A 114,115-nucleotide genomic window follows, 5' to 3' on the forward strand; every position below is an offset into this window, starting at 1 on the left:
GTGTGCCCCATGCCAGCGGTTCCGGCGAAGAGCTCACGCCCGGCGGTGTCGAGGGCGGCCTCCAGGTTGGCGAGACGACCTGCTTTGCGCTCGACCGTCAGCCGCCCCGCACCGTCCAGCACGGCGACCCCGGCCGAGTCATAGCCTCGATATTCCATTCGGCGCAAGCCACCCAGCACCACGTCGAGCGCCGGCCGATGCCCTACGTATCCCACGATTCCACACACACTCGCATTGAACACAGCGGCGCGAAGCGCCTCCGTGGGGGGTGGTGGCCGGGCGACGGGCGGGCACAGCGGCGCGAAGCGCCTCCGTGGGGGGTGGTGGCCGGGCGACGGGCGGGCACAGCGGCGCGAAGCGCCTCCGTGGGGGGTGGTAGCCGCAGCGGGTGTCCCAGCCGGCGGCGGGCTGGTCGGCTACCCTCCAGCCATGGCCAGCAAGCCGAAGCAGTTGCTCGAAGAGCTCTCCCACCCGGGACCGCACGAGGTGCTGCGCGGCGATCTCGCGCTCGTCGGCCTGCCCGGCGTGGTGTTCACCCCGCGTGCCGGGCTCAACCTGCCGGCCATCGCCTTCGGACACGGCTGGCTCCAGCCACCCGGCCGCTACCGCGAGCTGCTGCGCCACCTCGCCAGCTGGGGCATCGTCGCAGCGGCACCGGCGACGCAGCGCGGCCCGCTCCCCTCACACCGGCTTTTCGCCGCCGACCTGCGGTCCACACTGGACGTCGTGACCGGGGTGCGCCTCGGGCCCGACGGCATCAGCGTCGACCCGGCGAAGCTCGGCCTGGCCGGTCACTCGGTCGGCGGAGGCGCTGCCGTTCTCGCCGCGGCCGGTAGCGGCGAACCCGAGGTGAAGGCCGTCGCCACCATCGCGGCCGCGCAGACGATTCCGTCTGCAACAGCCGCCGCGCAGACCATCCAGATGCCCGGCCTGCACCTCGTTCCGGACAACGACCTGGTCGCCCCGGCCGCCGGCAACGCCGAAGCCATCGCCAGGGCCTGGGCGGGCCCCGTTCAGCTACGCACCATCCCCAAGTCCTCACACCTCGGCGTCACCGAGGGCATGCACTGGAGTCAGCTGCTGCTGCACGGCAAGCCGCACCGCGCTACGCAGCGTGTTGTGCGTGCGCTGTTCACCGCGTTCTTCCTCACGCACCTGACCGGCACGAGCAGCTACCGGTCACTGCTGGAGGCCGACCTGAAGGCCGCGCACCTCGATGCCAAGCTGATGCCCGCCTAGCTTCGCGCTTACTTCATCCAGTTGTTGTTGGAGAAGTCGTCGTCGTCGAACCGGTCGTCCGGGCGTGCGTGCCTGCCACGGCGCCGTGGCTCCGGGGCTTCCAGCCTCGGCTCGGGCATTGGGGCCGGGGCCGGCGGCGCCGGCTGCCGCTCACGTTGCTCGTCCTCGCCGAACTGGAACGTGTGATCGTACGACTCCGTACGCTGCAGCCACTGGTTGCCGGAGTTCGGGTCGGCCTTGGCCGCTTTTCGGTCCTCGACCAGCTTGTCGAGTTCCTTGCTGTGGGCCTCGTTCACCTGCCGACGCTGGTCGGCCCGTTCGGCGACGTGCGCGGCCGCCGTCCGGACACGCTCGGTGATGACCGTCGACTGTTCCCTGACTCGGGCCTGCGTCTCGGCCAGGCGCTCCACCAGCCTGGGATCGGCACCGGAGGTCATGAGTTAACTCCCTTCGGTCGCACCGTCACCGGTCGAACCGGATCGAGCGGTCCGCGTCGTCGGCCAACGAGCCGCTGATCCGGTTCGCCGACCCGCTGGTCTCGAAGATTCCGCCATCCAGACGGTAGGGGTTCGAGCTGCGTTCCTGGTCACCACCCTGGCCACCGCCCGCGCCACCCATGGCACCCATGCCGCCCATCATGCCCATACCGCCTGCCATACCGCCGCCCTGCGCACCGGCGGACGCCATGCCCTCCGCACCGGTACCGCCCGGCGCGACGCCGAGGCCGCCGCCGGCCGCGGCAGGTGCGGGCTGCGAGTCCGCGCCGGAGAACGCTCCCGCTCCCAACGGTTCGCTTCCGCCACCGCCCGACACCGCGGCAGCGCCGCCCCCACTGTCACCACCGGCGCCAACGGTCTGCGCCGTCGTGGCCTCGGAGCCCGGGACCGAACCAGCCGCGTTATCCGCACCACCGTCGACCGAACCAACGCCCACCGAACCGCTGTCCGCCGCGAAGCTGGGAGCAGCACCGGCAGCAGCGCCACCAGCGCCCGAATCACCGGCGGGCGCCGCGTCACCAGCAGGCGTGGAGTCACCAGCCGGGGCAGCGCCGCCGCCTGCAGCGGCACCACCGCTCGCCGCACCACCGCCTGCAGCGGCGTCGGCGTTCTGCGCACCTGTGGCGCCGGACTGCGAGCCGCTCTCATCGCCCGCTGCCCCCGGCACCGGCTGCCCGGCGTCGGCCCTACCTGGCTGCGTGGTAACGCGGTCACGCAGGGCTTCCGCGGAACCGTCGGGCTCCTTCGTGCCGAGTGTGTAGGTGACCGGCTCGCCCTGACCGTTGTCGACGGTCACGACGGTCGGGCCCTCCGGCCCCTCCGGCCGCTCAGCGGTGATCTTGAGGTTGCCGTCCTCGATGTGGATCTTGCCGTCAGGACCAGGCCGGTAGACCTGTTCACCCGGCTCACCCGTGCCCTGCGGGCCGAACTCGCCCGGCTCCGCGGCCGACGGGTCGTCGGGACCGAAGTCGAGCTGGTACTCCTTCAGCTCGCCCGAGCCGTCCTCGACGGAGATGTCCATCTTTCCTTCGTCATCGGGCTCGGTCATCGTGAAGGTCTGGTCACCCTGCTCCACGGTCAGCGTGTCCTGGTCGCTGCCCAGGTCCTTGATCGCCTCACCGGTCTCCGGGTCGATCGGGTACGGCTCCCCCGTTTCCGGGTTGAGCTCCAGCGGTTTGCCGGTGACCGGGTTCATCCCCTCCGGCTTTTCGGTTTCCGGCGTCTCGATGCCGGGCATGCTGCCACCGCCGCCGGTGCCGCCACCGCCCACCCCGGGAACGCTCCCACCGCCGCCGGAGCCGCTACCACTGCCGCTACCTGTGCCGTTGCCGGTACCACCCGTGTCGACACCGCCGCCGGTGTCACCACCTGCGTCGCCGCCGGTGTCGGTCGCGGCGAACGGGTCGGGTTCGAGTCCCTGGTTCAGCGAGTCGATCAGCGTCGTGTAGTTGTCCTGGATTCCCGAGACGTACGACGAGGCCTGCTGATGGACGGAGTTGGCCTTGGTGTCGTAGTCGGCGCAGAACTCCGCAAGCCGCTGCTCGGCTTCCTGCAGGGTGCCCCGGTACTTGTCGGTCTCCTCCCGGATGTTGTCCTCGGTGATTTCGCTGGCGTAGCTGTAACCGATGAGCGCGCCGATGGGGCTGATGACCGTGACGACCGCGGTCAGCGGGCTGCTCATCAGGTCGACGAACTTGTCCCACAGACTTTTGTTCTCGATCTCCTCGATCTTGGCTTCCAGCTCCTCGATGAGGGCGGGAAGGTCTTCTTTCGCGGTGATGAAGGCGTCGACCTGCAGGGGCGTGAGTTCCGCGACTGTCCCGTCGCCGTAGAGGTCCAGCACCGACTGCGCAAAGTTGATCACGTTCTGCTGGATCGCATTGTCCACTGTGTACGTGATGTTCTCGGGTGCCGTTCGCAGTGCCTGCGACAGGTCCCCGGCACCACGGACGAGCGCGTTGTTCACCTGCTCGGCCGCGGACTTGGCGTCACCGGTCCAGTCAGCGGCGTTGCTACTCCACGAGGAGTCCAGCGCCTCCTTGGAATCGGTGACCGCGATGTGTGCGGTCGTGAGCGTCTCGGCATCGGCACGGAACGCGGTGAAGTCGATACCGCGGAACTCGTCCATACCTTCCTCGATGCTGCGTGGGTCGACACCGCTGTGCGAGTAGGTAGCGGGCATACCCGTGCTCCCACTGCCATTCATCGACGACTGGTCGACGGTGACGACACCGCGGTCCTCCGGCTGCGACGGCATGCCACTGCCGCCCAGTCCCCCCGCACGCTCGTACCGGGGATGGAAGTCCTCGAACAGCTTGACCGCGAGCTGCGCCTCGTCGATGATCTCGTCGGAGTTCGAGAACCCGCCCTGGTCCAGCATCTGCTGCGCGTTCTGGACGCTGTTCTGGGTGTCGCGGGCGCTCGCCCGCCAGCCGTCCTCGCGCGCGGCGGGCAGGCTCGTGCGTGCGTTGTCCATGTTCTCGCGGAGCGCCTCACCACCACTGCGGACGTCGTCCGCATCGGCGCCTACCTCAGCCGAGTACCGGTTGATCTCCGCATCGCTGAGCCGGTTCGCGTTCGACAGAACATAGAGCATGTTCTGCTTGTTCTCCGCCGTGACGTCCGGATCGTCGAGCAGTGACCGCATCTCGTTGAGCTCGGCGTCGGTGAACTCACTCTCCGCGACGACCTGCTGGACGCCGTCGACGTCGAATATCCCCACGATCAGGCTCCCTTCGACACGATGGTGTCGCGGCTGACTTGCTCGCCCTGCTCGTAGGCGCTCGCCGCCTGCGTGAGCTTGCCGCCGAGTTCTGTGCTCTTCTGGCCGTAGGTGGTCACGCTGTTGCGGTACTTGCCGATCGCGTCGCTGTAGGGCGCGGCGACCCCCGACCACGCATTACCGACCTGGCCCATGGACACGCCCGTCTCGATCTGGGAGCCCGCGGTGCTGAGCTCGCCACCTTCCTGGGTGTATGCCGAGCCGGCTGCGTTCAACTTGCCCGGATCGACTGTCTGTCCACCGGCCATGGTTCCCCCCGCTCATGAGGCTGTGGTCGTGCTCGTCTCGACTCAGACGCGACCAGCCGGCATCCGGTGCCGTCGCGAATGCACACAAAAACCTACAGGTCAGTGATTCATCGCGCACCGGAAAGGCAGGTTTACACCACGCTCGTCACCCCTGACCTCTACCCAACGGGCAACTCACGCGCCCGAAAGGGCAACTCGTGAGTCTGGGCGGGCAACTCACGGGCCTGGGCGGGCAACTCGCGATGCCGAGTCCCTATGCGACGGACGCGACCACGCCGGCGAGGCGGTCGGCCACCGCCTGCGCGATGTCCTCGGCCTGCGCCTCGACCATGACGCGGACGAGCTGTTCGGTCCCCGACGGGCGCAGCAGGACGCGGCCTTCGTCGCCGAGCTCGGTGCTGACCGCCTCCACCGCGTCCCGCACCGCGGGGGACGCGGCGACCGCGGCCTTGTCGGCCACCCGCACGTTGACCAGCACCTGTGGCAGCCTGCGCATCACGCCGGCCAGCTCGGCCAGCGGCGTACCCGTCGCGGCGACCCGGCTCATCAGGCGCAGCGCGGTGAGCAGACCATCGCCAGTCGTCGCGTGAGCCGGCAGCACGACGTGCCCGGACTGCTCGCCGCCGAGGGTGTAGCCACCCGCGCGCAGCTCCTCCAGCACATAGCGGTCACCCACCGCCGTCGTGCGCAGCGTGATGTCGTGATCACGCATCGCCAGATGCAGACCGAGGTTGCTCATCACCGTGGCCACGAGAGTCTTCTCGGCGAGTTCGCCCGCCTCGACCATCGCGAGCGCGAGGATGGCCATGATCTGGTCGCCGTCGACCAGGGCACCGCCCGCGTCGACCGCGAGGCAGCGGTCGGCGTCACCGTCGTGCGCGATACCCAGGTCGGCACCGTGCTGGATCACCGCGGCGGCCAGCTGCTCGGGATGGGTGGAGCCGCAGTTGTCGTTGATGTTGATCCCGTCCGGCTCCGCGTGCAGGGCGATGACCTCGGCACCGGCCTTGCGGTATGCCTCGGGCGCGACCAGCGACGCGGCCCCGTTGGCGCAGTCGACCACCACCCGCAGGCCCGCAAGAGTATGCGGAGTGGCCTCGATCAGGTGCGTGGTGTAGCGGTCGAGCGCGTCGTCGAGGTCGGAGACGCGGCCGATCTGGGCGCCGGTGGGGCGGTTACCCGGCGCGTTCAGGCCCGCCTCGATCTCGTCCTCGATCCCGTCGGCGAGCTTGTGCCCGCCCGCGCCGAAGAGCTTGATGCCGTTGTCCGGCATCGCGTTGTGGGACGCGGAGATCATCACGCCGAGGTCCGCGGAGAGGTCACCAACGAGGTGGGCAACGGCAGGTGTGGGCAGCACGCCCACACGGACCACATCGGCTCCGGCCGAGGCCAGCCCCGCGACAACGGCGGCCTCGAGCATCTCACCACTGGCTCGGGGATCCCTGCCGACGATCGCAACCGGCCGGTGCGATCGGTCGTGGGCGGCGAGCACCCGCGCCGCGCTGACGGCGATCGACATCGCCAGCTCGGGGGTGAGCTCGCCGTTGGCGAGGCCGCGTACTCCGTCGGTGCCGAAAAGGCGGGCCATGTCCTCGACCTCCGTGTCTGTAGGAGCCGCCGGTATCCCGCACCGCCCGCACTCCACCACTGTCTACCGGTGAGCGCCCCACAACCTAGTGGCCGTCACCTTTTACCCATAGACCAGCACGTTCAGCCCTGGATAACGCCCCGGCGCAAAAGTGAGCCTGCGAACTCAACCGCAGGTAGGCCGAAACGCGCGAGGCGCCCATCCTGGAAGTCGGATGGGCGCCTCGGTGCGTTGCTGGTGGCGCGTCAGCGCTTGCTGTACTGCGGAGCCTTGCGCGCCTTCTTGAGGCCGTACTTCTTGCGCTCGGTGGCACGGGCGTCGCGGGTCAGGAAGCCCGCCTTCTTCAGCGCAGGGCGGTCGTCACCGTCGATCTCGGCGAGCGCACGGGCGATCGCGAGCCGCAGCGCACCGGCCTGGCCGGAGGTGCCGCCGCCGCCGAGGTTGGCGAAGACGTCGAACGAGTCCGGCTTGTCGACGGTGGCCAGCGGCTCACGGATGAGCTGCTGGTGCACCTTGTTCGGGAAGTACTGCTCGAGGGACTTGCCGTTGAGCTTGAACTTGCCGGAGCCGGGCACGAGCCGCACCCTGACGACGGCTTCCTTGCGCCGGCCGACCGTTTGCGCGGTGCCACCGGCAGCACGCGACGGCCTCGGCGCCGCCGGCGTCTCGCTGGTCACGGCCACCTCGGTGGCGGTGACGGCGGCGGTGGCCGTCTCGGTGGCGGTCTCGGTGCTGGTCACAGACTGTTCCTCACTCACTGGGTCACCTGAGCGATCTTGGTGATCTCGTGGGGCTGCGGCTTCTGCGCGGCGTGCGGGTGCTCCGGCCCGGCGTAGACCTTGAGCTTCTTCGCCTGGGCGCGGCCCAGCTTGTTCTTCGGCAGCATGCCCTTGACGACCTTCTCGACCAGCCGCTCGGGGCGGGTCTCGAGCAGCTCGCCGAAGGAGCGCTTACGCAGACCGCCGGGGTAGCCGCTGTGCCGGTAGGCGAACTTCTGCTCGCGCTTGTTACCGGTGAGCGCCACCTTGCCGGCGTTGACGATGATGACGAAGTCACCAGTGTCCACGTGCGGGGCAAAGGTCGGCTTGTGCTTGCCGCGCAGCAGCGTGGCGACCTCGGTCGCGAGCCGGCCGAGCACGACATCCTCGGCGTCGATCACGTGCCAGGCACGGGTGACATCGCCAGGCTTGGGGCTGTACGTGGGCAAGGGTCTACCTCGTCGTCAACATTGCTTGTGGGGTCAGTGCGGGCCGAGCGCGGACGCTCGTGTGCACAACAGCTTACGAAGATACCCCCTCGTCCCGAAGAGGGTGAAGGCGGGGTGGGGGCGGTCTGGCCATACTAGTGTCTCCGGCAGCGTGCTGCGATGAGACTCTCCGGGGGACCAGTAAATGACACAGTGGCTCAGGCTGTCGCGACGGCGGCGGTTGCGGACTCTCGTCGCGCTCGGTGCCGTGCTGACCTTGACCACCGCCTGCAGCAGCGGACGACCGGGCACCGCCATCCCCGACGGCGACGCCGCCGCCGAGTACGTCAGCGCGAAGTTCTCCGCCACGCTCGAAGGTCTGGCCAACGACCTGTCGGCCGACGAACCACGCAAGAGCACCCACCGGTCCTACACACGCATCGACGACAAGAAGGCCGACGTCACGCTCACGGCGATCCAGGTCCGTAGCCCGCCGTCACGGCTGTACAAGAACCACTCCAACCGCGACTCCTCCGACTACCGGGACTACTTCCACCCCGCGGGCAGCGATGTCGAGTACACACTGCTCGGACCGGTGTACTCGAGCCTCGCGCCCACGCAGTGGGTGTCGATGCCCTACGAGGACGCCGGGTACGGCATCTGCTTCTGGGGCGGCTACATCACGGTGTGCCGGATGCTCGACACCGTCAGCGCGTCGCTGGAGAACCGGCACGCCGCGAAGGAGGCGAAGAGCCTGCAGGACGGCAGCACCGAGCTCACCGCGGAGGTGACACTGCGGGAGTTCATCGAGCAGCGGGTGGTCGTGTTGCCCGACTGGGTGCTCGAGCAGATCACCGGGGAGATGCGCGACGGCATCATCAACACCCGGATCGCGCTCGACCCGCAGGGCAAGCTCACCGAGATCGAGATGAAGGGGCTGATCTCCGCGGACGGCCACGAGATCGAGATCAACGAGCACTACCAGGTGCTCGATCCGCCGACCGAGGAAGAGCTGCCGAAGGTGCCCCCTGCCGACCAGGTGACCGCGCTGACCACCGACGAGCAGGTCGACGACTACTACGACCGGATGGGCGAGATCACCAGTGCCGGAGGCTAGGGCGCACGATCACGCGCGGACGAGGGGAATCCGATGACACAGCCACCCGGCCAGCCACAGGGCTGGTGGCAGCCGCCGCAACAGGGGCAGCACTACCCTGCACCTGGCCAGCAGCCGCCGAACTACCAGGCACCTGGCCAACAGCCGGCGCATCCACAGGCACCGCGGCAGCCCGCCGGCTTCGGCGGAACATTCCAGTCGCAGTACGGCGGGCTCGGCGCCTTCGGCGACGTCGCACCACCGAAACGCCGCAAGCTCGGCAAGCCGCTTTTGATCGGCGCCATCGTCGTGGTGCTGCTCGCCGGTGGCGGTATCGCGGCGTGGTTACTCGGCGCCTTCCGCGGCGACGTGCTCGAACAGCGGTCGCTGCAGACCGGCGTCGCGACGGTGCTGCGCGACAGCTACGGCGAGCACGACGTGACGAACGTGCAGTGCCCGGCCGACCAACAGGTCCAGACCGGTCACACCTTCGAGTGCACGGTCGAGATCGGCGGGCAGCGCAGGGCGGTCTCGATCCGGGTACTCAACGACAAGCCGGAGTTCGAGGTCGGCGCTCCCAAGTAGACATCCACAAACGAATGCGGGCCCGGCCACTGTGGCCGGGCCCGCATTCACGCGCGTACGCGCCGATCAGAACATCCCCTGGATGCCCTTGTCGGTCGACTGGTAGCCGTCGGCGATCTGCGGCAGCGCGGTCGCGATCTGAGCCAGCACCTGCTTCATCTCGTCGAGCGAGGTGTTCCACTGGTTCTGCACGTCCTGCCAGGCCGCCATCGCGTCACCGGACCAGCTGTCGGTCAGCGGGGCCAGGCGGGCCTTCAGGTCCTCGAACAGCGCGTCCAGCTCCGAGCCGGTCTTGGTGCAGTCCTCGGCGGCGGTGTGAATGGTGTTGTAATCAACAACGATGCCCTCAGGCATTTTTCCCTCCGTGAAGTCGTAGAGTTCGAAGAATTCAGGTCAGCGAGAAAGCAGAATCAGAGTCCGCCGAGCGTGTTGCCGATGCTGCTGATAGCGGAGTTCTGCTCCTCTTCAGCCTGCTGGTACTTCACACCGGACTGCTGGAGCAGCTCACCGATGTTGGCGAGCGCCTCGTTCAGCTTCCGGGTCTTCTCGTCGAAGGCCGCCATGACGTTGTTGAACGCCTTCGCCGCCTCGCCCTGCCAGCCGGCCTGCGTGGCCTCGATGTTGCTGCGGAGCGTGTTGAGGTTCTGGTCCATCGACCCCTTGATCTGGTCGACGTCCTGGTACGCCTGCTGGAACTGCTCCGGTGTCCCGGTGAAACCGCCTGCCATCGGAGGTAACCCCCTTCGTTTGTGAATTGGCCCGTACTTCGTCCGTACTGGCCCTACGACGGAGACATTGCCATGCGCGGTTCCCGGTTGTCGCGGTATGGCCTCAAGTAGTTGCGACCGTGAATGCTCCACATCGGAACCCACTGGTCCAGCCCGCCACAACGACTAGGCGAACCGGTCCCGAAAACCCCTGTGCCGCAACCGTTTTCCGCACATTCAGTGAACTGCGCACCCCCGCCGGAACCCATTCGTTCACCCGGATGAGGTAATGCGGTCAATTGGTGAACTCGAGGGTGCGCACGACCTGCTCACACGCCGTCTGTACCCGCTGCGGGTTGGCAGCCTCCTGACAGCCGATGCTCACCTGGGCGTCGTCGTGGGCGAGGACGTACCAGTTGACCGTCGCGGCCGACTTCGTCTCGACGTAGTGGATCGTGTCCCGGCCGGCGAACTGGTGGTTCTCCTGGAAGTTGCCGTACCGGTCGGGATACTCCGCTGCCGCCTGGCGCAGCACACCGACCAGCCGGTCGCGTTCGGCGGACCCGTTGTAGGACAGGACGAACTCCTGCACGACCACGAGATCGTCGCCGTCCTGTGCGTTGCCGGGCTTGACGACCACCTGCCGGTCGGCGACGTTGTCGCCCGTCTGCGTCCAGTCCGACGGCGCGACGAACTTGTACGAGTACTGGGCAAATGTGCGGCCCTCAGGTGGCGGCGGCACGTCATCGCGGAGTACGAACACGAGCGCGGTAGTAGCCGCGGCCACCAGCACGAACGCGCCGGCGACCAGCCACCACACGCGGGTGCGCCTGCGCGCGGGCTTGGCCGGAGCCGGGGCCTGCGGGCGGCGCGGCGACGGCAGACCAGCGCCGGGGCGCGCGGGAGCGGCCGGGCGCGCGGGCCGTGGCGCACCGGACACCGGACGCGCGGGCCGCGCACCGAAGTCAGGGCGCGCGACCACTTTGGTGCGCTGGTCGTGCACGGGCACGCCACCCGGCCGCGCCGGTGCACTGCCTGGCAGCGCACGGGTCCGGTCCGGGATGAGCTGCACAGCACGCAACGCACCGCGAGCGACCACGGTTTCTGGTTGATCGAGAGTGGTGGGGACCATTCCGCTGCGCTCGTGCACCAGGCGCGACACCATTGGTATCCGGCTCGAACCACCGACCAGGAAGATCGCCGTGAGCTGGCGCGGGCGCAGGCCGGCCGCCTCGACGGTCGCCACGGTCAACTCGGCCGCACCGGCCAACGGCGTCGCCACGAGGCGCTCGAGGTCCTCACGCGTCACGTGCGCGTCGGCGAACGGCGGCGGCATCGGCACATCCGTGTAGGCGTGGCGGGACAACGTTTCCTTGGCGCCGCGGATGTCCTGTCGCAGCACACGGCGCCGCCGCCGGTCGGTCAACTCGCGGCCCTGGACCAACTGCTCCCATGCCTCGGGGTCGGCCGCCGACACCAGCGAGCCCACGTGTTCGAGCAGCGCCTGGTCGATGTCGGCGCCACCGAAGCTGGGGTCTCCTTTGGTCGCCAGCACCTCGAAACCGGCACGCCTGCCTGCCGCTGACGCGCGGCGCACGACGCTGACGTCGATGGTGCCGCCGCCGAGGTCCAGCACCGCGAGCGTGTCACCGGGCTTGCCGCTGAGCTCGACCGTGCGCTCCTGGTTCACCTCGGTCGGGGAGAACGTCGCCGCGTGGAACACCGCCGCCGCAACAGGTTCCGGTACGAGCGCCACCTCGCGCGCAAGCTGGGCGGCGGCCTGGCGGAGCAACCGGGTCCGCATCGCGCCCCAGTCGGCGGGATGGGTGAGCACCAGCAAAGCGACCTCGGCGCCCGCGGCCAGCCTGCGGGCTTCGCCCACCGCGCGGGCCAGCACCGCGTGCACCACGTTGACGACCGGCAGGACCGAATCGCCGAGCAGCAGCTCACCCTCGTCGATCCGGCGCTTCGGGTTGGGCTCGAACCGTGCCGGGTCCACGGCCGCCTGCCGCTCGGCCTCCTGCCCGACGAACAACGTGCCGTCCGAGGCGGCATAGACCGCCGAGGACATCAGCGGCTGCCCGTCGATCACCACGACCTGCGGCTCACGACCGTTCACCGAGGCGACCACACAGGTGCTCGATGTCCCGAAGTCCACGGCCACCCGCAAGGTCACCAGCTGCTCCCGCTAATCATCGACACATCGGGAGCCACTTTGTCACCACTCCCCCGAGTAGCGTCACTCGGGCTGGATCCACGAGACGTGCATGAGCTGCTTGCCGATCTTGCGGCTGACGAACACACCGCGGCCCGGCGGCATCGCGCTCGGCTTGACGTTGCCGAGGAGCTGACCCTCGTCCTTCGAACCGTTCATCACGATGCCCGGCATCGCGAGCTCCTTCAGCTTGCCGAGGATCGGGTCCATACCGGTGCGTGCGGCACCACCCGTGCGGCGCGCCACGATCACGTGCAGGCCGACGTCCTTGGCCTGCGCCAGGTACTCCGACAGCGGCCGCAGCGGGTTGTTGGTCGAGGTGGCGACGAGGTCGTAGTCGTCGACGACGACGAACAGCTCCGGTCCGTTCCACCACGACCGGTCCTTCAGCTGCTGCGGGGTGACGTCCGGCCCCGGCAGGCGCTTGCCCATCGACGCCGCGACTTCCTTGATCATGCCGTCGAGCTGGTTGCCCGACACGGCGTAGCCGAGCAGCTGGTCGCCCTCGACGAAGCCGAGCATGGTCCGCCGGTAGTCGACGAGGATGACGACCGCTTCCTTCTTGGTGTAGCGGTCGGTGATGCCGCGCACGATCTGGCGCAGCAGGTTCGTCTTGCCCGACTCGCCATCGGCGTAGGCGATGAAATGCGGGTCCGCGTCGAAGTCGAGGTACACCGGGGCGAGCTCGTCCTCGTTGACACCGATCGGGACCAGCCGGGAGCCGCGGTGCTTGTCCTGCGCGAGCAGCTCGTCGTACTGCACGAGCTCGGGCAGCAGCCTCACCTGCGGCGCGGGCCTGCCCTGCCAGGCCGACCGGATCTTGCCGACGGCGTCGGCGACACCGGCACCGAGTTCCTGCACATCGCTGGAACCGTCGATACGTGGCAGGCCACCGAGGAGATGCAGTTTGTCCCTCGTGAGCCCGCGTCCTGGCCGGCCGGCGGGAACGTTGACAGCGACCCGGCGGTCGATGTCGGACTCGCTCGGATCACCGAGGCGCAGCTCGAACCGCGTACCGATCATGTCCTTGATCGCCGGCCGGATGTCGGCCCAGCGGTTGGACGAGATGACCACGTGCACGCCGTAGGTCAGGCCCTGCACCGCGAGCTTGGTGATCAGCGGCTCCAGCTCGTCGAAGTCGTCGCGCAGCGCGCGCCAGCCGTCGACGATCAGGAACGCGTCGCCGAAGGGGTCCTGCTCGGCGGTGATCTCGCCACGGCGCTTGCGGTTGCGGAAGTCGTTCATCGAGTCGATGCCGAGGCTGCCGAAGCGGGCTTCCCGCTCGTTGGCGAGCGTGGTGAGCTCGGCGACGATGCGGCGGGCCTTGTCCGGTTCGCGGCGGGCGATCGCGACGCCACCGACGTGCGGCAGCCCGGCGAGACCGGCGAGCGTGCCACCGCCGAGGTCGATGCAGTAGAACTGCGCTTCCTCCGGCGTGTGGGTGAGGGCCATCGACATGATCAGCGTCCGCAGCAGGGTCGACTTACCCGACTGCGGGCCGCCGACCACGACCCCGTGGCCTGCGCCGCCGGAGAAGTCCGCCCACAGCGGGTCACGCCGCTGCTCGTACGGCCGGTCGACGATCCCGAGCGGCACCTGCAGCCTGCCGTTGCCGAAGAATCCGACCGGGGAAAGACCGCGGTCCTCGGTGGGGTTCAGGTTCGGCAGCAGCGTGTCGAGTGAGTTGGGCTCCTTCAGCGGCGGCAGCCACACCTCGTGCGCGGGCGGGCCCTGCCCCACCAGGCGCGAGACGATGACGTCGAGCTCGCTCGGCTCGACGGCTTCCTCCGACTCCTGTTTGGGCTGCTCGACGACCTCGGCCAGCGGCTCAGGCTCCTTCGGCAGCTCGACGAAGTCGGGAACGAACAGCTGCGGGCGCTTGTCGGCGCGGACCACCTTGGCACCTGGCGCCGCCGCCTTGATCCCGGCGGGCCGGTACGGACCCGACACGTAGGAGGCCTTGAACCGCACCAATGTGGACGTGTCGTACTTGAGGTACCCACCACCGGGCACCGACGGCAGCTCGAACGCGTCGGGCACACCGATCGCCGCCCGCGACTCCGCCGCCGAGAACGTCTTCAGACCGATCCGGTACGACAGGTGGGAGTCGAGGCCACGCAGCTTGCCCTCCTCCAGTCGCTGGGAGGCGAGCAGCATGTGCATCTGCAGCGAACGGCCGAGCCGTCCGATCGCGACGAAGAGATCGATGAAGTCCGGCTTGGCCGACAGTAGCTCGGAGAACTCGTCGACCACGATGAACAGCGCGGGCAGCGGGTCGAGGTCGGCGCCGTTCTCGCGCGCCTTCTCGTACTCCCACACGTTCTTGAAGTTGCCACCGTTCTTCAGCGCCTCCTGGCGCCGGTTCATCTCACCTGCCAGCGCGTCCTTCATACGGTCGACCAGCGTGACCTCGTCGGCGAGGTTGGTGATGACCGCGGAGACGTGTGGCGCCTTGTCCAGTCCGAGGAACGTCGCACCACCCTTGAAGTCGACCAGGACGAAGTTCAGCGTGGTCGACGAGTGGGTGGCCAGCATGCCCAGCACGAGCGTGCGCAGGAACTCCGACTTACCGGAACCGGTCGCACCAATGCACAGGCCGTGCGGGCCCATGCCCTCCATCGCAGCTTCCTTGATGTCCAGCTCCACCGGCTGGCCGTACTCGCCGACACCGAAGGGGGTGCGATAACGGTCCCGCACGGGGCGGGGCCGCCAGGCCTGCTGCACGTCGAACGTCATCGGGTCGCCGGGGATGCCGAGCAGCTCCAGCAGCGACGGGTTGGACAGCAGCGGCTGTTCCTCGCTGTCGTCGGCCGCGGCGGAGCCCATCCGGTACGGCGAGATCTTGCGGGCGAGTGCCTCCGTCTCGACGAGGCTGAGCGTGTCGGGGCGACCGAACCACTCGACTCCGCCCGCGCTGCGCGCACCCAGCCGCTCCTTCTCGACGACCAGCCGCAGACCACGGCGGGCGGCGAGGTTACCGGTCGCGTCGGACAGGTCGATCAGCGTGACGCCGACCAGACCTTCTTCGAGCAGGATCTGCTCCTCACCGGTGACATCCGCCTCGTCGATCACGAGGACGACGTGCGGCTGGTCCGGCGGCGGCGTCGCGTTGCGGGAGAACCGCTGGCGCTCGCGCAGCTCCTCGTCGAGCCACTGCTCGATCTGCGCGAGCGAACCGGCCATCATCCGCATCTGGCCGATGCCGTCGGATAACGACGGGTGCTGCACGTGGGGCAGCCACTTCGCCCACTCCCACTCCTCCTTGGCCCGGCCCGCGGTCGCAACGCCGATCAGCACGTCGTCCGGGCTGTGGAAGGTGACGAGCTGGGCGAGCAGCGCCCTGGTGAGCCCACGGGTCAGTTCCTTGTCGCCCTGCATACCGACGGCGGCGAAGCCACGCAGGGTGATCTGGGTGGGCAGGTCGGGGACGATCGAGTGGGCGCGCACGAAACGGCGCAGCGCCAGGGTGGCGATCGGCTCCAGCTCGTCGACGGGACCGGTCTGCGGCGGCACCAAGCGAGTGGCCAGTCGGTGCGAGCTGCGGCCGACGCGCAGGTGCAGGAAGTCCTGATCGCTCTGCCTGCGTTCCCACATGCGCCGGGTCGAGGCCATCGACCAGAGGCCCTGCGGGTCGGGGTGAACCCATTCCAGCGACGCGCGCTGGTCGACCATCGCCTCACGGGCGCGGTCACGCATCTGCCCGAGGTACCGCAGGTAGTCCTTGCGGTCCTCGTTCATCTCCGCTTTCTTCTGCTGACCGCCGCGGCCGCCACCGGCGAACATGCCGACCATCGACATCATCATCATGAGCGGCATCATCAGGAAGAAGGGACTGCGCGCCGCGGCACCGCCTGCCGTGAACATGAAGACGACCATGCCCAGCATGGCCACGACCATCACGACCGGCAGGATCTTCATGACGATGTTGCCGGGGATCGTCCTGGGGACCTCGGGCGGCGGCTCCAGATGGACCTCGCCGCCCGGCGGGCGGGGAGCAGCAAGCCGTGGCGACCGCTTGAACTGCAGCGTGCTCACCGAAAAGACCCCTCTTCAACTCGGCGACGGGCCTGCGAGGTGCCAGGCCGAGTCCACACGGTAGCGAACCAGACCAGTTCGCGGGCGAAGACTGCCTCAACCCGGTTCATTCACCGGAAGTGACCCCACGCAGGACCCAGGTGCGCTAATACTAGGGCGGCACTGTGACAGTGTGGGCCGGTTTCTGGCGAGATGTCACCGGCCCTTCGCGGGTAACTCCCAGCGCGGTATAAGTACGGTGCAGCGAATCTCCAGGTAGGGGGCGACGAGGTGGCAACGGGCACGACCGTATTCAGCCGGGTCACGGTGGTGGCACCGCGAACGCGTATCGACGTCGCGTTGCCCGCGGACGTTGCGGTGGCCGATCTGCTGCCCATGCTGCTGGACATGGCCAAGGAGGTCACTCCGGACGGAGGCGCCCGCCACGGCGGGTGGGCGCTGGCCAAGCTGGGCGACGCGCCGCTGGACCCGAGCCGGACGCTGGCGTCGCTGGGCATTGTGGACGGCGAGCTGCTGCAACTGCGCAAGCGCAACGAGAACCCGCCCCCGCCGCTGTACGACGACGTCGTCGACGCCATCGCCGAAGCCGAGCCGGACAGCTTCCGGCCGTGGACCAAGGAGACCGCGCAGCGGATCGGGCACATCGCGGGTGGGCTCGCGCTCGCCCTCTCGGCTCTCGCGCTGTTCTTCAGTGGACCGCTGTACGGCGGGAACGGCCTCGCGGTGGCGATCACCGCCGGTGTCGGCGCGATCGCCTGTGTTGCGGTGGGCGCGACGCTCGCGAAGGGCTACCAGGCCGAGTCGACAGGGGTGCTGATCGCCGCGGCCGGTGGTCTGCCGCTGGCCTTCGTCAGTGGTTTCTACATCGTGCCCGACGTGTCGATGCGCGCGAACCTCCTGCTGGCGAGCGCGCTCGTGGTGGTGGTCGCCGCTGTCTGCATCCTGATCATGGGTGCCGGCATCACGACGTTCATCGCCGCCGCGACCGCGGGGGTCTTCGGGCTGATCGCGTTCCTCGTCGCAACACTGATCGCCCACCCCGCGCCGGGCATCGCGGCGGGGACGGTGGCCGTCGCACTCGCCGGTATCTCCCTGTTGCCGAGGGCCACGATCTGGCTCGCCAAGCTGCCGCTGCCGCACGTGCCCGGCACCGCCGAAGAGCTCAAAGAGGACACCGGCTACCCGGACTACTCCTCGATCGAACGCCGTACCAGCGTCGCCCACAACTACATGACGGGCCTGCTGGTCGGTTGCGGGTCGGTGACCGCGATCTCGGCCGTCATCACCGCCTCGTCCCCCGATATCTACGGTGTCATCACCGGTGTGGTCGCCACGCTCGTGCTGCTGCTGCGCGCACGGGCCTACGCCAACGGCAGCCAGGCCGTCGCCCTGCTGACCACGGGCATGGCCTCGGCAGGCGGCATCCTCATCGGCTGGCTGTGGACCGCGAACGCCGACGGCCGGGTCATGTGGGTGTTCGGCGCGCTGATCCTGCTGGCGGCCGGCGCGCTCGTGCTCGGTGTCATCTTCCCCAACCAGCGCTTCTCCCCGCCCATGCGCCGCACCGTCGAGATCTTCGAAGCCATCTGCATCGCGTCGGTGCTACCGCTCGCGCTCGCGGTGATGGGCCTCTACTCCACGCTGCGCCATCTCGACATCGGATGATGCGGAAAGACCAGGCCACGAGGACTTGGGGGGCACGCGTGCGTTCGACAGGACCGGCGAAGCGGATGTCAGCGCTGGCGCTGACCGCGACGATCGCGGCGCTGGGGCCCGGTGTTCTGCTGCCGGCCGCAGCCCAGCCCTCGGTGTCACCGGAGAACGGTGGCGTCTACGCGACCCCGCCGCCCGTCGACCCCAACGCGCTGCCGCGCCCCAGCACCAGCCCCGACCAGGCCTACGAGAAGAAGGTCGGCTGTGTGGAAGCGGACATGAGCCGGAACTTCCGGCTCCGCAGCGCTCCGTGGGGCCAGACGTACCTGCGCCTTGACGAGGTGCACCGGCTGATGCAGTCGACGCTCGGCTCGGCAGGCAAGTTCGCGAACGGGCAGCCCGTGCGGGTGGCGGTGATCGACACCGGCGTCACCAACCACCCCTACTTCGGGGGCAGGGTCAAACCCGGTGCCGACTACGTCTTCAACTCCGGCCAGCCCGGTATGGAGGACTGCGACGGGCACGGCACCGAGGTCGCAGGCATCATCGCCGCGGCGACCCCGCGGGACAACGCCTTCAAGGGCGTCGCGCCGGACGCCGAGATCATCTCCATCCGGCAGTCCAGCCAGAACTACGGACCCGACGAGACACCCGAGCCACCACCCCCGCCGCCGGGCGACAACGGCGGCGAACCAGGGCGGGAAGGCTCCGAGGAGCAACCGCCGGGAGACGACACCCCGCCGGCGCAGAACGGTGGTCGCACGCAAGAGGAGTCCGGCTCCGCGGGCACGCTGACCACGCTCGCCCAGGCCGTGGTCCACGCAACCGACATGGGCGCCGACGTCATCAACATCTCGATCAACAACTGCCGGCCTGCCAACGGCACCATCACGACCGGCGAGCAGGCACTCCAGGCGGCGATGCGCTACGCCGTCGACCGCGACGTCGTCGTCGTCACGGCGGCGGGCAACACCAGCGACCGGTGCGCGCAGAACGACCAGCAGGACCCGGACGAACCGAAGACGATCGTCACCCCGCCCTGGTTCGCCGACGACGTGTTGTCGGTGGGGGCGATCGACGAGACCGGCGGCGTCGCGCAGTTCAGCATCAACGGACCGTGGGTCAGCGTGGCCGCTCCGGGGACGGACATCATCTCGCTGGACCCAGCACCCGGCTCCGACCGCCTGACGAACATGACGATCGAGAACGGCGAGGCACGCACCATCGAGGGCACCAGCTTCGCGGCACCCTACGTGTCCGGGCTCGCCGCACTGGTCAGGGCGAAGTACCCGCATTTGGATGCCCGCGAGGTCATCAATCGCATCGAGCGCACGGCACAGCATCCCGCCGCGCCCGGTGGCCGGGACAACTACATCGGCTACGGCGTGATCGACCCGATGGCGGCGCTGACGGCGATGGTGCCCGAGGAGGAGAACCTCCAGCCGGCATCCGCAGTGTCGTTGCCGTCCGATCTGCCGCCCGCCGATGACCGGAACTGGACGCCGGTCATTGTGGCGCTCACCGGCGCGGGCGGCGCACTGCTGGCGCTGCTGATCACCCTGTTCGTGGTGCACACCATCCGCCGTAACCGCACGACGGTTTCGTAGCAAAAGGCCCACCTTCCCTGCTTGGCAGGGAAGGTGGGCCCTCACTCCGTCAGTTACCGCCCGACGCCGCCTGCGGGGCTTCCTCGAAGGTGCCGGCCTCCGGGTCCACCGGCACACTGTCGAAGGTCCGCATCACCGACTGCGGGTTGAGCGACGCGCCCACCGGTAGCAGCTTGATGATCGACTCCGGCGCCGGCTGCAGGTCGTCAGGGGCGAACCCGAGGTGTTCCGCGATCGCCTGGGTGGGGATGCTGTATCGCATGCCGCGGTCCGAGATCAGCTGGATGCTCCCCCGGCCGAAGGTGTCCGCCGTGGTGGCCGAGCGCACCACCGCCGCGAAGCCGGGTTGCAGGTAGAAGCTGTCGATCTTCCAGTTGTCCGGGGCGGGCGTGCCGATCCCGACCACCTGCGCGTTGTTCTGACCGTCCTTCGGACCGGGTAGCTGCGACTCGACGTAGACGGCGGTGTGAGCGTTGCGTTCGGAGCCTTCGCCCTGGACGCTCCAGCCGAGGCAGCTGACGCCGCGCAGGCTCTGGTCGATGATCTCCGGGGTGAACTGCGGGTAGTGCCGTAGATCGATCGTGCCGGGCTGGCCCTGCGTCAGCGTCGGGACGCTCTGCAGCTTGTCGGGGTGAACGGAGGGCACGACGTCGGTCTGGGTGTCGGCGGACCGGATCATCTCCGCCGCCGCCTGCGGAATCTCCTGGACACCCGCGCGAAGTACCACGTAGTGCAGGATCCTGTCGGTGCGGTTGACCTGGAACACCGCCCCGACGGGGAGTGCGTCGAGATTGAAGCCCTGTGTGGCCTCCCCTGCACCTTCGATGCGCGGCGTGGTCAGCTTCGCGACAGCCGGGATGGCGTTGAGGAGGCCGAGTGAGATCTGCCGCACCTGGTCGGGTTGGAGCCGCAACGCACTCCGCACCGCGGCATCGTTCAGGTCGACCTCCGCGCGGACCGCGTTGCCCACACCGGCCTGGGTGTTCTGCTGCCGGTAGATGAGGTAGTTCCGGCCGTCCTCGGCCTCGACGAGAAGCCCCTCCCGCACGCCGAGCTCGCGACCGTAGTTCTGGAGACCCGCGAACACGGTCGTGGAGATCTCGGCGTCCTTCCGAGCCTCCTCATCGGTCAACGTCGAGTCCAGCGTGATCTGGTCGCACACCGCCCATCTGGGCGAAATCATCTGGTCCTTCGTGGGCAGCAGCTGCGGGCCGTCGGGGATGCCCTGCAGGCGCCCGCGTGGAATGTCCTTGAGCTGCTCATCCGGCACGACCTTGGCGTCGGCCACCTGCACAGCACCGGACTGCTGGCCGCCGCCCTCACCGCTTTGCTGCTGCTGCGCCATGAGGATCAGTCGCGCGGAGGCCAGGTTGAACGTGGGGATCAGCTTCCGCGGGTTCGAGGTCACCACGTAGATCGAGCCGGACTGTTCACCGACGACGATGCCGGATTCCGGTGCTGTCGGTGCGGGCCTGAAGAACCCGAAGATGACGAAGCCGAGCATCGCGATCGCGCTGAGCACAACCCCGACGATCGTGGCACGCGAATGCGTCCGCATCGGATCGTGCAGCATCACGGCGTCCCTGCGTACCAGCGCGGACTGCATGCGCCGCAGCACGAACTGATACGCCTGAACTTGTGACTTTGTTGTCGGTGTTGACGGCATTCTCGACCTACAGCTCTCCCAGTCGCGGTACGGTTCCGCAGGATAGCGGTACGGGGACGGTCCGGTCTTGGTTTCTACCAACTCCGGTTGGTGTTCGGCTCCTCGGGCCGCTGTCAGCTGACGTGCACGAAACGAGGGGAAGAGAACGAGCGGATGTCCGTCACCACTCCTCCACGCCCGACAGGCCCGCCGCCCGGATCGCAACCGCCCCCAGGACGGCCACCGAGGCCCCCGCAGCGTCCGAACGGGCCTGGCGGCTCCGGCGGTGGCCCAGGTGGCCCGAGGAACCCTCGTGGGCCGGGCGGACCTGGTGGTCCGGGTGGTCCATCTGGGCCACCACCTGGGCAGCAACCGCCGCGCCCCGGCGGCCAGAACCCGGCCCCCGGACCCGCACGCGTGGCCCCGCCGGCACGGCGCCGCACGCTCGGGGCGAACCTGGGGCCGCTGCCCGTTGCCAATGTCGTGGTGCTCGAAATCGGCCTGGCGTTCGGCCTGATCCTCCTCGCGATCAACGACTCGCTGCTCTACGTCGCCATTGGCGTGGTGGCCGTCGCGCTCATCCTGGCGTTCCTGCGCTGGGGTGGTCAGTGGTTCACGCAATGGGCTGGTCTTACCGCGCGCTACGCCTTCCGCTCTCATGAACGGGTCGCCACCCCGCCCGCCCCGAAGGACCTCGAGTCGATCGCTGCCGAGGACAGCACCGAGGGCGTCATCGGCCCCGACGACGCACGGGTCAGCCTGCTGCGGCTCGCGCTACCGGACCTCGTGGTGGTGCACGGCAAGGACCACGAGCACCAGGAGGTCGGGCTGGCTTGGCACGACGGGACGTGGACGGCGGTCCTGCTCGTCGAACCAACCCCGGCCCTGATCACGCAGGCAGGCGGGGCGCCGAGCCTGCCGCTGTCCGCCCTCGCACCGTGTCTGGAGGACCGCGGTGTCGTGCTCGACTCGATCCAGCTGACCTGGCACTGCTATCCGGGTAGCGCGGCACTGCCTGCGGACTCGCCCGCGCTGAGCTCCTATATGGAGGTTCTCGGGCCGCTGCCCGCCGCTGCCCGCCGGACGACCTGGGTCTCGATCCGGCTGGACCCCAAGCGTTGCCCAGCAGCGGTGCGCGAGCGTGGCGGCGGTGTCGTCGGCACACACCGGGCGTTGATGGGTGCGCTGTCCCGGGTGCGTAACGCTCTCGAGTCGCGCGGCGTACCGACCCGGCCTCTGAATCCCGATGAACTGCTGCGTGCGGGGATCTCGGCTGCCGAGTTGACCGGTGTCGCAGGCTCCCACACCCGGGTGGGCCTGCACGAGCGCTGGACCGGTGTGACGGCGGCCGGTATCGGCCACGCGAGCTATGCCATCACCGGCTGGCCGAAGGGCAAGGTCACCTCGAGCCTCAACGCGCTCACCAGCGTCCGGGCGCTGTCGGCGACGGTCGCCATGTCGATCGCACCGTCCGATGAGGAGGGAAAGATCGGCCTCCGCGGTGTCGTGCGGGTCAGTGCGCGGAACCCGAGGGAGCTCGAGACCGCGGACCAGCGCCTCACCGGTATCGCCGATCGGCTGGGCGTCGCGCTGACCCCGCTGCGCGGAAAGCAGGCTGCCGGTTTCGCCTCGACGCTGCCGATGGGAGGCACAGCATGAGGAGTCCTGTGTCCAACCGCGGCCGTCGGCGGCGGGGCGACGTCTGGGAGCGCACTGTGAAGACGATCGCGTTCGCGCGCAAAGTCGCGAAGGAGACAGCGTGAGCGCCCGACTGCACGACCCCAACCAGCACCTCGGTGTGGCACCGGAGTTCGTCGTGGACCCGGCGTTGCTTGACGCGATCAGCCCGTCCGGCGACCGGGGTGGCATCGTGCTCGGCTCGGGCCTCCAGGGCGAGCCGCTGACGATCTCGGCACTGCGTGCAGCGCCGACCAGGATCGTGCTGGTCGGCGGTCTGTACCTGGCGCGCCAGGTGGCACTGCGGGCCATGGCGGTCGGCGCGTGGGTCGTCGTCGCGACGGGCCGCCCGACCGCATGGCATGTGCTGTCCCAATCCGCCGGGACACAGGCCAACGGGCAGCCTTCACCGCTCGTGCAGATCCGGCGGTTGTCGCCGGTCGAGCTGCCGAGGCCGTCGGAGGACGCGCCGCTGCTGGTCGTGCACGACGGCGGGCCGACACCACAGGATCTGTTCCCGCCGCGCTCACCGTGGCAGACCACCGTGTACGTGCTGCCGTACCTGCACCCACAGGCGGGTGCCATGGCCAACGCCGCCGACCTCGTGCTGATGCAGCGCCTGCCGGCAGGCCAGGCGGAGCTGGCGGCTCGTATCTGGCGGTTGCCTCCGCAGATGATGCGGCAGCTGACCACGTTGAAGGACGACCAGGTCGTCGCGCTGGGCCGCAACCTGTGGCGTCCCCTGCGCCTGGTCACCACCGGCAAGGAGCAGCAGATCCTCGGCCCGGTACGGCGCGGCGACTGAGGTCTACCCGCCCCTATTCGCCGTCGGACATCGCGGAGCGCAGGTTCCGGGTCTGCGCCGCGCGGGCAGCCAGCTCGGCGTCCGGCGGGTAGTCGATCCGGACGAGCGTGAGGCCATGTGCGGGCGCCACGGCGCTGTCCCGCACCTGGCTTTCCAGGACCTCACCCGGCCACGCCGTACCCCGGCGGCCATCGCCGACAAGCAGCAGCGCACCGACGAGGCTGCGGACCATCGAGTGACAGAACGCGTCGGCGGACACCTCGACCTGCACCTCGTACTCGCCCACCCTGCGCCAGACGAGCTGCTGGAGCTCCCTGATCGTCGTCGCGCCCTCCCGTTGCTTGCAGAACGCTGCGAAGTCATGCAGGCCGAGCAACGCGCGCGAAGCCTCGTTCATAGCGTCAACGGACAGCGGACGTCCCCAAGCGAGCGTGTCCCTGCGCCGCAGGGGATCCACGCCCCATGGCGCGTCCGAAACCTGATACCGGTAGTGCCGCCGGATCGCCGAGAAGCGCGCGTCGAAACCGTCCGGTGCGATCCTGGCGCCCAGCACGCGCACGTCGGGCGGCAGAAAACGGTTCCAGCGGTGCCGCATGCGGTCCAGATCGGGAATGCCGTGCGCGTCCACCGGCAACCGTGTCGCCGTGTCGCGGGCCAACGGCACCACATCGACGTGGACGACCTGGTCGGCGGCGTGCACGCCGGCATCGGTGCGTCCGGCGACGACGACCGACCGCGCGAGTGCCACGCCCGGTGGCTGTTTCGTCAGTGCGTCCTCGAGGACACCCTGCACGGTGCGCCGTTCGGGCTGCCGTGCCCAGCCGGAGAAGTCGGTGCCGTCGTAGGCCACGTCGAGGCGCAGACGAACGAGCCCGCCCTCCCCAGTGGGAGTGGCGGGCTCGTTCGGGATGTTGCGAGCCGTCAGGACTCGTCCTTCTTGTCGGCCTTCTCGGCCGGCTCGTCCTCGGCAGTCGCGTCCGCGTCGGCCTTCGCCTCGTCGGTCGCTGCGGGAGCCTCGGTGTCCTGGTCGGCCTCGGCCTTGGCCTCGGTCTCCTCAGCCGCGGCGGGGGCCTCAGCCTGCTCCGCTGCCTTGGCGTCCTTGGCGAACTTCGTCTTGCGCGCCGCCTCGGCCTCAGCCGTAACCGTCTTCTCCGCCACCAGCTCGATGACCGCCATCGGGGCGTTGTCGCCCTTGCGCGGCAGCGTCTTGGTGATACGGACGTAGCCGCCGTTGCGGTCCACGAAGAACGGCCCGATCTCTTCGATCAGCTTGTGCACGACGTCCTTGTCGCGGATGACCCGCATGATCTGACGCCGGTTGTGCAGGTCGCCGCGCTTGGCCTTCGTGATCAGCTTCTCGGCGAGCGGCCGAACACGCTTGGCCTTGGCCTCGGTGGTCGTGATCTTGCCGTGCTCGAACAGCGATGTGGCCAGGTTCGCCAGCATCAGCCGCTCGTGCGACGGCGAGCCACCGAGACGGGGTCCCTTGGTGGGGGTGGGCATCGGTTCTCCTCGTTCAGCTACTCAGCTGCGCGACCTGATGCCTCCACTGTGGACGTCCACCGTGGAGGCACCATTTGCCGGTCTTACAGCTGCTCCGTCTCTGCGTAATCCTGGCCATCGTCGTGGCCACTGTCGGAAAGGCCGCCAGCGGTGTCGCTGCTCCAACCCTCACCGTCGTAGTTGCTCGCAGCCGCCGTCGGGTCGAACCCGGGCGGGCTGTCCTTCAGCGTGAGGCCGAGGCCGACGAGCTTCATCTTCACCTCGTCGATCGACTTCGCACCGAAGTTGCGGATGTCGAGCAGGTCGGCCTCGCTGCGCGAGACCAGCTCGCCGACCGTGTGGATGCCCTCGCGCTTGAGGCAGTTGTAGGACCGCACCGTGAGGTCCAGGTCCTCGATCGGCATCGCGTAGGCGGCGATGGTGTCCGCCTCCTGCGGCGAAGGGCCGATCTCGATGCCCTCGGCGTCGACGTTGAGCTCCCGAGCCAGACCGAACAGCTCGACCAGCGTCTTACCGGCCGATGCAACCGCGTCCCGCGGAGTGATCGACGGCTTCGTCTCGACGTCCAGGATCAGCTTGTCGAAGTCGGTCCGCTGCTCGACACGGGTGGCCTCGACCTTGTAGGTCACCTTCAGCACCGGCGAGTAGATCGAGTCGATCGGAATCCGGCCGATCTCGGCGCCGGCCTGCTTGTTCTGCAGCGCGGGCACGTATCCGCGACCCCGCTCGACGACGAGCTCGATCTCGAGCTTGCCCTTGCCGTTCAGGGACGCGATGTGCAGGTCAGGGTTGTGCACGGTGACACCCGCCGGCGGCACGATGTCGGCCGCGGTGACCTCACCAGGTCCCTGCTTGCGCAGGTACATGGTGACCGGCTCGTCCTCCTCGGAGGACACCACGAGCTCCTTGAGGTTCAGGATGATCTCGGTGACGTCTTCCTTCACCCCGGGCACGGTGGTGAACTCGTGCAGGACGCCGTCGATGCGGATGCTCGTGACGGCGGCACCGGGGATCGACGACAGCAGCGTGCGCCGCAGCGAGTTGCCGAGGGTGTAACCGAAGCCTGGCTCGAGCGGCTCGATGGTGAACCGGGAGCGTGTTTCGTTGACCGTCTCTTCGCCGAGAGCCGGCCGCTGGGAAATCAGCACTTTCCTTCTTCCTTTCCTGCCGGCGCCCGCCATATGACGCCGAAAGGGTGGCGTAGCGGCGGCGCGCTCCTCGCGCCGCCGCCGTCGATCACTTCGAGTAGAACTCGACGATCAGCTGTTCCTGCACAGGAATCTCGATCTGCGCGCGCTCCGGCAGCTGGTGCACGAGAATCCGCAGGTTCGACTGCACGATCTGCAGCCAGGCCGGAACGGGGCGCTCGCCGAGTGCCTCCTTGGCGGCCACGAACGGTAGCGTCTGCAGCGACTTCGGCCGCACGTCGATGATGTCGAACTTCGACACGCGGAAGCTCGGGATGTTCACCTTGTCGCCGTTGACGATGAAGTGCCCGTGGCTGACCAGCTGACGAGCCTGCCGGCGGGTACGAGCCAGGCCGGCGCGGTAGATCACGTTGTCGAGCCGCGACTCGAGGATCTGCAGCAGGTTCTCACCGGTCTTACCGGTGCGGCGTGCGGCTTCCTCGTAGTAGCGCTTGAACTGGCGCTCAAGCACGCCGTAGGTGTGGCGAGCCTTCTGCTTCTCCTGCAGCTGGAGCAGGTACTCGCTCTCCTTGATCCGGCCGCGGCCGTGCTGGCCGGGCGGGTAGGGACGGCGCTCGAAAGCCTGGTCGCCGCCGATCAGGTCAACCTTGAGGCGACGCGAGACGCGCGTCGCGGGGCCGGTGTAACGAGCCATCTGTGCTTACTCCTCCCCGTTCCTCAGACCCGGCGCCGCTTGGGCGGGCGGCAGCCGTTGTGAGGCTGCGGGGTCACGTCCTGGATGGTGCCGACCTCGAGGCCGGCGGCCTGCAGCGAGCGGATCGCGGTCTCCCGGCCGGAGCCGGGGCCCTTCACGAACACGTCGACCTTCTTCATGCCATGCTCGGCGGCCTTGCGCGCGGCGTTCTCGGCAGCCATCTGCGCGGCGAACGGCGTGGACTTACGCGAGCCCTTGAAGCCGACATGGCCGGAGGACGCCCACGAGATCACGGCGCCGGTCGGGTCGGTGATCGAGATGATCGTGTTGTTGAACGTGCTCTTGATGTGGGCGTGCCCGTGAGCGACGTTCTTCTTTTCCTTGCGCCTGACTTTCTTGGCGCCAGTACGAGCCTTGGGAGGCATGTCTGGGTGTTTCTCCTTAGCGCGAGTTCTCTTGGTGGGCGGCTGCGGCTTCACGCTGACCGCGCCGGATCACAGTCCCGGCGTCGGTGTACAGCTGGCGCAGCGCCATCGGACGGGCATACAGAGCCTTCGGCGAGACAGGGGACGTACCGCGGCGCTGCGTAGCACCGACCTGCACGACCCGCTTACCGCGAACGCTCACTTCTTGCCCGCCTTCTTCTTGCCGGCAACCGTCTTCTTCGGGCCCTTGCGGGTACGGGCGTTGGTCTTCGTGCGCTGCCCACGGACGGGCAGGCCACGACGCCATCGCAGACCCTCGTAACACCCGATCTCGATCTTGCGACGGATGTCGGCGTTCACCTCGCGGCGAAGGTCACCCTCGACCTTGAAGTTCTCTTCGATGTAGTCCCGCAGCTTCACCAGGTCGTCGTCGCTGAGGTCCCTGACGCGGGTGTCCGCGTTCAGCTCAGTAGCGGCGAGCAGTTCCCGGGAGCGGGTACGACCGATGCCGTAGATGTAGGTCAGCGCGATCTCCAGCCGCTTTTCGCGGGGGAGGTCGACGCCAGCGAGTCGTGCCATTGGCGCTTGTACTCCTTCTGTCCTCGTGTCTCCAGGTCTGCTCCCCGTCCATCCCGGGACGACTCGCCGTCGTCCACCTGCTCACGCGGGTGGTGTCCCGGCCCCGGCCTGAAGTCCGGGGGTGAACCGGCCCGCCACAACGGGCGGTCCGGCAGGTGCGGGGAGGTATTGAAGTGTCAAGCCACTCTGAGACGAGTGCTCGTGATCAGCCCTGCCGCTGCTTGTGCCGCAGGTTGTCGCAGATCACCATGATCCGGCCGTGCCGACGGACGATCTGGCACTTGTCGCAGATCTTCTTGACGCTCGGTTTGACCTTCACGTCTCCTGCTTTCCTTCAGCTCGTGCTGAGTTACTCCGCACGCACTGACCGAGGCGGTCGACCCCGGCCGTGCTCACCGTGATCACTACTTGTAGCGGTAGACGATGCGACCACGGGACAAGTCGTAGGGCGACAGCTCTACGACGACCCTGTCCTCGGGCAAAATACGGATGTAGTGCTGCCGCATCTTGCCGCTGATGTGGGCAAGGACCTTGTGGCCGTTCTCCAACTCGACGCGAAACATCGCGTTGGGAAGCGGCTCGATCACGCGGCCTTCTACCTCGATGGCCCCGTCTTTCTTCGCCATGTCCTCCGCGTTTCGTGATTGGTTGAGCGGTGGGTGCTTATCCGGTCTGTGGCGCGCACGCCACCCCGACTCCAATGCCCCAGAAATTAAAGCGCGCTGGAATCGACGTGATGGGCACGCCAGCTAGTTAGTCTACGCACCCCGTGTCAAGGTCCCCAAACGGGGGCCGGTCGTGCTAGACGTGCGGCAACTCTCCGCCGCACTCCCCCAACGATAACACCGTCACTGTAACGCGCCGGGCGCTGAAACACGGCGTCGAGCGGGCTCACCGCGCCCGCGGCTCCGGCGGGCGGGAGGCCTGTTCCGGGGCGGTCAGCACCCACGGGCCGTCGTCGGTCACGGCGACGGTGTGTTCCCAGTGCGCGGCACGGGAGCCGTCCTCGGTCACGACCGTCCAGCCGTCATCCAGCTCGCGGGTCTCACCGGATCCGCCGCTCAGCATCGGCTCGATCGCCAGTGCCATGCCGGTGCGCAACTGCGGGCCCTTGCCCGGCTTTCCGACATTGGGCAGGAACGGGTCCATGTGCATTGCCCGGCCGATGCCGTGGCCGCCGTACTCGACGACCATGCCGTACTCGATGCCGTCCGCCTCACCTGCTCGGTCGGCGGCGGATTCGATGGCGAACGAGATGTCGGTGAGCCGGGCGCCCGGCTCGACAGCGGCGACACCTGCCCACATCGCCGCCTCGGTCGCGGCCGAGAGCTGCCGATCGGCAGCGGCGACCTCGCCGATCGAGATGGTGACGGCGGCGTCACCGTGCCAGCCGTCGAGGATGGCGCCACAGTCCACGGACAGGAGGTCGCCGTCTGCGAGCACACACTCACGCGCCGGGATACCGTGCACGATCTGGTCGTTCACCGACGCGCAGATCGAGGCGGGAAACCCGTGGTAACCCTTGAACGAGGGAACCGCGCCGGCGTCACGAATCGTCTGCTCGGCGAGGTCATCCAGCTCAGCGGTACTGACACCAGACCTGGCAGCGTCGGTGAGAAGCTCGAGGGTACGGGCCACGACGAGCCCGGCGGCTCGCATCACCTCGAGTTCCTCGCGCGTTTTGATCTCGATGGCCCCGCGACGGCGCAACCAGCGGGGAACGCGCAGTCCGCGCAGGTTCACGACCTGGTCTTCAGCGCGTCGAGTACGCGTGAGGAGATCTCGTCGATGTCGCCGACACCGTTCACGGCCAGCAGAATGTCGGCGTAGTACTCCAGCAGCGGCGCCGTCTCCGAGCGGTAGACCTGCTGGCGCCGGCGAATCACCTCTTCGGTGTCGTCGTCGCGGCCACGGGCGAGCAGCCGCTCGACGAGGACGTCCTCGGGAACCTGCAGCTCGATCACCGCATCGAGGCCGCTGTCCTGCTCAGCAAGCAGCTGCCCGAGCACGTCGGCCTGCTTGGTGTTCCGGGGGAAGCCATCGAGCAGGAATCCGGCCTCGGTGTCCTCCTCGGCCAAGCGCTCGCGCACCATCTCGTTGGTCACCGAGTCCGGCACCAGGTCACCCGAGTTCAGGTAGCGCTTCGCCTCCTGGCCGAGCGGGGTCTGCTCGCTCACGTGCGCTCGGAACAGCTCCCCGGTGGAGATGTGCGGCACTCCCAGCCGCTCGGACAGTGCGACGGCCTGCGTGCCCTTACCTGCTCCGGGGGGACCGACGAGAACCACACGTGTCATCGGAGGAACCCTTCGTAGTTGCGCTGCATCAGCTGGCTTTCGATCTGCTTCACGGTGTCGAGACCGACACCGACCATGATCAGCACAGCCGTACCGCCGAACGGGAAGTTCTGGTTCTGTCCCTGACCAGTGATGGAGAGGAAGAAGTTCGGCAGAATCGCAACGATACCGAGGTAAATCGAGCCCGGCAGTGTGATCCTGCTCAGCACGAAGTTCAGATACTCGGCAGTGGGCCTGCCCGGCCGGATGCCCGGGATGAACCCACCGAACTTCTTCATCTCCTCGGCACGCTCGTCGACGTTGAACGTGATGGTGATGTAGAAGTACGTGAAGAAGATGATCAACGCGACGTACGCCAGGATGTGCACCCAGCTGGACTGGTCGACCAGGTAGGTCTGCAGGAAGCGCTGCCATCCGGACGCCTGGTTCGGGTCGCCCACCAGCCTGCCGATCAGGTCGGGCAGATAGAGCAGCGACGACGCGAAGATGACCGGGATGACACCCGCCTGGTTCACCTTGATCGGCAGGTAGGTCGAGGTGCCCCCGTACATCCGCCTGCCGATCATGCGCTTGGCGTACTGCACCGGGATCCGCCGCTGGCCCTGCTCCACGAAGATGACGCTCGCGATGATCGCCAGCGCGAGGATGCAGACGAAGAAGAAGATGAGGCCACCCTGGTTGGTCAGGATGTTCGCACCCTCGGCGGGAATCTGCGCCGCGATGTTCAGGAAGATCAGCAGCGACATACCGTTGCCGACGCCGCGCTCGGTGATCAGCTCGCCGAGCCACATCATGACGGCCGTACCCGCGGTCATCGTGAGGACCGTGATGGCCATGGTGGCGATGCTGTTGTCCGGGATGACGGGCTGCTGGCAGTCACCGAAGAGCTGTCCGCGGTCGGCCAGGGCGATGACACCGGTCGCCTGCAGGATCGCCAGTGCGATCGTCAGGTACCGCGTGTACTGGGTGAGCTTGCCCTGTCCGGCCTGCCCTTCCTTCTTCAGCTCCTCGAACCGCGGGATCACGACCGTGAGCAGCTGGATGATGATGCTCGCCGTGATGTAGGGCATGATGCCCGTCGCGAAGATGGAGAGCTGCAGGAGCGCCCCGCCGCTGAACAGGTTCAGCAGGGAGAAGATGTTCTGGTTCTCGATCTGCGCCTGACATGCCTGAACATTCGGGTATGACACCCCGGGCGCTGGAATGACCGCACCGATCCGGTACACGGCCACGATCATCAGCGTGAACAGGATCTTCTTGCGCAGGTCCGGCGTCGCGAGAGCCGAGCGGAAGGCGCTGAGCACGCGGGGGACCTCCTCGGCGTCGTCGGTGATCAACCGACGATCGGCTTGGCCGGCACAGGGGCCGGCAGGACAGACTTGTCACTGGCGGGCAAGCCAGAAGCACTCCAGGACACACGTGTCCCGCAGCGTGGGGTCGACTCTAACAGCCCCGCACTACGGCCTCGCAGGTAGTGCGACGTTACGCGGTCCTCGCCCCGGTCGTGACCCGCCGGCAGACTTCCCGAGCGCACCCCAGCTGCCGAAAAGCACCCAAGGCCACCTTGGTCAACACAGCGACGCGCAGCGTCTCCGTTTGGGTGGCGGTGGGAGACGGGTGGGCGCTTTGAACGCAACCAAGGTGGCCTTGGGGGACAAATGAAATGCCGACGGCCCGCCCGGTCCTGGTGGACCGAGCGGGCCGTTGACGTTGTAACGCAGGGTGCTCAGAGCGTGGTGGCGGAGCCACCGGCGGCTTCGAGCTTCTCCTTCGCGCTGGCCGAGAAGGCATCGGCGGTGACGTCCAGCTTGACGCCCTCGACGTCGCCGTTGCCGAGCACCTTCACGAGCTTGCCCTTGCGGACCAAGCCACCGGCGACGAGCTCCTCCTTGCCGACCGCGCCACCGTCGGCGAAGACACGGGCGATGTCGCCCACGTTCACCGGCTGGTACTCGGTGCGGAAGCGGTTCTTGAAGCCACGCAGCTTCGGCAGCCGCATGTGGATGGGCATCTGCCCACCCTCGAACCCGGCCGGCACGTTCTTACGGGCCTTGGTGCCCTTCGTACCGCGACCGGCGGTCTTGCCCTTGGAACCCTCACCACGACCGACGCGGATCTTCTCCCGCTTCGCACCGGGGGCAGGACGCAGATGGTGGATCTTGATGGTCATGCTTTGACCTCCTCGACGTCCACCAGGTGCCGCACCGCGCGGATCAGCCCACGAACCTCGGGCGTGTCATCCCGCACCACGGACTGCCGGATCTTGCGCAGTCCGAGGGTGCGCAGCGAGGCACGGTGGTTCTGCTTGGTACCGATCGCGCTCTTGACCTGGGTGACCTTCAGCTGAGCCATGTCAGACCCCCTGGCCTGCGCGCTGGCGCAGCATCCTGGCCGGTGCCACGTCCTCGAGAGGCAGGCCACGCCGAGCCGCGACCTCTTCCGGACGCTGGAGGTCCTTCAGAGCCCGCACGGTCGCGTGCACGATGTTGATCGCGTTGTCGCTACCGAGCGACTTCGACAGCACGTCGTGCACACCCGCGCACTCCAGCACCGCACGCACCGGGCCACCGGCGATGACACCGGTACCGGCACTGGCCGGGCGAAGCAGCACCACACCTGCGGCCTCCTCACCCTGCACCGGGTGCGGAATGGTGCCGGCGATGCGAGGCACGCGGAAGAAGTTCTTCTTCGCTTCCTCGACACCCTTGGCGATGGCCGCGGGCACCTCCTTGGCCTTGCCGTAGCCGACGCCCACCTGACCGTCGCCGTCGCCGACAACGACCAGAGCGGTGAAGCTGAAGCGACGACCACCCTTGACGACCTTGGCCACGCGGTTGATAGCTACGACGCGCTCGAGGTGCGGGGTCTTGTCCTGGGCCGCCCCGCCACGGCCACCGTCACGACGGTCCCTGCGGTCCCGGCCGCCACCGCGCTCGCGGTCGCCGCCCGGTCCGCCCTGGCCGCCGGATTGCCGCGTACGTCCCGGCATCAGGCGTTCCTTCCGTTCTCGAGAATGTTCACTGTCCTAAAACTCCAACCCCGCCTCGCGAGCGGCGTCGGCCAGCGCGGCGATGCGGCCGTGGTAGCGGTTGCCGCCGCGGTCGAACACCACACTGGAGATGCCCGCCTGCTTGGCACGGGCCGCGAGCAGCTCGCCCACCTTGGCAGCCTTGGCCTTCTTGTCGCCCTCGACGGCACGCACGTCGGCTTCCAGGCTGGTCGCCGACGCCACGGTGTGACCCGCGAGGTCGTCGATCAGCTGAACGGCGATGTGCCGGGAGGACCGCTTCACAGCCATCCGCGGACGCTCGGGCGTGCCGCTGATCTTCTTGCGCAGCCGGGCGTGGCGACGAATCTTGCCAGCGCGACGGCGGGTCGAGATGTCCTTGCCGACCGGCTTGCGCTTGGTCACGGTTTCGCTCATGATCACTTACCCGTCTTTCCGACCTTGCGACGGATGCGCTCGCCTTCGTAGCGCAGGCCCTTGCCCTTATAGGGGTCCGGACGCCGGAGCCTGCGGATGACCGCCGCGATCTGGCCGACCTTCTGCTTGTCGATGCCGGACACCGAGAACCTGGTGGGGTTCTCCACCTTGAAGGAGATGCCCTCCGGGGCCTTGATCAGCACCGGGTGGCTGTAGCCGAGGGCGAACTCGAGGTCCGAGCCCTTGGCCTGCACGCGGTAACCGACCCCGTGGATCTCCATCTTCTTCTCGTACCCCTCGGTGACACCCACAACGAGGTTGTGCACCAAGGTGCGGGTCAGGCCGTGCAGCGCGCGGCTCTCCCGCTCGTCGTTCGGCCGCTTCACCGCAAGCGTGCCGTCTTCCCCGCGCTCGACCGTGATCGGCTCAGGAACGGTGTGCTCGAGGGTGCCCTTGGGCCCCTTCACCGTGACCTGCTGGCCGTCGATGGTCACCTCGACCCCGGAAGGGACGGTGATCGGCAGCTTTCCGATGCGTGACATACCAGTCCCCCTTCCTTACCAGACGTAGGCGAGGACTTCGCCGCCCACGCCGTTGCGCTTACACTGCCTGTCCGTCTGCAGCCCGGACGACGTCGAGATGATCGCGACGCCGAGGCCACCCAGAACGCTGGGCAGAGTGGTCGATTTCGCGTACACCCGCAGACCGGGCTTGGACACCCGCCGGAGTCCGGCGATGCTGCGCTCGCGGTTCGGGCCGTACTTCAGCTCGACGATCAGGTTCTTGTGCTTCTCACCGGGCTCGGTGCGGAAGTCGGCAATGTAGCCCTCGCGCTTGAGGATGTCGGCGATGTTCACCTTGATCTTCGAGTGCGGAAGCACGACCTCGTCGTGGTACGCCGAGTTCGCGTTACGCAGACGGGTCAAGAAGTCTGCGATCGGGTCGGTCATCGTCATGGTGACCTGTCAACCTTTCTCGCCCTGGTTCCCCTGGCGGGGCCTGTGGCGAAGTGGGATGGACCCCCGCTGCAGTGTTGGCCGCAGCAGGGAACGGTGGGAAGCCTTCACCAGCTGGACTTGCTGACGCCGGGGAGCTGGCCCGCGTGCGCCATCTCCCGCAGGCAGATACGGCACAGGCCGAACTTGCGGTAGACCGAGTGCGGTCGGCCGCAGCGCTGGCAACGGGTGTAGGCGCGCACCTTGAACTTCGGCTTGCGGGCGGCCTTGGCGATCAGAGCTTTCTTGGCCATCTGCTCAGTTCTCCTTGAACGGGAAGCCGAGCTTGCGAAGCAGCGCGCGGCCCTCGTCGTCGGTGGTGGCGGTCGTGACGACCGTGACGTCCATACCGCGCGGGCGGTCGATGGAGTCAGGGTTGATCTCGTGGAACATCGACTGCTCGGACAGGCCGAACGTGTAGTTGCCGTTGCCGTCGAACTGCTTGCCGGACAGCCCGCGGAAGTCGCGGATACGCGGCAGTGCGATGGTCAGCAGCCGGTCGAGGAACTCCCACATGCGATCACCGCGCAGCGTGACCCGCGCGCCGATGGGCTGGCCCTCACGCAGCTTGAACTGCGCGATGGACTTGCGAGCCTTGCGGATCTCCGGCTTCTGGCCGGTGATGAGGGTCAGGTCGCGCACGGCGCCTTCGATGAGCTTGCTGTCGCGGGCTGCGTCGCCGACGCCCATGTTCACGACGACCTTCACCACACCGGGAATCTGGTGCGGGTTGCCGTAGCTGAACTCCTCGCGCAGCTGGCCGGCGATCTCCTCGCGGTACCGGGTCTTCAACCGCGGCGTCGGGTACGTCTTCTCTGCGGTGGTCATCAGATGTCCTTGCCCGTCCTACGCGAGATACGAACCTTCTTGCCGTCCTCGCCAATGCGGTAGCCCACCCGGGTCGGCTTGCCGTCGGAGTCCACGACCATCACGTTCGACACGTGGATCGGGGCCTCCTGGGTGATGATGCCGCCGGACTGGGCCCCGCGCTGCGTCTGGGTGATCCGGGTGTGCTTCTTGATCCGGTTCACGCCCTCGACGAGGACTCGCTGCCGCTCGGGGTAGGCCTGGATGACCTTGCCCTTCGCGCCCTTGTCCTTACCGGCGATGACGAGGACGGTGTCGCCCTTCTTCACCTTCATCTAGAGCACCTCCGGCGCCAGCGAGATGATCTTCATGAACTTGCGGTCGCGCAGCTCGCGGCCGACCGGCCCGAAGATGCGGGTGCCTCGCGGCTCGTTGTCGTTCTTGATGAGCACGGCGGCGTTCTCGTCGAAACGGATGTAGGAGCCGTCAGGGCGACGCTTCTCCTTCACCGTGCGGACGATGACGGCCTTGACCACGTCACCACGCTTCACGTTGGCGCCCGGGATGGCGTCCTTGACGGTGGCGACGATGATGTCGCCGATGCCCGCGTAGCGCCGCCCCGAGCCACCGAGCACGCGGATGGTCAGGATCTCCTTGGCACCCGTGTTGTCGGCGACTCGCAGTCGCGACTCCTGCTGGATCACGTCAACTCCTGTATGTCGCGCCGGTTCTCGGTGAGGCTTTCAACGATGGGTTCCATCGTTGAAAGCCACTCCCGAGCCTGGCGGAACGAATGGGGCTGGCTGCCCCCTGATTACTTGGCCTTCTCGCGGATCTCGACCAGCCGCCACCGCTTGGTGGCCGACAGCGGCCGGGTCTCCATCAGCAGGACGCGGTCACCCACGCCGGCCGTGTTCTGCTCGTCATGCGCCTTCACCTTCTTGGTGGAGCGCAACACCTTGCCGTAAAGCGGGTGCTTCTTGCGGTCCTCGAGTTCGACGACGATCGTCTTGTCCATCTTGTCGGACACGACGAGGCCTTCGCGGACCTTCCGGTAGTTACGGCCGGAATCCTTCTTCTGCACCGGCTCGGTCATGCGGCACCTTCGCTCTCATCGGTGTCATCGGGCGCGACGGAGAGTCCGAGCTCGCGCTCGCGCATCACCGTGTAGATACGCGCGATGTCGGCGCGGACCGTGCGCAGCCTGCGGTTGTTGTCGAGCTGGCCGGTTGCCATCTGGAAGCGGAGGTTGAACAGCTCCTCCTTGGCTTCCTTCAGGCGCAGCACGAGCTCTTCCGCAGTGAGCTCACGGATCTCTGCCGCCGCCACTCCAGCAGCCTTCGCCATCAGAACTCACCACCTTCGCGGGTCACGATCCTGCACTTCATCGGCAGCTTGTGGATCGCGCGGCGCAGCGCCTCGCGAGCCACCGTCTCGTTCGGGAAGCTCATCTCGAACATCACCCGGCCGGGCTTGACGTTGGCGACCCACCACTCCGGCGAACCCTTACCGGAACCCATTCGGGTTTCCGCGGGCTTCTTGGTGAGCGGACGGTCCGGGAAGATGTTGATCCAGATCTTGCCGCCACGCTTGATGTGCCGGGTCATGGCGATACGAGCGGACTCGATCTGCCGGTTCGTCACGTAGCTGTGCTCGAGCGCCTGGATGCCGTACTCACCGAAGTTGACCTTCGTGCCGCCCTTGGCGGCGCCGCCCCGCTTCGGCGAGTGCTGCTTGCGGTGCTTGACCTTGCGTGGGATGAGCACGCCTCAGCCCTCCGTCTTCTCTGCTGCGTCCGAGGCCACCTCAGGGGCCGGAGCCGGGCTGGCCGCGACGTCGGCGTCAGCCTTGGCCGCAGCGGCGGCGCCCTTCTCCTGGGCGGCAGCGCGGCCGGCCTCGGTCGACGTCGGCGTGGTGCCCGACGCGCCGGAGCGACGGCGGGACGGACGCTCGCGCCGCGGCGCGCGCTCGGCCGCCGCGGCAGCGTCACGCTCCGCCTTGCCCTTGAGGCCACCGACGATGTCGCCCTTGTAGATCCACACCTTCACGCCGATACGGCCGAACGTCGTGCGGGCCTCGAAGAAGCCGTAGTCGATGTCGGCGCGCAGCGTGTGCAGCGGGACCCGGCCGTCGCGGTAGTGCTCGGAGCGGGACATCTCGGCACCGCCGAGACGGCCGCTGCACTGCACGCGAATGCCCTTGACCTGCGGCGAGCGCATGGACGTCTGGATCGCCTTGCGCATCGCGCGCCGGAAGGCGACACGGTTGGACAGCTGCTCCGCGACACCCTGCGCAACGAGCTGGGCGTCGGCCTCGGAGTTCTTGACCTCGAGGATGTTCAGCTGCACCTGCTTGCCGGTCAGCTTCTCCAGCGCGCCACGGATCCGGTCGGCCTCCGCGCCGCGACGGCCGATGACGATGCCCGGCCGGGCGGTGTGGATGTCGACGCGGACACGGTCACGGGTGCGCTCGATCTCGACCTTCGAGATGCCGGCCCGCTCCATGCCGGTGGACAGGAGCTTGCGGATCTTCACGTCCTCGGCGACGTACTCCGAGTACTGCTTGTCGGCGTACCAGCGCGACTTCCAGTCCGTGGTGATCCCGAGCCGGAAGCCGTGCGGGTTGATCTTCTGGCCCACTACCGGCCACCTGCCTTCTTCTTGCTCTTGGTCTTGGCTTCCGGCCGCGACTCGACCTCGACCGTGATGTGGCTGGTCCGCTTGCGGATCCGGTAGGCGCGGCCCTGGGCACGCGGCCGGATGCGCTTGAGCGTCGGGCCCTCATCGGCGTAGGCGTTCTTGACCCACAGCGTGTCGGGGTCGAGGTCGAGGTTGTTCTCGGCGTTGGCCATGGCGCTGGCGAGCACCTTCGCCACCGGCTCGCTGGCCGCCTGCGGGGCGAACCGGAGCACGGCCAGGGCCTCGTTGGCGTTACGGCCCTTGATCAGCTCGATCACCCGGCGCACCTTGGTCGGCGAGTCCCGGACGAAGCGAGCGCGAGCGAAAGCCATCGGCAGAGCCTCGGCTTCCACGTCGTTACGCGCGTTCATCGTTACTTCCTCTTCTCGGTGCGCGCTCAGCGGCGACGCGACTTGCGGTCATCCTTGACGTGACCCTTGAAGGTCCGCGTCGGGGCGAACTCGCCCAGCTTGTGCCCCACCATGGCCTCGGTGACGAACACCGGGACGTGCTTGCGGCCGTCGTGGACCGCGATGGTGTGACCGAGCATGTCCGGAATGATCGTGGACCTGCGGGACCAGGTCTTGATCACGGTCTTCTTGCCCGACTCGTTGAGCGCGTCCACCTTCTTGAGCAGGTGGTCGTCCACGAACGGGCCTTTTTTCAGGCTACGCGGCATTGGTTAATCCCTCCCTGCTCAGCGCTTCTTGCCGGTACGCCGGCGGCGGACGATCAGCTTGTCGCTCGGCTTGCGGCGGCGGGTGCGGCCCTCCGGCTTGCCGTTCGGGTTCACCGGGTGACGACCACCGGAGGTCTTACCCTCACCACCACCGTGCGGGTGGTCGACCGGGTTCATCACGACACCACGGACGGTGGGGCGCTTGCCCCGCCAGCGGTTACGGCCGGCCTTACCCCAGTTGATGTTCTGGTGCTCGGCGTTGCCGACCTCGCCCACGGTGGCCCGGTTGCGCACGTCCACGTTGCGGATCTCGCCCGAGGGCATCCGCAGCTGGGCGTACGGCCCGTCCTTGGCGACGAGCTGCACGCGGGCACCCGCCGATCGCGCGATCTTCGCGCCGCCACCGGGGCGGAGCTCGATCGCGTGGATCACGGTACCCACCGGGATGTTGCGCAGCGGCAGGTTGTTGCCCGGCTTGATGTCGGCCCGCGGGCCGCTCTCCACCCGGTCACCCTGCTTGAGCTTGTCCGGCGCGATGATGTAGCGCTTCTCGCCGTCGGCGTAGTGCAGCAGCGCGATGCGCGCCGAGCGGTTCGGGTCGTACTCGATGTGCGCGACCTTGGCCGGCACGCCGTCCTTGTCGTTGCGCCGGAAGTCGATGATCCGGTACGCGCGCTTGTGGCCACCGCCCTTGTGCCGGGTGGTGATCTTGCCCGACGAGTTGCGGCCACCGCTCTTGGAAAGCGGCGCGAGGAGCGACTTCTCCGGCGTCGACCGGGTGATCTCGGCGAAGTCGGAGACCGAGGAGCCACGCCGGCCCGGCGTTGTCGGCTTGTACTTGCGGATGCCCATGTCTTCTCAGTCCCTTACGCGGCTGGTCCGCCGAAGATCTCGATCGGCTTGCTCTCGGCCGACAGCGTCACGATGGCGCGCTTGGTGTCCTTGCGCTTGCCGAAGCCGTACCGGGTCCGCTTGCGCTTACCGGGCCGGTTGAGCGTGTTCACGCTGATGACCTTCACGCCGAACACCTTCTCGACCGCGATCTTGATCTGGGTCTTGTTGGCGTCCGGGCGAACCAGGAACGTGTACTTGTGGTCCTCGAGCAGCCCGTAGGACTTCTCGGAGATCACCGGCGCGAGGAGGATGTCACGCGGGTCGGGGATCGCCACGCTGCTCACTGGTCACTCCCTTCCAGCTCGCTGGAGGTCGCCGAGGCCTTGGCGCCCTTGCCCTTGGCAGGGCCGCTGAGGAACGCGTCGAACGCGGCCTTGGTGAAGACCACGTCGTCGTTGACCAGCACGTCGTAGGTGTTCAGCTGGTCCGGCGTGATCAGGTGGACGTAGGAGAGGTTCCGCGCCGACAGCCAGCTGCGCTCGTCCTCACGGTGCAGCACGACCAGCACGCGCTTGGCCTGCGTCACAGCGGCGAGCGCCTTCTTGGCGTCCTTCGTGGACGGCGCCTCGCTGGTCACCAGCTCCGTGATCACGTGCAGCTGGTTGTTGCGCGCCCGGTCGGACAGGGCGCCACGCAGTGCGGCGACCTTCATCTTCTTCGGGGTGCGCTGCGAGTAGTCACGCGGCGTGGGACCGTGCACGACGCCACCACCGGTGAACTGCGGCGCGCGGATCGAACCCTGGCGAGCGCGGCCGGTGCCCTTCTGCCGGTACGGCTTGACGCCACCACCGCGAACCTCGCCGCGGGTCTTCGTGTCGTGCGTGCCCTGGCGGGCGGCGGCCAGCTGGCCCACCACGACCTGGTGCATCAGCGGGATGTTCGCCTGCACGTCGAAGATCTCGGCCGGCAGCTCCACCGTGCCGCTGGCCTCGCCTGCCGGCGTCTTGAGCTCGACAGTCGCGGTCATTCCGTCACACCACCTTTCGCGGCGCTGCGGACGAAGATCAGGCTGCCCTTGGGGCCGGGGACCGCGCCCTTGATCAGGAGCAGACCGTCCTCGGCGCGCACCGAGTGCACCGTCAAGCCCTGCGTGGTGACCCGGGCGTGACCCATCCGGCCGGCCATGCGCAGACCCTTGAACACACGACCCGGGGTGGCGCAGCCACCGATCGAACCGGGGGCGCGGTGCTTGGCCTGGTTACCGTGGCTGGCGCCCTGGCCCTTGAAGCCGTGCCGCTTCATGACACCGGCGTAGCCCTTGCCCTTGCTGGTGCCGGTCACGTCGACCACGGCGCCGGTCTCGAAGACCTCGGCCGTGATCTCCTGGCCGACCTCGTAGGAGTCGGCGTCGGTGGTGCGCAGCTCGGCGAGGAAACGCCGAGGCGTGACGCCGGCCTTCTCGAAGTGCCCGGTCTTCGGCTTGTTCACACGGCGGGGGTCCACCGCGCCGAACGCCAGCTGGACGGCCGAGTAGCCGTCCTTTTCTTGGTTGCGCACCTGGGTCACCACGTTCGGCCCGGCCTGCACGACGGTCACCGGAATGATCCGGTTGTTCTCGTCGAAGACCTGCGTCATGCCGAGCTTGGTGCCCAGAATGCCCTTCACTTGCCTGTCAGACATGAGTCTCTTATCTCCGCCGCTCGCCCAACGCTTACTGGATGTTGACGTCGACGCTGGCCGGCAGGTCGATGCGCATGAGCGCGTCGACCGTCTTCGGCGTCGGGTCGAGGATGTCGATCAGCCGCTTGTGCGTGCGCATCTCGAAGTGCTCGCGCGAGTCCTTGTACTTGTGCGGCGAGCGGATGACGCAGTAAACGTTCTTCTCGGTGGGCAGCGGCACCGGGCCAACAACCGAGGCGCCGGTACGCGTCACCGTCTCAACGATCTTGCGCGCGCTGGCATCGATCGCCTCGTGGTCGTAGGCCTTGAGCCTGATGCGGATCTTCTGTCCCGCCATGGTTCCTTCGTCCTCGGCCCCGGCCAGCTCGCCACCGGTGTCGAAGGCAGGCGTGGCGCCCACCTTCGATCGCCGGTACACCTCGCTGCTGCGAGATGCGCGAGCGGCCGAGGTATCGTCTCGTGCCGCTATTTCCGCACGTCAACGGCCGTGTCCCCGGTCCACGCGGTCGGGCGTGTCGCCCCCACTACGCAGACTGATCCCTAGGGATCATTGTCGTGCCGCTACGTCTTTCCCCACGGAGCGCCGACGAAATCGACGTCTCCTGACTCACGAAAACCGCAAGCCCAGGACTACTCGCGCCGGGGCGGCCGATTCTTTTCGGTTTTCGCCTCGAGAATCGGCCGCCCCGCGTCGAGCAACCTTAACAGGATGCCATATCGACATCAGGCACCCGCACCCGGGGGTACTTTCCCCGGGTGCGGGCCCGAAATCAGTTGATGATCTTGGTGACCTGGCCGGCGCCGACGGTGCGACCACCCTCGCGGATGGCGAACCGCAGACCCTCATCCATCGCGATCGGCTGGATCAGCTTCACCGAGATGTTGGTGTTGTCGCCCGGCATGACCATCTCCGTGCCCTCGGGGAGGGTCACGACGCCGGTCACGTCGGTGGTGCGGAAGTAGAACTGCGGACGGTAGTTGTTGAAGAACGGCGTGTGACGGCCACCCTCGTCCTTGGACAGGATGTAGACCGAGCCCTCGAACTCGGTGTGCGGGGTGGTGGTGCCGGGCTTCACGACGACCTGGCCGCGCTCGACGTCCTCGCGCTTGATACCACGCAGCAGCAGGGCGGCGTTGTCGCCGGCCTGGCCATAGTCGAGCATCTTGTTGAACATCTCGATGCTCGTCACGGTGGTCTTGCGCGACTCCGGACGGATGCCGACGATCTCGACCTCTTCGTTCAGCTTGATCTCGCCGCGCTCGATACGGCCGGTGACGACCGTGCCGCGACCGGTGATCGTGAAGACGTCCTCGATCGGCATCAGGAACGGCTTCTCGATCTCACGAACCGGCTCCGGAACGTTGTCGTCGACGGCGTCCATCAGCTCGAGCACGCTCTGCGCCCACTTCTCGTCGCCCTCGAGGGCCTTGAGACCGGAAACCTTGACAACCGGAGCGTCGTCGCCGGGGAACTCCTGAGCGTTCAGCAGCTCACGAACCTCCAGCTCGACGAGCTCGAGGATCTCCTCGTCGTCGACCATGTCGGCCTTGTTCAGCGCCACCACGATGTAGGGCACGCCGACCTGACGGGCGAGCAGCACGTGCTCACGCGTCTGCGGCATCGGGCCGTCGGTCGCCGCGACCACGAGAATCGCGCCGTCCATCTGGGCCGCGCCGGTGATCATGTTCTTGATGTAGTCGGCGTGACCCGGAGCGTCGACGTGCGCGTAGTGGCGCTTGTCGGTCTGGTACTCGACGTGCGAGATGTTGATCGTGATACCGCGCTGCTTCTCCTCAGGCGCGTTGTCGATCTGGTCGAACGCACGCGACTGGTTGAGCTCCGGGTACTTGTCGTGGAGAACCTTGGTGATCGCCGCGGTCAGAGTGGTCTTGCCGTGGTCGACGTGACCGATGGTTCCGATGTTGACGTGCGGCTTGCTCCGCTCGAACTTCGCCTTCGCCACTGGAATGTCCTCCTGGACTTTCTTGCTCGCGACCGGCGTGGCTGCCGGCCTGCGACTCGATCTGGTCGGTTGTGCGGACCTCAGGGGGAGGCCCTTTTGCGCCCGCTTTGGGCGCTGGTGGAGAGTTACTCCCCCGTCGCCACTGCGCTGTTCGGAAGGCTCCGGGTTCGCACCGCTGCTCGCTCGCTTGCGCTCGCTGCGATGCTCACTCTCCCGTCGCCTTCGCGATGATCTCCTTCGCGACGTTCGCCGGAACCTCCGCGTAGGAATCGAACTGCATGGAGTAGTTCGCACGACCCTGGGTACGGGACCGCAGGTCGCCCACATAACCGAACATCTCCGACAGCGGCACGAGCGCCTTCACGACACGCGTGCCAGACCGCTCCTCCATGGCCTGAATCTGGCCACGGCGGGAGTTCAGGTCACCGATGACATCACCCATGTAGTCCTCGGGTGTGGTCACCTCGACAGCCATCATCGGCTCCAGCAGTGCCGGGCTGGCCTTCTTCGCGGCTTCCTTGAGCGCCATGGAACCGGCGATCTTGAAGGCCATTTCCGAAGAGTCGACCTCGTGGTAGGCACCGTCCAACAAGGTCAGCTTCAACCCGACGAGCGGGTAGCCGGCCAGCACGCCGTACTGCATGGCGTCCTGGGCGCCCGCGTCCACCGAGGGGATGTACTCCCGGGGGATGCGGCCACCGGTGACCTTGTTGTCGAACTCGTAGAACGCACCGTCCGTCGTCGCGAGCGGCTCCAGCTTGATGATCACCTTGGCGAACTGACCGGAGCCACCGGTCTGCTTCTTGTGCACGTAGTCGAGCTTGTCGACCGTCTTGCGGATGGTCTCCCGGTAGGCGACCTGGGGCTTACCGATGTTCGCCTCGACCTTGTAGTCGGACTTCATCCGGTTCACCAGCACCTCGAGGTGCAGCTCGCCCATACCCTCGATGATCGTCTGCCCGGTCTCGTCGTCCTGGCTGACCCGGAAGGTCGGGTCCTCCTCGGCGAGCTTCTGGATCGCGATCGAGAGCTTCTCCTGGTCGGCCTTGGTCTTCGGTTCGATGGCCACCTTGATGACGGGCTCAGGGAAGGTCATCGACTCGAGCACGACCGGGTTCTGCGGGTCGGCAAGGGTGTCACCGGTGGTGGTGTCCTTCAGGCCGATGACCGCGTAGATGTGGCCGACCTGGGCCTCATCGACCGGGTTCTCCTTGTTGGAGTGCATCTGGAAGATCTTGCCGATCCGTTCCTTGCGCTCCTTGGTCGCGTTGACGACCTGGGAGCCGGCGGCGACCTTGCCCGAGTACACCCGGATGTAGGTCAGCTTGCCGAAGAACGGGTGCGCAGCGATCTTGAACGCCAGTGCGGCGAAGGGCTCGTCGACCGAGGGCTTGCGGACGGCCGCGGTCTCGCCGTCGGTCAGCGTGCCCTCGACGGGTGGCAGGTCCAGCGGCGACGGCAGGTAGTCGATCACGGCGTCGAGCATGGGCTGCACGCCCTTGTTCTTGAACGCCGAGCCGGTCAGCACCGGGTACGCCTCACGCGCGATGGTGAGCTTGCGGATACCGGCCTTGATCTCGGCCTCGGTGAGCTCCTCGCCACCGAAGTACTTCTCCATCAGCGCGTCGTCGGTCTCCGCGACAGCCTCGACGAGCTTGTCGCGGTACTCGGCGGCCTTCTCGGCGAGCGCGGCCGGGATCTCCTCGACCTCGTAGTCCTCGCCCTTCTTGACCTCGCCGCGCCAGGTCAGCGCCTTCATGCGGACCAGGTCGATGACGCCCTCGAACTCGTTCTCGGCACCAATCGGCAGCTGGATGACGAGCGGGCGGGCACCGAGACGGTCCTCGATGGTCTTCACCGTGAAGTAGAAGTCCGCACCCAGCTTGTCCATCTTGTTGACGAAACAGATGCGGGGGACCTCGTACTTGTCGGCCTGGCGCCAGACCTGCTCGGACTGGGGCTCAACGCCCTCCTTGCCGTCGAACACCGCGACCGCACCGTCGAGCACCCGGAGGTTGCGCTCCACCTCGACGGTGAAGTCGACGTGACCCGGGGTGTCGATGATGTTGATCTGGTGGTCGGCCCAGAAGGTGGTGGTGGCAGCCGAGGTGATGGTGATACCTCGCTTCTGCTCCTCCTCCATCCAGTCCATCGTCGCGGCGCCGTCGTGCACCTCGCCGATCTTGTAGTTGATCCCGGTGTAGAACAGGATTCGCTCGGTGGTGGTGGTCTTACCGGCGTCGATGTGGGCCATGATGCCGATGTTGCGGACCTTGTTGAGGTCTGTCAGCACGTCGCGTGCCACTTCAGTGTTCCCCTGTCTCAAACGTGGGGCCCGGCATTGGCTTGGGTCGGCTGCCGGGCAGCAATCACCAGCGGTAGTGGGCGAATGCCTTGTTGGACTCGGCCATCTTGTGCGTGTCCTCGCGGCGCTTCACGCTGGCCCCGAGGCCGTTGCTCGCGTCGAGCAGCTCGTTCTGCAAACGCTCGATCATGGTCTTCTCGCGGCGCTGCCGGGCGAAGGTGACGATCCAGCGGAGCGCAAGGGTGGTCGAGCGGCCGGGCTTGACCTCGATCGGCACCTGGTAGGTGGCACCACCGACGCGGCGGCTCTTCACCTCGAGGGTGGGCTTCACGTTGTCGAGTGCGCGCTTCAGCGTGACGACCGGGTCGGTGCCGGTCTTATCGCGAGCGCCTTCCAGTGCGCCGTAGACGATGCGCTCCGCCAGGGAGCGCTTGCCGTCCTGCAGCACCTTGTTCACCAGCTGGGTGACGAGGGGCGATGCGTAGACGGGGTCAGCGATCAGCGGCCGCTTCGGGGCCGGTCCCTTGCGGGGCATTAGCTCTTCTCCTTCTTCGCGCCGTACCGACTGCGCGCCTGCTTGCGGTTCTTCACGCCCTGGGTGTCGAGCGTGCCGCGGATGATCTTGTAGCGAACGCCCGGCAGGTCCTTCACACGACCACCACGAACCAGCACCATCGAGTGCTCCTGGAGGTTGTGACCCTCACCGGGAATGTAGGCCGTGACCTCGATGCCGCTGGTCAGCTTCACACGCGCGACCTTGCGCAGCGCCGAGTTCGGCTTCTTGGGCGTGGTGGTGTACACGCGAGTGCACACGCCGCGCCGCTGCGGGCTCCCCTTGAGCGCCGCGGTCTTCTGCTTGGCAGCCTTGTCCTGGCGGCCCTTGCGGACCAGCTGCTGGATCGTGGGCAATGGACCAGCTTTCTGTCGCGTTCTCTAGCTCTACAGCTCTACGTTTGTCAGCTCCCCGGTCCCCGCGGTCGGGCGTGTCGGCCCGCGTCAGGATCTTTCGATCCGCTAACTTCCCATCGGGATTGCCGTGGACCTCCGCCGAGCCCTTGGCCGCGTTCCGGACAACACCGTGTCCAGCTCGTGACCACAAGGCACGCGGAGCAGCCCGACAGCATGCCGGGCACGGTCGTCAAAGATACCCGCCCGAGTTCGATGCGACCACATCGGGGGTCGGTTATGACCGGAGCCGCAACCCGGAGCGGGTGCTTACGCCTTCCACTCTAACGCAGCAAGCCGTCCGAACAGGCTGCTTTTCCGATCCGGGGACAATTCCGCAAAACCCTGACCAACGACTATTACCGCAGGTAGTGTCTGCGTGATTGGAAACCGGATCACCAAAAACAGCAGGTCATAGACCTGCCAACACATCAACCAGCGCGCGGCCCAGTGTATTCCCGCGTGGCACGGCGAGTGATCGAATCCGTCACGGCGGCGGTCATCGACCTGACGGGGCGTAGGTGACTTGATAGGTCATGAGTCGCGAAGAAACTCGGCCTCGATCTCGGCGACCTTGATGCCCAAGCCGGCATCAAGCTCAGCCTCACCTTCGGCGATCGCCGCCACAAGCTCCGGATCGGCAGCGACGGCAATGGTCTCTTCGAGCGACTCCAAACACTCGGGAGACATCACGACAGCGACGGTCTGCCCGTGGCGCGCAACATCCACGCGTCCGTAGGCGGATTGTCGCCCGAAACGATTCGGCCCCCGGGGCGCGGGAGGCACCCCGGGGGCCGATACGGCTCCTCGAACGCTACTTACCGGAAGTCGCGGCCGAAGTCGTAGTCGTCAAGCGGCACAGCGGCACCCGTTCCAGTACCGAAGACATCCGGCGTGTAGTAGCCATCGTCGTAGGACGGGATCGCGTACGCCGCCACCCGCGCCTCCTCCGTCGGCTGCACCTGGATGTTGCGGTACCGGTTGATACCCGTACCAGCCGGAATCAGCTTACCGATGATCACGTTCTCCTTCAGACCGACGAGCTTGTCGCTACGGCCGTTGATCGCCGCATCCGTCAGCACCCGCGTGGTCTCCTGGAACGACGCCGCCGACAGCCACGAGTCGGTGGTCAGCGACGCCTTCGTGATACCCATCAGCACCGGACGGCCGGAGGCCGGCTCGCCGCCCTCCGCCACCGACTGCCGGTTGACCTGCTCGAAGCGGGTGCGCTCGGGCAGCTCACCTGGCAGGAACTCGGTCGCACCGGAGTCGATGATCGTCACGCGGCGCAGCATCTGCCGCACGATGACCTCGATGTGCTTGTCGTGGATCGACACACCCTGCGCCCGGTACACCTTCTGGACCTCGTCCACCAGGTGCATCTGCGCCTCGCGCGGCCCCATCACACGCAGCACCTCGTGCGGGTCCGGCGTGCCCTCGAGCAGCAGCTGACCGACGTTGACGTGGTCGCCGTCCGCCAGCGGACCGTTCGGGCCGACCGCGAGCCGCTGCCGCTTCGACAGCTTGTCGAAGACGATCTCCTCGCTGCCGTCGTCCGGGATCAGCGTGATCTTCCAGAACCGCTCGCTCTCCTCGATGCGCACACGGCCATCGACGTCGGCGATCGGCGCCTTGCCCTTCGGCACGCGAGCCTCGAACAGCTCGGTCACACGGGGCAGACCGGTCGTGATGTCGTCACCGGCGACACCACCCTGGTGGAAGGTACGCATCGTCAGCTGCGTACCGGGCTCACCGATCGACTGGGCGGCGACGATACCGACGGCCTCACCGACGTCGACCAGCTTGCCGGTCGCCATCGAGCGGCCGTAGCAGGTCGCACAGACACCCGTTGCCGACTCGCAGGTCAGCACGCTGCGTACCTTGACCTTGGTGATGCCGCTCGAGACCAGTGCCTCGATGGCAGGGTCGCCGAGGTCGTCGCCGGCGTTGAGCACCACGTTGCCCTGCGCGTCGACGGCGTCCGCCGCCAGGTTGCGGGCGTAGGCGCTCGTCTCGACGTGCTGTGCACGCACGATCCTGCCGTCACCGAGGTCCTCGGCGATGGGCATGTTGATGCCGCGGGTGGTGCTGCAGTTGACCTCACGGACGATGACGTCCTGCGAGACGTCCACCAGACGACGGGTCAGGTAACCCGAGTCGGCGGTCCGCAGCGCGGTGTCGGCCAGACCCTTCCTGGCACCGTGCGTGGCGATGAAGTACTCCGCCACGGACAGGCCCTCACGGAAGTTCGACTTGATCGGCCGCGGGATGTACTCACCCTTCGGGTTCGACACCAGACCACGCATACCGGCCAGCGACCGGACCTGGGTCATGTTGCCCGCCGCACCGGACTTCACGATCATCGCGATCGGGTTGTCCTCGGGGAAATGCTCCTCCATGACCTTCGCGACGTCTTCCGTCGCCTGGCCCCACACCTTGACGAGCTCGTTGTTGCGCTCGGCGTGCGAGAGCTGGCCACGCTGGTAGCGCTTCTCCACCTGAGCGGCCCTGGCCTCGTACTGGTCGAGGATCTCCTTCTTCTCCGGCGGCACGAGCACGTCGGAGATGGCGACGGTGACGCCGGAGCGGGTCGCCCAGTGGAAGCCGGCGTCCTTGAGCCGGTCCAGTGTCTGCGCAACCTGCGTCATCGAGTACCGCTCGGCGAGGTCGTTGACGATGACCGCCTGGCGCTTCTTCGGCAGCGGCTCGTTGACGAACGGGTAGTCCGCCGGGAGCAGCTCGTTGAACAGCACACGGCCAAGGGTGGTCTCGGCCAGCCAGGGCTGACCGGGCTCCCAGCCGCTCTCCCGCAGCGTGGGCTCCTCCGCCTTCGGTGGCTGCCGGTCCTTCACGCGGATCTTGACCGGAGCGTGCAGGCCGACCTGCTTCATGTCGTAGGCCATGATGGCCTCGGCGACAGAGGAGAACGCCTGGCCTGTGCCCTTGGCGGTCTCGTCGAGCCTGGTCAGGTGGAACAGGCCGGTCACCATGTCCAGACGCGGCATGGCGAGCGGGCGACCGGATGCCGGCGACAGGATGTTGTTCGCCGACAGCATCAGGATGCGGGCCTCGGCCTGTGCCTCCGCCGACAGCGGCAGGTGCACGGCCATCTGGTCACCGTCGAAGTCCGCGTTGAACGCCTCGCAGACCAGCGGGTGCAGCTGGATGGCCTTGCCTTCCACCAGCTGCGGCTCGAAGGCCTGGATACCGAGGCGGTGCAGCGTCGGCGCACGGTTGAGCAGCACCGGGTGGCCGTTGATGACCTCTTCCAGCACGTCCCACACCTGCGGGCGGGCCCGCTCCACCATCCGCTTGGCGGACTTGATGTTCTGCGCGTGGTTGAGGTCGACCAGCCGCTTCATGACGAAGGGCTTGAACAGCTCCAGCGCCATGTCCTTCGGCAGACCGCACTGGTGCAGCTTCAGCTGCGGACCGACGATGATGACCGAACGGCCCGAGTAGTCGACACGCTTACCGAGCAGGTTCTGACGGAACCGGCCCTGCTTGCCCTTGAGCAGGTCGGACAGCGACTTCAGCGGCCTGTTGCCAGGACCGGTCACCGGCCGGCCGCGGCGGCCGTTGTCGAACAGCGCGTCGACGGCCTCCTGCAGCATCCGCTTCTCGTTGTTGACGATGATCTCGGGCGCACCGAGGTCGATCAGTCGCTTCAACCGGTTGTTCCGGTTGATGACGCGGCGGTACAGGTCGTTGAGGTCCGACGTGGCGAACCGGCCACCGTCGAGCTGCACCATCGGGCGCAGCTCCGGCGGGATCACCGGAACGGCGTCGAGCACCATGCCCCGCGGGTCGTTGCCGGTGGCCTGGAACGCGGCCACCACCTTGAGCCGCTTGAGGGCACGCAGCTTCTTCTGCCCCTTGCCGTTGCGGATCGTGTCGCGAAGGTTGTCGGCCTCGGCGCTGACATCGAACTCCGTGGCCAGCTTCTGGATGGCCTCGGCGCCCATGCCACCGGTGAAGTACTCGCCGTAGCGGTCGATCAGCTCGCGGTAGAGCAGCTCATCGACGATCAGCTGCCGCGGCTCGAGCTTGGTGAACGTCGACCAGACCTCCTCGAGCCGGTCCAGCTCACGCTGGGCCCGGTCGCGGAGCTGGCGCATCTCACGCTCGCCGCCCTCCTTGACCTTGCGGCGCACGTCGGCCTTCGCGCCCTCACTCTCGAGCTCGGCGAGGTCGGTCTCGAGCTTCTGCGCCCGCGCCTCGATGTCGGCGTCGCGCTTGGCCTCGATGTTCTTGCGCTCGACGCTGATCTCGTTCTCCAGCGTCGGCTGATCGTTGTGCCGCAGCTCGGTGTTCACACCGGTGATCACGTAGGCCGCGAAGTAAATGATCTTCTCGAGGTCCTTCGGCGCCAGGTCGAGCAGGTAGCCCAGCCGCGACGGAACACCCTTGAAGTACCAGATGTGCGTGACGGGAGCGGCCAGCTCGATGTGGCCCATCCGCTCACGGCGCACCTTGGCACGAGTGACCTCGACACCACAGCGCTCACAGATGATGCCCTTGAAGCGGACCCGCTTGTACTTACCGCAGTAGCACTCCCAGTCCCGGGTCGGACCGAAGATCTTCTCGCAGAAGAGCCCGTCCTTCTCCGGCTTGAGCGTGCGGTAGTTGATGGTCTCGGGCTTCTTCACCTCACCGAAGGACCACTGGCGAATGTCGTCGGCGGTGGCCAGGCCGATGCGAAGCTCATCGAAGAAGTTAACGTCCAGCAAGGCTAGCCCGCCTCCCCGAAATTTTTGGGTCGTTGCGTTGCGGAGGAATAGTTACGACTCATCGTTTCCTTTGGTCGCCTACCGTCACGTTCCCCTGAGGTCCCGTTGAGTAGGCCCAGACTGGCGACAGAGGGCTGGGTTTACTGCACTACGTCGTCTACCGAAGGCGACTCGTTGCGGGACAGGTTGATGCCGAGGTTCGCCGCGGCGCGTTCGAGGTCCTCGTCGTCGGAGTCGCGCATCTCGATCGCGGCCCCGTCGCTGGAGAGCACCTCGACGTTGAGGCACAGCGACTGCAGCTCCTTGAGCAGCACCTTGAACGACTCCGGGATACCCGGCGCCGGCATGTTCTCGCCCTTGACGATGGCCTCGTAGACCTTCACGCGACCGAGCACGTCGTCGGACTTGATGGTGAGCAGTTCCTGCAGCGTGTACGCCGCGCCGTAGGCCTGCATCGCCCAGCACTCCATCTCACCGAAGCGCTGACCACCGAACTGTGCCTTACCACCGAGCGGCTGCTGCGTGATCATCGAGTACGGACCCGTCGACCGCGCGTGGATCTTGTCGTCCACCATGTGGTGCAACTTCAGGATGTACATGTAACCGACCGAGACCGGGTACGGGAACGGCTCGCCCGAACGGCCGTCGAACAGCGTTGCCTTGCCGTCGGGGCCGACCATGCGGTCGCCGTCACGGTTCGGCTTGGTGCAGGAGAGCAGCCCCATGAGCTCCTCCTCCTTGGCACCGTCGAACACCGGCGTCGCGGTGTTCGTGCCGGGGTCGACGTCCCGCAGCGACTCGGACAGGTTCTGCGCCCAGTCCGGGTTGCCTTCGACCTGCCAGCCCTGCGAGGCCAGCCAGCCGAGGTGCAGTTCGAGGATCTGCCCGATGTTCATCCGTCGCGGCACACCGTGGGTGTTCAGCACGACGTCGACCGGAGTGCCGTCCGGCAGGAACGGCATGTCCTCCGCCGGCAGGATCTTGCCGATGACGCCCTTGTTACCGTGCCGGCCCGCGAGCTTGTCGCCGTCCTGCACCTTGCTCTTCTTGGCCACGTAGACACGGACGAGCTCGTTGACGCCCGGGGGCAGCTCGTCGTCGTCCTCGCGGGAGAACACCCGGATACCGATGACCTTGCCGGTCTCACCGTGCGGCACCTTCAGCGAGGTGTCGCGGACCTCGCGCGCCTTCTCGCCGAAGATCGCACGGAGCAGGCGCTCCTCCGGGGTCAGCTCTGTCTCACCCTTCGGCGTGACCTTGCCGACCAGGATGTCGCCGTCGCGGACCTCGGCACCGATCCGGATGATGCCGCGCTCGTCGAGATCGGCCAGCACGTCCTCGGAGACGTTCGGGATGTCCCTGGTGATCTCCTCGGCACCGAGCTTGGTGTCGCGGGCATCGATCTCGTGCTCCTCGATGTGGATCGAGGTGAGCACGTCGTCCTGGACCAGCCGCTGCGAGATGACGATGGCGTCCTCGTAGTTGTGGCCCTCCCAGGGCATGACCGCGACCAGCAGGTTCTTGCCGAGCGCCATCTCGCCTTCGTCGGTGGACGGGCCGTCCGCGATGACCTGGCCCTTCTCGACGCGGTCGCCTTCGTCCACCACAGGACGGTGGTTGAAGCACGTGCCGGCGTTGGTGCGGCGGAACTTGTACAGGCCGTAGCTCTTCCGCGTGCCGTCGTCGTGCATGATCGTGACCATGTCGGCCGAGAGTTCCTCGACCACACCGGCCTGCTCCGCGACCAGGACGTCACCGGCGTCCACGGCGGCGGTCAGCTCGACACCGGTGCCCACCAACGGCGACTCGTTGCGCAGCAGTGGCACGGCCTGACGCTGCATGTTCGCACCCATCAGGGCGCGGTTGGCGTCGTCGTGCTCGAGGAACGGGATCATGCCGGTGGCGACCGAGACCATCTGCCGGGGCGACACGTCCATGTAGTCGATCTCGAGCGGGTCGATCAGCTCGACCTCGCCGCCCTTCCGGCGACCGAGGACCTTCTCCTCGACGAAGTGGCCGTCGTCGGTCAGCGGCGCGTTGGCCTGCGCCTTGACGTAGCGGTCCTCCTCGTCGGCGGTCAGGTAGTTGACCTGGTCGGTGACCTGGCCCTCGACGACCTTCCGGTACGGCGTCTCGATGAAGCCGAACGGGTTCACGCGTGCGTAGGAACACAGCGAGCCGATCAGACCGATGTTCGGGCCTTCCGGCGTCTCGATCGGGCACATCCGGCCGTAGTGGCTGGGGTGCACGTCGCGGACGTCCATGCCGGCGCGCTCACGGGACAGACCGCCGGGGCCGAGCGCCGAGAGGCGGCGCTTGTGCGTCAGGCCCGACAGCGGGTTGTTCTGGTCCATGAACTGCGACAGCTGGGAGGTTCCGAAGAACTCCTTGATCGCGGCGACGACCGGGCGGATGTTGATCAGGGTCTGCGGCGTGATCGCCTCGACGTCCTGCGTGGTCATCCGCTCGCGGACGACGCGCTCCATGCGGGAGAGACCGACCCGGATCTGGTTCTGGATCAGCTCACCCACGGTGCGCAGTCGGCGGTTACCGAAGTGGTCGATGTCGTCGGTCTCCACCGGGACCTCGACCTCGCCCGGCTTCATCATCTCCTCGCCCGCGTGCAGGCGCACGAGGTACTCGATGGTGGTGACGATGTCCTCTTCGGTCAGCGTGCCGCTGTCGTACGGCAGGCTGAGGCCGAGCTTCTTGTTGATCTTGTAGCGGCCGACCTTGGCGAGGTCGTAGCGCTTGTCCTTGAAGAACAGGTTCTCCAGGAGCGTCTGCGCGCTCTCCTTCGTCGGCGGCTCGCCCGGGCGCAGCTTGCGGTAGATGTCGAGCAGCGCCTCGTCGGTGCCTGCGGTGTGGTCCTTCTCCAGCGTCGCCAGCAGCGTCTCGGAGAACGAGAACCGCTCGCGGATCGCCTCGGTGGTCCAGCCGAGAGCCTTCAGCAGGACGGTGACCGGCTGGCGCCGCTTGCGGTCGATACGCACACCGACGGTGTCGCGCTTGTCGACGTCGAACTCGAGCCACGCCCCCCGGCTCGGGATGATCTTGACGCTGAAGACGTCCTTGTCGGTCGACTTGTCGATCGCCTGGTCGAAGTACACACCCGGCGAGCGGACGAGCTGCGACACCACCACGCGTTCGGTGCCGTTGATGATGAATGTGCCCTTGTCGGTCATCACGGGGAAATCGCCCATGAAGACCGTCTGGCTCTTGATCTCACCGGTGTTGTTGTTGACGAACTCGGCGGTGACGAACAGCGGCGCCGCGTACGTCATGTCCTTGTCCTTGCACTCCTCGACGGAGGCCTTCACCTCGTCGAAGCGCGGGTCGGAGAAGGACAGGGACATCGAACCGGAGAAGTCCTCGATCGGGGAGATCTCGTTGAGGACCTCCTCGAGACCACCGACCGGATTCTCCTCACCCTCGTCAACGGCGCGTTCGTACCACGCCTCCGAGCCGGTGAACCATTCGAACGACCGGATCTGCACGTCCAGTAGGTTGGGAGTACTCAGCGGTTCGCGGATCTTCGCGAACGACACGCGCTTCGGTGCTCCGGGAATTCCGTTTGAGGTGGTCGCAGCAGTGGCCTGGTTCGCGGGAGAGACTGCCAAGATGCGTCCTTCCGGGGACATAGCGGTTGAGCAGACGCGTTAGCAATGAGCAACACGTACTGTCAAGGGTGCGGTGTTGCCGACCATCCTAGCTCCCACAGAGGGACAGCCTGAAAGTGGGCAGCGCAAAGAAGCAGTCTAGCCCCGAAGACGGTCCTTGTCGAGGGGGCACGCCCAACCGGGGCCCAGCCTCGCCCGTTCGCCTTCAGCTCGCCTCCCGCAAGGCTCGCCGTTGCCTGTAAGCGTGAACCCCCGGAGACGCTGAGTCAAGCGCCGACGCGGTGATGCCAACTGTTGGCGCAGTGAGGCATGCTCACACTCCTGCTCGTCACCGTCAGTTCCCGTTACGGCCGGGTGCCTGACCAGGGCTGTAGGTGTCCATGTCCGTCACTTTCCACCTGCCGTCACGCTTCTCCGTCACGAACCACAACGCCGCCCCGCCTGCCGAGGTCTGGTTGTCGGCGGCCCGGGTGGCTGTCTGGTCGATGTACACCATGACCTTGGCCCGGTCGCCGTTCAGCAGCACCACCGCGCTGCGCGTGGCCTTGACGGTCACCACGATCCGCTGCTCCGGCGCGAGCCGCTTCACCTCGCCCATCAGCACGTTGTACTTCTGCCTGACCTCGTCGTTGACCAGCAGGTCGTTCGCGGCGCGCTCGGTCTTGCCGATGTCGTTGTAGTCGATCGAGAACAGCGATTCGGCCGCCGTGCTCATCTCCTGCTTGACCTGTGCGGTCCCGGCGACATCGAGCAGCGCCGTGTTCTGCGTCCGCGCCGATACCTCGCTGTGCTGGAGCTGCAGGACCACCGCCAGGGCAGCGAACAGCACCCCGGTCACCAGCAACGCCGCGACGAGTGAGTACGACGAGCGCCGTGGCGTTTCCGCCTCGGGCCCCGCGGCCTCGGGTTCGGGAGGTACGTCCCCCAAGGCCACCTCGGTTCCGTTCAACACAACCAAAGTGCCCTCGGCGTCCTCGGCGGGTGGTTCCGGCCGCGGGCGTGGTGGGCGCTCCCCCGGGGCGTCGGGCCGGCGCAGTCCGGCCACGCGCGGACGCCGGGACGGTGGCGTCGCCGGTGGAAGGCGTCGGGAAGGTGACACAACTGACTCCGATCCTGCTCGCGCTGCGGTGGGGGTTACTGGCTCGTCGCCGCGACCGGCACGTCGCCGATCTGCGAGACCTTCCAGACCTGCTCACCGTTGTCGTCCACCCTGGTCAGCTGGACCTCGAGACGCAGCGTCTTCGACCCCTGGTCCTCACCCCGTGTCACCTCGGTACGCACCGTGGCGAGCGCGCTGGCTACGCCCTCCCGCTCGTTCAGTTCCTCGACAGCGACGTCCTGCACCGTCGACACCACCTTGGTCCTGGCATCGGTGATCAACTTGCCGTAGGTCTGCTCTGCGCTGCTGATCTGCGCGCGCAGGTCCTCGGTGGCCAGGGACTTCTGCAGGCCGAAGTACCCGTCGAGGTCTTCGTAGTCCACCTCGGTGAACGCCGTGACGGCCTGCCCGGCGACACGCACCACGTCCTCCCTCGACGCGGCCACGCCCGCGTCGCCGTCGGCGCCTGCGACCCACCACAAGATGCCGAACACCGAAGCCGCCACGAAGCCCGCCGCGGCGAACGCGGCACTGCCCAGCACCAGCCAGCGCGGGGGTTCGACCGGCCGCCGCCGCAGACCGCCCTCGGGTTCCTCGTCCGAACTCATAGCGCTCCAGTGGTAGGTGGGACGTGATCTCGGAAGGTCAGCCCGGCAGACCGAGCAGCTGCCCGAGGCTGGTGATGCTCAGGCCGGGACTCCCGGCGACACCGGGAACACCGCGCAGCGACGCCAACTCCTCCTCGTCCCGGTTCGAGTTGGCCTGCACCTGCTGCGCGGTCGGAGCCGTCGGCACGCCGTTGTACGGCGCGTTCTGCGACCCGCGCACGCTGATCGGGCTGCCCGGCGGCTCCGCGCAGTAGGCGTCCTCGTCGGGGGCGCGCGGCGTGGTGTCATCGCCCGGCCGGTACTCCCCCGGCGGCCGGTACCCCTTGGTGCACGAGGGCGGGTTGAACAGGTTCAGCGCCAGCCCCAGGTGCGCGGTCCCGTCGCCGGGCGTCACGGAGAACGCACCGGTCGACACGACCGGGTAGGTCACCAGGGCCTGCTCGAGCCCGTCGAGCCGGGTGACGAACACGTTCGACGTCGTCAGCAGGTTCGCCACCAACGTGCTCAAACCGGGGCCCGTCTCGGCGAGCACCTCGCTGAGCTGCGTGGAGACCTGCGGGGTGATGTCGATCAACCGCCGGATGTCGCCGTCGGACTCCTTCAGCGTCTCCGACAGCGCGGCCAGGTCACGGCTGAACGACCGCATCGATCCGGACAACTCGTTCTGCGTACTGAGCACGACGTTGCCCTGCTCCAGCAGCTGCACCGTCTGCGGCAGGTACTGCTGCGCGACCCTGGTGAACTGCCTGGTCGTGTCCAGTAACACCTGCAGGTCGCCACCGGTGCCGCTGAACGCGTTGTAGGACTCGTCGACGACCGTGCGCAGCGCGTCGGTCGGCACCGAGGTCGCGAGGCTGTCCAGATCGCCGAGCACCTTCTCGGTCGGTATCGGTGTCGCCGTGCGCTCCGCCGGGATGACCGCCCCGTTCTCGAGGAAGGGCCCGTGCTCGGTGACCGGTTGCAGGTCGACGTACTGCTCACCGACGGCCGAGCGGTTGGCGACCACCGCATGCAGGTCCCGTGGCACCCGCGGGGTGTCCGGTTCGATCTCCAGGTCGGCTTCCAGGCCGGTCTGGGTGAGCCGCAGCTGCCCGACCCGGCCGACGTTGTAGCCGCGGTAGGTCACCTCGGCCCCGGTGAAGATGCCGCCGGACTGGTCGAGCTGCAGGTGGACGGTGTAGCCGCCGGTGCCGAACACCTTGCCGACGTCGGTGAAGCGCAGCAGCGTGTACACGATGGCCAGCACGGAGATCACGGCGAAGGCGATCAGCTGGAGCTTGGTCTTCCGTAGGAGCATCAGCCCGCACCCCCGGACAGGATGGAGAAGATCCCCGCAACGCCGGTCGGCTGCGGCTGTGCAGGCTGCCCCGCCTGCGCGGGCGCGCTGTGCTGGGTGCCTGCGGACTCCGCACCCGGCAGCGGCAGCGGCAGCGGTGGCGGGCTCGCCTGCCCGCCCTGCTGCCCGCCGGTGAGCTGCCCGACGATCGGCACGTCCTGCAGCGGGTTCTGCCTGCTGCGGCCCAGGTTGGCCAGCACCTCGCCGAGGTTGAGGTCGATGGTGGCGTAGAGGTTGAAGTAGTCGCCCTTCGCGCCCGCCACCGCCGCGTCGCTGAACGGGTAGGTCAGCAGCAGTTCGAGCGCTCTCGGCAGGTCCGAACCCGCCTCACCGAGCTTGCGCAATGTCGGCAGCAGCGCCTGCAGGTTCGCCACGAGGTCCTCCTGTCCGGCGTTGACGGTTCGCACCGCCACCCCGGAGAGGTCGTCCAGTGCCTGCAGCATCGTGACCAGCTGGCCGCGCTGCTGCTCAAGCACCTGTAGCCCGGGACCGAGGTTGTCGATCGCACCGGCGATCTGGTCCTTCTGCGCGTTGAGGGTGCTGGCGAGCCGGTTGAGCCCGTCCAGCGCGCGGGTGATGTCACCGGACTGCGCGTCCAATGTGGTCACCAGCTCCTCGGCGTTGTTCAGCAGCGCCCGGATGTCGACCTCGTTGCCGGCGAGAGTGTTGTTGAGCTCCTTGGTGATCGTGTTGAGCTGGTCGACACCGCCACCGTTGAGCAGCATCGACAGCGCACCGAGGACCTCCTCGACCTCGACGTTGCGGTTGGTCCGCGCCACCGGGATCAGGTCGCCGTCGGCGAGCCGGGCCTGCGCCGGTGCCTCCGCCGGCGCGGTCAGCTCCACGTACTTCTCCCCGAGCAGGCTCGATTGGCGCAGGTTGGCAATGGCGTTGGCCGGGAGCGCCACGTCGCCGTTGACGAGCACGGTGACCTCGGCGGTCCAGCCGTCCTCGGCGAGGCCGATGTGCTCGACCCTGCCCACCGGCACCTCGTTCACCCGAACCCCCGACTGCGGCACCAGGTCCAGCACGTCGCGGAACTGCACCCGAACCTGGTAGGGGTGGTCGCCGAGGTCGGCGCCGCCCGGCAACGGGACGTCGTAGATACCCGTGAACCCGCACCCCGGCACAGCCAGCAGGGTCGCCGCGCACCCGGCGGCGAGTGTTGTCCTGAGGCGCCTCATCGGCCACCTCCCGAACCGAGCAACTGGTCGACAAGGGGCACCGGCAGCGGGGGCAGCTTCCCCTGGTTCAGCGCGTTGACCGACTGCGCAAGCGACGGCAGCGGCACCAGTCCGTCGAGCAGCGGCGCCACCGACTCGCACAGGTCGCCGAGCGCGTCGAGCGCATCGGGGGTCTGCCCGAGGAAGCCGCAGATCATGGCGATGGGTGGCTGGGTGAGCTCGTTGAGGTTGGCACGCGCGTCGAGCGTTCCGGAGGCGCCGTTGTAGGAGTTGGCCAGGTTGCCCAGCGCGAGCGGTGCGATGTCGAGTGTCTCCGCCAGCGCCGCACGCTGGTCGACGAGCACCCGCGTGACGCTCGCCAGCTTGTCCACATTGGACTTCAGGCGGTCGCGGTTGTTCTCGATGAAGTCACGGACTGCGTACAGCGTCGTCGACAGCTGCCGCACTGTCGCGGCGAGATTGTCCTTCTCCCCCGCCAGGAACGAGCTGACATCGGCCAGCTGGGTCTCGAACTCCCGGACCTGCTGATCGCTCGCCGCGAACGTCGCGGACAGCGAGGCGAGGTTCTCCACGGTCTTGAACAGGTCCTCGGAGTTGCCGGACAGCGTTCCCGCCGCCTGGCTCAGCCTGGTGATCGTGTCGTGGAGCTGCGTGCCGTTGCCGTCGAGGTTGGCCGCGAGCGTGTTGAGCAGATCCGACAGCGAACCGTCGGCGTTGGCACCGTTCGGGCCGAGCGATTCGGACACCTGGTTGAGGCTCTTGGTGAGCTGGTCGATCTCCAGCGGCACCGCGGTGCGGCTCAGTGGGATGATCGCGCCCTCAGGCAGCTGCGGGCCACCCGTATGGGCCGGCGTGAGCTGGACGTACCGATCGGAGACGAGCGCCGGCGCGACGATCACGGCCTGCGCGTCGGCCGGAACGGGCACCGCGCGGTCGTAGGTCAGCTCCACCCTGACCCGCTCGCCCTGTGGCTCGACAGCGGTGACCTCACCGATCTCGACGCCGAGCACCCGCACGCTGTTGCCGACGTAGAGGCCGATCGCGTTGGTGAAGTAGGCCGTGACGTGCTTGCGCCCCGGGTCCTTGAGTGTCCACCACAACCCGCCTGCGATGACGAGCCCCAGCACACACGCGATCGTCACGCCACGCTCGAGGCTCTGGCCGAAGCGGGTGTCCCTCATTTCGCGTTACACCCCTCTTCGTTGAGTGGGCCGACCGAGGGCAGCAGCAGCCCGCAGATGTAGTTGTCGAACCAGCGGCCGTTGCCGATCGTGTTGTTGAAGACCCGGATGAACGGCGCGAACCGGCGGATGCCCTCGGCCAGCGACTCCTGGTTGCGCTGCAGCATGCTGGTGAGCTGGTCGAGCTGGGTGAGTACCGGGTCGAGCTGGTCGTTGTTGTCGTCGATCAGGCCCTGCAGCTGGGTGGTCAGCTCGCGGCTGCCGTTCAGCAGTGCAGTGATGGCCTCCTCGCGGCGGTGCAGCTCGTCCAGCAACAGGTTGCCGTCGGCCAGCAGCGCGGTGAGCTCGGCGTCGCGATCGGCGAGCGTCTGGCTGACCTGCCGGGTGTTGGCGAGCAGGGTGGAGAGCTGCTGGTCGCGCGAGGCGATGGTGTCGGAGAGCTCGGACAGCCCGTTCAGCGCGCCGCGTACGTCGTCGGGCGTGTCGGCGAAGGTCTGCGAGAGTACGTCGAAACTCTCCGCCAGCTGCTCGGTATCGATCGCGTCGACGGTCTGCGAGAGCCCGCGGAACGCTTCGAGCACGTCGTAGGGCGCGACCGTGCGCTCCCGCGGGATGGTGGCGGACGGGTCGAGTGCGGTGTTCCCGACCGGGTCGAGCGCGAGGTACTTCTGTCCCAGCAAGGTCTTGATCTTGATTGCCGCGGTGGTTCGGTCGCCGAGCCAGGCGTCGGAGACCTTGAACGACACCCGCACCACCGCGCCCGCGAGCTCGATGTCGGTGACCTTGCCGACCTTGACCCCGGCGATACGGACCTCGTCGCCCGTCTCCAGGCCGGCGGCCTCGCTGAAGTCCGCGCTGTAGGTGGTGCCACCGCCGATGATCGGCAGGTCGTCGGAGTTCAACGCGGCCAGGGTGCCGAGCAGCATGACCACCAGGCCGACGACGGCGATGGGCAGCGGGTTGCGCTTGCTGAAGCTCGTCATGATGTGCTGCACCGCTGCCTGCCGACGGGCGCGATCGGCACCTCGACCGGTGCACTCATCAGCCCGGGTATCTGCACACTGCCCTCGGCCGAACACAGGAAGAAGTTGAACCAGGAGCCGTAGTCGGCGGTCGAACTGAGCCGGGTGACCTTCTCCGGCAGGAACTGGATGAAGTGCTCCACGATGGGTTCGCTGTCGTTGAGGTTGCCCACCAGCACACCGAGGGCGGCGATGTCCTGCGCGAGCGGTTCCCGCGCCTCGTCGAGCAGACCTGCCGTCGTGGTGGTGAGCTCGCCGAGCGACTCGATGGCCTGCCCGATCGGCTCACGGTCGGCCGCCAGCCCGGAGACCAGCTGCTGCAGCTGCACGATGAGGCTGGACAGCTGCGGCGTGCGCTGGTTGATGGTGGTCAGCACGCTGTTGAGGTTGTCGATCACCTCGCCGATGACCTGGTCCTTCTCGGCGATCGTGGTGGTGAGCGATGCGGTGTGGGCCAGCAGGCTCTCCACGGTGCCGCCCTCGCCCTGCAGGACCTGGATGATCTCGTAGGACAGCGTGTTCACGTCCTCAGGCGACAACGCGCGGAACAACGGTGTGAATCCGTTGAACAGCTCGGTGAGATCCAGCGCGGGTCTGGTGCGCTCGAGCGGGATCGCGCCGCCCGGCACCAGCTCGCCCGCCGGGTCGCCGGTGCCGCGGTCGAGCGAGACGTAGCGCTGGCCCACGAGGTTGCGGAACTTGATCGTGGCGGTGACGCTCGCGGGCAACCGCCGCCCGGCGTCGATGTCGAACGAGACCTCCGCCTGTCTGCGGTCCGCGATCCGCACGTCGGTGACCTGGCCGACGCGCACGCCGGCAATGCGCACGTCGTCGCCGGGCACGAGCATCGCGGCGTCGGTGAACCGGGCCGTGTAGGCGTTCGTGCTGGTCAGGTTCACGTTGGCGATGCTGAGGCCAAGTATCGCCGTGAAAACGATGGTGACCACGGCGAAGATCGTCAGCTTGGTCAGCGGTCCGGCTACCCCTTTCATCGCACCGTCACCTCCGCCCCGCGATACAGCGGACCGACCAGTAACGCACCCCACCCGGGTACGTCGGACGGACTCAGCCCGACCTGCGGACCGATGAGCTGCGACAACAACGCGTACTCCCCCGGGGTGTTGGCCGGGTTGCCGCCACTGGCGCCATTGCCGTTGTAACCACCGGCGTTGGCTGCGTTGGCCGCTGAGTTCAGCCCGTCGTTCTGTGTGCGGGTGGCAGGCGGTGGCGTGCTGCCGTCGCGCACGGGACCGTCCGGCGGGTACTGCGGCACCGGCTCGGCATACTCCTCCACCGCATAGCAGCGTGGCCCGCGCTTGTCGTCGTACTCGGGCTCGTCCTGTCCGGGCAGGTACGGCCCGCGGTTGGTGGTGATCTCGATCGTGGCATGCAGGCCGGGCCTGTCGGTGCCCTTGCCGAACGCCTCGTCGATGCGCGGCAACAGCTCGGCCATCTGCCCGATGAAACACGGGTACTGCGGTGCGTACTTCGCGAGCAGCTCAGCCGTTGGCCGGGCGGTCGCGCCGAGGCTGATGATGTTGGCGGAGTTGGCCGAAAGGAACGACTGCAAATCCGTCGAGGCGGTGGTCAGCGTGCCGTAGAGCAGCTGCAGGTTCTGCTGCTGGTCGACGATCGTGCGGCTGGTGGTGGTGAGGTTGTCCAGTGTCCGCACCAGGTCCGGGGTCACGTCGGAGAGGTTGTCGGAGAACTCCGCCAGCTGGCGCAGGTTCTCCTGCAGCTGCGGCAGGTGCGGGTTCAGGTCGGCGAGGTAGGCACCGAGCTCGGACAGCGTCTCGCCGAGCGGCTCGCCGCGGCCCTCCAGTGCCGTGGCGATCGCGGTGAGCGTGCTCGACAGCTTCTGCGGCTGCACGGCCTGCAGCACGGGCAGCAGATCGGCGAGTGCCGTCTCCAGCTCAATGGCGCTCGAAGTGCGGTCCTGCGGGATCACGTCGCCGTCGCGCAGGCTCTGCGGCGAGGGGTCCGCGGGGATCTCCAGTGACACGTACCGTTCCCCGAACAGCGTCTTCGGCAGGAACCGGGCGGAGACGTTACTCGGCACGAGCGGCGTCTGCTCGGGGTCGAGGTTCAGCGTCAACCGCGCGCCGCTCTCGGTCGCCACGATGTCGGCGACACTGCCGACGATCAGCCCGCGCACCTTCACGTCGGAGTGCTCGGTGAGCTGGTTGCCGATCGTGTCGGCTTCGAGGGTGACCCTGACGAACGTCGAGAAGCTCTTGTTGTACACCGCGATGCTGAGCAGCACCCCGCCCGCGAGGAGCGCGACGAGCAGCAGGCCGAGGAGCCTGCGGCGCAGCGTGACCAGTGCCCCCCTCGTCATCCGGCGATCCTGACTGTCGTATCGGTGCCCCACAGCGCGAAGCCGATGAAGAAGTTGAGCACCGCCACCGTGACGATCGACAGCCGCACGGCGCGGCCGACCGCGACGCCGACGCCGGCCGGGCCGCCGGTCGCGCGGTAGCCGTAGTAGCAGTGGGTCAGGATGATCACCACGCTGAAGATCAGCACCTTGACGAACGAGTAGAACACGTCCTGCGGCGGCAGGAACATGTCGAAGTAGTGGTCATAGGTGCCGGCGGACTGGTCGTAGACGTAGATCACGACCAGTCGCGCGGCGAGGTAGGAGCTGAGCAAACCGATCACGTAGAGCGGAATCACCGCGACGAACCCGGCGATGATCCGCGTGGTCACCAGGTAGGGCAGGCTCGGCACGCCCATCACCTCGAGCGCGTCGATCTCCTCCGAGATCCGCATGGCACCCAGCTGCGCGGTGAACCCTGCGCCGACCGTCGCCGACAGCGCGAGCCCCGCCACCAGCGGCGCGATCTCCCGCGTGTTGAAGAACGACGTGAGGAAGCCGGTGAAGGCGGAGGTGCCGATCGAGTTCAGCGCCGAGAAGCCCTGCAGGCCGACGAGCACGCCGGTGAACAGGGTCAGGCCGACCATCACGCCGACCGTGCCGCCGATGATGGCCAGCGACCCCGACCCGAACGTCACCTCAGCGAGCAGGCGAAGCACTTCCCGGGTGTACCGGCGGATCGTTCGTGGCGCCCAGGCGAGCGCGCGCAGGTAGAACGACATCTGGTCGCCGAGCAAGTCCAGCGTCTCCAGTGGCCGTTTCGCGATCCGCTTCGCGTTCTGCGACATCGATGCCATCTGTCTAGTCCAACTTCGCCGGGACGAGCTGCAGGTAGATCAGCGTGATCACGAAGTTGACCACGAACAGGAGCAGGAACGTGATGACGACGGACTGGTTGACCGCATCGCCGACACCCTTCGGTCCCGGCGGCGGGTTCAGGCCACGGTGCGCCGCGACGACGGCCGCGATGAACCCGAAGATCAGCGCCTTGAGCTCACCCACCCACAGGTCCGACAGCTGGGCCAGCGCGGAGAAACTCGCCAGGTACGCACCCGGTGTGCCGTCCTGCAGCACGACGTTGAAGAAGTAACCGCCGAGGACACCGATGACGCTCACCATGCCGTTGAGCAACAACGCCACCAGCATGCAGGCGAGCACCCTTGGCACGACGAGCCGCTGCACCACCGAGACGCCGAGCACCTCCATGGCGTCGATCTCCTCGCGGATCTTGCGCGCGCCGATGTCGGCGCAGATGGCCGAACCGCCCGCGCCCGCGACGAGCAGGGCCGTCACCAGCGGGCTGGCCTGCTGCACGGTGGCGAGCACGCTGCCCGCACCGGTGTAGGACTGGGCGCCGAGCTGGCGCGCCAGCGAGCCGAACTGCAACGAGATGACCGCGCCGAACGGGATGGCGACCAGTGCGGTCGGCAGGATCGTGACACTCGCGATGAACCACGACTGCTGGATGAACTCCCGCAGCTGGAACGGCCGCTGGAAGATGCCGCGTGCGACGTCGAGGCCGAGCGCGAACAGCTTGCCGGTCTCCCGCAGCATCCCGAGCCCGGGAATCCTGGCCGTGGAGGCCCCAGAGCTCATGGGCGTCCTTGGTCGTGCGGTGGTCGCATCGGGCGGGTGGCGGGACTCTGGCTCGACGCGGGCTCCTGCCAGCCGGAGCCGGGCAGGTCGGCGACGTCCTGCGCGGGCAGCTGCCCACGCTGCGCCCCGACCAGGCTGTGCATGCCGACACCGTAGTGCCGCCGCTCCTGGAGGGTGAGCGACTCGATGATCCCCTCCTGCGCGGCCGGCGGCAGGGTGTGCAGGATGCGCATCACCCGGTCCTTGCGGCGGCGGGCGCCCTGCCTTTCCGGCAGGCCGGGGGTCGGTTGCAGCTGGGGCACGACGCCACGCAGGTCCTCGGTCGAGCCGTCGTGGTGGCCGGCGTCGGCATACGCCTGCTCCAGCGCCATCTGCGCCTGGTCCTTCTCCTCGCTCATCCCGATAGGACCGAGGCGACGCCCGTTGAGGAACTGCTCCACAACGGGCTCGTTACTGGTGAGCAGCACCTCCCGTGGACCGAACATCACCAGTTCCTTGCGGAAGAGCATGCCGATGTTGTCCGGCACCGTCCGCGCCAGGTTGATGTTGTGCGTGACGATCAGGATGGTGGCGTCGATCTGGGCGTTGAGATCAATCAGCAGCTGTGAGAGGTAGGCGGTGCGCACCGGGTCCAGACCGGAGTCCGGCTCGTCGCACAGGATGATCTCGGGATCGAGCACCAGGGCTCGTGCCAGTCCGGCGCGCTTGCGCATACCACCGGAGATCTCGCCGGGAAGCTTCTTCTCCGCCCCCGAAAGTCCCGTCATCTCGAGCTTCTCCAGCACGATCCGGCGGATCTCGGCCTCGGACTTCTTCGTGTGCTCGCGCAGCGGGAAGGCGACGTTGTCGTAGAGGTTCATCGACCCGAACAGGGCACCGTCCTGAAACAGCACCCCGAACAGCTTGCGGGTCTCGTACAGCTTGCGCTCGGAGCAGGTGACGATGTCGACACCATTGATGACGCACTTGCCGCGGTCGGGTTTGAGCAGGCCGATCATCGACTTGAGGAACACCGACTTCCCGGTGCCAGAGGGGCCCAGCATCACCGACACCTCACCGGGCGGCAGCGTCAGCGTCACGTCCCGCCAGATGGCCTGCTTACCGAAGGACTTCGTCAAGCCCTCGATGACCACCTCGGCACCCATTGCACCTCCCCGGAGCCTCTTCGCGGGCAGCACGCCCCAAAACCTGCGTCACCACCCAACGAGTTGCGCCGATGTGGGTTACTCACCGGTTCTGACCAACTGGACCGGACCAGGGCGACTCAGTAGTGCAGCAAGGTAACGCACGCGCGGTCGCAACGCACAAAAGGGCGGGCACCCAAGAACTGGGTGCCCGCCCTGTGCAGGTGGAGCCAGGTTGCCTTACTTGACGGAGACCTTGGCGCCGGCGGCCTCGAGCTTGTCCTTGGCGGCCTCGGCGGCGTCCTTGTCGACCTTCTCGAGCAGGGCCTTGGGGGCACCCTCGACGAGCTCCTTGGCCTCCTTCAGGCCCAGGCCCGAGACGACCTCGCGGACGACCTTGATGACCTGGATCTTCTTGTCGCCCGCACCCTCGAGGATGACGTCGAACTCGTCCTTCTCCTCCTCGACCGGGGCGGCGGCAGCGGCGCCAGGGGCGGCCGCGACGGCGACCGGGGCGGCGGCGGTGACGTCGAAGGTCTCCTCGAACTTCTTCACGAAGTCGGACAGTTCGAGAAGCGTCAGCTCCTTGAAAGCGTCGAGCAGTTCGTCAGTGCTCAGCTTCGCCATGGTGGCGTTCCTTCCTTGATACGGACTCGCTGGTCAGCGGGTGTGGGTGGTCAGCTCTCGGCAGCGTCGGCTGCGCCGTCGCCGGACTCGGACTGGCGCTTCTCCTCGAGCGCGGCGGCCAGGCGGGCGACCTGGGACGCCGGCGCCTGGAACAGCGCGGCGGCCTGGGACAGCTTCGCCTTGAACGCGCCCGCCGCCTTGGCGAGGAGCACCTCACGGCTGTCGAGATCGGCGATCTGCTCGATCTCGGCGACCGTGAGCGGACGGCCGTCCATGTAGCCGCCCTTGATGACGAGGGCGCTGTGGTCCTTCGCGAAGTTGCGCAGAGCCTTCGCAGCCTCGACCGGCTCACCCTCGATGAAGGCGATCGCGGTCGGACCGGCGAAGAGCTCGTTGAGACCCTCGATGCCAGCATCCTCAGCGGCACGCTTGACGAGGGTGTTCTTCGCGACCCGGTACTTGGCGGTGTTGCCGAGAGCGCGGCGCAGCTCACCGAGCTGGGACACGGAGAGGCCGGAGTACTGGGTGACAACGGTTGCCGAGCTGCTGCGGAACTTGTCCGCGATCTCGGCGACGGCCGCCACCTTGTCGGGCTTCGCCATGGTCGCCTCCTCTCTTGGCTGGTGACCACTGGCGCGCCCGGACCCCAAACACGACAAACGCCCCGGCGCAGCAGGCGCGGGGCGTCGTGACACGCGAGCAAGTCGCGTGGCGATCCTCGTCCTCCTGCGCAGGCCGCCCGCCATACTGCGGACCTTCGTTCCCGGGGCGGGTGCCCCGGAAAGACCAGCGGTCTTCGGTAGAACCGCTGACCAGCATACGTGACCACGCATGCAGCGTTGCGCCTGCCCCCTTTTCGCGGGGCGATCGCCGCGCCGGGGGCAACTTTCGGTGCACGAGCAGGCATCATGGGTCACGTGGTGGAGCAGCGATCGGATGGACAGCCCGGCCCCGAGCAGCGGCCCGGATCGGAGATCCAGCCTGCACAACCGGCGACCCCACAGCAGTTCGACCCCGAACAGCAACGCCAGTTCGAGCAGTTCCAGCAGTTCCAGGACTTCCTGAGCTTCCAGGAAGCCCAGCGAAGCAGTGGCGAACTGGTCCACAGCGGGCAGTACCCGCCCGCTCCCGCAGCCACGCAGCAGCTCGTCCCGCAACCGCCGGCGCCGCCGCGCCGCAAGGTACCGGGCTGGCTGCAGTGGCTTGGCAAGAAGATCATCGGCTGGCTGATCTTCTTTCTGCTGCTCGCCCTAGCGCTGACCTGGGCATACAACTATTTCTTCGGCAGCGGCGACGGGGATAGCAGCGAGTCGGCGGCGAAGATGGGTGGCGGTACTTACCACACGAATGAGGTCTTATCGACCAACCCCTACGTAGCAGTTCAGAAGATCTACCTATTGGTCGCAGAGGGCAGCTACGAAAGAGCCTGTGTCCGATTCGACAACGAGCGCGGGATCGAGCGGAAGTTCGCGCAAAACCTTGGCTACAACGGCTGCCAACAGGCTGTGCTAGAGATGCAGAAGCAGGTCAGTCACGTCACCGACTACTCGAGGTCCATCTACTCGCGGTACTACGACCCCCAAGCAACGACCTTGCGGATCGACTCCTGTGAGTTCGACATCGAGGCGGGTCCCGCGCTCGGCACTTTCACCCTTACCAAGGTGGAGCGGGGGCAATGGCTGATCACCGACCACGAAGCAGGCCGGACAGCCTGCCCGGCACCGAGCTCCGACACGTCCACTCCGCCGTCCCCCACACGCTGAACCGGGGCTGAACAGCACGAGGGGCGGCCAACCCAACTGGGTGGCCGCCCCTCGTCGCTGAGACAGCGTTACGCGCTGGCGTCCTCGGCAAGGAGGTCACGCGTGCGCGACGGGTCGACCGGGATGCCGGGGCCCATCGTCGTGGAGAAGGTGACCTTCTTCAGGTACCGGCCCTTCGCCGCGGACGGCTTGGTCCGCAGCACCTCGTCGAGCGCGGCGGCGTAGTTCTCCACCAGCTTGTCGGCATCGAACGACGCCTTGCCGATCACCAGGTGGAGGTTGGCCTGCTTGTCGACGCGGAAGCTGATCTTGCCGCCCTTGATGTCGGCAACGGCCTTGGCCACGGCCGGCGTCACCGTGCCGGTCTTGGGGTTGGGCATCAGGCCACGCGGGCCGAGGATGCGGGCCACACGGCCGACCTTCGCCATCTGGTCCGGAGTCGCAATCGCGGCATCGAAGTCGAGCCAGCCACCCTGGATGCGCTCGATCAAGTCGTCGGAGCCGACAGCGTCAGCACCGGCGGCCTCGGCCTCGGCGGCCTTGTCGCCGACGGCGAAGACAATGACGCGGACGGTCTTACCCGTTCCGTGCGGCAGGTTCACGGTGCCGCGGACCATCTGGTCGGCCTTACGCGGGTCAACGCCGAGGCACATGGCGACCTCGACGGTGGCGTCCATCTTGATCTTGGACGTCTCCTTGGCGAGCCGCGCGGCCTCGAGCGGGGCGTACAGCCTGCTCCGGTCGATCAGCTCGGCGGCCTGGCGGTAGGCCTTGCTGCGCTTGGTCATGCTCTGTCCTTCGAAAAGTAGTGGTGGATCAGTTGTGGTGCGGGCCAGCGCTTGGCCCTTCCACGACGGGTGACAGTGTCGCGCTCGCGCGTCCACCAGGGGTGGACGGTCCGGGCGACGGGGTCAGGCCCTACTCGACCGTGAGACCCATCGACCGGGCGGTGCCGGCGATGATCTTGGCGGCCTGCTCCGTGTCGTGAGCGTTGAGGTCGCTCTTCTTCGTCTCGGCGATCTCGCGCACCTGGTCCCAGGTCACCTTGCCGACCTTGGTCTTGTGCGGCTCGCCGCTGCCCTTCTCGATCCCGGCGGCCTTCAGCAGCAGCCTCGCTGCCGGCGGGGTCTTGAGCTTGAAGTCGAACGAGCGGTCCTCGTACACGGAGATCTCGACCGGCACGACGTTGCCGCGCTGCGACTCGGTAGCCGCGTTGTAGGCCTTGCAGAACTCCATGATGTTGACGCCGTGCTGACCGAGCGCGGGGCCAACGGGCGGAGCCGGGTTCGCGGCACCCGCCTGGATCTGCAGCTTGATGATCGCTGCAAGCTTCTTCTTCTTGGGTGGCATTCCTGTTTCCTGTTCAGCGTTGCTCTTCCCGCGCACCTGCCGTGGCGCGGGGACCTTCCGGCCGCCTCAGGCAGCCGTCAGCCTTGGTGTGCTGCCGCACTGTTCCGCGACGTCATCAGATCTTGGAGACCTGGTTGAACGACAGCTCGACCGGTGTCTCCCGGCCGAAGATCGACACCAGGACCTTCAGCTTCTGCGCGTCCGCGTTGACCTCGCTGATCGTCGCGGGCAGCGTCGCGAACGGGCCGTCCATGACCGTGACCGACTCGCCGACCTCGAAGTCGACCTCCACGGCACGTCCCGCGGCCGGCGCCTCCGCCGCGGCGGCCTCGCCCTTGCCTGCCTTCGCCGGGGCGGCCTTCTCGACCTGCGGGGCGAGGAACTTCAGCACCTCGTCCAACGTCAGCGGTGATGGGCGCGAGGTGGCACCGACGAAGCCGGTGACGCCAGGGGTGTTGCGGACGGCGCTCCACGAGGCGTCGTTGAGCTCCATCCGGACGAGGATGTAACCCGGCAGTACCTTGCGCTGGACCTGCTTGCGCTGGCCGTTCTTGATCTCGGTGACCTCTTCGGTGGGCACCTCGATCTGGAAGATGTAGTCCTCGACGTCGAGGGTCTGCCGACGGGTCTCGAGGTTGTTCTTGACCTTGTTCTCGTAACCGGCGTAGGAGTGCACGACGTACCACTCGCCCGGCAGCGACTGCAGCTCCGCACGGAGCTTGGCCACGGGGTCCTCGTCGTCGGCCTGCTCAGCTTCGGCGGCGGTGTCGGCCTCCGTGTCCTCGACGACCTCGGCCGGCGCCGCGTCGGGCTCGACATCGCCCGAATCCGCCTCACCGGTGGCCGCAAGCACCTGCTCGTCGGAAAGGCCGGTCAGGTCCTGACCGGCTCCTGAGCCGTTCTCGGAGGTCACTTTCCGTCCTCTCAGTTGATCGCGTGTGGTGGTCGCGGGCGTCTCGTCGACCCCCGCCACCCGCGAGGTCACGTGGCCGCTCAGCTGCCGAATACGAAGTCGACACCCTGCAGGAACAGGAAGTCGAGGACGTACACAAGGGCAATCATGAACGCCACGAACACCAGCACCACGATGGTGTAGGTGACCATCTGCTTACGCGTAGGCCAGATGACCTTGCGCAGCTCCGCCCAGACCTCGCGGACGAACCGCACGAACCGCGAAAACAGGTTCCCCCGTTTCGTGTCCTTGCGAGTCCGCTTCGGCGTCGGCCGGTCCTTCCCAGCGGGCTTGGCGGCCTTGTCCGAAGTCTTTCCCTTCGGCGCGGGACGCTTCTTCGCCTCGGCGCTCGTCCCGGCCCCCGCCTCGGATTCGGCCTCGGTACCAGCGCCGGCAGGACGCGCGGAGGCGCGGCGCTCACGCCGAGCCGCGGCGGTGACCGGACGGGAAGGACGCTTCGACGTCCTCTCCTTGTCCTTCTCGCCGTCCTCGCTCACGAGCCACTCCTCCGCTCCACCTGACACGTCAACGCAGGGGTGACAGGACTTGAACCTGCAACCTGCGGTTTTGGAGACCGCTGCTCTGCCATTTGAGCTACACCCCTTCGAGCGGGAGCCCCGCTCAGTGGACGCACTTCACTGACCCCGTTTCAGGCACGGGGCCGGGTGTCGAACGTTCCAAGTTCGGGAGTCTACGGCAAGCCGGATGGGGGCTCGCAACCACGCCCTGTTGTCGGCCATGGGGCAGCGTCCACCGGCCAGAGCGAGCGTGAAAAAATGTAGACATGGCCACACCTGGAAGTACTGTCACCAGCCCTCGATCCCGCGTGTCCGCCCGCATCGCCGGCATCACGCCGTCCGCGACGCTCGCCGTCGACGCGAAGGCGAAGGCGCTCAAGGCGCAGGGCCGCCCGGTGATCGGCTTCGGCGCCGGCCAGCCCGACTTCCCCACCCCCGACTACATCGTCGAAGCGGCTGCGGCCGCGGTACACGAGCGGAGCAACCACGGCTACACGGCCGCGGCCGGCCTGCCCGAGCTGAAGGAAGCCATCGCCGCGAAGACGCTGCGCGACTCCGGTTTCGAGTGCGACGCCTCGCAGGTACTCGTGACCAACGGCGGTAAGCAGGCCGTGTATTCCGCGTTCGCCACACTGCTGGACCCGGGCGACGAGGTGCTGCTGCTCGCGCCGTTCTGGACCACTTACCCGGAGTCGATCACGCTGGCCGGCGGGGTTCCCGTGCAGGTCACCGCCGACGAGTCGACCGGCTACCTGGTCACCGTCGAGCAGCTCGAGGCCGCCCGTACCGAGCGGACCAAGGTGCTGCTCTTCAACTCGCCCTCCAACCCGACCGGCGCGGTGTACCCGCGCGAGCAGGTGGAGGCGATCGGCCGCTGGGCTTACGAGCACGGCATCTGGGTGATCACCGACGAGATCTACGAGCACCTGGTCTACGACGGCGCCACGGCCGCCTCGATGCCCGCCGTCGTGCCGGAGCTCGCCGACCAGACGCTGATCCTCAACGGTGTAGCGAAGACGTACTCGATGACCGGCTGGCGGGTGGGCTGGATCGTCGGTCCGCAGGATGTCGTCAAAGCCGCGTCCAGCTTCCAGTCGCACCTGTGCGGCAACGTCGCCAACATCTCGCAGCAGGCCGCGCTCGCCGCGGTGGCCGGGCCGCTGGACGCCGTGTACGCGATGCGGGAGGCGTTCGACGCGCGTCGCAAGCGGATCGTGTCGCTGCTGTCGGCGATCCCGGGGGTCGAGTGCCCGACCCCGGAGGGCGCCTTCTACGCCTACCCTTCGGTGAAGGCCCTGCTCGGCAAGGAGATCCGCGGCGAGCGGCCCACCGACACGGTGGCGCTGGCGGACCTGATCCTGCGCGAGGTCGAGGTCGCCGTGGTTCCCGGTGAGGCCTTCGGCACCCCCGGGTACTTCCGGTTCTCCTACGCCCTGGCGGAGGCTGACCTCGTCGAGGGTGTCAGCCGCGTCGCGGAACTGCTCTCCGAAGCGAAGTAACCACCCACTCGCGTCACTTCTCACGGCCCCCAAGGTCACCGCCTTGGGGGCCGTTTCGCATGCGCCTGAACTTTCGTGCATTTGTTCTAGTAGAGTTAGAACTATGTTGGTCCGTATCGATCCGAGTTCGACGGTTCCGCTCTTCGAGCAGGTCGCCGCGTCGATCCGCCGCGCGCTGGCCGACCGCGACATCGCCCCGGGCGAGCACCTGCTTCCCGCGCGGGAGCTCGCGGCCTCGCTGGACATCAACGTGCACACCGTCCTGCGCGCCTACGCCGTGCTGCGGGACGAGGGGCTGATCGAGCTGCGGCGCAGGCGGGGAGCTGTCGTCACCGGCAGCGCCGACCTGCGGTCGCGGCTGCACACACTGGCCGGCGAGCTGGTCGAGGAGGCGCGCCGCGCCGGGGTACATCCGGACGAGCTCGCCCAGATCGTGAAGGAGAAGTACGCATGAAGGTCGCCGCCACCCGGGCGCTCCTCACCACACTCGGCGTGCCCGCACTGGCCGCCGGCGCGGCCTGGCTGCTGCAGCGTGCCTGGTCGTCACGCCTGCCGGAGCCCATCGCGATCCACTGGGGCCCCAGTGGGCCTGACCGTACGGCCTCGCTTGGTGGTTTCACCGCGGCGACACTGGGCAGCAGCGCCGCACTCGCCACGGCCGGCGCAGTGCTGGCGCTGGTCATTCTGCGCCACGGCAACGGGGTGCTGCGCGGCGTCCTCGCGTTCTACGCCTGGCTGGCAGCGTTTCCAGCCGCACTCCTGATCGCCGTCCTCACGAGCAACCTCGACGCCCCGGGATGGCAGCAGGCCGGATTCAACGGTGGCTCCGTGGCCGCACTGGCGGCCAGTGCGCTGGCCGCGCTGCTCGGCGCCGTCGTGGCAGGGCCGAGCGTCCCGCCCGCCCGGCAGACCGAGGAGCTCGCTCCGGGCGACCTCTCGGTGGGCCTGGGAGCGGACCAGCGCGCGACCTGGGTGGGTAGCGCCAGCAGTCGTGTCGCGCTGGTCGTGTTCGTGCTGCTGCTCCTCGCGCTGGCCGTGCTGCCCGCGCTGACCGGCGCCGCGTTGCCGGTAGCCGTGTACCTGATCATGCTGATCCCTCTCGCGGCCGTGCTCGTAAGCACTCGGCTACGTGTCGTGGTGACTGGAGCCGGCGTGCAGATCCGGTTCGGCGCCTTCGGCATCTGGCGGCGACGGGTGCCGCTCGCGGACATCGCAGGCGCCACCGTCGAGCGGGTGACGACCTGGGGTCATAGCGGCTTGGGCATCCGGGTGAATCCCATCACCGGCGACATCTACTACAAGGTGCGCGGAGGCGAGGCGCTTGCGCTGCGGTTACACAGTGGCCGCACGATCGCGATCACCGTGGACCGGCCCGAGCAGGCTGCCGGCCTCGTGAACGATCTGTTGCGCCAGGATTCGCCGCAGCGCAGCTGAGCCTGAGGCGAACTCTGTACCGCTCCTGCTCCCCACGGGGTCACCGCGCGGCTGAGGCCGCTGCAGCCGACGCCCGCGGGGAGCCGTGTGGTCAGCTGAGGCGGACGATGGCCTGTGACTTGCCGAGCACCGTCTTGCCGTCGAACTTCGCGGTGATGTCGATCCGCGCCGTGCCGTCCTCACGCACCTCGCCGACCTTGCCGCTCAACTCCACGAGCGCGCCCTCGGCGTCATCGGGGACCACCACGGGCCGGGTGAAGCGCACGCCGTACTCGACGATGCGGCCGGGGTCCCCGAGCCAGTCGCTCACCAGGCGGCTGCCCAGCGCCATGGTCAGCATGCCGTGCGCGATGACGTTCGGCAGGCCGACATCCTTGGCGAAGCGTTCGTTCCAGTGGATGGGGTTGAAGTCCAGTGACGCGCCCGCGTAGCGGACCAGCTGGTCACGGGTGACGTGCACGGACAGCGCGGGCAGCTCGTCTCCGACATTCATGGTCATTCCCCCCGCACCACGAGTTGGGCGTGTGTCGTGCAGACCGGTTCTCCGTCGACGCTGGTGATGTCGGCGCGAACGCTGAGAAAGTCGTTGCCCGCGCGGAGGAAGATGTCCTCGATGTGCGTGCTCAGCTGCAGCAGGTCACCTGCGTGTACGGGACGGTGGTGGGTGAACCGCTGGTCGCCGTGCACCATGCGGGAGTAGTCGAGGCCGAGTTCGGGGTCGGCGACGATCGCGTTGATCGAGGCCAGGTTGATGATCGTGAGGAACGTCGGCGGCGCGATCACGTCCGGGTAGCCAGCGGCCCGCGCGGCGGCCGGGTCCCGGTACAGCGCGCTGCCGTCGCCGATGGCGTCGGCGAACTCGGCGATCTTCTCCCGGCTCACCTCGTAGCTGCTGGTGGGTGGATAGGTACGGCCGATGAATGAGGGGTCCAGTGGCACTACAGCAGGTTACCGGTCATCCGGGCACGAAAAAGCCGCCCCCGGCGAGCGGGGGCGGCTTCCGTAAACGAGCGTTGGCTCAGCGGGTTTCCTTGTGCGTCCGGTGAGCACCACAGTTCGGGCAGAACTTCTTCATCTCCAGACGATCCGGGTCGTTACGCCGGTTCTTCCTGGTGATGTAGTTACGGTGCTTGCACTCCTCGCACGCCAGCGTGATCTTCGGTCGCACGTCGGTGGCAGCCACATCGGCTCCTTCTAGCTACTCGGTACCCCACCGTTCGGGGGGTCCGGGGGGCCAGGGCCCCTCCGGGCGGGGTTTGGGGGTCGCACCCCCAAGGTAATCACGGAGCGAGGTGGTTTGCGCTCTCCGCAGACACAACCCGCTCACTCGCGTAGCGGTGGCCGGACTTGAACCGGCGACACAGCGATTATGAGCCGCTTGCTCTGCCAACTGAGCTACACCGCCCCACACGGCCAGGGCCGCGATGCCAGTTTACGCATCACAGCCCAGACCACCGAGCCCCTTTACGGAATCGAACCGTAGACCTTCTCCTTACCATGGAGACGCTCTGCCGACTGAGCTAAAGGGGCGTGCTCAACGAGCCTCGAAAAGATTACCTGAGCCGCGCGGACACCCCGCAACCGGGGGCCCGTTCCTGCGAACCCTCAGGTCAACAAGGTCAGCACCGTCTCGGACTGATGTCCGAGCGAGCGTGCGGTGCGCGCCTGCAGCCACGCTTCGAGCCGTTCCTCCGACAGCGGTCGCGAGATCAGGTAGCCCTGCGCCACATCGCAGCCCATCGCCTCGAGCTGGTCGCGGGCGACGTCCTCCTCGACACCCTCGGCCACCACCGTGAGCCCCAGCGAGTGGCCGAGCTCGACGATCGAACGGACGACGGCGAGGTCGCCGAGATCAGTACCCATGCCGAGCACGAAACTCTTGTCGATCTTGACCTGGTCGACGGGCAGCTGGCGCAGGTAGGCCAGCGAGGAGTAGCCGGTGCCGAAGTCGTCCACCGCGAGCACGATGCCGAGCCCGTGCAGCTCGCGCAGGATCGGCAGCGCCCGCTGCGGATCGGCCATCACACCCGACTCGGTCAGTTCGAACGTCAGCAGCTCGGCCGGCACCCCGAAATGGTCGAGCGCGGCTGACACCTTGGCCGGGAAGTCCTCGTCCGCAAGGTTGCGCACGGAGAGGTTGACCGCGACCGAGATCCGCAGGCCCTCGTCCAGCCAGCGGCGAACCCGCAGCAGGGCTTTGTCGAGCACGAACGACGTCAGCGCGCCAACGAGGCCCGCGGCCTCGACGGCGGGCACGAACTCGTCGGGATCCACCCTGCCGAACTCCGGATGCTGCCAGCGCACCAGCGCCTCGACCCCTAGCACCTGCCTGCCGGGCAGCGACACCTTCGGCTGGTAGTGCACGCTGACCTGACCGTCCTCCAGCGCCTGCCGGAACTGGGTGACCATCTGGAAGCGGCGCAGGAAGATCTGGCCCATGCTGGGCACGTAGCCCCGCACCTCCTCGCCGCTGCGCGTTGCGCGCACGGCCATGTCGGCGCGTTGCAGCAGAGTGTCCACATCGGTCCCGCGGCCGTTCTCCTCGACGCCGGCGGTGGCGTAGCCCACGACGGCGTTGGCCTCGACCGTGAGCCGGTCGACGGGGTACGGCAGGGACAGCTGGGTCCGCAACCGCTCGGCGATCTCCTGCGCCTGCGCGGGCGTGTAGTCCACCAGCAACGCGGCGAAGGAGCCGCCTTCCAACCGGGCCAGCGGCACGTCCTGCCCGAGCACGTCCCGGATCCGCCTGCCTGCGGCCATCACCATCCGGTCGGCCCATGCGTAGCCGAGTGCATCGCTGACCGTGGAGAAGACGTCGAGATCGATCCGCAGAACCACCGATTCCGCGCGCTCGCGCAGCGGCTCGCCTGCCACCCCACGGAAGCCGGGCCGGTTCAGCAGCCCGGTCAGCGGATCGTGGTAGGCGTCGTGGCGCAGCGTGGCGAGCAGCCTGCGATTGTCCAAAGCGGTCGCCAGATGGCTGGCCATCGTGCCGAGCAGCTGGACGTCGTACTTGCCGAAGCCGCGCCACCGCGAGAGCCGGTCGTGTGCCTCGACCACACCGAGCAGCTGGTTGGCACTGCGCAGCGGGACGACGAGCGACTCCTGCGCACCGCGGTCGAGTAACGCGGACCGCACTTCAGGATTCGCCTCGGTGATACGGAAGTGGCGGACGTGCGCTCCGGGCAGCCGCAGCAGCGGATCATCCGGCCGGACCGAACCAGTGGACAGCAGCTCACCGGCGACGACCGGGCGCATGGGCTCATCCGGTTCGAGCCGCAGGCGCAGCACGACCCTGGCGGCGGCGAGCTGATCCTTGATGCGCTCGGCGATCGTGGACCATTCGCTGAAGTCCGTGTCCGCGCCGATCTCGTCGTCGCGGCTGGCAGGCCGCGCCGCGGCCTGCTGACCGGAGCGCGCCACCATCAGACTGACGTCGGAGAGCGCTTCCATGTCGCGCTGCTCGCGCAGCAGGTCCGAGTAGGCCCAGTACAGTGCTGCCAGGCCGAGGCTGACCGCGAGCACGATCGGCCATGCCTCTGGCGTCTTGGAGATGACGAGGTAGCCGGTGAGGCCAACCGACGCGTTGACGAAGCCGACCACCAGGATGCGGCCGGCCAGCCGCAGCACGGTTCCCACGCGCATCCGCCGCCGCAGAACCCGCACGGCGGCCATGGCGAGCAGCGTGCTGGCCAGTGGTGCGGTCAACGTGCCCGCGAGTGCCGCGAGCCACGGCATGCCCTCGGCGCCGAGCGCCTGCTTGACCACCCCTGCGACGGCGAACGCACTGGTGACCTCAATGAGGAAGGCACCGGCGTTGTAGAGGACCCGGCCGGTGACCTTGCGCGCGACCAGGGTCGTGACCCCGGCGGCGACGTGCGCGCCGAGGACGACTTCGAACGGCGCCACGAAGAAACCGATGACGAGCGGGACCTCGGTGAACGAAATGGTCTAGGAGATTCCGCTGCGCACGTCGACGTTGACACCGAGCTGTTCAGCACCGAGGAAGGCGATCGCGAGCAGTGGTCCGATCCACCAGAGATGGATCGAACCTTCGAACGGCAGCCAGGCAGACACCGCGGCGACGGCGAGCAGACCGACGGTGAGCACAGCGAACGTATAGAGGCGGAACCGGCTCTCATCGGCACGTGCTTCGGAGGTGGTTGAACCAGGCTGGGGGGAGGTTGGTACTTCGGCTGCAGCCGCACTGGAACCGACGGATTCGTCGTGTGCGTCCGGCATGCAGCCTCCCTTCCGTCACGCCTGCCACGCGGCACCCCGGCCGCGAACGAGGCATTACTGTACCCCGGAGGGCGTATCAAGGCCCCGATCTGAACACCATCGGATCACCTCAGGGTTAACGCCTCACCAACGTGGGGATACACGAGCGTCGACGAGGGTGACTTCGCCGTGGTTGTCGTTGCCGCCCGTAATCGCATCCCGAGTGACATACCTCATACCACGTCCGCTTGGATATCGCTATGGACATCGACGTCATCGTCGCCGAGCACACGAAACGGCTCGCCGCCGCGGACGCACTGTTGCCTAAACCACAGTCGTGGGCCCCCGGCGAGGGCACCCGACTGAGTGCTCGCGACGGTGTCGCGCTCGCCACTCGGTCGCGGATCGCGGCTGGCGCGCGGGAGGCACTGTGGCGGCCGCTGACGGAGTACCAGCTCGACGTTCGGCTCGCGGGTGCCGACCCCGGGGTCCCACTCGGCGCGCTGCTGGCCGAGTGGGAGGAGCTGCTCTCCGAGGCAGCAGACGAACCCGACAGCGCCGCGGCGGTCACCAGGCCGAGCCGTGACACTGTCGGCTGCGCCGAACTGCTGCGGCACGGTTTCTCCCCGACGAGGGTGCTCGCGGTGCGCCCCGCCGACCGGCTCGGCAGCGGTCCGCCCGCGGTACCCGGCGTCCGGATCCGCCGTGCCGAACCCGCCGACCTCAACACCCTCGTCCGCCTGCGCCTCGAACTACGCCGCTACGACGCCCAGTTCGCCGTCGTCACCCTGCGCCCCGGCGAGGAACGAGTGCTCACCGACGCCACGCGGGAGCTGATCGGCACCGTGAGCTCCGGCGTCCCCGCGCTGTGGATCGCCGAGTTGTACGGCAAACCGCTGGGCTTCGTCCACGTGCAGCTGCCGCCCCGGTCCGACTGGGCAGGCGAGTACGTCGCCGCCGAGCGCGTCGGCTACCTCGCCGTGCTGCACGTCGCCGAGGAGGCACGCAGCACCGGTGTAGGCACCGCACTCGCCGGGCACGCGCACCAGCTCTTCGACGAGGAGGGCATCGAGGCGGTGCTGCTGCACCACGCGCTGGCCAACCCACGCTCGACACCGTTCTGGTACGCGCAGGGCTACCGCCCGCTGTGGACGACCTGGTACCGGCATCCAGCAGCACGGGGTTGATCGCTCGCGGCGAACGCGACATGGGAATGCGCACCCGCTCCACAAAGTTGAGTCAGGTGTACTCAAGAGAACGGGAGCGTATCGATGACCCAACCACAGCTCCTCCCTGTACTCCCCGTCGACGACGACGTCGTGTTCCCCGGCATGGTCGTTCCGTTCGACCTGGGCGCGGAGGAGACGCGTGCCGCGGTCGAATCGGCACAGGCCAGGGCGCCGGGTGCCGTGTCGCTACCCGGCATCCGCTCGGCGCAGCCCGCCAAGGCCGAGGTGCTGATCGTGCCGCGGATCGAGGGCGAGCCGGCCGAGATCGGCACCGTCGCCACGGTTGAACGCATCGGGCGGGTGCCCGGTGGCGCGACGGCCGCGCTGCTGCGCGGCACCCGTCGCGCGTTGGTCGCCGACTCCGCCGATGGCCCCGGCGACGCACACTGGGTGCGTGCGGAGACCGCCGCCGACCTACCGTTGGACGAGCGTGCCGGCGAGCTGGCGACCGAGTTCAAGGCCGTCGTGGTCTCGCTGCTGCAGCAGCGCGGCGTGTGGCAGATGCTCGACGCCGTGCAGCGTCTCGACGATCCGTCGGCCATCGCTGACCTCGCCGGCAACGCGCCGTACCTCAGCACCGCGCAGAAGCTGGACCTGCTGCGCGCGCTCGATGTGACCGCCCGGCTGGAGACCGCGCTGGAGGCCAGCCAGGCCTACCTCGCCGAGCTGCGGGTGAATGACACCATCCGCAAGGACGTCGAGCAGGACATGGAGAAGCAGCAGAAGGAGTTCCTGCTGCGCAGGCAGCTGGAGGCCATCCGCAAGGAGCTCGGTGAGCTCGACGGCAGCGGCGAGTCCGACGACTACCGCACCAAGGTGGAGGCAGCGGACCTGCCGGAGCACGCCCGCAAGGCGGCGCTCGCCGAGGTGGACAAGCTGGAACGGACCTCCGACCAGTCGCCGGAGGCAGGCTGGATCCGGACCTGGCTCGACACCGTGCTGGACATCCCGTGGCGGACCAGGACCACCGACGTGCACGACATCGCCGGCGCGCGCCGGGTGCTCGACGCCGACCACGCGGGGCTCGACGACGTCAAGGAACGGATCATCGAGTATCTGGCCGTGCGGCAGCGGCGCGCGGAATCCACTGTGGGCGGACGCCACTCGGGTGCGGTCCTCGCGCTCGCCGGCCCGCCCGGGGTCGGCAAGACCTCGCTGGGTGAGTCGATCGCCAGGGCGATGGGGCGCAAGTTCGTGCGGGTGGCGCTCGGCGGTATCCGCGACGAGGCCGAGATCCGCGGCCACCGGCGCACCTATGTCGGCGCGCTGCCCGGCCGGATCGTGCGCGCCATCTCCGAAGCCGGTTCGATGAACCCGGTCGTGCTGCTCGACGAGGTGGACAAGGTCGGCGCCGACTACCGCGGTGACCCGACGGCGGCGTTGCTGGAGGTGCTCGACCCCGAGCAGAACCACACGTTCCGCGACCACTACCTGGAGATCGAGCTCGACCTCTCCGATGTGGTGTTCCTGGCGACGGCCAACGCGCTGGAGACAATTCCAGGGCCGCTGCTCGACCGGATGGAGCTGGTGACGCTCGACGGCTACACCGAGCACGAGAAGGTCGTCATCGGACGCGATCACCTGCTCCCCCGCGAGCTGGAGCGCGCAGGGCTCGGCCAGGGCGATGTCGTGTTCACCGACGAGGCGCTGCGCCGCATGGCGGCGGAGTACACCCGCGAGGCCGGCGTGCGCGAGCTCAACCGCACGCTCGCGAAGGTGCTGCGCAAGATCGCGACGAGGCTGGCACTCGGCGAGACCGAGCTGCCGGTGATGGTCGGCGTGAGCGAGCTCGAGGGTTACCTCGGCAGGCCCCGGCACGTGCCGGAGTCGTCGCTGCCGGCTGGAGCGCAGCGCACGGCGATGCCGGGCGTCGCGACGGGGCTGGCGGTGACCGGCGCCGGTGGCGACGTGCTGTATGTCGAGGCGTCGCTGGCGGATGCGGAGACCGGCGGCACGGGGCTGACGTTGACCGGCCAGCTCGGTGACGTGATGAAGGAGTCGGCGCAGATCGCGCTGTCGTACCTGCGGTCGCGGGGTGCCGAGCTGGAGCTCCCGGTCGGCGATCTCGCCGAGCGCGGGGTGCACATCCACGTGCCGGCGGGCGCGGTGCCCAAGGACGGACCGTCGGCGGGCGTGACGATGACGACCGCGCTGGCGTCACTGCTGTCCGGGCGGCTGGTGCGGGCCGATGTCGCGATGACCGGCGAGGTGTCGCTCACCGGCCGGGTGCTGCCGATCGGCGGGGTGAAGCAGAAGCTGCTCGCCGCGCACCGGGCGGGGCTGCGGACGGTGATCATCCCGCAGCGCAACGAGCCGGACCTGGACGACGTGCCCGCGGAGATCCGCGCGCAGCTCGACGTCCACCCGGTGAGCAGCGTCCGCGAGGTGCTGGAGCTGGCCCTCGAACCAGCGGCGGCGCCACTCGCCCACGCCGCCTGAGTGGCCCCCCAAGGCCACCTTGGTTGCGCCCACCCGTCTCCCACCACCACCCAAACGGAGACGCTTCGCGCCACAGTGTTCGATTCCACGCAACCAAGGTGGCCTTGGGGATCGTTTTCACTACCGTTTCATCACTGCTTGGCGGGGGTTCGGTTGCGGAGACGGTTGACCACGAAAAGGGTCACGGCGACGGCGGCGAGTGCGATCACGACGATCTGGAAGATGCCGGCGTATTCCTCCACGATGTGCCAGTTGGCGCCCAGCGCGTAACCGGCCACCACGAACGCGGTGTTCCACAGCAAGCTGCCCAGCGTGGTCAGTACCACGAACTTCGCCAGCGGCATCCGCTCGATACCCGCCGGCAGGGAGATGACGCTGCGGACCAGCGGAACCATGCGGCCGAAGAAGACCGCCTTGGTGCCGTGCCTGGCGAACCACTCCTCGGCACGGTCGAAGTCCTCGGCCTTCAGCAGCGGCAGTTTGATCATCAACGCGCGGGTCCGCTCACGGCCGAGCAGACGGCCGAAGAAGTAGACGATGATCGCGCCGAACACGGACCCGGCCGTGGTCCAGAGCAGTGCCTCGAGGAGCGAGAACGTTCCGCTGGCAGCGCTGAAACCCGCCAGCGGCAGTACCAGCTCGCTGGGGATCGGCGGGAACAAGTTGTCCAGACCGACGATGATGGCGGCACCTGGTCCGCCGAGTGCGTCCATGATGTCGACGGCCCACCCTGCGAGTCCCCCGAGCTCCTCGCCCGTGCCCTGGGCCAGCTGAACGTTCATGAACTCCCTTTCACAGTCGGCACGCAATCTCCCCCGACGCTACGGATGCCGCGCGGGCGGCGCCATGAAGTGCAGCGCTCGATCCGACTGGTGGACACCACAGTCCGACACTGTGGAAATCCTCAATAGCAGCGAGTGGTCAGCCGTTTAGCCTCGTGTGGTGTCTGGTCCTACTTCGGCATTCGTTCGCAAGGGGTTGCGCACGACCGCAGGCCTGGCCATCGGCGGGCTCCTGGCGTTCGCCGAGCTGGCCTACGTCGTGCTCGCCGTCCCGGTACTTGTGGTGCCCGCCGCCCGGCCACACGTGTTCGCGGGCGCGCGCAGGCTCGCCGAGGTGGAACGCCTGCGCCTCGCGCGGCACCTGCGTAGTGAGAACTCGGCCGACTACAGCGGACGGCGCGCACTGGAGTACCTCGCCATCCGCTGCATCGTCGGCGGGCTCGGCGCGGGGATCTTCCTGCTGATCGCGGGGGGCGGGCTGTCGGCACTGGTCATGGCCGGTCAGGTGTTCACGGGTACCCCGATCGGCACGGACCACGACTGGTACGACGTCCCCGCGGTGCTCCTCTTCGGAATCCTGCTCGTGTTCCTTGCAGTGCAAGGGCTCATCGGCGTCGCCGCACTGGAACGCAGGCTCGCGCACGGCTTCCTCGGACCGAGCGAGCAGGACCTGTTGCGGCGCAGGGTGTCCCAGCTCGCCACCAGCCGCGCCGAGGTGATCGAGGCGGTCAACGACGAACGCAGGCGCATCGAACGGGACCTGCACGACGGCGGCCAGCAGCGGCTCGTCGCGCTGGGGATGGTGCTGGGCAGAGCATTGCGCAGCAGGGATGCGGAGCACGCCGCCGAGCTGTTGCGCCAGGCACACGCCGAGTCGCAGGAGGCGCTGCGGGAGCTGCGCGAGGTCGCCTGGCGGGTGTACCCGATCGCGCTGGATTCCGGTGGACTTGATGTCGCGCTGGAGTCGCTGGCCGAGCGGTCGAGCCTGCCGGTGGAGCTGGAGTACACACTCGCCGGACGACCGGACCCGGCGACCGAGACCGTCGCCTACTTCGTGGCCTCGGAGGCGATGACGAACGCGATCAAGCACGCAGGCGCTACCCGGATCCGGATCAGCGTCCGCGGCGATGTCACGATGATTACCGTGCGAATCACCGACGACGGCGCAGGCGGCGCGCAGGCGACGGGTGGCGGGTTGTCCGGCCTCGCCCGCCGGGTCGCCGCGGCCGACGGTGTGTTCACTGTGGACAGCCCGGTCGGCGGACCGACCGTGATCACAGCCGAGCTGCCATGCGCCTGATACTGGCCGAGGACTCGATCCTGCTGCGGGAAGGGCTGGTGCGTCTGCTCGCCGAGGAGGGCCACGAGGTGGTGGCGGCCGTGGGCGACGGCACCACGCTCGTCGAGGAGACCGGGCGGCACCGGCCGGACGTGGTGGTCACCGACGTCCGCATGCCCCCGACGCACAGCGACGAGGGGCTGCGCGCGGCGCTGGAGATCCGCAAACGCTGGCCGGAGGTCGGGGTCCTGGTGCTGTCGCAGTACGTCGAGAAGCGCTACGCCACCGAGCTGATCACCGACGACGCGGGCCGGGTGGGCTACCTGCTCAAGGATCGGGTCGCGCAGGTCGGCGAGTTCCTCGACGCGCTGGAGCGGGTCGCCGCCGGTGGCGCGGCCTTCGATCCGGATGTGGTGCGCCGCCTGCTCGCGCGCACCACCCACGTCGATCCGCTGACCCGCCTCACCGCGCGGGAGCGGGAGGTGCTCGAGAAGATGGCGCAGGGGCACACGAACGCCGGTATCGCCGCACAGCTCTTCGTCTCGCAGAGCGCGGTGGAAAAGCACGTGAACGCGATCTTCGACAAGCTGGATCTGGTGCAGACGGCGGGTTTCAGCCGCCGGGTGCTCGCGGTGCTGCGCTTCCTCGGCTCCTGAGGCGAAGCCACAAAGTCTTTCAGTGGGTGAAAACCGGCGTGGTCACCGACCCGTGGCTGCCCGCACAGTAAGGGCACCTCCCGCCAGTCACGCCAAGGAGCGACGTCAATGACGACCTTTGCCCGTAACCAGTGGTACGTGGCCGCCTACAGCCGCGAGATCGGTCGTGAGCTGTTCCCCAGAACGATCCTCGGCGAGCCGATCGTCTTCTACCGCACCGAAGCCGGTGCCGCCGTCGCGCTCGCCGATCGCTGCGTGCATCGCCGCTACCCGCTGTCGGAGAGCCGCCTCGACGGCGACAAGATCGTGTGCGGCTACCACGGGTTCACCTACGACCAGGGCGGCTCGTGTGTGTTCGTGCCCGGCCAGACCCGCATCCCACGCACCGCGCGCGTGCCGAGCTACCCGCTGGTCGAGCAGGACTCGTTCGTCTGGGTGTGGATCGGTGACCAGGACAAGGCCGATCCCACGCTGATCCCCCGCGCGCCGTGGCTGGCCGACCCCGCATACACGACGGTGTCCGGGATGGAGCCGTTGCGAGCCCGCTACGAGCTGCTCGTGGACAACCTGATGGACCTCTCCCACGAGACGTACCTGCACGGCGGGTACATCGGCACCCCGGAGGTGGCGAACACGCCGATCACCACCGAGGTCGACGAGGAGAAGGAGATCATCTACGTCAGTCGGCACATGGCCGATGCGGAATGCCCGTCGTTCTACGCCAAGTCGACCGGCATCGAGGGCCGCATCACGCGCTGGCAGGACATCGAGTACCACCCGCCGTGTTTGTACCTGCTGCACAGCCGGATCGCGCCGGTCGGGATGCTGCCGAACGAGGACGGTACCGACCCGTACGGTTTCCACGTCGAGGTGGTGTACGCGATCACGCCGGAGACCGAGCACAGCACACACGACTTCTGGGCGGTGGCCCGTGACTTCGCGCTGGACGACGAGGGAGTGTCGGCCTTCCTGGCCGAGAGTAACCGCACCGTCGTGCTGCAGGACGTCCGTGCGCTGGACATCCTGGAGCAGGTCATCCAGTCCGAGCCCGAGGGCTACCAGGAGCTGAGCATCAACATCGACACCGGCGGGCTGGCCGCGCGCCGGTTCCTCAAGCGGATGATCGAGCGGGGCCTGCAGGGAGCCGAGCAGGCCGCCGCGGTGCGGCGATGACGGACCGGGTCGCCATGCTGCACGGCGACACCGTGTTCCGCATCCACTGGGTACTCAACACCGACCTGCTGCTCGGGGTGTGCCACTGCGGCGCCGAGCACGAGTCGGAGGATCCGGTGGAGCTGTGGGACTGGCTGCTCGCCCACCCCGAAGGGCATGAGCCGCCCGCGGCTGTTGACACGCCGTCGCCGGTGCTCGCGACCGTCGGCGGGGGCCGGTGATGGACGAACTCGACCTGGTCCTGGGCCGCAAGGAGCCCGTGGCCGACGGCGTCGTGTGCCTGACGTTGCGCCACCCGAAGGGCCTGCCGCTACCAGCGTGGGAGCCGGGTGCGCACCTGGACCTGCTGCTCGGCGAGGGCAGTGGCGGCCTCGAACGGCAGTACTCGCTGTGCGGTGATCCAGCCGACCGCAGCGCGCTGACGGTAGCCGTACTGCGGGAACCGGAGAGCCGCGGCGGCTCGGCGTTCGTCCACGAACGGCTGGCCGAGGGCGACACGGTGCGGGTGCGCGGGCCGCGGAACAACTTCGCGCTCGTGGAGTCGCCGCGTTACCTGTTCATCGCGGGCGGCATCGGCATCACACCGATCGTGCCGATGGTCGCCGAGGCCGACGCGAGCGGTGCGGACTGGCGGCTCGTGTACGGCGGCCGGACACGCGCGTCGATGGCGTTCGCCGATGCGCTCACCGGCAAGTACGGCGACCGGGTCGACCTCCGCCCGCAGGACGAGACCGGGCTGCTGCCACTGGCCGGCCTGCTCGGCACCCCGCAACCGGGCACCGCCGTGTACTGCTGCGGGCCCGAACCTTTGCTGGGCGCGGTCGAAGAGCAGTGCAGGCCGTGGGACGCCGGCGCGCTGCACGTGGAACGGTTCGCGCCGAAGGAGGACCCGAACGCGGGACCGCGGGCGGAGTTCGAGGTGGAGCTGGCCCTGTCCAGCAGGACCTTGCGGGTCCCCGCCGACAAGTCGATCCTGCAGGTGGTGGAGGAGGCCGGGGTGCCGGTGCTGTCCTCGTGCCAGGAAGGCACCTGTGGCACCTGCGAGACCGAGGTCCGCGAGGGCGAGCCCGATCATCGCGACTCGCTGCTCACCGAGGAGGAGCGCGCCGCGGGTGAGACCATGATGATCTGCGTGTCCCGCTCGTGCGGGCCGCGCTTGGTGCTCGAGTTGTAGGTCTTGCAGGTCAGGAGTGGCCAGGTGGGCGAAGCTGCCCGGTCGGTGACGTCGAAGGTCCTCGCCATGCTCGAAGCCTTCACGCCCGCGACCCCGGACCTCTCGCTGAGCGAGCTGGCACGGCGCGCCGGTGTGTCGCTGCCGACGGCCCACCGGCGCGCGGCGGAGCTGGTCGCCTGGGGCGCGCTGGAGCGCGGCGCGGACGGGCGGTACCGGATCGGCCTGCGGCTGTGGGAGGTCGCCTCGCTCGCGCCGCGCGGGCTCGGGCTGCGGGACGTGGCGATGCCGTTTCTGGAGGACCTCTACGAGGTCACCCACGAGAACGTCCAGCTCGCCGTGCGTGAAGGACTCGAGCTGGTGTTCGTCGAACGGATCGCGGGCAGGCACGCGGTGCCGGTGCTGACCCGCGTGGGCGGACGCTTCGTCCTGCACGCGACAGGAGTGGGCCTTGCGCTGCTGGCACATGCCCCGGCGGACGTGCAGGAACAGGTGCTGACGGCGCCGCTGCAGGCCTATACGACGAAGACGATCACCGACCCGGACCGGCTTCGCGAGGTACTGGCCGCGGTGCGCCGCAACGGCTACGCCGTCAGCGACGGCCAGGTCACGCTCGACGCCCTGTCGGTGGCCGCGCCGATCCGCGGGCGCGGCGACCAGGTCGTGGCAGCCGTGTCACTGGTGGTCAGGACCGACACGGCCGAGCCGATCACCCTGGCACCCCTCGTCCAGGCTGCCGCCCGCGGCATCTCCCGCATGCTCGCCCCCCGTTTCTCGGGCTGACCCGGCGTACGGTGGCCGGTGGCGGAAGGAGATGTCCATGTCGGACGACACCACGATCGCCAGGATCGACGCACTCATCGCCGAGGAGCGCGGACTGCGCTCGCACACCACCGGCAGCGGCCTCGACGAGCAGGGCCGGGCCCGGTTGCGTGAGCTTGAGCGCGAGCTCGACCAGTGCTGGGACCTGTTGCGGCAGCGCCGGGCGCGTGCCGAGTTCGGCGACGACCCGGCCGGTGCCCAGGTCCGCCCGGTCAGCGAGGTCGAGTCCTACCAGCAGTAGCACAGCCTGATGCGCCGGGCGCGTGGCAGGTCTACCGTAAGTCGTGACCACCTCGGGCCCGTCAGGACGAGGGGCTCGGGGACGCACCACCACGGTGGAGGCGCGCCTTGGACACTCCTGCCGGTCTGCGACCGACACGAATCCAGCAGCCTGCCCCACGTATCGGCAAACGGGGCCAGGCAGTCCTAGGGCTGCTGCGGACGACCGATCACAAGAAGATCGGGATGATGTACCTCGTCACCTCGATGGCCTTCTTCATGATCGGCGGGATACTCGCGCTGCTGATGCGCGCCGAGCTGGCGCGGCCGGGCCTGCAGTTCCTGTCGCAGGAGCAGTACAACCAGCTTTTCACCATGCACGGCACGATCATGTTGCTGCTGTATGCGACGCCGATTCTGTTCGCCTTCGCCAACCTGGTGCTACCGCTGCAGATCGGGTCACCGGACGTCGCGTTTCCGCGGCTGAACGCCTTCTCCTACTGGCTGTTCCTGTTCGGCGGCACGATCGTGGTCAGCTCGTTCGCGACACCGGGCGGGGCGGCGGACTTCGGCTGGACGGGCTACTCGCCGCTGGCCAGTGCCGAGTACTCACCAGGCGTCGGTGGCGACCTGTGGATCATGGGCCTGATCGTGTCCGGCGTCGGCACCATCCTCGGCGCGGTCAACATGATCACCACGATCGTCTGCCTGCGCGCTCCCGGCATGACGATGTGGCGGATGCCGATCTTCACCTGGAACATCCTGTTCACCGGGGTGCTGGTGCTCGCCGCGTTCCCGATCCTGACGGCGGCGTTGTTCGCCCTCGCGGCCGACCGACATCTGGGGGCCCATGTCTTCGACCCCGCCAACGGGGGCGCGATCCTCTGGCAGCACCTGTTCTGGTTCTTCGGCCACCCCGAGGTCTACATCGTCGCTCTGCCGTTCTTCGGCATCATCACCGAGATCATTCCGGTTTTCAGCCGCAAACCGTTGTTCGGCTACCGGCTCATGGTGTTCGCGACAATGGGCATCACCGCGCTGTCACTCGCTGTGTGGGCGCATCACATGTTCGCCACCGGCGCGGTGCTGCTGCCGTTCTTCTCCATCATGACGTTCCTGATCGCCGTACCCACCGGCATCAAGTTCTTCAACTGGATCGGCACGATGTGGAAGGGCCAGCTGAGCTTCGAGACGCCGATGCTGTGGGCGATCGGCTTCCTCGTGACGTTCCTGCTCGGCGGCCTCACCGGTGTCCTGCTGGCCGCGCCACCACTGGACTTCCAGGTGACGGACACCTATTTCGTAGTCGCGCATTTCCATTACGTGTTGTTCGGCACGATCGTTTTCGCGACTTTCGGCGGGATCTACTTCTGGTTCCCGAAGTTCACCGGCCGCATGCTCAACGAACCGCTGGGCAAGCTACATTTCTGGCTCACCTTCGTTGGTTTTCACATCACGTTCCTCGTGCAGCACTGGCTGGGTTCGGAAGGGATGCCCCGCCGTTACGCCGACTACCTGCCGTCGGACGGCTTCACCACGCTGAACACGGTGTCGACGGTCGGGGCTTTCATCCTGGGGCTGTCGATGTTGCCGTTCCTGTGGAACGTCGTGCGCAGCTACCGCTTCGGTGTGGCGGTGACGGTCGACGACCCCTGGGGTTACGGCAACTCGCTCGAATGGGCCACGAGCTGCCCGCCGCCGCGGCACAACTTCACCGAACTGCCGCGGATCCGCTCCGAGCGCCCCGCGTTCGAACTGCACTACCCGCACATGATCGAGAGAATCCACGACGAGGGGCACATCACACTGACCGGCAAGGTCATACCGCAGGAGCCGCAAGCGGTGTCCGGGTCGTCGAGCCACGACAGTCCCGCCGAGTAGTACGCGTGGCAGACTCGCAGAGTGGCTGATCGCGACCGGGACAGCGAGGGCCGTGCCCTCAATGCGCGACCGAGGGACGGCCTCGGCAGGCCGCTGCCCTACGGGGCACCTGGTGTCGCGCGCGCTCCCGAGGGTGTCCTGCGTTCGGCCGAGGAGTCGCTACGGGAGGCGCAGCGCCTGCTCGATGACGGTATGCCCTTCCACGCGCACGAGGTGCTCGAGGACGCGTGGAAGTCGGGGCCGGTCGAGGAGCGGGAGCTGTGGCGTGGCCTTGCCCAGCTCGCGGTCGGGGTCACGCATGCGGCGCGCGGCAACCGGGCCGGAGCGGCGGCACTGCTGAGCCGCGGCGCGGACAACATCGCACCCTTCGCCGATGCCACACCGCACGGTATCGACGTCACCGGGCTGTGCGAGTGGGCCCGCACCCTGGCCGCCGGTCTGCACGGACACGAACGGCCACCGACGGCTGCCGAGATCGCGCCGCGGCTGCGGTGACGTCAGGCGGGTTCGAGAAGCCGGGTGCGCAGCGCGTCGACGTCCGCGCCGACCATACCCACGCGCAGGCAGTACGCCTCGGCGTCCAGTGAACCGGTCAGCGACAGCAGCGTGTCGCGAGCGGAGGTCCCGCGCTCGGCCAGGATGCCCGCGAGAATCGGCTCCAGGTCAGGCATCCCAGCGCCGCGTACCGCGCGGGCAGCCGGGCGATGCTGACCTCGTAGTCGTCGGCGATCGTCTCGCCGGGCACTCCGGCAAGTGCGAGCAGGAGCAGCGTCACCAGCCCTGCCCGGTCACGGCCGAGCGAACAGTGGACGAGCACCCCACCGGGACGGGCTCGAGCCACCGTGGTGAGCACCCTGACGACGAGATCGGGGCGGTGGTCGAGCAGCGGCTGGTAGTACAGCGGCGTGCCATACACCCCGGTGCGCTGCAGGGGCTCCCAGAACTCGGGGTCGTCGACGGGGTCGAGCGGGACGTGGCAGGTGTGTACTTCGGCCGGCCGGGGCGCAGCGTCCGTGCCGCGCTCCTCGGGGTTACGCAGGTCGACCAGGGTGCGGACGCCGTGCTCGACGAGCGCCGACCAGCCTTGTTCGCTGAGCCGGTCCGGCGCGTCGGAGCGGACGAGGGCACCCCAGCGCGTCCGTCTGCCGTCCGCGGCGCGCAGGCCACCGAGGTCTCGAGTGTTGAAGCACCCGTCCCAGTCCAGTTCGCGCTCCATGGCTGAGCAGACGCCCTGGCGGGGCGAACGTTGCGCAGGACACGGGGCTCGTGCCACGCACGAGCCCCGTGCTGGGGTGACTGCCCGGGCTAGGCGGCAACCATCCCATGCGGGTCGAGCACGAACTTCTTGGCGGCGCCGCGGTCGAAGTCCTGGTAGCCCTGGGGGGCGTTGGACAGCGGGATGACCGTGGCGTTGACGGCCTTGGCGATCTGCGCCTTGCCGCTCAGGATCATGTTCATCAGCAGCCGGTTGTACTTCTTCACCGGGCACTGACCAGTGGTGAACGAGTGCGACTTCGCCCAGCCGAGCCCGATGCGCACACCGAGCTGACCGACCTTGGCGTTGGCGTCGACCCCGCCCGGGTCACCGGTCACGTACAGGCCGGGAATACCGAGCGAGGCGCCGGCACGCGTGATCGTCATGATGTCGTTGAGCACCGTCGCCGGCTGCTCTCCGGCATCGCGGCCGTGCCCGCGCGCCTCGAAGCCGACCGCATCGACGGCGGCGTCGACGACCGGCTCGCCGACGATCTGCGCGATCATGTCGCCGAGCTCAGCGGTTTCCCTCAGATCGACGGTCTCGCAGCCGAAGCTGCGTGCCTGCTGGAGCCGTTCCTGGATCAGGTCGCCGACGATCACCACGGAGGCACCGAGCAGTTGCGCGGCGTGCGCGGCGGCGAGGCCGACCGGCCCGGCGCCGGCGACGTACACCGTCGACCCCGTGGTCACATTCGCCGAGGCCGCGCCGTGGTAGCCGGTCGGGAAGATGTCCGACAGCATCGTCAGGTCGAGAATCTTCTCCAGCGCCTGATCGCGGTCCGGGAACTTGAGCAGGTTGAAGTCGGCGTAGGGCACCATGACGTACTCCGCCTGGCCGCCGATCCAGCCACCCATGTCGACGTAGCCGTACGCGGCACCGGGCCGCGCGGGGTTGACGTTGAGGCAGATGCCGGTCTTGCCCTCGTTACACATGCGGCACCGGCCGCACGCGATGTTGAAGGGTACTGAGCAGATGTCACCGGGTTTGACGAAGAGTACGTCCTCACCGGCTTCGACCACCTCCCCAGTGATCTCGTGCCCCAGGGTTTGCCCGACGGGTGCGGTGGTACGACCACGCACCATGTGCTGATCGCTACCGCAAATGTTGGTTGTGACGATCTTCAGGATTGCCGCGTGCGGAGCTTGCTTCGGCAGACCCAATCCTTTGACGACATCATCGGGAAGCTCGAGCCTGGGGTAATCGATCGACTCGACCGAGACGGCCCCCGGCCCCTTATAGACAACAACGTGGTTATCCGGCATTTTCAAACCCCTTTGTCTGATCGCCGGTAGGTTCTTGGGCGTCTTTTGAACGTAGCTCGTGACGGGACGCAACACCAGGGACCGCGCCAGTTGATCAGTCGCGCTGAAACGGCCGTTCGAACTCCAGGTCAGGGGCGGGTGTGGCGGCGTGAGCGGCCCGGACGGCCCGGGCGCGAGTCCCCCGCCCAGGCACGCGAGTCCCCCGCCCAGGCACGCGAGTTGCCCACTCAGGCACGCGAGTTGCCCACTCAGGCTCGCGAGTGGCTCCCTGAGCTGCCGCCAAACGCCCGGCCGGACAAAGCGGGCGCAATCCGACAGCGCTTGCCGCATACAAGCTCACCGTCAGCCGCCAATCCAATAAGGCCGACCATCCATTGCAGACTCGGCAGCGCGGGACGTAAATCGTCGAGAATGGACAATTGAAAACCGCGTTCCCGAGCTACTCGGCAACCACATTCTCGGCGTGCTGTACCGCGTGTACGCGCAGTGGCTCGCTGGCGGCTGAGCCGTGGCCGTACACACGACCCACCCTACTGACCTGCATGTTTGTCAGGTTCGCCGGGTTCGTCGACACGTATTCGACAGAACGTCCAGCAGCTCGCCGCCGCAGGCCGACCATGAGACCCTGGTAGCGAAGTCGACGGGAAGTGTAAGCGATGACTACCGGCCACGGCCACGCGGATCACGCCGACGATGACCTGCCCCTGTTCCTCGATGGCCCCGAACTCGCAGACGAGCTCGCCCGCCGCAAGGACGTCCAGCCGATTCGCTCGGCAGACGACCTCGCCTGCGAGGGCATCTTCGACACCGACGAAGAGCTGCACGAGTTCATCGAATACACCTACGCCACGCGGCGCGCGAACCTGACATAGCCCGTGGAATCCGTCGTCCTCGACACCGACGTCGCGTCACTAAGCTTCAAGCAGCACCATGGTTCGGCACCTCATCGGCAAACGCCCTTTCATCACCTTCACCACTCTCGGCGAGCTGACCAAATGGGCGGACCAGCGCGCCTGGGCCGAACGCAGACGCACCCGCCTCAATCAGTGGCTCTCTGCCATCCCAGTCCTGCCAGGTACCGAACGCGTCGCCCGAACCTGGGGCGAGATCTCCGCCTACGCCGCCCGTCGCGGAACACCACGCTCGCAAAACGACACCTGGATCGCCGCGTGCTGCCGTGCTGCCTGACCTTTGAAATGCCCTTGGCAACGCTCAACCTCAAGGACTTCGAGGACTTCGCCGAATGCGAAGGCCTGGAACTCGCGGGCCGGCAAGCTCATTGACCGGACCGCGCGGGAACGCCGGTGGCCAAACCGCTTCTGACCTGCATGTTCGCGAAGCACAGCGCCTCATGGGGCGCCTGGGGGCGGGCCGTCCACCCGGGCAACCTGTAGCAACTTTGCAGACTCAGCCTGTCACGTTCTGTAGCACGCGGCGTTGCCGGTCGGCCCCATAGTTGCAATTCTGACCACTACGACAACGTATCATCGGCGCGCTATTGAGCATAGATGTTCGTATTCAACAAGAGTTAAGACTTGACATTTATTAGCCAGCACAAAGGTGCTGCTTTTAGCATTCCTTGCCTCATTTCCACCATTCAGTGCCCAACACTGCACACAGCAAAATGCCCCACTGACCTGCTCGTGCAGGTCAGTGGGGCATTGTTGCTGGTGTGGCGGGAGAGGGATTCGAACCCCCGAAGGCAGTGCCGTCTGATTTACAGTCAGATCCCTTTGGCCGCTCGGGCATCCCGCCGTGGCCGGGCTGGCCCGGCCGAGCTACAGAGTACCCAATGCCCGTAGCCGGGCTCCCGGCAGGGTTCGCCATGACTAGGGTGGAGCCACCCAACCAGCAGACAACGAGGTGTATGTCGTGGCGGATCCGTCGTTCGACGTCGTGAGCAAAGTCGATCACCAGGAGGTGGACAACGCACTGAACCAGGCCAGCAAGGAGCTGTCCACCCGGTTCGACTTCCGGAACACCGGCGCCAAGGTCGAGTGGGCCGGCTCCGAGGCCGTCGTGATCGAGGCCGAGACCGAGGAACGGGTACTTGCCGCGGTCGAGGTCTTCAAGGAGAAGCTAATCAAGCGGGGCATCTCGCTCAAGGCCTTCGAGGCCGGTGAGCCCGCCATCTCCGGCAAGATCTACAAGGTCAATGGCAAGATCATCGACGGCATCGAGTCCGACAAGGCCAAGCAGATCGCCAAGTACATCCGCGACGAGGGCCCCAAGGGCGTGCAAGCACAGATCCAGGGCGACCAGTTGCGGGTGTCCGGCAAGAAGAAGGACCACCTGCAGGACGTCATCGCCGTACTGAAGGAGAAGGACTTCGGCATCGCGCTGCAGTTCACCAACTATCGCTGAACCAGCTACACACACGCAGCTACCGTTAGTCACCGCCTTGGCAGCATGGTGTAATCCCTCGGTCACAGTCCGAAGGGGGACGCCATGCGCAAGGCGCTCGTCATGCTGCTCTGCCTACTTCTGCTCGACGGCATCGTCGTGCCGGCCGGGGTTGCCCGTGCCGCGGAGCGCACGCTGCTGTTCGACGGCATGGGCGCCTACCCGCGGCTGATCCGGATCGAGCACGGCGGCCTGCTGCGTGACGGGCGCATCCTGGCGTCGATCACCAGCCGCGACGCGAACGGACATTTCACACCGATCTTCGAGAGCCTTGACGAAGGCCGCACGTTCACCAAGGTCGGCGAGGTGCGCGACCCGGCCGGCGCGCTGGGCATGTGCTGCGGCACCCTCTACGAGCTGCCGCAGCGCATCGGCAGGCTGCGTGCGGGCACACTGCTCTGGGCGGCGAGCTACCGGCAGCAGGCCGGCCCGTCCCGGCGCATCGGCATCCGCATCTGGGCAAGTCGAGACCTCGGCCGCAGCTGGACGTTCCTCGCCGAGCCGGTGCGCTCGCACAACCACGACGGCGTCTGGGAGCCGGAGTTCACCATCGACGCGGGCGGCAACCTCTGGATGCACTACGCCGACGAGACCGAGGCCCCCCAGCATGCCCAGGTCCTCAACCGCATCGCCAGCACCGACGGCATCACCTGGGGCACCAAGCAGCGCACAATGGCCATCCCGCCGCATCGTGTCCGCCCCGGCATGCCGATCGTGCGCACACTGCCCGACGGGCGGTACTACTTCGCCTACGAGATCTGCAACTACCGCGACCGCTTCTGCGACCCGTACTTCAAGATCTCCCCCGACGGCGCCAACTTCGGCGACCCGAAGGCGCCCGGCACCCGCGTGGACACCGCGACCGGCAAGCACTTCCAGCACGCGCAGACGATCACGCTGTTCCCCGGCGGACCGACCGGCACCCGCATCCTCATGGTCGGCCAGATCTACGTCGACCGTAACGGCAAACCGCTGCCGGGCAACGGGCGCACACTGCTCGCCAACGACCACCTCGGCGCCGGCGACTGGTACGAGGTGCCCGCACCGGTGCGCATCACCAAGCCCTACGACAACTGGTGCCCGAACTACAGCTCCACGCTGCTACCCGTCGACGGCGGGGCCGGCGTGCTGCAGATCGCCGCGGACTACACCGGCGGCGTGTGCAAGGCCTACTTCGCCACAGGCCCGGCCACCTGACACCCGCGATACCCTCTGGCCTGGAGCCAGATCCACGATCGAGTGAGGGGCGGTACACGGATGAAGGGCATCGTGCTGGCGGGCGGTAGCGGTACCCGCCTCCACCCCATCACCCAGGCCGTCTCCAAGCAGCTGCTGCCCGTCTACGACAAGCCGATGATCTACTACCCGCTCTCGGTGCTGATGCTCGCCGGGATCAGGGAGATCATGATCATTTCGACGCCCACCGACCTGCCGAGCTTCCGACGCTTACTTGGCGACGGCAGCCAGTTCGGCATCGAGCTACGTCACGCGGAGCAGCCAACGCCCAATGGGCTCGCCGAGGCATTCCTGATCGGCGCCGACTTCATCGGTGACGACGACGTGGCGCTGATACTGGGCGACAACATCTTCTACGGCCGCGGCTTCTCCCGCACGCTGCAGGAGGAGGTCGCGACGCTCGACGGCTGTGTGCTGTTCGGCTACGCGGTGAAGGACCCGGAGCGCTACGGGGTCGGCGAGGTCGACGCTGCGGGCAGGCTGCGTTCGATCGAGGAGAAGCCGGCGCAGCCACGGTCGAACCGGGCCATCACCGGTCTGTACCTCTACGACAACCAGGTGGTCGACATCGCCCGCGCACTGACCCCGTCCGCGCGCGGCGAGCTGGAGATCACCGATGTCAACCTGGCCTACCTGAGGCAGGACCGTGCGCGGCTCGTGGAGCTGAGCCGCGGGTTCGCCTGGCTCGACACCGGTACGCACGACTCGCTGCTTGAGGCGGCCCAGTTCGTGCAGGTGCTGGAGCACCGCACCGGCGTGCGGATCGCCTGCCTGGAGGAAGTGGCGCTGCGCATGGGATTCATCGACGCCGACGAGTGCTACCGGCTCGGCGCCAAGCTCGCCAAGAGCGGCTACGGCGACTATGTGATGGACGTCGCCAGGGCCGCCGGGGCCGCAGGCTGACGGCCAACGGGCCTCAGTAGAGGCGGCGGGCCATTTCCTCGAGCCTGCGGATGCGGTCCTCGATCGGCGGGTGGGTCGAGAACAGGCTCGACACGCGGTCGCCGGGCCGGAACGGGTTGGCGATCATCAGGTGCGACTGCGAGACGACTTTCGGTTCCGGCACCAGCGGTGCCGCTCTGGTGCCCCGCTCCAGCTTCCGCAGCGCCGACGCGAGCGCCAGCGGGTCCCCGGTCAACTCGGCCCCTGAGGCGTCCGCCTGGTACTCCCGTGACCGGCTGACGCTCATCTTGATGATGCCTGCGGCAATCGGGCCGAGGAACACCAGCAGCAGCGCCGCCAGCGGGTTGCCGCCCTCGCGGTTGCCCCCGAAGAACAACGCGAAGTTGGCCAGCACGCTCACCACGCTCGCCAGCGCGCCCGCCACGCAGGAGATCAGGATGTCCCGGTTGTAGACGTGGGAGAGCTCGTGCCCGAGCACGGCACGCAGCTCGCGCTCGTCGAGAAGATCCAGAATCCCGGTGGTGCAGCACACGGCGGCGTTGCGAGGGTTGCGCCCGGTCGCGAACGCGTTCGGTGCGTGGGTCGGGCTGATGTAGAGCCTCGGCATCGGCTGCCGCGCGGTGGTCGCCAGCTCCCGCACGATCCGGTACATCGCCGGTTGCTGTGCCTCCGACACCGGCCGCGCGCGCATGGCACGCAGTGCGAGCTTGTCGGAGTTGAAGTAGGCGTAGGCGTTCATGCCCAGCGCGATCAGCAGCCCGATGATCAGTGCCCCGCGGCCGAAAATCCCGCTGATCCCGATGATGATGGCACTCAGCAGGCCGAGCAGCATCGCCGTCTTCAGCCCGTTCCGGTGCCTGTGCACGTGCCCATGCCTCCTTCCGAGTGCAGGCCATCCGGGTGAAGGCCTCCATTGGATCGAACGCGGTTCCGGTGAGCGAAGTTCCTGGTCAAAGGTTACGGTCCAACGAACACGTCCCGCCGGTTCGTGGAGGACAAACGGGGAGGCTGCCGTGCCGGGGTCCAGGTGGAAGCGCCGGACAGTGCTGGGTACGGCCCTGGCCGTGCTGGCCGCCGCACTGCCCGCGGGCCGGGCCGCCGCGACCGACGTGCGCACGGTGCGGGTGAGCGGCTCACCCACGGCACTCGCTGTGAACGACTTCGCCGGAACGGCCTACGCGGGCTGCGCGGACGGGAGTGTGTACCTGATCGACGGCCGCACCGGCCAGGTGGGCGGGGCGGTACAGATCGGCTCGACCGTCACCGATCTCGCCGTGCACGGGAGCGCGGGCCGCGTCTACGCCAGCAACAGCCGCGCCGGAACCGTCGCCGTGCTCGACGGCTGGACCGGGCGCGTGCTCACCACCATTGCCGCGGGCGCCGGAGCCGCGGCGGTCGGAGTGGACGAACTCACCGGCGCCGTCTACGCGGGCAGCAGCACCACGGGCGCCGTGAGCATTCTGGACGGCGTGGCCGGTGCCGTGCGGCAAGAGCTGGCCGGCCCCACCGGATCGCTGGACGGGTTGAGCATCGACCCCGGGCGCAGGCTGGCCTATTTCGCCAGCCCCGACACAGCGAGCGTCGAGGTCCTCGACCTCTCGACGGGGACGTTCACCGGATCCATCCGCGTCGGGAAGGCGCCGGCCACGGTCTGCGTCCACCGCGCCAGCAACACGATCTATGTCGCCAACTCCGGCATCCACCACCTTTCGGTGCTCGACGGCGGCACCGCCACCGAGACGGCCACGATCCTGCTCGACAGTGCCGCCTCCGCGGTCGCCGTGCATCAGCGCAGCGGCTCGGTGTACAGCAACGGCGGCCCGAACGGGCTCATCAGGATCGACGGCACTCGGGGAACGCGCTCCGGTGAGCTGGCGCTCGGCAGCAACCCGGGCGCCGTCGCGGTCGACCAGCGCACGCACACGGTGTACGTGGCAGACCCGGTGCAGCACGCCGTCCACCTCGTCACAGGGTTCTGAACCAAGCAGCTGGAGTCGCTCCGGAGTTACGGTCGGAACCATGAAACTCGGACTGCAGATTCCCGACTTCACCTGGCCGAACGGGCCCGCCAAGCTCGGCACCGACCTCGCCGGTATCGCGCGCAGGGCCGATGAGGCCGGCTTCGAATATCTCTCGGTGATGGATCACTTCTTCCAGATCCCGCCGGTTGGTCCTGTCGGCCGCGACATGCTGGAGGCCTACACGACATTGGGCTTCCTCGCCGCGAACACCAGCAACGTCAAGCTGTTCACCATGATCACGGGCACGTTCTACCGGCATCCCGGTCTGCTCGCCAAGGCCGTGACGACGCTCGACGTGCTCTCCGGCGGGCGGGCGATCCTCGGCATCGGCGCGGGCTGGAACGAGCAGGAGGCCCGCGGGCTCGGCTTCCCGTTCCCGCCGACCGCGGAGCGCTTCGAGCTGCTCGAGGACGCCGTGCAGTACTGCCTGCAGATGTGGTCGGACGACGACGGCCCGTTCACCGGTACCCACGTCCATGCCGATCGCCTGCTGAACGTGCCGCAGGCGCTGTCGAAGCCACATCCGCCGATCATGATCGGCGGCGCCGGGGAGAAGAAGACGCTTCGCCTGGTTGCCCGCTACGCGCAGGCATGCAACATCTTCAACTCGCCGGAACTGCCGCACAAGCTCGACGTGCTGCGCAGGCACTGCGACGCCGAGGGCCGCGACTACTCCGAGATCACCAAGACCGCCCTCGTCATTCTGGACATCGGCGAACGCGGCGAGAAGGCCGGCGCGCTGATCGACGAGCTACGCAGGGTCGCCGGGCTCGGTATCGACGTCGCCATCGGCGGGGTGCCCGGTGTCCAGGACCCGGGCAAGCTCGAGATCTTCGCCAACGAGGTGATCCCCGCCGTCGCGGAGTTCTGAACCGGTACGAACCACACAGTCCATTCTGGACCTTTCCACCAGCTAGCCCACGGGTGCGTTGTTCACTGACCACCACGCCCATGTGCAGGCGATTTACCAGGCAAAACCCGGTAACGGCACTCCCCCTGTCAACGAATCACGAAGTGAGTCGCGAGCGGCCGAACATGGCTGCGGCGGGAGGAGAGCCAGATGAAGATCAGTGTCTTCGGGCTCGGCTACGTGGGATGCGTGTCCGCCGCATGCCTTGCCAGCCGTGGCAACGAGGTCATCGGTGTCGACGTCAACCCACTGAAGATCGACCTCGTCCGCCGTGGCCGCGCACCGGTCGTCGAGGAACGGATCGGCGAGCTGACCGCACGAGTGGTCGAGTCCGGAGCGCTGCGCGCCACCGACGACGTGGTCGAGGCCATCGCGGGCAGCGAGATGTCGCTGGTCTGCGTCGGCACCCCGTCCGCACCCAACGGCAGCCTCTCCACGGTGCACCTGGAGCGGGTCACCGAGCAGATCGGCACCGCGCTCGCCACGCATCCTGGCAGGCACACGGTGGTGTTCCGGAGCACGATGTTGCCCGGCACCTGCCTCGAACTGCTGGTTCCCATACTGGAGAAGGCCTCCGGCCGCACCGCAGGCGTCGACTTCGGGGTGGCCGTCAACCCGGAGTTCCTGCGCGAGGGCAGCAGCGTCCGGGACTTCTTCGATCCACCGAAGACGGTCATCGGCGAGTTCGACGCGGCCAGCGGCGACGCGGTGGCCGCACTCTACGAAGGCCTGCCCGGCGCGGTGTTCCGGGTGCCGATCCCGGTCGCCGAGATGACGAAGTACGCCGACAACGCCTTCCACGGCCTGAAGATCGGCTTCGCCAACGAGCTCGGCGCGATCTGCAGGGCGCTCGGCCTCGACTCGCACCAGGTGATGGACGTCTTCCTGGCCGACCGCAAGCTGAACGTGAGCCCTGCCTACCTGCGTCCTGGGTTCGCGTTCGGCGGCTCGTGCCTGCCGAAGGACCTTCGTGGCCTGGTGCACGCAGCGCAGCGGGCCGATGTGTCGGTGCCGATACTTGCGCACATCCTGCCGTCCAATGAGGAGCATCTGCGGCGGGCGTTCGAGCTCGTCGCGCGTACCGGCAAGCGACGCGTTGGCCTGTTCGGGCTCTCGTTCAAACCGGGTACCGACGACCTGCGCGAGAGCCCGCTCGTGGAGCTGGCGGAACGGCTGCTCGGCAAGGGGTACGACCTCAGGATCTACGACGCCAACGTGAGCGTTTCGCGGCTGCTCGGCGCCAACCGCGAGTACATCGAGGGCAGGCTGCCGCACCTCGGCCAGCTCCTCGCCGCCTCGGTGGACGAGGTGCTGGCGCATGCCGACGTGGTGCTCGTCGGCAGCACCGAGCCCGCTGTGCTGCAGGCACTGCCGAACGGTGGCGGCCCGGTGCTCATCGATCTCGTCCGGCTGCCCGACGCGCAACGGCGCCGCACCGAGGAAGGGTACGTCGGCCTTGCCTGGTGAAGTGAGCGCAGGATCGCGCAGGGCGCTGATCCTGGTGGAGAACCTGTCCGTCCCGTTCGACCGTCGCGTGTGGCAGGAATGCACAACACTGCGCGATGCGGGCTGGGAAGTGCACGCCATCTGTCCACAAGGGAGCAAAAGGGACACTGAGCCCGAGATCGTGCTCGACGGAGTGCACCTGCACCGCTACCCGTTGCGAGCGGCGACCGGCGGCCCGGCCGGGTACGTCCGGGAGTACGGATCCGCGCTGTGGCACACGTTCCGGCTCGCCCGCAAGGTGCGGCGGCTCGGCCCGATCGACGTCGTGCACGCGTGCAATCCGCCCGATCTGCTGTTCCTCGTCGCGCGCATGCTGAAGCGGCGCGGTGCCCGGTTCGTGTTCGACCAGCACGACCTGGTTCCCGAGCTGTACCTGTCCCGTTTCGATCGTGGTGAGGACCTCCTCTACCGGGGCGTGCGCGCGCTGGAGCGGCTCACCTATCGGGCGGCGGACGTCGTCATCGCCACCAACGGGAGCTATCGCGACGTCGCGCTCACCCGCGGCGGCAAGGCACCCGGCGACGTGTTCGTCGTGCGGAGTGCGCCCACTGTGGACAGATTCCGCGAGGTGCCGCCGGAGCCGGATCTCAAGCACGGCAAGCCACATCTTCTCTGCTATCTCGGCGTGATGGGCCCGCAGGACGGCGTCGACTACGCACTCCGTGCACTCGCCGCGCTTCGGGACGATCTCGACCGCACCGACTGGCACGCGGTGTTCATCGGCTCCGGTGACACGTTCGACGCGATGGTGCGGCTCGCGGGCGAGCTGGGGCTCACCGGCCAGGTGGAGTTCACCGGCCGTATCCCCGACGCGGACCTGGTGCGCTATCTGTCCACAGCAGATGTGTGCCTGTCGCCTGACCCGCTCAACCCGCTCAACGATGTGTCCACAATGAACAAGATCATGGAGTACATGGCGATGGGCAGGCCGATCGTCTCCTTCGACCTGAAGGAGGCGCGGGTGTCCGCCGGGGAGGCCGCCCGTTACGTGCCGGCCAACGACGTCGCGGAGTTCGCGAAGTCCATCGCCTGGCTGCTGGACAACCCCGACGAGCGCAACCGGATGGGTGCGCTCGGCCGTGCACGCGTCAGCGGCGCGCTGTCGTGGGAGCACTCGGCGGCGGCGTTGCTCGCCGCCTATGCCGCCGCCTGCCGGCAGGGAGGCTGACGACGGTGCACGACGATCCCGCGCGGCTGTCGCTGGTCGGCCAGGTCCTGCGCAGGCGCTGGCGGCTGCTCGCCGTTCTCGCGGTGGTGGGCGCGCTGGCCGGTGCCGGCGCCTCGCTGCTGTTCTCGCCCGGCTACCGGGCCTCGGCAACGGTCCTGCTCCAGGGCCCGCGGCAGGATGCCGAACTGCGGACGGAAGCACAGGTTGCGGTGAGCACGGTCGTGCTGGACCGGGTCGCCGCGGCACTCGGCTGGAACGTCACCGCCAACGCCCTGAGCGATTCGGTGACCGCTGACGTCGCGGGCGGCAACGTCGTGCGGATCACCGGGACCGCCGCCACCCCGGAACAGGCCCAGCAGCTGACCGACCGCGTCGCCGAGGAGTACGTCCAGTTCTCCACCCAGCTCATCAGCAACACGGCGGGGTCGGCCGCCCAGGTGGCGAGGGAGCAGCGGGAGAGCCTGCGCAGGCAGGTCGCCGACGCGGCGCGCCGGATCGACGAGCTGCACCAGTCGGCGACGGAGGGCCTGACGATCGACAGCGTCGCCGTGCGCACGGATCTCGAAGCGCTGCGGACCCAGCTCGGGCAGGCGATGACGAGGCTCGACGAGGCCGACGCCGCCGCGGGCCGGGCGAACCTGGTGATCATGGGGCCCGCGCCGCGGCCGGTGAGCCCGGCGAGCCCCACGATGACCCAGCTCGCCGCCGGCGGGATGCTGCTGTTCGTCGTGCTCGGTGTGCTCGGGCATCTCGTGGCCGCACGCGGTGACCGGCGGATGCGCGACGAAAGCGAGATCGCCGCCGCACTCGCCACGCCGATCCTGGCGAACGTCGACCTGCCGGACACCGCCAGCGCCCACGGGCACCGCCTGTCGCGGTGGCTGCTGGGCGACGCGCAATGGAACCAGCCGCGCCTGGCGAGCTCCGGCGAGGCGGGCCGCGACATCCGGCTGCACCGCGTGGTCAGCAGGATTCTGGCCGCGGATCCACCACCGCGCCGGGTGCTGGCGCTGGTCGCCGACGACGATCCGCTGGCGCAGGAGGCGGCCACCCGGCTGGCGGCTAACGCAGTCTTCGAGGTTGTCCAGTACGCGGTGGCCCGGCCGACCGTGCCGGACGCGGCAGGCGGATCGGCGGTACTGGTGGTACTCACCGCAGGCACGCGTACCGCGTGGGAGCTCGTCGGCGTCACCGAGGCCTACACCGACGCGGGGCAGGCCATTCTCGGCGCCGTGGTGACCTACCGCAGCGCGCCCGCCGGCGGAAGTACAGCGCCAGTACAGCAGGCACGTAAGGACAACGCGATGGTGAGTTCAACGTGAGCACACCGCTGCTTGACCTGCCCCGCCTGGCGACGACGATCCGCAGACACCGGCGCTTCTGGCTCGGCCTCGGCCTGCTGGGGCTCGCCGCCGGGGCGCTGCTGACCTTCGTCCTGCCGCCCGCGCCGTCGGCGCTGGCCCGGGTACTGGTGATCCACGAGAACGATCAGCCCTCCGACGGCGGTGCACAGATCCAGACCGACATCGCGTTGCTGGAGACGACCCGGATCGCCGCGGCGGCCCTGGAGCGGCTCGGTACGCCGGAGGATCCCGAGGAGTTCCTGGCCAGCTACTCCGGCACCGGCATCACCAGCAACGTGTTGCAGGTGACCGTCACAGGCAGCAGCGACGCCGACGCGGTCGCCAAGGCGACGGCACTCGTGGAGGTGTTCATCGCCGATCACCTGCGGCGCCTTGACCAGGCGGCCGACGCGCAGGCGCAGGCACTACGCGATCAGCGGGGCCAGGCCGAGGACGAGCTGGCCGGCATCGACCGCTCGATCGCGGAACTGTCGCAACAGGACAGCACCGCATCGGCGGCACAACTGCAGTCGCTCTACGGCCGCCGTGCCGAGCTCGCCCAGCAGATCGCCGACCTCAGCCGCCGCGCCGACGAGGCCGCGATCGGCTCACCGTCCGTGGCCGCGGGTACCCAGGTCGTGGACGCGCCGCGCCCGGTCAGGGAACCACTGTTGCGGACACTCGGCACCAATGCCGGGTTCGGCCTGGTGCTGGGGGTGGTGCTCGGCCTTGCCCTGGTGGCCGTGCGTGGTGTGGTGCGGGACCGCCCGGTGCTGCGCCGTGATATCGCCGATCACCTCGGTGCGTCCGTGCTCGCCCAGTTGCCCAAAGGTCGACGGCACTCGGTCGCGGCCCGGGAACGCAAACGCGTTGCGCTGACGCTCGCCCGGCTCATCCGCAACGGCTCCGGCGGGGTCTCGCTGTTGGAACTCGGCTGCGCCAGAACCACCGCCGCGCTGGCACTGAGCCTGGCCGAGGAGCTGGCCATCGACGGCAGGGTGATCCTCCTGGACGGGCTGCCCGGCAGGCAGCTGAGCGCACTCGGCGGCCGGACCGAGCGGCCGATCAGCATCGTAGAGCCGGAGAAGCTGCCACTCACGGTGTGGCCGGAGGAGCACAACATCGGCGTCGGCTCGGTCGGCCCCGGCACGGCGTGGACGGATCTCGGCGCCCTCGGCAGCGAGACCGTGCTCGTTGTCCGTGCCGGGTACGCGGACACCCGGTGGCTGCACACGGTGGCCCGCCAGCTCGCCGACGCGGCTATTCCCGTGATCGGCGTCGTGCTCGTCGACCCCGACCCGAAGGACCGCACCGACGGGACGCTGTGGGACGCGCTGCACACGGCGTTGCGGGGTCGCGCCAACCACGCCGAGCGCACCGCCAACGGCAACGGTCACCAGCTCGCCGACCTACCCACCACCCGGTTCACCCCGGTCCGCGCAGCCGAGGGAGAGGGGTCGTAACCGTGTGCGGCATTGCCGGAACCTACCTGTGGCCGGACGGCGGTCCCGTGACCGACCGGCTCACCAAGACGCTGGCGCATCGCGGCCCGGACGGCATGGGCCGCTACAGTCACCAGGCAGGCCCCGGCGAGGTCCACTTCGGACATCGCAGGCTCGCGATACTCGACCTGTCGGACACCGGTGCGCAACCAATGGTGCGGGACGGGCTCGCGCTGACCTACAACGGCGAGCTGTACAACGCGCCGGAGCTGCGGGCCGAGCTGGCGAGCGCAGGCGTGCGTTTCCGCGGCACGTCCGACACCGAGGTGCTGCTGGAGGCGTGGCGGCGCTGGGGAACCGACTGCCTACCGCGGCTGCGCGGCATGTTCGCATTCGGCGTCTTCGACGAACGCAGCGGCGAGCTGGTGCTGGCCCGCGACCAGCTCGGCATCAAACCGCTCTACCTGATCCGCCGGGATGGTGGCGTCGTGTTCGCCTCCGAACTCAAGGCGCTCGCGAGCGAGCTGGGTGGCTCGCTGCGGATCGACGAGGCCGCGCTCGTCGCCTCACTGCTGTACTACTGGGTGCCGGACAGCCGCTGCGCCTACCGGGAGGTCGAGAAGCTGCCGCCGGGCACCTGGCTGCGCTGCCGACCGGACGGCGAGGTGCAGCGGGGCAGGTTCTACTCGATCGCCGAGGTCGCCGCCGAGGCCGCGCAGGGCCCGCCTGCGGACCTTGCCGCCGTCGTTGCCGAGTCAACCCGCAAGCACCTGCTCTCCGATGTCGGAGTCGCGACGTTCCTGTCCGGCGGGCTTGATTCGAGCTACCTCACCGCGCTCGCCGCGAGAGCCCAACCCGGGATCTCCGCCTACACCATCGGTTTCCGCGCGGAGGACGCCAGGTTCGAGGCGATGCCCGACGACCTGCGCTACGCACGGCAGGTGGCCGCCCGCTTCGGTGTCGAGCTGCACGAGATCGAGATCGCGCCGCGGGTGCTGGATCTGTTGCCGCGTATGACGTACCACCTTGACGAGCCGATCGGCGACCCCGCGGCCATCAACACCTTCCTGATCTGCACTGCCGCCCGGGAAGCCGGGGTGAAGGTGCTGCTGTCCGGGATGGGCGCCGATGAGCTCTTCGGTGGGTACCGCAAGCATCTGGCGAACCTGCTCGCGCTGCGCTACCAGCGCATCCCGGGACCGGTCCGCCGCCCACTGGAGTCCATTGTGGATCGGTTGCCCGTCGCAACGGCCCGGCGTGGCCTGCGCACGGTCCGTTTCGCCAAGCGGTTCCTGTCGTTCGCTGCGCTGCCGGAGGAGACCGCGTTCCGGCGTAGCTACACCATGTACGACCGGCAGGACCTGCTCGCACTGCTCGGCCCCGATCTCGCGCCCACCGTCGACAATGTGCTCACCGAGCACGCGGACACCTACAACGACAACGCACTCGACGACTTCGTCAACCGGATGTGCCTTGCCGATGCCCGGCTCTTCCTGCCGGGCCTGAACCTCGCCTACACCGACCGGTCGAGTATGGCCGCCGCAACCGAGGTACGCGTGCCGTTCGTCGACGTCGAGGTCGTCAAGGCCGCGTTCAGCATTCCAGGGCGGGCCAAGATCGCCGGGCGGCAGGGCAAGCTCGCGTTGAAGAAAGCCGCGTCGGCGGTTTTGCCGAAGGAAATCGTCTACCGGCCCAAGGGCCTGTTCAGCGCACCGCTGCGGGCGTGGATGAGCCGTGATCTGGCACCGCTGGTCCGCGAGGTCGTGCACGAGGGCGAGCTCGTGAAGTCCGGCTTCCTGCGCCGCGAAGCCCTGCAACGGCTCGTCGCCGAGGACGCCTCCGGCCAGCAGGATCGCGCCAAGCACCTGTGGCACGTCCTGACCCTCGAGTACTGGTACCGCAGCGCCACCACCGCGTCCTAAGGGGAGTCCGAAGTGTTGCAAGTCGTGCAGAACTACAAGAGCGGCGAGCTCGCCCTCCTCGACGTTCCGGCCCCGGCAGCGAAGCCGGGCGGTGTCCTCGTGCGCACCCTCTACTCGCTGATCTCCGCCGGAACCGAGCTGATGAAGGTGTCCGAGGCGAGCATGTCGTTGCTCGGCAAGGCCAAAGCACGGCCCGACCAGGTCGCCAAGGTCATGCAGAGCGTCGCCACCAACGGCGTCGCGGCCACCTACCGCAAGGTGACCAGCAAGCTCGACTCCTACACCCCGCTCGGCTACTCCCTGTGCGGTGTGGTGGAGGAGGTCGGGGCCGGCATCGAGGACGTCGCGGTCGGCGATCTCGTCGCGTGCGCCGGCAACGAGCACGCGCTGCATGCGGAGCTGAACTGGGTGCCGAAGAACCTCTACGCACGTGTGCCTAAGGAGGTGGAGCCGAGGCAGGCGGCGTTCGGCACGGTCGGCGCCATCGCTATGCAGGGTGTGCGGCGGGGCGAGCCGCAACTCGGTGACGTCGCGCTGGTGATCGGGCTCGGCCTGATCGGGCAGCTCGTGGTGCAACTGCTCAGCGCGGCCGGTGTCCGGGTCGTCGGCGTGGACCCCGATCACGACCGCTGCGCGCTGGCTGCCGGCCTCGGCGCGCTGGCCTGTGGGGAACCGGGGTCCACTGTGGTCGATTCCGCGATCGCCGAGTTGACCGGCGGGCACGGTGCCGACCAGGTGTACCTGGCAGCGGGCGGCAGCAGCAACGAGCCCGTCGAGCTGGCCGCCCGGCTTGCCCGCGATCGCGGCACGGTCGTCGACATCGGCAAGTGCAGCCTCGACCTGCCGTGGAACGCCTACTACGAAAAGGAACTCGACGTCCGGTTCTCCCGCTCGTACGGGCCGGGCCGCTACGACCCCGAATACGAGCTCGGCGGCAGGGACTACCCCATCGGCTACGTCCGCTGGACCGAACGGCGCAACCTCGAGTGCTTTGTGGACCTGCTCGCACGCGGCCGGGTCGACGTCGAGCCGCTCATCTCACACGTTGCCGATTTCGCCAGCGCAGTGGAGACCTACCAGCGGCTCAGCGACGGCGAGCTGAAGGCTCTCGCCGTACTGTTCCGCTACCCGCGGCGGACGGCCGCACGGACCGAGCCGGTTGTGTCTGTGGCTGCGCCGGAGCCGGGCACCCGGCAGCGGCCGCTGCGGAACACCGTGCGGGTGGGCTTCCTCGGCGCCGGCAACTACGCGTCCTCGATGCTACTGCCGCACCTGGCCGAACGACCGGACGTCGAACTGCGGCACGTGGTCACCACCTCGGCGCTCTCCGGTGCCAACGCCCGGCGCAAGTTCGGCTTCGCCGAGGCATCCACCAATGTGGACGCCCTGCTCGCGGACCCCGTTATCGACGCGGTGTTCGTGGTGACCCGGCACAGCTCACACGCCGAGCTGACCCGGCAGGCGCTACTCGCCGGCAAGGCCGTGTTCGTGGAGAAACCGCTCGCGCTGAGCGAAGCGGAGCTGGAGAAGGTGCTCGCGGCGATCGCCGAGTCCGGCAACGACCGGCTGCAGGTCGGGTTCAATCGCCGCTTCGCGCCGCTGCTGCGCCAGGCCAAGGGCCGCTTCGGTACCCGCGTCGGTCCGGCGTCGGTGCGGTACCTGGTCAATGCGGGACGGCTGGAACAGGGCAGCTGGTACAACCAGCGCGACACCGAGGGCTCCCGTTTCGCCGGTGAGGGCGGGCATTTCATCGATACCGTCAGCTGGCTGCTCGGCATGGACCCCACCTCGGTCTACGCGTGTGCGACCCCGGGCCAGGCCGACCTGCAGATCCTGCTCGGCTACCCGGACGGTTCGACCGCGGCGATCAGCTACACGACGTCGGGCGCGGCGAGTTTCCCCAAGGAGACCCTCGACGTCGTGGCCGACGGCAAGGTTCTGCGTTTCGACGACTTCCAGCGCGCCTCGCTGTACGCGCGCAGGCGTTCGATCAGCCCCCGGGCGCCACACGGCAAGGACAAGGGACAGGCCGCCGAGCTGGCGGCGTTCATCGAGGCGGTGCGCACCGGCGGCCCGCTCCCCGTGCCGGTGTTCTCGCTGGTGGCGACGACACTGGCGACACTGGCCGTGCACACGAGCCTGGCCACGGGCGCGCCGGTGCGGCTGGGGAACCCGCGATGACCAGCCCGGCCTGGTACCTGAGGCGGTTGTCCCGGATGGAGCCCGCCGAGCTCGTCTGGCGCACGCAGGATGCTGTCCACAAGCGACGGTGGCGACGGGTTCTCACCAAGCCGGTGACGGCGGAATGGTTGCCAGACCGGCAGTTCACCGCGACGTTGCCCGGCGGCACGCTCGCCACAGTGACCTCCGGAGCCCGGCAACGGTTGCTCGCCACGGCCGACAGGCTGCTGGACGGCTACGCCGACTACTTCGGACTGGCCCGGGACGACCTGGTGAGCCCGGACTGGGCCCGCGACCCCAGGACCGGACGGCGGGCGCCGGCAGATGCCTACGCCTTCGACGTGCCGTACCGCAGCGAGGCGCAGATCGGCGACATCAAGCAGATCTGGGAACCGTCCCGGCACCAGCACCTCACCGTGCTCGCGGCGGCGTACGCCTGCAGTGGCGAGCACCGCTATGCCGAGCGGGTCGCCGACCACCTGAAGTCGTGGTGGGCTGCGAACCCGCCGATGCGGGGCGCGCACTGGGTGAGCGGGATCGAGCTGGGTATCCGGCTGCTGTCGTGGGTGTGGGTGCGCAGGCTGCTCGACGGCTGGCCGGGCGCGCGCGGGCTGTTCGAGGACAATCCCGAGGCACTGCACCAGATCTGGTACCACCAGCGCTGGCTGGCGACGTTCCGCAGCCGGGGCTCCTCGGCGAACAACCACGTCATCGCCGAGGACGCCGGGCAGCTGGCCGCCGCGTGCGCGTTCCCGTGGTTCGGCGAGTCGTCGCACTGGCGTGCGACGGCACTACGCTCACTGGACGAGCAGCTGGGGCTCAACACGTTCGACTCTGGACTCAACAGGGAACTCGCCACCGAGTACCACGGCCTGGTGCTCGAACTCGGGTTCGCCGCCGCAGCAGAGGCGAGCGCTGCCGGGCTGACGGTGCCGACGTCGACCTGGCTCGTGCTGCGCCGGATGACCGACGCACTGGCGGCCATTGTGGACTGTCGGCTGCGGCCACCACGGCAGGGCGACGCCGATGACGGGTTCGGCCTGGTCCTCGACGGCACCGGAACCGACCGGTGGGCGAGCCTGCTCGGCACCGGCGCGGCGCTGTTCGGGAGGCTCGACTGGTGGCCGCAGGTGACAGGCGGCGCGGTGGCCACCACAGCGCTGGCCGCCGTGGCTCGCCCGCCGGCCCTGCCGCCCGATCGTCCGGCCGACCGCCCCGCGCAGTTCCCCGATGCCGGCCTGACCATCCTGCGCAGGCAGTTGGCACGAGACGAAATCTGGTGCCGGTGTGATGGCGGGCCGCACGGGTTCCTGTCCATCGCCGCGCACGCTCACGCCGACGCGCTCTCGATCGAGGTCCGGCACGGCGGGGTGGACATCCTCGCCGATCCGGGCACCTACTGCTACCACGGCGAGCCGGCGTGGCGGTCCTACTTCCGCTCCACCGTCGGCCACAACACCCTGGAGCTCGGCGGCCGGGACCAGTCCGCCAGCGGTGGCCCGTTCCTGTGGACGCGGCACGCGCGCAGCCAGGTGAACCTCGCGCACACGCCGCCGTCCGGCGCGGTGCGCTGGCGTGCCCAGCACGACGGCTACGCCGGCCGCCGCAACCGGGTGCTGCACCGTCGCAGCGTCGAACTCGACGACACGGACGGCGAACTGCGTGTGTGCGACGAGGTGCTGGCCGCCACCCCGCAGGACTGCCGGCTCGCCTTCCACCTCGGCCCCACGGTGACCGCGGAGCTCGACGGGTGCACCGCCCAGCTGTCCTGGACCGCTGGGAATACGCCGCAGCGTGCGCTACTCACGCTGCCATCGGAACTGCTGTGGTCAGCACATCGCGGCGAGACCGACCCGCCGCTGGGCTGGTACTCCCCCGGCTTCGGACGGCGGGAACCGGCAACGACCCTGCTCGGTACCGGGCGCGCCGGGCGCGGGCAGGTACTGACCACCATCCTGCGCTTCACCGGCTGAATCACCGAAAGGTCCCGCCACTGTGGACGCTCGTTCGTCGCGACAGGCCCGCCTCGCCGTGGCGCTGCTCGGCGTGCTCGCCGCCCTGGCGAGCGCGTGTGCACCGGCGCCTGCCGATCAGACGCCGGTGCCACCGCCCAAGGCCGCCGTGTGCGACAACACCCGGCCAGGGCCACAGGAACCGCCCCGCGGGGCGGTGGTCGTCGACCCCGGACGCGACGGCGACCTCGCCGACAAGACCGCGGCCAGCCCGCCGGGAACCACGTTCTGGCTGGCACCTGGACTCCACATGCTCGGGCGCGACCGGTACGCGCAGGTCCAGCCGAAGGACGGCAACACCTACCTCGGCGCGCCAGGGACCGTTCTCGACGGACGGCGGATCAACCAGTACGCCTTCGCGGGCACCGCGCATGACGTCACGATCCGACATCTCACCGTGCAGAACTTCGTGGCACCGCGCGACGAAGGCGTGGTCAACCACGACTCGGGCGATGGCTGGGTCATCGAGTACAACACCGTCCAGCACAACGGCGGCGCCGGGCTGATGGCAGGCGCCCGCCAGCAGGTCCGCGGCAACTGCCTGCGCGCCAACGGCCAGTACGGCATCAACGCCTACCAGGGCGCCGGGCGCATCACCGGTCTCGTCGTGGAGGGCAACGAGATCGTCGGCAACAACACCGACGACTGGGAGTCGCAGGTCGAAGGCTGCGGCTGCACCGGCGGTGTCAAGTTCTGGGCGGTGAACGGTGCGGACGTGCGCGGCAACTGGGTGCACGACAACCGCGGCACCGGGCTGTGGGCCGACACCAACAACAACGACTTCCTCATCGAGAACAACCTGATCGAGAACAACGACGGCGCCGCGATCATCTACGAGACCAGCTACAACGCGGTGATCACGAACAACACGATCCGGCGCAACAACTGGGTCGAGGGCCGGATGTTCGCCGACCGCGGCGACAACTTCCCCGCGGCGACCATCTACATCTCCGAATCCGGCGGCGAACCCCGGGTACCCGCTCGCACGGGCACGCTCGAGATCGCCGGCAACCTCCTCCAGGACAACTGGTCGGGCATCACGTTGTGGGAGAACGCCGACCGGTTCTGCAACAGCCCGGCCAACACCTCGACCGGGAACTGCACCCTGCTCGTCCCGGACACCGCGCGCTGCAGCCGGCCGGGCATCGCGACGGAACCGCTGCGCAGCGACTGCCGGTGGAAGACCCAGCGCGTCGACATCCACGACAACCGGTTCGAGCTCGACCCGCGCACCGTCGGCTGCGAGACCCTGTGCGGGCGGATGGCCGTGCTCGCCAACTACGGCACGTACCCGGACTGGTCGCCGTATCACGGCGATGGCGTGCAGCGCGCGATCACGTTCGAGCAGGGAAACCGCTGGCGCGCCAACACCTACGCAGGCCCGTGGACGTTCCTGGCAGGGGACACCGGCACCGAGGTCTACTTCGGACACTGGCAGGCCGCGCCGTACGAACAGGACCAGGACAGTACCTACTCCCCGGACAGCGGTGGCCGATGACACTGCTGGGTACCAGGGTCACCGCACCACCGATGCTGGGTGCGGTATGGACACTGCTGGTGATCAACACGCTGGGCTCGCAGGGCGCGGTGACGGTGGTGACGCTGCCGCGGACTGTCGTGCAGATGATCACGATGGGCTCGGTGGTGCTCGCGTTCGCACTTGCCATCGTGCTCAACCCACGGCTACGCATCCGGCCGAGTGCCTTCCTGCTCCTGCTGAGCCTGCTGCTGGTGGTGAGCGTCGTCGCAAGCGCCCGCCTCGAATCCGGGTACGGCGCGCTGTTCCGCTGCGGCAGGCTGGCCTTCTTCGTCGCGACACTGTGGCTGATCAGCCCCTGGTGGGACGACGCGCTGGCATTCGTGCGGCACCACATCAAGGTGCTCGGCGCGGTGCTGCTCACGGTGGTCGCCGGTCTGGCGATCGCACCGGGGCTGGCGTTGCCCGACATATACGGTGGCAGGCTCACCGGAGCGATCTGGCCACTCACGCCGCCGCAGGTCGGCCAGTACTCCGCCGTCATCATCGGGCTGGCGTTCCTGCTGTGGCTCGGCCGGCACATCGACCTCCGCAGCATGCTCGTTGTCGTCATCCCGGCGGTGGCGGTGCTGCTGGCGACCCACACCCGCACCGCGACGA

Annotated in this window: 114 protein-coding genes, 4 tRNA genes and 1 pseudogene (2 of these 119 only partly in view); 38 read left to right on the forward strand and 81 right to left on the reverse strand. The window is 68.1% G+C overall.

What is annotated here, in order from left to right; genetic code table 11:
* On the reverse strand, nt 1-227 hold the start of the coding sequence (gene glmS, locus ABZ863_RS00270) for a glutamine--fructose-6-phosphate transaminase (isomerizing) (protein ID WP_358529069.1). Its footprint begins 1,636 nt before the window's first position; 227 of the gene's 1,863 nt are visible here — the first part of the coding sequence; its start codon is at nt 225-227; its stop codon lies off the left edge, out of view.
* A gap of 202 nt (nt 228-429) precedes the next feature.
* Between glmS and ABZ863_RS00275 the strand changes: the two genes are divergently transcribed.
* A complete protein-coding gene (locus tag ABZ863_RS00275) occupies nt 430-1,239 on the forward strand; it encodes an alpha/beta hydrolase (RefSeq protein WP_358529072.1) in 810 nt (269 codons plus the stop codon).
* Between the two features lie 8 nt (nt 1,240-1,247).
* On the opposite strand, the gene ABZ863_RS00280 is transcribed toward ABZ863_RS00275, so the two are convergent.
* The 6 genes from ABZ863_RS00280 to rplM all read right to left on the reverse strand — a co-directional run bounded on the left by ABZ863_RS00280 (nt 1,248) and on the right by rplM (nt 7,561).
* The gene (locus ABZ863_RS00280; RefSeq protein ID WP_358529075.1) at nt 1,248-1,676 is read right to left on the reverse strand and encodes a hypothetical protein; all 429 of its coding nucleotides are present in this window, start codon (nt 1,674-1,676) and stop codon (nt 1,248-1,250) included.
* Between the two features lie 25 nt (nt 1,677-1,701).
* Nucleotides 1,702-4,458: a hypothetical protein gene (locus ABZ863_RS00285; protein ID WP_358529077.1), complete on the reverse strand. Its 2,757-nt coding sequence runs from the start codon at nt 4,456-4,458 to the stop codon at nt 1,702-1,704.
* Nucleotides 4,459-4,460: 2 nt separating this feature from the next.
* Nucleotides 4,461-4,766, reverse strand: coding sequence for a type VII secretion target (locus ABZ863_RS00290; protein ID WP_358529080.1), 306 nt, complete (start codon nt 4,764-4,766; stop codon nt 4,461-4,463).
* A 253-nt stretch (nt 4,767-5,019) separates the two neighbouring features.
* A complete protein-coding gene (gene glmM, locus ABZ863_RS00295) occupies nt 5,020-6,354 on the reverse strand; it encodes a phosphoglucosamine mutase (RefSeq protein ID WP_358529083.1) in 1,335 nt (444 codons plus the stop codon).
* A gap of 245 nt (nt 6,355-6,599) precedes the next feature.
* Nucleotides 6,600-7,037 carry a 30S ribosomal protein S9 gene (gene rpsI, locus ABZ863_RS00300; RefSeq protein ID WP_358530318.1) on the reverse strand — a complete coding sequence of 146 codons (438 nt, stop codon included), beginning with the start codon at nt 7,035-7,037 and terminating at the stop codon, nt 6,600-6,602.
* Nucleotides 7,038-7,108: 71 nt separating this feature from the next.
* Complete coding sequence (gene rplM, locus ABZ863_RS00305; RefSeq protein WP_358529085.1) at nt 7,109-7,561, reverse strand: 50S ribosomal protein L13; 453 nt, start codon at nt 7,559-7,561, stop codon at nt 7,109-7,111.
* 184 nt (nt 7,562-7,745) lie between these two features.
* Here rplM and ABZ863_RS00310 point away from each other — a divergent pair, with 184 nt between their 5' ends.
* Nucleotides 7,746-8,657, forward strand: a complete 912-nt coding sequence (locus ABZ863_RS00310; protein ID WP_358529088.1) for a hypothetical protein — start codon at nt 7,746-7,748, stop codon at nt 8,655-8,657.
* Between the two features lie 33 nt (nt 8,658-8,690).
* The gene (locus ABZ863_RS00315) at nt 8,691-9,221 is read left to right on the forward strand and encodes a DUF4333 domain-containing protein (RefSeq protein ID WP_358529091.1); all 531 of its coding nucleotides are present in this window, start codon (nt 8,691-8,693) and stop codon (nt 9,219-9,221) included.
* A gap of 66 nt (nt 9,222-9,287) precedes the next feature.
* On the opposite strand, the gene ABZ863_RS00320 is transcribed toward ABZ863_RS00315, so the two are convergent.
* From ABZ863_RS00320 to eccCa, 4 genes are all read right to left on the reverse strand, one after another.
* Nucleotides 9,288-9,575, reverse strand: a complete 288-nt coding sequence (locus ABZ863_RS00320; RefSeq protein WP_358529094.1) for a WXG100 family type VII secretion target — start codon at nt 9,573-9,575, stop codon at nt 9,288-9,290.
* Nucleotides 9,576-9,631: 56 nt separating this feature from the next.
* A complete protein-coding gene (locus tag ABZ863_RS00325; protein ID WP_358529097.1) occupies nt 9,632-9,949 on the reverse strand; it encodes a WXG100 family type VII secretion target in 318 nt (105 codons plus the stop codon).
* Nucleotides 9,950-10,223: 274 nt separating this feature from the next.
* On the reverse strand, nt 10,224-12,104 hold the full coding sequence (locus ABZ863_RS00330) for a type VII secretion-associated protein (protein ID WP_358529100.1): 1,881 nt from the start codon (nt 12,102-12,104) through the stop codon (nt 10,224-10,226).
* A gap of 63 nt (nt 12,105-12,167) precedes the next feature.
* Nucleotides 12,168-16,178, reverse strand: coding sequence for a type VII secretion protein EccCa (gene eccCa / locus ABZ863_RS00335; protein ID WP_358529103.1), 4,011 nt, complete (start codon nt 16,176-16,178; stop codon nt 12,168-12,170).
* 270 nt (nt 16,179-16,448) lie between these two features.
* Between eccCa and eccD the strand changes: the two genes are divergently transcribed.
* Together eccD and mycP are read left to right on the forward strand one after the other, a co-directional pair.
* On the forward strand, nt 16,449-17,843 hold the full coding sequence (gene eccD / locus ABZ863_RS00340) for a type VII secretion integral membrane protein EccD (protein WP_358529106.1): 1,395 nt from the start codon (nt 16,449-16,451) through the stop codon (nt 17,841-17,843).
* Between the two features lie 65 nt (nt 17,844-17,908).
* Entirely contained in the window at nt 17,909-19,438 is a 1,530-nt protein-coding gene (gene mycP / locus ABZ863_RS00345; protein WP_358529108.1) for a type VII secretion-associated serine protease mycosin, read from the forward strand.
* Nucleotides 19,439-19,487: 49 nt separating this feature from the next.
* Here mycP and eccB read toward each other — a convergent pair whose 3' ends face one another.
* Nucleotides 19,488-21,104: a type VII secretion protein EccB gene (gene eccB, locus ABZ863_RS00350; RefSeq protein ID WP_358529111.1), complete on the reverse strand. Its 1,617-nt coding sequence runs from the start codon at nt 21,102-21,104 to the stop codon at nt 19,488-19,490.
* Nucleotides 21,105-21,500: 396 nt separating this feature from the next.
* Between eccB and eccE the strand changes: the two genes are divergently transcribed.
* Both eccE and ABZ863_RS00360 read left to right on the forward strand, forming a co-directional pair.
* A complete protein-coding gene (gene eccE / locus ABZ863_RS00355) occupies nt 21,501-22,742 on the forward strand; it encodes a type VII secretion protein EccE (protein WP_358529114.1) in 1,242 nt (413 codons plus the stop codon).
* Between the two features lie 100 nt (nt 22,743-22,842).
* Complete coding sequence (locus ABZ863_RS00360; protein ID WP_358529117.1) at nt 22,843-23,565, forward strand: hypothetical protein; 723 nt, start codon at nt 22,843-22,845, stop codon at nt 23,563-23,565.
* Nucleotides 23,566-23,578: 13 nt separating this feature from the next.
* On the opposite strand, the gene truA is transcribed toward ABZ863_RS00360, so the two are convergent.
* From truA to rplJ, 53 genes are all read right to left on the reverse strand, one after another.
* Nucleotides 23,579-24,415 carry a tRNA pseudouridine(38-40) synthase TruA gene (gene truA, locus ABZ863_RS00365; protein WP_358529120.1) on the reverse strand — a complete coding sequence of 279 codons (837 nt, stop codon included), beginning with the start codon at nt 24,413-24,415 and terminating at the stop codon, nt 23,579-23,581.
* A gap of 71 nt (nt 24,416-24,486) precedes the next feature.
* Nucleotides 24,487-25,068 carry a 50S ribosomal protein L17 gene (gene rplQ, locus ABZ863_RS00370; protein WP_358529122.1) on the reverse strand — a complete coding sequence of 194 codons (582 nt, stop codon included), beginning with the start codon at nt 25,066-25,068 and terminating at the stop codon, nt 24,487-24,489.
* An 83-nt stretch (nt 25,069-25,151) separates the two neighbouring features.
* Nucleotides 25,152-26,216, reverse strand: a complete 1,065-nt coding sequence (locus ABZ863_RS00375) for a DNA-directed RNA polymerase subunit alpha (protein ID WP_358529125.1) — start codon at nt 26,214-26,216, stop codon at nt 25,152-25,154.
* 88 nt (nt 26,217-26,304) lie between these two features.
* Nucleotides 26,305-26,910, reverse strand: coding sequence for a 30S ribosomal protein S4 (gene rpsD / locus ABZ863_RS00380; protein WP_358529128.1), 606 nt, complete (start codon nt 26,908-26,910; stop codon nt 26,305-26,307).
* Between the two features lie 23 nt (nt 26,911-26,933).
* Entirely contained in the window at nt 26,934-27,335 is a 402-nt protein-coding gene (rpsK, locus tag ABZ863_RS00385; RefSeq protein WP_358529130.1) for a 30S ribosomal protein S11, read from the reverse strand.
* A 16-nt stretch (nt 27,336-27,351) separates the two neighbouring features.
* Nucleotides 27,352-27,537, reverse strand: coding sequence for a hypothetical protein (locus ABZ863_RS00390; protein WP_358529132.1), 186 nt, complete (start codon nt 27,535-27,537; stop codon nt 27,352-27,354).
* The gene (gene rpsM, locus ABZ863_RS00395; protein WP_358529133.1) at nt 27,534-27,914 is read right to left on the reverse strand and encodes a 30S ribosomal protein S13; all 381 of its coding nucleotides are present in this window, start codon (nt 27,912-27,914) and stop codon (nt 27,534-27,536) included. The genes ABZ863_RS00390 and rpsM overlap by 4 nt, the downstream gene beginning before the upstream one ends.
* A gap of 205 nt (nt 27,915-28,119) precedes the next feature.
* Nucleotides 28,120-28,233, reverse strand: a complete 114-nt coding sequence (rpmJ, locus tag ABZ863_RS00400; RefSeq protein ID WP_005443306.1) for a 50S ribosomal protein L36 — start codon at nt 28,231-28,233, stop codon at nt 28,120-28,122.
* Between the two features lie 85 nt (nt 28,234-28,318).
* Nucleotides 28,319-28,540, reverse strand: coding sequence for a translation initiation factor IF-1 (gene infA / locus ABZ863_RS00405; RefSeq protein ID WP_005443304.1), 222 nt, complete (start codon nt 28,538-28,540; stop codon nt 28,319-28,321).
* A 265-nt stretch (nt 28,541-28,805) separates the two neighbouring features.
* Nucleotides 28,806-29,657, reverse strand: coding sequence for a type I methionyl aminopeptidase (map, locus tag ABZ863_RS00410; protein WP_358529138.1), 852 nt, complete (start codon nt 29,655-29,657; stop codon nt 28,806-28,808).
* Nucleotides 29,654-30,208, reverse strand: coding sequence for an adenylate kinase (locus tag ABZ863_RS00415; protein WP_358529141.1), 555 nt, complete (start codon nt 30,206-30,208; stop codon nt 29,654-29,656). Before ABZ863_RS00415 ends, map begins: the two co-directional genes overlap by 4 nt.
* On the reverse strand, nt 30,205-31,512 hold the full coding sequence (secY, locus tag ABZ863_RS00420) for a preprotein translocase subunit SecY (RefSeq protein WP_358530320.1): 1,308 nt from the start codon (nt 31,510-31,512) through the stop codon (nt 30,205-30,207). The genes ABZ863_RS00415 and secY overlap by 4 nt, the downstream gene beginning before the upstream one ends.
* A gap of 422 nt (nt 31,513-31,934) precedes the next feature.
* Complete coding sequence (gene rplO, locus ABZ863_RS00425; protein WP_358529144.1) at nt 31,935-32,378, reverse strand: 50S ribosomal protein L15; 444 nt, start codon at nt 32,376-32,378, stop codon at nt 31,935-31,937.
* A complete protein-coding gene (gene rpmD / locus ABZ863_RS00430) occupies nt 32,375-32,560 on the reverse strand; it encodes a 50S ribosomal protein L30 (protein ID WP_358529147.1) in 186 nt (61 codons plus the stop codon). Before rpmD ends, rplO begins: the two co-directional genes overlap by 4 nt.
* 1 nt (nt 32,561) lies before the next feature.
* Nucleotides 32,562-33,197, reverse strand: a complete 636-nt coding sequence (rpsE, locus tag ABZ863_RS00435) for a 30S ribosomal protein S5 (RefSeq protein WP_091802171.1) — start codon at nt 33,195-33,197, stop codon at nt 32,562-32,564.
* A 36-nt stretch (nt 33,198-33,233) separates the two neighbouring features.
* Nucleotides 33,234-33,632: a 50S ribosomal protein L18 gene (rplR, locus tag ABZ863_RS00440; protein WP_358529151.1), complete on the reverse strand. Its 399-nt coding sequence runs from the start codon at nt 33,630-33,632 to the stop codon at nt 33,234-33,236.
* Nucleotides 33,633-33,634: 2 nt separating this feature from the next.
* Nucleotides 33,635-34,174, reverse strand: coding sequence for a 50S ribosomal protein L6 (gene rplF / locus ABZ863_RS00445; protein ID WP_358529153.1), 540 nt, complete (start codon nt 34,172-34,174; stop codon nt 33,635-33,637).
* A gap of 15 nt (nt 34,175-34,189) precedes the next feature.
* Complete coding sequence (gene rpsH, locus ABZ863_RS00450; RefSeq protein ID WP_358529155.1) at nt 34,190-34,588, reverse strand: 30S ribosomal protein S8; 399 nt, start codon at nt 34,586-34,588, stop codon at nt 34,190-34,192.
* A gap of 107 nt (nt 34,589-34,695) precedes the next feature.
* Complete coding sequence (locus ABZ863_RS00455) at nt 34,696-34,881, reverse strand: type Z 30S ribosomal protein S14 (protein ID WP_091802162.1); 186 nt, start codon at nt 34,879-34,881, stop codon at nt 34,696-34,698.
* 4 nt (nt 34,882-34,885) lie between these two features.
* Nucleotides 34,886-35,455: a 50S ribosomal protein L5 gene (rplE, locus tag ABZ863_RS00460; protein ID WP_358529158.1), complete on the reverse strand. Its 570-nt coding sequence runs from the start codon at nt 35,453-35,455 to the stop codon at nt 34,886-34,888.
* A complete protein-coding gene (gene rplX / locus ABZ863_RS00465; protein WP_110334829.1) occupies nt 35,455-35,769 on the reverse strand; it encodes a 50S ribosomal protein L24 in 315 nt (104 codons plus the stop codon). The genes rplE and rplX overlap by 1 nt, the downstream gene beginning before the upstream one ends.
* Nucleotides 35,770-36,138, reverse strand: a complete 369-nt coding sequence (gene rplN, locus ABZ863_RS00470) for a 50S ribosomal protein L14 (RefSeq protein ID WP_024876329.1) — start codon at nt 36,136-36,138, stop codon at nt 35,770-35,772. It lies immediately after the preceding gene.
* Between the two features lie 110 nt (nt 36,139-36,248).
* Nucleotides 36,249-36,530, reverse strand: coding sequence for a 30S ribosomal protein S17 (gene rpsQ, locus ABZ863_RS00475; RefSeq protein WP_200315980.1), 282 nt, complete (start codon nt 36,528-36,530; stop codon nt 36,249-36,251).
* Nucleotides 36,527-36,781, reverse strand: coding sequence for a 50S ribosomal protein L29 (gene rpmC, locus ABZ863_RS00480; protein ID WP_358529163.1), 255 nt, complete (start codon nt 36,779-36,781; stop codon nt 36,527-36,529). Before rpmC ends, rpsQ begins: the two co-directional genes overlap by 4 nt.
* A complete protein-coding gene (rplP, locus tag ABZ863_RS00485; protein WP_358529165.1) occupies nt 36,781-37,200 on the reverse strand; it encodes a 50S ribosomal protein L16 in 420 nt (139 codons plus the stop codon). The genes rpmC and rplP overlap by 1 nt, the downstream gene beginning before the upstream one ends.
* 3 nt (nt 37,201-37,203) lie before the next feature.
* The gene (gene rpsC, locus ABZ863_RS00490) at nt 37,204-38,073 is read right to left on the reverse strand and encodes a 30S ribosomal protein S3 (RefSeq protein WP_358529168.1); all 870 of its coding nucleotides are present in this window, start codon (nt 38,071-38,073) and stop codon (nt 37,204-37,206) included.
* Nucleotides 38,073-38,483 (reverse strand): 50S ribosomal protein L22, encoded by a 411-nt coding sequence (gene rplV / locus ABZ863_RS00495; protein WP_358529170.1) that lies wholly within the window; start codon nt 38,481-38,483, stop codon nt 38,073-38,075. Before rplV ends, rpsC begins: the two co-directional genes overlap by 1 nt.
* Before the next feature lie 26 nt (nt 38,484-38,509).
* The gene (gene rpsS / locus ABZ863_RS00500) at nt 38,510-38,791 is read right to left on the reverse strand and encodes a 30S ribosomal protein S19 (RefSeq protein ID WP_009152380.1); all 282 of its coding nucleotides are present in this window, start codon (nt 38,789-38,791) and stop codon (nt 38,510-38,512) included.
* 18 nt (nt 38,792-38,809) lie between these two features.
* On the reverse strand, nt 38,810-39,643 hold the full coding sequence (gene rplB, locus ABZ863_RS00505) for a 50S ribosomal protein L2 (protein WP_358529173.1): 834 nt from the start codon (nt 39,641-39,643) through the stop codon (nt 38,810-38,812).
* 14 nt (nt 39,644-39,657) lie between these two features.
* Nucleotides 39,658-39,969: a 50S ribosomal protein L23 gene (rplW, locus tag ABZ863_RS00510; protein WP_358529176.1), complete on the reverse strand. Its 312-nt coding sequence runs from the start codon at nt 39,967-39,969 to the stop codon at nt 39,658-39,660.
* Nucleotides 39,966-40,652 (reverse strand): 50S ribosomal protein L4, encoded by a 687-nt coding sequence (gene rplD, locus ABZ863_RS00515; RefSeq protein ID WP_358529178.1) that lies wholly within the window; start codon nt 40,650-40,652, stop codon nt 39,966-39,968. The genes rplW and rplD overlap by 4 nt, the downstream gene beginning before the upstream one ends.
* Nucleotides 40,649-41,305: a 50S ribosomal protein L3 gene (gene rplC, locus ABZ863_RS00520; RefSeq protein ID WP_358529181.1), complete on the reverse strand. Its 657-nt coding sequence runs from the start codon at nt 41,303-41,305 to the stop codon at nt 40,649-40,651. Before rplC ends, rplD begins: the two co-directional genes overlap by 4 nt.
* A gap of 31 nt (nt 41,306-41,336) precedes the next feature.
* Nucleotides 41,337-41,642: a 30S ribosomal protein S10 gene (rpsJ, locus tag ABZ863_RS00525; RefSeq protein ID WP_003883485.1), complete on the reverse strand. Its 306-nt coding sequence runs from the start codon at nt 41,640-41,642 to the stop codon at nt 41,337-41,339.
* Nucleotides 41,643-42,075: 433 nt separating this feature from the next.
* On the reverse strand, nt 42,076-43,269 hold the full coding sequence (tuf, locus tag ABZ863_RS00530; RefSeq protein WP_358529184.1) for an elongation factor Tu: 1,194 nt from the start codon (nt 43,267-43,269) through the stop codon (nt 42,076-42,078).
* Between the two features lie 205 nt (nt 43,270-43,474).
* A complete protein-coding gene (gene fusA, locus ABZ863_RS00535) occupies nt 43,475-45,574 on the reverse strand; it encodes an elongation factor G (protein WP_358529186.1) in 2,100 nt (699 codons plus the stop codon).
* Between the two features lie 64 nt (nt 45,575-45,638).
* Entirely contained in the window at nt 45,639-46,109 is a 471-nt protein-coding gene (gene rpsG, locus ABZ863_RS00540) for a 30S ribosomal protein S7 (protein ID WP_358529188.1), read from the reverse strand.
* Nucleotides 46,109-46,483 carry a 30S ribosomal protein S12 gene (rpsL, locus tag ABZ863_RS00545; protein WP_358529190.1) on the reverse strand — a complete coding sequence of 125 codons (375 nt, stop codon included), beginning with the start codon at nt 46,481-46,483 and terminating at the stop codon, nt 46,109-46,111. Before rpsL ends, rpsG begins: the two co-directional genes overlap by 1 nt.
* A gap of 570 nt (nt 46,484-47,053) precedes the next feature.
* Nucleotides 47,054-47,248, reverse strand: coding sequence for a hypothetical protein (locus ABZ863_RS00550; protein ID WP_358529192.1), 195 nt, complete (start codon nt 47,246-47,248; stop codon nt 47,054-47,056).
* A gap of 89 nt (nt 47,249-47,337) precedes the next feature.
* Nucleotides 47,338-51,249, reverse strand: a complete 3,912-nt coding sequence (locus ABZ863_RS00555; RefSeq protein WP_358529194.1) for a DNA-directed RNA polymerase subunit beta' — start codon at nt 51,247-51,249, stop codon at nt 47,338-47,340.
* Between the two features lie 140 nt (nt 51,250-51,389).
* Nucleotides 51,390-54,869: a DNA-directed RNA polymerase subunit beta gene (locus ABZ863_RS00560; protein ID WP_358529196.1), complete on the reverse strand. Its 3,480-nt coding sequence runs from the start codon at nt 54,867-54,869 to the stop codon at nt 51,390-51,392.
* Between the two features lie 334 nt (nt 54,870-55,203).
* The gene (locus ABZ863_RS00565) at nt 55,204-55,914 is read right to left on the reverse strand and encodes a hypothetical protein (protein ID WP_358529199.1); all 711 of its coding nucleotides are present in this window, start codon (nt 55,912-55,914) and stop codon (nt 55,204-55,206) included.
* An 89-nt stretch (nt 55,915-56,003) separates the two neighbouring features.
* On the reverse strand, nt 56,004-56,576 hold the full coding sequence (locus tag ABZ863_RS00570; protein ID WP_358529202.1) for a hypothetical protein: 573 nt from the start codon (nt 56,574-56,576) through the stop codon (nt 56,004-56,006).
* 37 nt (nt 56,577-56,613) lie between these two features.
* Nucleotides 56,614-57,873, reverse strand: a complete 1,260-nt coding sequence (locus tag ABZ863_RS00575; RefSeq protein ID WP_358529205.1) for an MlaD family protein — start codon at nt 57,871-57,873, stop codon at nt 56,614-56,616.
* Entirely contained in the window at nt 57,873-59,096 is a 1,224-nt protein-coding gene (locus ABZ863_RS00580; RefSeq protein WP_358529208.1) for an MCE family protein, read from the reverse strand. The genes ABZ863_RS00575 and ABZ863_RS00580 overlap by 1 nt, the downstream gene beginning before the upstream one ends.
* A complete protein-coding gene (locus ABZ863_RS00585; RefSeq protein ID WP_358529211.1) occupies nt 59,093-60,277 on the reverse strand; it encodes an MCE family protein in 1,185 nt (394 codons plus the stop codon). Before ABZ863_RS00585 ends, ABZ863_RS00580 begins: the two co-directional genes overlap by 4 nt.
* Nucleotides 60,274-61,260 (reverse strand): MCE family protein, encoded by a 987-nt coding sequence (locus tag ABZ863_RS00590; protein ID WP_358529213.1) that lies wholly within the window; start codon nt 61,258-61,260, stop codon nt 60,274-60,276. Before ABZ863_RS00590 ends, ABZ863_RS00585 begins: the two co-directional genes overlap by 4 nt.
* Nucleotides 61,257-62,291: an MCE family protein gene (locus ABZ863_RS00595; protein WP_358529216.1), complete on the reverse strand. Its 1,035-nt coding sequence runs from the start codon at nt 62,289-62,291 to the stop codon at nt 61,257-61,259. The genes ABZ863_RS00590 and ABZ863_RS00595 overlap by 4 nt, the downstream gene beginning before the upstream one ends.
* Nucleotides 62,288-63,637: an MCE family protein gene (locus ABZ863_RS00600; RefSeq protein WP_358529219.1), complete on the reverse strand. Its 1,350-nt coding sequence runs from the start codon at nt 63,635-63,637 to the stop codon at nt 62,288-62,290. The genes ABZ863_RS00595 and ABZ863_RS00600 overlap by 4 nt, the downstream gene beginning before the upstream one ends.
* The gene (locus ABZ863_RS00605) at nt 63,634-64,473 is read right to left on the reverse strand and encodes an ABC transporter permease (RefSeq protein WP_358529222.1); all 840 of its coding nucleotides are present in this window, start codon (nt 64,471-64,473) and stop codon (nt 63,634-63,636) included. The genes ABZ863_RS00600 and ABZ863_RS00605 overlap by 4 nt, the downstream gene beginning before the upstream one ends.
* A 4-nt stretch (nt 64,474-64,477) precedes the next feature.
* Nucleotides 64,478-65,272, reverse strand: a complete 795-nt coding sequence (locus ABZ863_RS00610) for an ABC transporter permease (protein ID WP_358529225.1) — start codon at nt 65,270-65,272, stop codon at nt 64,478-64,480.
* Nucleotides 65,269-66,417 carry an ATP-binding cassette domain-containing protein gene (locus ABZ863_RS00615; protein ID WP_358529228.1) on the reverse strand — a complete coding sequence of 383 codons (1,149 nt, stop codon included), beginning with the start codon at nt 66,415-66,417 and terminating at the stop codon, nt 65,269-65,271. Before ABZ863_RS00615 ends, ABZ863_RS00610 begins: the two co-directional genes overlap by 4 nt.
* Before the next feature lie 219 nt (nt 66,418-66,636).
* Entirely contained in the window at nt 66,637-67,023 is a 387-nt protein-coding gene (gene rplL / locus ABZ863_RS00620; protein ID WP_358529230.1) for a 50S ribosomal protein L7/L12, read from the reverse strand.
* A 50-nt stretch (nt 67,024-67,073) separates the two neighbouring features.
* The gene (gene rplJ / locus ABZ863_RS00625; RefSeq protein WP_358529233.1) at nt 67,074-67,625 is read right to left on the reverse strand and encodes a 50S ribosomal protein L10; all 552 of its coding nucleotides are present in this window, start codon (nt 67,623-67,625) and stop codon (nt 67,074-67,076) included.
* Nucleotides 67,626-67,844: 219 nt separating this feature from the next.
* Here rplJ and ABZ863_RS00630 point away from each other — a divergent pair, with 219 nt between their 5' ends.
* A complete protein-coding gene (locus tag ABZ863_RS00630) occupies nt 67,845-68,786 on the forward strand; it encodes a hypothetical protein (RefSeq protein WP_358529235.1) in 942 nt (313 codons plus the stop codon).
* A gap of 68 nt (nt 68,787-68,854) precedes the next feature.
* Here ABZ863_RS00630 and rplA read toward each other — a convergent pair whose 3' ends face one another.
* From rplA to ABZ863_RS00655, 5 genes are all read right to left on the reverse strand, one after another.
* The gene (rplA, locus tag ABZ863_RS00635) at nt 68,855-69,574 is read right to left on the reverse strand and encodes a 50S ribosomal protein L1 (protein ID WP_358529238.1); all 720 of its coding nucleotides are present in this window, start codon (nt 69,572-69,574) and stop codon (nt 68,855-68,857) included.
* 130 nt (nt 69,575-69,704) lie between these two features.
* Nucleotides 69,705-70,136: a 50S ribosomal protein L11 gene (gene rplK / locus ABZ863_RS00640; RefSeq protein ID WP_358529240.1), complete on the reverse strand. Its 432-nt coding sequence runs from the start codon at nt 70,134-70,136 to the stop codon at nt 69,705-69,707.
* Between the two features lie 115 nt (nt 70,137-70,251).
* Nucleotides 70,252-71,049, reverse strand: coding sequence for a transcription termination/antitermination protein NusG (nusG, locus tag ABZ863_RS00645; RefSeq protein WP_358529243.1), 798 nt, complete (start codon nt 71,047-71,049; stop codon nt 70,252-70,254).
* An 80-nt stretch (nt 71,050-71,129) separates the two neighbouring features.
* On the reverse strand, nt 71,130-71,585 hold the full coding sequence (gene secE / locus ABZ863_RS00650) for a preprotein translocase subunit SecE (protein WP_358529246.1): 456 nt from the start codon (nt 71,583-71,585) through the stop codon (nt 71,130-71,132).
* Between the two features lie 34 nt (nt 71,586-71,619).
* Nucleotides 71,620-71,692 (reverse strand) — tRNA-Trp (locus ABZ863_RS00655).
* Between the two features lie 180 nt (nt 71,693-71,872).
* Here ABZ863_RS00655 and ABZ863_RS00660 point away from each other — a divergent pair.
* The 3 genes from ABZ863_RS00660 (at nt 71,873) to ABZ863_RS00670 (ending at nt 74,539) form a co-directional block, all read left to right on the forward strand.
* The gene (locus tag ABZ863_RS00660; RefSeq protein ID WP_358529248.1) at nt 71,873-73,105 is read left to right on the forward strand and encodes a pyridoxal phosphate-dependent aminotransferase; all 1,233 of its coding nucleotides are present in this window, start codon (nt 71,873-71,875) and stop codon (nt 73,103-73,105) included.
* A gap of 103 nt (nt 73,106-73,208) precedes the next feature.
* Nucleotides 73,209-73,559, forward strand: coding sequence for a GntR family transcriptional regulator (locus tag ABZ863_RS00665; protein ID WP_358529251.1), 351 nt, complete (start codon nt 73,209-73,211; stop codon nt 73,557-73,559).
* On the forward strand, nt 73,556-74,539 hold the full coding sequence (locus tag ABZ863_RS00670) for a DUF1648 domain-containing protein (RefSeq protein ID WP_358529253.1): 984 nt from the start codon (nt 73,556-73,558) through the stop codon (nt 74,537-74,539). Before ABZ863_RS00665 ends, ABZ863_RS00670 begins: the two co-directional genes overlap by 4 nt.
* Before the next feature lie 91 nt (nt 74,540-74,630).
* On the opposite strand, the gene ABZ863_RS00675 is transcribed toward ABZ863_RS00670, so the two are convergent.
* From ABZ863_RS00675 to ABZ863_RS00700, 6 genes and pseudogenes are all read right to left on the reverse strand, one after another.
* Nucleotides 74,631-75,032: a MaoC family dehydratase gene (locus ABZ863_RS00675; RefSeq protein ID WP_358530422.1), complete on the reverse strand. Its 402-nt coding sequence runs from the start codon at nt 75,030-75,032 to the stop codon at nt 74,631-74,633.
* 2 nt (nt 75,033-75,034) lie between these two features.
* Complete coding sequence (locus ABZ863_RS00680; protein ID WP_358529256.1) at nt 75,035-75,478, reverse strand: MaoC family dehydratase N-terminal domain-containing protein; 444 nt, start codon at nt 75,476-75,478, stop codon at nt 75,035-75,037.
* 79 nt (nt 75,479-75,557) lie between these two features.
* On the reverse strand, nt 75,558-75,722 hold the full coding sequence (rpmG, locus tag ABZ863_RS00685; protein WP_358529259.1) for a 50S ribosomal protein L33: 165 nt from the start codon (nt 75,720-75,722) through the stop codon (nt 75,558-75,560).
* Nucleotides 75,723-75,871: 149 nt separating this feature from the next.
* Nucleotides 75,872-75,944 (reverse strand) — tRNA-Met (locus ABZ863_RS00690).
* A 52-nt stretch (nt 75,945-75,996) separates the two neighbouring features.
* A tRNA-Thr gene (locus tag ABZ863_RS00695) sits at nt 75,997-76,069 on the reverse strand.
* A gap of 75 nt (nt 76,070-76,144) precedes the next feature.
* Nucleotides 76,145-78,781, reverse strand: a pseudogene (locus ABZ863_RS00700) (EAL domain-containing protein).
* 239 nt (nt 78,782-79,020) lie between these two features.
* Between ABZ863_RS00700 and ABZ863_RS00705 the strand changes: the two are divergent.
* Together ABZ863_RS00705 and lon are read left to right on the forward strand one after the other, a co-directional pair.
* Complete coding sequence (locus ABZ863_RS00705; protein ID WP_358530425.1) at nt 79,021-79,947, forward strand: GNAT family N-acetyltransferase; 927 nt, start codon at nt 79,021-79,023, stop codon at nt 79,945-79,947.
* Nucleotides 79,948-80,031: 84 nt separating this feature from the next.
* Nucleotides 80,032-82,428, forward strand: a complete 2,397-nt coding sequence (lon, locus tag ABZ863_RS00710) for an endopeptidase La (RefSeq protein WP_358529261.1) — start codon at nt 80,032-80,034, stop codon at nt 82,426-82,428.
* Between the two features lie 131 nt (nt 82,429-82,559).
* On the opposite strand, the gene ABZ863_RS00715 is transcribed toward lon, so the two are convergent.
* A complete protein-coding gene (locus tag ABZ863_RS00715) occupies nt 82,560-83,210 on the reverse strand; it encodes a DedA family protein (RefSeq protein ID WP_358529263.1) in 651 nt (216 codons plus the stop codon).
* A gap of 160 nt (nt 83,211-83,370) precedes the next feature.
* On the opposite strand from ABZ863_RS00715, the gene ABZ863_RS00720 reads away from it, so the two are divergent.
* The 9 genes from ABZ863_RS00720 (at nt 83,371) to ABZ863_RS00760 (ending at nt 90,906) form a co-directional block, all read left to right on the forward strand.
* Nucleotides 83,371-84,510, forward strand: coding sequence for a histidine kinase (locus ABZ863_RS00720; RefSeq protein WP_358529266.1), 1,140 nt, complete (start codon nt 83,371-83,373; stop codon nt 84,508-84,510).
* On the forward strand, nt 84,501-85,145 hold the full coding sequence (locus tag ABZ863_RS00725; RefSeq protein WP_358529268.1) for a response regulator transcription factor: 645 nt from the start codon (nt 84,501-84,503) through the stop codon (nt 85,143-85,145). The genes ABZ863_RS00720 and ABZ863_RS00725 overlap by 10 nt, the downstream gene beginning before the upstream one ends.
* 108 nt (nt 85,146-85,253) lie before the next feature.
* Nucleotides 85,254-86,318 carry an aromatic ring-hydroxylating dioxygenase subunit alpha gene (locus ABZ863_RS00730; RefSeq protein ID WP_358529271.1) on the forward strand — a complete coding sequence of 355 codons (1,065 nt, stop codon included), beginning with the start codon at nt 85,254-85,256 and terminating at the stop codon, nt 86,316-86,318.
* Nucleotides 86,315-86,539, forward strand: coding sequence for a hypothetical protein (locus ABZ863_RS00735; RefSeq protein ID WP_358529274.1), 225 nt, complete (start codon nt 86,315-86,317; stop codon nt 86,537-86,539). Before ABZ863_RS00730 ends, ABZ863_RS00735 begins: the two co-directional genes overlap by 4 nt.
* On the forward strand, nt 86,539-87,492 hold the full coding sequence (locus ABZ863_RS00740; RefSeq protein ID WP_358529277.1) for a PDR/VanB family oxidoreductase: 954 nt from the start codon (nt 86,539-86,541) through the stop codon (nt 87,490-87,492). Before ABZ863_RS00735 ends, ABZ863_RS00740 begins: the two co-directional genes overlap by 1 nt.
* Before the next feature lie 24 nt (nt 87,493-87,516).
* Nucleotides 87,517-88,272 (forward strand): IclR family transcriptional regulator, encoded by a 756-nt coding sequence (locus ABZ863_RS00745; protein WP_358529280.1) that lies wholly within the window; start codon nt 87,517-87,519, stop codon nt 88,270-88,272.
* Nucleotides 88,273-88,309: 37 nt separating this feature from the next.
* Nucleotides 88,310-88,552 carry a DUF2630 family protein gene (locus ABZ863_RS00750; RefSeq protein ID WP_358529283.1) on the forward strand — a complete coding sequence of 81 codons (243 nt, stop codon included), beginning with the start codon at nt 88,310-88,312 and terminating at the stop codon, nt 88,550-88,552.
* 107 nt (nt 88,553-88,659) lie between these two features.
* A complete protein-coding gene (ctaD, locus tag ABZ863_RS00755; RefSeq protein ID WP_358529286.1) occupies nt 88,660-90,411 on the forward strand; it encodes a cytochrome c oxidase subunit I in 1,752 nt (583 codons plus the stop codon).
* Between the two features lie 21 nt (nt 90,412-90,432).
* Nucleotides 90,433-90,906 (forward strand): DUF309 domain-containing protein, encoded by a 474-nt coding sequence (locus ABZ863_RS00760; RefSeq protein ID WP_358529288.1) that lies wholly within the window; start codon nt 90,433-90,435, stop codon nt 90,904-90,906.
* A gap of 97 nt (nt 90,907-91,003) precedes the next feature.
* Here the strand turns inward: ABZ863_RS00760 and ABZ863_RS00765 are convergent, their stop codons facing one another.
* Both ABZ863_RS00765 and fdhA read right to left on the reverse strand, forming a co-directional pair.
* A complete protein-coding gene (locus tag ABZ863_RS00765) occupies nt 91,004-91,627 on the reverse strand; it encodes a tyrosine-protein phosphatase (protein WP_358529291.1) in 624 nt (207 codons plus the stop codon).
* A gap of 89 nt (nt 91,628-91,716) precedes the next feature.
* The gene (fdhA, locus tag ABZ863_RS00770) at nt 91,717-92,931 is read right to left on the reverse strand and encodes a formaldehyde dehydrogenase, glutathione-independent (protein WP_358530428.1); all 1,215 of its coding nucleotides are present in this window, start codon (nt 92,929-92,931) and stop codon (nt 91,717-91,719) included.
* A 656-nt stretch (nt 92,932-93,587) separates the two neighbouring features.
* Between fdhA and ABZ863_RS00775 the strand changes: the two genes are divergently transcribed.
* Together ABZ863_RS00775 and ABZ863_RS00780 are read left to right on the forward strand one after the other, a co-directional pair.
* The gene (locus ABZ863_RS00775) at nt 93,588-93,803 is read left to right on the forward strand and encodes a hypothetical protein (RefSeq protein ID WP_358529294.1); all 216 of its coding nucleotides are present in this window, start codon (nt 93,588-93,590) and stop codon (nt 93,801-93,803) included.
* A 58-nt stretch (nt 93,804-93,861) separates the two neighbouring features.
* A complete protein-coding gene (locus tag ABZ863_RS00780; RefSeq protein WP_358529297.1) occupies nt 93,862-94,119 on the forward strand; it encodes a PIN domain-containing protein in 258 nt (85 codons plus the stop codon).
* A gap of 485 nt (nt 94,120-94,604) precedes the next feature.
* On the opposite strand, the gene ABZ863_RS00785 is transcribed toward ABZ863_RS00780, so the two are convergent.
* Nucleotides 94,605-94,686, reverse strand: a tRNA-Tyr gene (locus tag ABZ863_RS00785).
* Nucleotides 94,687-94,803: 117 nt separating this feature from the next.
* Here ABZ863_RS00785 and ABZ863_RS00790 point away from each other — a divergent pair.
* The 3 genes from ABZ863_RS00790 (at nt 94,804) to rfbA (ending at nt 97,473) form a co-directional block, all read left to right on the forward strand.
* Nucleotides 94,804-95,295 carry a YajQ family cyclic di-GMP-binding protein gene (locus ABZ863_RS00790; protein WP_358529299.1) on the forward strand — a complete coding sequence of 164 codons (492 nt, stop codon included), beginning with the start codon at nt 94,804-94,806 and terminating at the stop codon, nt 95,293-95,295.
* 84 nt (nt 95,296-95,379) lie between these two features.
* Complete coding sequence (locus ABZ863_RS00795; RefSeq protein ID WP_358529301.1) at nt 95,380-96,531, forward strand: sialidase family protein; 1,152 nt, start codon at nt 95,380-95,382, stop codon at nt 96,529-96,531.
* 60 nt (nt 96,532-96,591) lie between these two features.
* Nucleotides 96,592-97,473, forward strand: a complete 882-nt coding sequence (rfbA, locus tag ABZ863_RS00800; RefSeq protein ID WP_358529304.1) for a glucose-1-phosphate thymidylyltransferase RfbA — start codon at nt 96,592-96,594, stop codon at nt 97,471-97,473.
* A 13-nt stretch (nt 97,474-97,486) separates the two neighbouring features.
* Here the strand turns inward: rfbA and htpX are convergent, their stop codons facing one another.
* Nucleotides 97,487-98,338, reverse strand: a complete 852-nt coding sequence (gene htpX / locus ABZ863_RS00805) for a zinc metalloprotease HtpX (protein ID WP_358529307.1) — start codon at nt 98,336-98,338, stop codon at nt 97,487-97,489.
* 148 nt (nt 98,339-98,486) lie between these two features.
* Here htpX and ABZ863_RS00810 point away from each other — a divergent pair, with 148 nt between their 5' ends.
* From ABZ863_RS00810 to ABZ863_RS00860, 11 genes are all read left to right on the forward strand, one after another.
* Nucleotides 98,487-99,452, forward strand: a complete 966-nt coding sequence (locus ABZ863_RS00810) for a hypothetical protein (RefSeq protein ID WP_358529310.1) — start codon at nt 98,487-98,489, stop codon at nt 99,450-99,452.
* Nucleotides 99,453-99,492: 40 nt separating this feature from the next.
* A complete protein-coding gene (locus ABZ863_RS00815; protein ID WP_358529313.1) occupies nt 99,493-100,365 on the forward strand; it encodes an LLM class F420-dependent oxidoreductase in 873 nt (290 codons plus the stop codon).
* A gap of 189 nt (nt 100,366-100,554) precedes the next feature.
* Nucleotides 100,555-101,871 carry a nucleotide sugar dehydrogenase gene (locus ABZ863_RS00820; protein WP_358529316.1) on the forward strand — a complete coding sequence of 439 codons (1,317 nt, stop codon included), beginning with the start codon at nt 100,555-100,557 and terminating at the stop codon, nt 101,869-101,871.
* A 1-nt stretch (nt 101,872) separates the two neighbouring features.
* Complete coding sequence (locus tag ABZ863_RS00825) at nt 101,873-103,078, forward strand: glycosyltransferase family 4 protein (protein ID WP_358529319.1); 1,206 nt, start codon at nt 101,873-101,875, stop codon at nt 103,076-103,078.
* A 5-nt stretch (nt 103,079-103,083) separates the two neighbouring features.
* Entirely contained in the window at nt 103,084-104,400 is a 1,317-nt protein-coding gene (locus ABZ863_RS00830; protein WP_358529322.1) for an exopolysaccharide biosynthesis protein, read from the forward strand.
* Nucleotides 104,397-105,884: a Wzz/FepE/Etk N-terminal domain-containing protein gene (locus ABZ863_RS00835; protein WP_358529325.1), complete on the forward strand. Its 1,488-nt coding sequence runs from the start codon at nt 104,397-104,399 to the stop codon at nt 105,882-105,884. The genes ABZ863_RS00830 and ABZ863_RS00835 overlap by 4 nt, the downstream gene beginning before the upstream one ends.
* Before the next feature lie 2 nt (nt 105,885-105,886).
* On the forward strand, nt 105,887-107,785 hold the full coding sequence (gene asnB, locus ABZ863_RS00840; protein WP_358529328.1) for an asparagine synthase (glutamine-hydrolyzing): 1,899 nt from the start codon (nt 105,887-105,889) through the stop codon (nt 107,783-107,785).
* A gap of 12 nt (nt 107,786-107,797) precedes the next feature.
* Nucleotides 107,798-109,966, forward strand: a complete 2,169-nt coding sequence (locus ABZ863_RS00845) for a bi-domain-containing oxidoreductase (protein ID WP_358529331.1) — start codon at nt 107,798-107,800, stop codon at nt 109,964-109,966.
* Nucleotides 109,963-111,939, forward strand: a complete 1,977-nt coding sequence (locus ABZ863_RS00850; RefSeq protein WP_358529334.1) for an alginate lyase family protein — start codon at nt 109,963-109,965, stop codon at nt 111,937-111,939. The genes ABZ863_RS00845 and ABZ863_RS00850 overlap by 4 nt, the downstream gene beginning before the upstream one ends.
* Before the next feature lie 127 nt (nt 111,940-112,066).
* On the forward strand, nt 112,067-113,476 hold the full coding sequence (locus ABZ863_RS00855) for a right-handed parallel beta-helix repeat-containing protein (RefSeq protein WP_358530431.1): 1,410 nt from the start codon (nt 112,067-112,069) through the stop codon (nt 113,474-113,476).
* Nucleotides 113,473-114,115: the 5' portion of an O-antigen ligase domain-containing protein gene (locus ABZ863_RS00860; protein WP_358529337.1), read on the forward strand. 536 nt of this gene lie beyond the right edge of the window; 643 of the gene's 1,179 nt are visible here — the first part of the coding sequence; the start codon lies at nt 113,473-113,475; its stop codon lies off the right edge, out of view. Before ABZ863_RS00855 ends, ABZ863_RS00860 begins: the two co-directional genes overlap by 4 nt.

Source organism: Saccharomonospora sp. NPDC046836 (assembly GCF_040645195.1).
Classification (GTDB): Bacteria; Actinomycetota; Actinomycetes; order Mycobacteriales; family Pseudonocardiaceae; genus Prauserella_A.

Coding starts and splice junctions, on each gene's coding strand:
- ABZ863_RS00275 (WP_358529072.1), top strand. CDS start 430: ATGGCCAGCAAGCCGAAGCAGTTGCTCGAAGAGCTCTCCCACCCGGGA.
- ABZ863_RS00280 (WP_358529075.1), bottom strand. CDS start 1,676: ATGACCTCCGGTGCCGATCCCAGGCTGGTGGAGCGCCTGGCCGAGACG.
- ABZ863_RS00290 (WP_358529080.1), bottom strand. CDS start 4,766: ATGGCCGGTGGACAGACAGTCGATCCGGGCAAGTTGAACGCAGCCGGC.
- glmM (WP_358529083.1), bottom strand. CDS start 6,354: ATGGCCCGCCTTTTCGGCACCGACGGAGTACGCGGCCTCGCCAACGGC.
- ABZ863_RS00310 (WP_358529088.1), top strand. CDS start 7,746: ATGACACAGTGGCTCAGGCTGTCGCGACGGCGGCGGTTGCGGACTCTC.
- ABZ863_RS00315 (WP_358529091.1), top strand. CDS start 8,691: ATGACACAGCCACCCGGCCAGCCACAGGGCTGGTGGCAGCCGCCGCAA.
- ABZ863_RS00320 (WP_358529094.1), bottom strand. CDS start 9,575: ATGCCTGAGGGCATCGTTGTTGATTACAACACCATTCACACCGCCGCC.
- ABZ863_RS00325 (WP_358529097.1), bottom strand. CDS start 9,949: ATGGCAGGCGGTTTCACCGGGACACCGGAGCAGTTCCAGCAGGCGTAC.
- mycP (WP_358529108.1), top strand. CDS start 17,909: ATGTCAGCGCTGGCGCTGACCGCGACGATCGCGGCGCTGGGGCCCGGT.
- eccB (WP_358529111.1), bottom strand. CDS start 21,104: ATGCCGTCAACACCGACAACAAAGTCACAAGTTCAGGCGTATCAGTTC.
- rplQ (WP_358529122.1), bottom strand. CDS start 25,068: ATGCCCACCCCCACCAAGGGACCCCGTCTCGGTGGCTCGCCGTCGCAC.
- rpsD (WP_358529128.1), bottom strand. CDS start 26,910: ATGGCTCGTTACACCGGCCCCGCGACGCGCGTCTCGCGTCGCCTCAAG.
- rpsK (WP_358529130.1), bottom strand. CDS start 27,335: ATGCCTCCCAAGGCTCGTACTGGCGCCAAGAAAGTCAGGCGCAAGGAA.
- rpsM (WP_358529133.1), bottom strand. CDS start 27,914: ATGGCACGACTCGCTGGCGTCGACCTCCCCCGCGAAAAGCGGCTGGAG.
- infA (WP_005443304.1), bottom strand. CDS start 28,540: ATGGCGAAGAAAGACGGGGCCATCGAGGTAGAAGGCCGCGTGATCGAG.
- ABZ863_RS00415 (WP_358529141.1), bottom strand. CDS start 30,208: ATGACACGTGTGGTTCTCGTCGGTCCCCCCGGAGCAGGTAAGGGCACG.
- rplO (WP_358529144.1), bottom strand. CDS start 32,378: ATGACCATCAAGATCCACCATCTGCGTCCTGCCCCCGGTGCGAAGCGG.
- rpmD (WP_358529147.1), bottom strand. CDS start 32,560: ATGGCTCAGCTGAAGGTCACCCAGGTCAAGAGCGCGATCGGTACCAAG.
- rpsE (WP_091802171.1), bottom strand. CDS start 33,197: ATGCCGGGACGTACGCGGCAATCCGGCGGCCAGGGCGGACCGGGCGGC.
- rplR (WP_358529151.1), bottom strand. CDS start 33,632: ATGAGCGAAACCGTGACCAAGCGCAAGCCGGTCGGCAAGGACATCTCG.
- rplF (WP_358529153.1), bottom strand. CDS start 34,174: ATGTCACGCATCGGAAAGCTGCCGATCACCGTCCCTTCCGGGGTCGAG.
- rpsH (WP_358529155.1), bottom strand. CDS start 34,588: ATGACGATGACCGACCCGATCGCAGACTTCTTGACCCGTCTGCGTAAC.
- ABZ863_RS00455 (WP_091802162.1), bottom strand. CDS start 34,881: ATGGCCAAGAAAGCTCTGATCGCCAAGGCCGCCCGCAAGCCGAAGTTC.
- rplE (WP_358529158.1), bottom strand. CDS start 35,455: ATGACCACCGCAGAGAAGACGTACCCGACGCCGCGGTTGAAGACCCGG.
- rplX (WP_110334829.1), bottom strand. CDS start 35,769: ATGAAGGTGAAGAAGGGCGACACCGTCCTCGTCATCGCCGGTAAGGAC.
- rpsQ (WP_200315980.1), bottom strand. CDS start 36,530: ATGACCGAGCCGGTGCAGAAGAAGGATTCCGGCCGTAACTACCGGAAG.
- rpmC (WP_358529163.1), bottom strand. CDS start 36,781: ATGGCGAAGGCTGCTGGAGTGGCGGCGGCAGAGATCCGTGAGCTCACT.
- rplV (WP_358529170.1), bottom strand. CDS start 38,483: ATGAACGCGCGTAACGACGTGGAAGCCGAGGCTCTGCCGATGGCTTTC.
- rpsS (WP_009152380.1), bottom strand. CDS start 38,791: ATGCCGCGTAGCCTGAAAAAAGGCCCGTTCGTGGACGACCACCTGCTC.
- rplB (WP_358529173.1), bottom strand. CDS start 39,643: ATGGGCATCCGCAAGTACAAGCCGACAACGCCGGGCCGGCGTGGCTCC.
- rplD (WP_358529178.1), bottom strand. CDS start 40,652: ATGACCGCGACTGTCGAGCTCAAGACGCCGGCAGGCGAGGCCAGCGGC.
- rplC (WP_358529181.1), bottom strand. CDS start 41,305: ATGTCTGACAGGCAAGTGAAGGGCATTCTGGGCACCAAGCTCGGCATG.
- rpsJ (WP_003883485.1), bottom strand. CDS start 41,642: ATGGCGGGACAGAAGATCCGCATCAGGCTCAAGGCCTACGACCACGAG.
- rpsG (WP_358529188.1), bottom strand. CDS start 46,109: ATGCCCCGCAAGGGACCGGCCCCGAAGCGGCCGCTGATCGCTGACCCC.
- ABZ863_RS00570 (WP_358529202.1), bottom strand. CDS start 56,576: ATGAGTTCGGACGAGGAACCCGAGGGCGGTCTGCGGCGGCGGCCGGTC.
- ABZ863_RS00575 (WP_358529205.1), bottom strand. CDS start 57,873: ATGCTCCTACGGAAGACCAAGCTCCAGCTGATCGCCTTCGCCGTGATC.
- ABZ863_RS00580 (WP_358529208.1), bottom strand. CDS start 59,096: ATGAGGCGCCTCAGGACAACACTCGCCGCCGGGTGCGCGGCGACCCTG.
- ABZ863_RS00585 (WP_358529211.1), bottom strand. CDS start 60,277: ATGAGGGACACCCGCTTCGGCCAGAGCCTCGAGCGTGGCGTGACGATC.
- ABZ863_RS00590 (WP_358529213.1), bottom strand. CDS start 61,260: ATGACGAGCTTCAGCAAGCGCAACCCGCTGCCCATCGCCGTCGTCGGC.
- ABZ863_RS00595 (WP_358529216.1), bottom strand. CDS start 62,291: ATGAAAGGGGTAGCCGGACCGCTGACCAAGCTGACGATCTTCGCCGTG.
- ABZ863_RS00600 (WP_358529219.1), bottom strand. CDS start 63,637: ATGACGAGGGGGGCACTGGTCACGCTGCGCCGCAGGCTCCTCGGCCTG.
- ABZ863_RS00605 (WP_358529222.1), bottom strand. CDS start 64,473: ATGGCATCGATGTCGCAGAACGCGAAGCGGATCGCGAAACGGCCACTG.
- ABZ863_RS00610 (WP_358529225.1), bottom strand. CDS start 65,272: ATGAGCTCTGGGGCCTCCACGGCCAGGATTCCCGGGCTCGGGATGCTG.
- ABZ863_RS00615 (WP_358529228.1), bottom strand. CDS start 66,417: ATGGGTGCCGAGGTGGTCATCGAGGGCTTGACGAAGTCCTTCGGTAAG.
- rplL (WP_358529230.1), bottom strand. CDS start 67,023: ATGGCGAAGCTGAGCACTGACGAACTGCTCGACGCTTTCAAGGAGCTG.
- rplJ (WP_358529233.1), bottom strand. CDS start 67,625: ATGGCGAAGCCCGACAAGGTGGCGGCCGTCGCCGAGATCGCGGACAAG.
- rplA (WP_358529238.1), bottom strand. CDS start 69,574: ATGACCAAGCGCAGCAAGGCCTACCGCCAGGCCGCCGAGCTGATCGAC.
- rplK (WP_358529240.1), bottom strand. CDS start 70,136: ATGCCACCCAAGAAGAAGAAGCTTGCAGCGATCATCAAGCTGCAGATC.
- ABZ863_RS00660 (WP_358529248.1), top strand. CDS start 71,873: ATGGCCACACCTGGAAGTACTGTCACCAGCCCTCGATCCCGCGTGTCC.
- ABZ863_RS00665 (WP_358529251.1), top strand. CDS start 73,209: ATGTTGGTCCGTATCGATCCGAGTTCGACGGTTCCGCTCTTCGAGCAG.
- ABZ863_RS00670 (WP_358529253.1), top strand. CDS start 73,556: ATGAAGGTCGCCGCCACCCGGGCGCTCCTCACCACACTCGGCGTGCCC.
- ABZ863_RS00675 (WP_358530422.1), bottom strand. CDS start 75,032: ATGAATGTCGGAGACGAGCTGCCCGCGCTGTCCGTGCACGTCACCCGT.
- ABZ863_RS00705 (WP_358530425.1), top strand. CDS start 79,021: ATGGACATCGACGTCATCGTCGCCGAGCACACGAAACGGCTCGCCGCC.
- lon (WP_358529261.1), top strand. CDS start 80,032: ATGACCCAACCACAGCTCCTCCCTGTACTCCCCGTCGACGACGACGTC.
- ABZ863_RS00715 (WP_358529263.1), bottom strand. CDS start 83,210: ATGAACGTTCAGCTGGCCCAGGGCACGGGCGAGGAGCTCGGGGGACTC.
- ABZ863_RS00725 (WP_358529268.1), top strand. CDS start 84,501: ATGCGCCTGATACTGGCCGAGGACTCGATCCTGCTGCGGGAAGGGCTG.
- ABZ863_RS00730 (WP_358529271.1), top strand. CDS start 85,254: ATGACGACCTTTGCCCGTAACCAGTGGTACGTGGCCGCCTACAGCCGC.
- ABZ863_RS00735 (WP_358529274.1), top strand. CDS start 86,315: ATGACGGACCGGGTCGCCATGCTGCACGGCGACACCGTGTTCCGCATC.
- ABZ863_RS00740 (WP_358529277.1), top strand. CDS start 86,539: ATGGACGAACTCGACCTGGTCCTGGGCCGCAAGGAGCCCGTGGCCGAC.
- ABZ863_RS00750 (WP_358529283.1), top strand. CDS start 88,310: ATGTCGGACGACACCACGATCGCCAGGATCGACGCACTCATCGCCGAG.
- ABZ863_RS00765 (WP_358529291.1), bottom strand. CDS start 91,627: ATGGAGCGCGAACTGGACTGGGACGGGTGCTTCAACACTCGAGACCTC.
- fdhA (WP_358530428.1), bottom strand. CDS start 92,931: ATGCCGGATAACCACGTTGTTGTCTATAAGGGGCCGGGGGCCGTCTCG.
- ABZ863_RS00775 (WP_358529294.1), top strand. CDS start 93,588: ATGACTACCGGCCACGGCCACGCGGATCACGCCGACGATGACCTGCCC.
- ABZ863_RS00780 (WP_358529297.1), top strand. CDS start 93,862: ATGGTTCGGCACCTCATCGGCAAACGCCCTTTCATCACCTTCACCACT.
- ABZ863_RS00795 (WP_358529301.1), top strand. CDS start 95,380: ATGCGCAAGGCGCTCGTCATGCTGCTCTGCCTACTTCTGCTCGACGGC.
- rfbA (WP_358529304.1), top strand. CDS start 96,592: ATGAAGGGCATCGTGCTGGCGGGCGGTAGCGGTACCCGCCTCCACCCC.
- ABZ863_RS00815 (WP_358529313.1), top strand. CDS start 99,493: ATGAAACTCGGACTGCAGATTCCCGACTTCACCTGGCCGAACGGGCCC.
- ABZ863_RS00820 (WP_358529316.1), top strand. CDS start 100,555: ATGAAGATCAGTGTCTTCGGGCTCGGCTACGTGGGATGCGTGTCCGCC.
- ABZ863_RS00850 (WP_358529334.1), top strand. CDS start 109,963: ATGACCAGCCCGGCCTGGTACCTGAGGCGGTTGTCCCGGATGGAGCCC.